103 protein-coding genes, 1 tRNA gene, 3 rRNA genes and 1 riboswitch (2 of these 108 only partly in view) are annotated in these 115,343 nt (G+C 42.7%); of the genes, 67 read left to right on the plus strand and 40 right to left on the minus strand.

What is annotated here, in order from left to right:
• The 4 genes from mnmG to K8B83_RS02150 all read right to left on the minus strand — a co-directional run.
• Positions 1 to 933 carry the beginning of a tRNA uridine-5-carboxymethylaminomethyl(34) synthesis enzyme MnmG gene (gene mnmG / locus K8B83_RS02135; RefSeq protein WP_223419134.1) on the minus strand. The gene continues 957 nt to the left of window position 1, outside the view, so the window shows 933 of its 1,890 coding nt (coding positions 1–933); its start codon is at positions 931 to 933; its stop codon lies off the left edge, out of view.
• A 470-nt stretch (positions 934 to 1,403) separates the two neighbouring features.
• Entirely contained in the window at positions 1,404 to 1,844 is a 441-nt protein-coding gene (gene mioC, locus K8B83_RS02140; protein WP_188739959.1) for an FMN-binding protein MioC, read from the minus strand.
• 221 nt (positions 1,845 to 2,065) lie between these two features.
• Positions 2,066 to 2,911 carry an S-formylglutathione hydrolase gene (gene fghA / locus K8B83_RS02145; RefSeq protein ID WP_188739960.1) on the minus strand — a complete coding sequence of 282 codons (846 nt, stop codon included), beginning with the start codon at positions 2,909 to 2,911 and terminating at the stop codon, positions 2,066 to 2,068.
• Between the two features lie 71 nt (positions 2,912 to 2,982).
• Complete coding sequence (locus K8B83_RS02150; protein ID WP_188739961.1) at positions 2,983 to 4,113, minus strand: S-(hydroxymethyl)glutathione dehydrogenase/class III alcohol dehydrogenase; 1,131 nt, start codon at positions 4,111 to 4,113, stop codon at positions 2,983 to 2,985.
• Between the two features lie 138 nt (positions 4,114 to 4,251).
• On the opposite strand from K8B83_RS02150, the gene K8B83_RS02155 reads away from it, so the two are divergent.
• Complete coding sequence (locus tag K8B83_RS02155) at positions 4,252 to 5,118, plus strand: LysR substrate-binding domain-containing protein (protein ID WP_223419136.1); 867 nt, start codon at positions 4,252 to 4,254, stop codon at positions 5,116 to 5,118.
• Here K8B83_RS02155 and K8B83_RS02160 read toward each other — a convergent pair whose 3' ends face one another.
• The 6 genes from K8B83_RS02160 to rpmH all read right to left on the minus strand — a co-directional run bounded on the left by K8B83_RS02160 (position 5,119) and on the right by rpmH (position 9,579).
• Entirely contained in the window at positions 5,119 to 5,736 is a 618-nt protein-coding gene (locus tag K8B83_RS02160) for a 3'-5' exonuclease (protein WP_223419137.1), read from the minus strand. It lies immediately after the preceding gene.
• A gap of 25 nt (positions 5,737 to 5,761) precedes the next feature.
• On the minus strand, positions 5,762 to 7,123 hold the full coding sequence (mnmE, locus tag K8B83_RS02165) for a tRNA uridine-5-carboxymethylaminomethyl(34) synthesis GTPase MnmE (protein ID WP_188739964.1): 1,362 nt from the start codon (positions 7,121 to 7,123) through the stop codon (positions 5,762 to 5,764).
• A 96-nt stretch (positions 7,124 to 7,219) separates the two neighbouring features.
• The gene (gene yidC, locus K8B83_RS02170; RefSeq protein ID WP_188739965.1) at positions 7,220 to 8,848 is read right to left on the minus strand and encodes a membrane protein insertase YidC; all 1,629 of its coding nucleotides are present in this window, start codon (positions 8,846 to 8,848) and stop codon (positions 7,220 to 7,222) included.
• 3 nt (positions 8,849 to 8,851) lie between these two features.
• A complete protein-coding gene (gene yidD / locus K8B83_RS02175) occupies positions 8,852 to 9,106 on the minus strand; it encodes a membrane protein insertion efficiency factor YidD (protein WP_188739966.1) in 255 nt (84 codons plus the stop codon).
• Positions 9,073 to 9,429: a ribonuclease P protein component gene (gene rnpA / locus K8B83_RS02180; protein ID WP_160055730.1), complete on the minus strand. Its 357-nt coding sequence runs from the start codon at positions 9,427 to 9,429 to the stop codon at positions 9,073 to 9,075. The genes yidD and rnpA overlap by 34 nt, the downstream gene beginning before the upstream one ends.
• A 12-nt stretch (positions 9,430 to 9,441) precedes the next feature.
• A complete protein-coding gene (rpmH, locus tag K8B83_RS02185) occupies positions 9,442 to 9,579 on the minus strand; it encodes a 50S ribosomal protein L34 (RefSeq protein ID WP_011070423.1) in 138 nt (45 codons plus the stop codon).
• Positions 9,580 to 10,024: 445 nt separating this feature from the next.
• Here rpmH and dnaA point away from each other — a divergent pair, with 445 nt between their 5' ends.
• From dnaA to K8B83_RS02210, 5 genes are all read left to right on the plus strand, one after another.
• Entirely contained in the window at positions 10,025 to 11,410 is a 1,386-nt protein-coding gene (dnaA, locus tag K8B83_RS02190; RefSeq protein ID WP_188739967.1) for a chromosomal replication initiator protein DnaA, read from the plus strand.
• Between the two features lie 18 nt (positions 11,411 to 11,428).
• Complete coding sequence (gene dnaN / locus K8B83_RS02195) at positions 11,429 to 12,529, plus strand: DNA polymerase III subunit beta (protein ID WP_188739968.1); 1,101 nt, start codon at positions 11,429 to 11,431, stop codon at positions 12,527 to 12,529.
• An 82-nt stretch (positions 12,530 to 12,611) separates the two neighbouring features.
• Positions 12,612 to 13,694 carry a DNA replication/repair protein RecF gene (gene recF / locus K8B83_RS02200; protein ID WP_188739969.1) on the plus strand — a complete coding sequence of 361 codons (1,083 nt, stop codon included), beginning with the start codon at positions 12,612 to 12,614 and terminating at the stop codon, positions 13,692 to 13,694.
• Positions 13,695 to 13,709: 15 nt separating this feature from the next.
• The gene (gene gyrB / locus K8B83_RS02205) at positions 13,710 to 16,127 is read left to right on the plus strand and encodes a DNA topoisomerase (ATP-hydrolyzing) subunit B (protein WP_188739970.1); all 2,418 of its coding nucleotides are present in this window, start codon (positions 13,710 to 13,712) and stop codon (positions 16,125 to 16,127) included.
• A gap of 102 nt (positions 16,128 to 16,229) precedes the next feature.
• The gene (locus K8B83_RS02210) at positions 16,230 to 17,282 is read left to right on the plus strand and encodes an HDOD domain-containing protein (protein WP_188739971.1); all 1,053 of its coding nucleotides are present in this window, start codon (positions 16,230 to 16,232) and stop codon (positions 17,280 to 17,282) included.
• A 154-nt stretch (positions 17,283 to 17,436) separates the two neighbouring features.
• Here K8B83_RS02210 and glyS read toward each other — a convergent pair whose 3' ends face one another.
• Together glyS and glyQ are read right to left on the minus strand one after the other, a co-directional pair.
• A complete protein-coding gene (gene glyS, locus K8B83_RS02215) occupies positions 17,437 to 19,521 on the minus strand; it encodes a glycine--tRNA ligase subunit beta (protein WP_188739972.1) in 2,085 nt (694 codons plus the stop codon).
• Between the two features lie 9 nt (positions 19,522 to 19,530).
• The gene (gene glyQ / locus K8B83_RS02220) at positions 19,531 to 20,436 is read right to left on the minus strand and encodes a glycine--tRNA ligase subunit alpha (RefSeq protein ID WP_188739973.1); all 906 of its coding nucleotides are present in this window, start codon (positions 20,434 to 20,436) and stop codon (positions 19,531 to 19,533) included.
• Positions 20,437 to 20,548: 112 nt separating this feature from the next.
• On the opposite strand from glyQ, the gene K8B83_RS02225 reads away from it, so the two are divergent.
• A complete protein-coding gene (locus K8B83_RS02225; protein ID WP_188739974.1) occupies positions 20,549 to 21,112 on the plus strand; it encodes a DNA-3-methyladenine glycosylase I in 564 nt (187 codons plus the stop codon).
• An 84-nt stretch (positions 21,113 to 21,196) separates the two neighbouring features.
• On the opposite strand, the gene K8B83_RS02230 is transcribed toward K8B83_RS02225, so the two are convergent.
• The 5 genes from K8B83_RS02230 to fadB all read right to left on the minus strand — a co-directional run bounded on the left by K8B83_RS02230 (position 21,197) and on the right by fadB (position 28,931).
• Complete coding sequence (locus tag K8B83_RS02230) at positions 21,197 to 24,382, minus strand: amidohydrolase family protein (RefSeq protein WP_188739975.1); 3,186 nt, start codon at positions 24,380 to 24,382, stop codon at positions 21,197 to 21,199.
• A 257-nt stretch (positions 24,383 to 24,639) separates the two neighbouring features.
• Complete coding sequence (locus tag K8B83_RS02235) at positions 24,640 to 25,098, minus strand: MOSC domain-containing protein (protein WP_188739976.1); 459 nt, start codon at positions 25,096 to 25,098, stop codon at positions 24,640 to 24,642.
• Positions 25,099 to 25,101: 3 nt separating this feature from the next.
• Complete coding sequence (gene tusA, locus K8B83_RS02240; RefSeq protein ID WP_188739977.1) at positions 25,102 to 25,347, minus strand: sulfurtransferase TusA; 246 nt, start codon at positions 25,345 to 25,347, stop codon at positions 25,102 to 25,104.
• Positions 25,348 to 25,594: 247 nt separating this feature from the next.
• The gene (gene fadA, locus K8B83_RS02245; protein ID WP_188739978.1) at positions 25,595 to 26,758 is read right to left on the minus strand and encodes an acetyl-CoA C-acyltransferase FadA; all 1,164 of its coding nucleotides are present in this window, start codon (positions 26,756 to 26,758) and stop codon (positions 25,595 to 25,597) included.
• Positions 26,759 to 26,780: 22 nt separating this feature from the next.
• Positions 26,781 to 28,931, minus strand: coding sequence for a fatty acid oxidation complex subunit alpha FadB (gene fadB, locus K8B83_RS02250; RefSeq protein WP_188739979.1), 2,151 nt, complete (start codon positions 28,929 to 28,931; stop codon positions 26,781 to 26,783).
• Between the two features lie 234 nt (positions 28,932 to 29,165).
• On the opposite strand from fadB, the gene pepQ reads away from it, so the two are divergent.
• The 4 genes from pepQ (at position 29,166) to hemG (K8B83_RS02270) (ending at position 33,156) form a co-directional block, all read left to right on the plus strand.
• A complete protein-coding gene (gene pepQ / locus K8B83_RS02255; RefSeq protein ID WP_188739980.1) occupies positions 29,166 to 30,485 on the plus strand; it encodes a Xaa-Pro dipeptidase in 1,320 nt (439 codons plus the stop codon).
• Entirely contained in the window at positions 30,478 to 31,092 is a 615-nt protein-coding gene (locus tag K8B83_RS02260) for a YigZ family protein (RefSeq protein ID WP_188739981.1), read from the plus strand. The genes pepQ and K8B83_RS02260 overlap by 8 nt, the downstream gene beginning before the upstream one ends.
• A 73-nt stretch (positions 31,093 to 31,165) precedes the next feature.
• Positions 31,166 to 32,623 (plus strand): TrkH family potassium uptake protein, encoded by a 1,458-nt coding sequence (locus tag K8B83_RS02265; RefSeq protein ID WP_188739982.1) that lies wholly within the window; start codon positions 31,166 to 31,168, stop codon positions 32,621 to 32,623.
• Positions 32,624 to 32,625: 2 nt separating this feature from the next.
• On the plus strand, positions 32,626 to 33,156 hold the full coding sequence (gene hemG / locus K8B83_RS02270; RefSeq protein ID WP_188740001.1) for a menaquinone-dependent protoporphyrinogen IX dehydrogenase: 531 nt from the start codon (positions 32,626 to 32,628) through the stop codon (positions 33,154 to 33,156).
• Positions 33,157 to 33,180: 24 nt separating this feature from the next.
• Here the strand turns inward: hemG (K8B83_RS02270) and K8B83_RS02275 are convergent, their stop codons facing one another.
• Positions 33,181 to 33,486 carry an ArsR/SmtB family transcription factor gene (locus K8B83_RS02275; RefSeq protein ID WP_188739983.1) on the minus strand — a complete coding sequence of 102 codons (306 nt, stop codon included), beginning with the start codon at positions 33,484 to 33,486 and terminating at the stop codon, positions 33,181 to 33,183.
• Positions 33,487 to 33,680: 194 nt separating this feature from the next.
• Here K8B83_RS02275 and hemG (K8B83_RS02280) point away from each other — a divergent pair, with 194 nt between their 5' ends.
• A complete protein-coding gene (gene hemG, locus K8B83_RS02280; RefSeq protein ID WP_188739984.1) occupies positions 33,681 to 34,232 on the plus strand; it encodes a menaquinone-dependent protoporphyrinogen IX dehydrogenase in 552 nt (183 codons plus the stop codon).
• Between the two features lie 351 nt (positions 34,233 to 34,583).
• Here hemG (K8B83_RS02280) and trkA read toward each other — a convergent pair whose 3' ends face one another.
• Genes trkA through def form a run of 4 tightly spaced genes read right to left on the minus strand, consistent with a single transcriptional unit; the run spans position 34,584 to position 38,766 of the window.
• Positions 34,584 to 35,993: a Trk system potassium transporter TrkA gene (gene trkA / locus K8B83_RS02285; protein WP_188739985.1), complete on the minus strand. Its 1,410-nt coding sequence runs from the start codon at positions 35,991 to 35,993 to the stop codon at positions 34,584 to 34,586.
• Between the two features lie 16 nt (positions 35,994 to 36,009).
• The gene (rsmB, locus tag K8B83_RS02290; RefSeq protein ID WP_188739986.1) at positions 36,010 to 37,293 is read right to left on the minus strand and encodes a 16S rRNA (cytosine(967)-C(5))-methyltransferase RsmB; all 1,284 of its coding nucleotides are present in this window, start codon (positions 37,291 to 37,293) and stop codon (positions 36,010 to 36,012) included.
• Position 37,294: 1 nt separating this feature from the next.
• The gene (gene fmt / locus K8B83_RS02295; RefSeq protein ID WP_188739987.1) at positions 37,295 to 38,251 is read right to left on the minus strand and encodes a methionyl-tRNA formyltransferase; all 957 of its coding nucleotides are present in this window, start codon (positions 38,249 to 38,251) and stop codon (positions 37,295 to 37,297) included.
• Positions 38,252 to 38,259: 8 nt separating this feature from the next.
• A complete protein-coding gene (def, locus tag K8B83_RS02300; RefSeq protein WP_223419139.1) occupies positions 38,260 to 38,766 on the minus strand; it encodes a peptide deformylase in 507 nt (168 codons plus the stop codon).
• 126 nt (positions 38,767 to 38,892) lie between these two features.
• Between def and K8B83_RS02305 the strand changes: the two genes are divergently transcribed.
• The 6 genes from K8B83_RS02305 (at position 38,893) to hemF (ending at position 43,737) form a co-directional block, all read left to right on the plus strand.
• Positions 38,893 to 39,999 (plus strand): LysM peptidoglycan-binding domain-containing protein, encoded by a 1,107-nt coding sequence (locus K8B83_RS02305; protein ID WP_188739988.1) that lies wholly within the window; start codon positions 38,893 to 38,895, stop codon positions 39,997 to 39,999.
• Between the two features lie 83 nt (positions 40,000 to 40,082).
• Entirely contained in the window at positions 40,083 to 41,099 is a 1,017-nt protein-coding gene (dprA, locus tag K8B83_RS02310; RefSeq protein ID WP_188739989.1) for a DNA-processing protein DprA, read from the plus strand.
• A gap of 2 nt (positions 41,100 to 41,101) precedes the next feature.
• Positions 41,102 to 41,575 carry a DUF494 family protein gene (locus tag K8B83_RS02315; RefSeq protein ID WP_101033474.1) on the plus strand — a complete coding sequence of 158 codons (474 nt, stop codon included), beginning with the start codon at positions 41,102 to 41,104 and terminating at the stop codon, positions 41,573 to 41,575.
• A 55-nt stretch (positions 41,576 to 41,630) separates the two neighbouring features.
• Positions 41,631 to 42,194: a DNA topoisomerase family protein gene (locus K8B83_RS02320; protein ID WP_188739990.1), complete on the plus strand. Its 564-nt coding sequence runs from the start codon at positions 41,631 to 41,633 to the stop codon at positions 42,192 to 42,194.
• Positions 42,195 to 42,233: 39 nt separating this feature from the next.
• Positions 42,234 to 42,800 carry an L-threonylcarbamoyladenylate synthase gene (locus tag K8B83_RS02325; protein WP_188739991.1) on the plus strand — a complete coding sequence of 189 codons (567 nt, stop codon included), beginning with the start codon at positions 42,234 to 42,236 and terminating at the stop codon, positions 42,798 to 42,800.
• A gap of 4 nt (positions 42,801 to 42,804) precedes the next feature.
• Entirely contained in the window at positions 42,805 to 43,737 is a 933-nt protein-coding gene (gene hemF / locus K8B83_RS02330; protein WP_188740003.1) for an oxygen-dependent coproporphyrinogen oxidase, read from the plus strand.
• A 24-nt stretch (positions 43,738 to 43,761) separates the two neighbouring features.
• Here the strand turns inward: hemF and K8B83_RS02335 are convergent, their stop codons facing one another.
• On the minus strand, positions 43,762 to 44,196 hold the full coding sequence (locus K8B83_RS02335) for a group II truncated hemoglobin (protein ID WP_188739992.1): 435 nt from the start codon (positions 44,194 to 44,196) through the stop codon (positions 43,762 to 43,764).
• 160 nt (positions 44,197 to 44,356) lie between these two features.
• Between K8B83_RS02335 and K8B83_RS02340 the strand changes: the two genes are divergently transcribed.
• From K8B83_RS02340 to K8B83_RS02355, 4 genes are read left to right on the plus strand one after another with little or no spacing between them, the layout of a single operon-like run.
• Positions 44,357 to 45,739: an amidohydrolase gene (locus K8B83_RS02340; RefSeq protein WP_188739993.1), complete on the plus strand. Its 1,383-nt coding sequence runs from the start codon at positions 44,357 to 44,359 to the stop codon at positions 45,737 to 45,739.
• Between the two features lie 14 nt (positions 45,740 to 45,753).
• Positions 45,754 to 46,995, plus strand: coding sequence for an amidohydrolase family protein (locus K8B83_RS02345; protein WP_188739994.1), 1,242 nt, complete (start codon positions 45,754 to 45,756; stop codon positions 46,993 to 46,995).
• A 30-nt stretch (positions 46,996 to 47,025) separates the two neighbouring features.
• Positions 47,026 to 47,859 carry a shikimate dehydrogenase gene (gene aroE / locus K8B83_RS02350; RefSeq protein WP_188739995.1) on the plus strand — a complete coding sequence of 278 codons (834 nt, stop codon included), beginning with the start codon at positions 47,026 to 47,028 and terminating at the stop codon, positions 47,857 to 47,859.
• On the plus strand, positions 47,859 to 48,113 hold the full coding sequence (locus K8B83_RS02355; RefSeq protein ID WP_188739996.1) for a DUF1488 family protein: 255 nt from the start codon (positions 47,859 to 47,861) through the stop codon (positions 48,111 to 48,113). The genes aroE and K8B83_RS02355 overlap by 1 nt, the downstream gene beginning before the upstream one ends.
• A gap of 8 nt (positions 48,114 to 48,121) precedes the next feature.
• On the opposite strand, the gene K8B83_RS02360 is transcribed toward K8B83_RS02355, so the two are convergent.
• Both K8B83_RS02360 and K8B83_RS02365 read right to left on the minus strand, forming a co-directional pair.
• Positions 48,122 to 49,342, minus strand: a complete 1,221-nt coding sequence (locus K8B83_RS02360; RefSeq protein ID WP_223419141.1) for a sensor domain-containing diguanylate cyclase — start codon at positions 49,340 to 49,342, stop codon at positions 48,122 to 48,124.
• A 269-nt stretch (positions 49,343 to 49,611) separates the two neighbouring features.
• Positions 49,612 to 50,163, minus strand: coding sequence for a gamma carbonic anhydrase family protein (locus K8B83_RS02365; RefSeq protein ID WP_188739997.1), 552 nt, complete (start codon positions 50,161 to 50,163; stop codon positions 49,612 to 49,614).
• Between the two features lie 575 nt (positions 50,164 to 50,738).
• Here K8B83_RS02365 and K8B83_RS02370 point away from each other — a divergent pair.
• The 5 genes from K8B83_RS02370 (at position 50,739) to K8B83_RS02400 (ending at position 59,213) form a co-directional block, all read left to right on the plus strand.
• Positions 50,739 to 52,281 (plus strand): 16S ribosomal RNA (locus tag K8B83_RS02370).
• A gap of 395 nt (positions 52,282 to 52,676) precedes the next feature.
• Positions 52,677 to 55,580, plus strand: a 23S ribosomal RNA gene (locus tag K8B83_RS02375).
• 205 nt (positions 55,581 to 55,785) lie between these two features.
• Positions 55,786 to 55,901 (plus strand): 5S ribosomal RNA (gene rrf, locus K8B83_RS02380).
• The 16S, 23S and 5S rRNA genes sit together here with 1 tRNA gene alongside, the layout of an rRNA operon.
• Before the next feature lie 103 nt (positions 55,902 to 56,004).
• Positions 56,005 to 56,081: transfer RNA gene (locus K8B83_RS02385), tRNA-Asp, on the plus strand.
• Between the two features lie 561 nt (positions 56,082 to 56,642).
• A complete protein-coding gene (locus tag K8B83_RS02400) occupies positions 56,643 to 59,213 on the plus strand; it encodes a putative bifunctional diguanylate cyclase/phosphodiesterase (protein ID WP_223419142.1) in 2,571 nt (856 codons plus the stop codon).
• Here K8B83_RS02400 and K8B83_RS02405 read toward each other — a convergent pair.
• A complete protein-coding gene (locus tag K8B83_RS02405; protein ID WP_188740779.1) occupies positions 59,179 to 60,153 on the minus strand; it encodes an alpha/beta fold hydrolase in 975 nt (324 codons plus the stop codon). The genes K8B83_RS02400 and K8B83_RS02405 overlap by 35 nt on opposite strands.
• A gap of 65 nt (positions 60,154 to 60,218) precedes the next feature.
• Positions 60,219 to 62,003, minus strand: a complete 1,785-nt coding sequence (locus K8B83_RS02410; protein WP_188740778.1) for a DUF885 domain-containing protein — start codon at positions 62,001 to 62,003, stop codon at positions 60,219 to 60,221.
• Positions 62,004 to 62,222: 219 nt separating this feature from the next.
• On the opposite strand from K8B83_RS02410, the gene add reads away from it, so the two are divergent.
• Entirely contained in the window at positions 62,223 to 63,221 is a 999-nt protein-coding gene (gene add, locus K8B83_RS02415; RefSeq protein WP_188740777.1) for an adenosine deaminase, read from the plus strand.
• A gap of 104 nt (positions 63,222 to 63,325) precedes the next feature.
• Here add and hemN read toward each other — a convergent pair whose 3' ends face one another.
• The 3 genes from hemN to K8B83_RS02430 form a co-directional block, all read right to left on the minus strand.
• On the minus strand, positions 63,326 to 64,702 hold the full coding sequence (gene hemN / locus K8B83_RS02420) for an oxygen-independent coproporphyrinogen III oxidase (protein WP_188740776.1): 1,377 nt from the start codon (positions 64,700 to 64,702) through the stop codon (positions 63,326 to 63,328).
• Positions 64,703 to 64,886: 184 nt separating this feature from the next.
• Positions 64,887 to 65,636: an NRDE family protein gene (locus K8B83_RS02425; protein WP_188740775.1), complete on the minus strand. Its 750-nt coding sequence runs from the start codon at positions 65,634 to 65,636 to the stop codon at positions 64,887 to 64,889.
• Positions 65,637 to 65,695: 59 nt separating this feature from the next.
• Positions 65,696 to 67,297: a metal transporter gene (locus tag K8B83_RS02430; RefSeq protein WP_188740774.1), complete on the minus strand. Its 1,602-nt coding sequence runs from the start codon at positions 67,295 to 67,297 to the stop codon at positions 65,696 to 65,698.
• A 253-nt stretch (positions 67,298 to 67,550) separates the two neighbouring features.
• Between K8B83_RS02430 and K8B83_RS02435 the strand changes: the two genes are divergently transcribed.
• The 3 genes from K8B83_RS02435 (at position 67,551) to K8B83_RS02445 (ending at position 71,454) form a co-directional block, all read left to right on the plus strand.
• A complete protein-coding gene (locus tag K8B83_RS02435; RefSeq protein WP_188740773.1) occupies positions 67,551 to 68,147 on the plus strand; it encodes a YhgN family NAAT transporter in 597 nt (198 codons plus the stop codon).
• A 140-nt stretch (positions 68,148 to 68,287) separates the two neighbouring features.
• Positions 68,288 to 68,587, plus strand: coding sequence for a hypothetical protein (locus tag K8B83_RS02440; protein WP_188740772.1), 300 nt, complete (start codon positions 68,288 to 68,290; stop codon positions 68,585 to 68,587).
• Complete coding sequence (locus tag K8B83_RS02445) at positions 68,587 to 71,454, plus strand: immune inhibitor A domain-containing protein (protein ID WP_188740771.1); 2,868 nt, start codon at positions 68,587 to 68,589, stop codon at positions 71,452 to 71,454. Before K8B83_RS02440 ends, K8B83_RS02445 begins: the two co-directional genes overlap by 1 nt.
• Positions 71,455 to 71,631: 177 nt before the next feature.
• Here K8B83_RS02445 and K8B83_RS02450 read toward each other — a convergent pair whose 3' ends face one another.
• Positions 71,632 to 72,198: a chorismate--pyruvate lyase family protein gene (locus K8B83_RS02450; RefSeq protein ID WP_188740770.1), complete on the minus strand. Its 567-nt coding sequence runs from the start codon at positions 72,196 to 72,198 to the stop codon at positions 71,632 to 71,634.
• 126 nt (positions 72,199 to 72,324) lie between these two features.
• On the opposite strand from K8B83_RS02450, the gene K8B83_RS02455 reads away from it, so the two are divergent.
• Both K8B83_RS02455 and rlmF read left to right on the plus strand, forming a co-directional pair.
• Positions 72,325 to 72,723: a flagellar basal body-associated protein FliL gene (locus tag K8B83_RS02455; RefSeq protein WP_188740769.1), complete on the plus strand. Its 399-nt coding sequence runs from the start codon at positions 72,325 to 72,327 to the stop codon at positions 72,721 to 72,723.
• Complete coding sequence (gene rlmF / locus K8B83_RS02460; RefSeq protein WP_188740768.1) at positions 72,723 to 73,778, plus strand: 23S rRNA (adenine(1618)-N(6))-methyltransferase RlmF; 1,056 nt, start codon at positions 72,723 to 72,725, stop codon at positions 73,776 to 73,778. Before K8B83_RS02455 ends, rlmF begins: the two co-directional genes overlap by 1 nt.
• Positions 73,779 to 73,784: 6 nt before the next feature.
• Here rlmF and K8B83_RS02465 read toward each other — a convergent pair whose 3' ends face one another.
• On the minus strand, positions 73,785 to 74,654 hold the full coding sequence (locus K8B83_RS02465; protein ID WP_188740767.1) for a formate dehydrogenase accessory sulfurtransferase FdhD: 870 nt from the start codon (positions 74,652 to 74,654) through the stop codon (positions 73,785 to 73,787).
• A 337-nt stretch (positions 74,655 to 74,991) separates the two neighbouring features.
• Between K8B83_RS02465 and K8B83_RS02470 the strand changes: the two genes are divergently transcribed.
• The 13 genes from K8B83_RS02470 to K8B83_RS02530 all read left to right on the plus strand — a co-directional run bounded on the left by K8B83_RS02470 (position 74,992) and on the right by K8B83_RS02530 (position 87,759).
• Positions 74,992 to 75,459 carry a DUF3305 domain-containing protein gene (locus tag K8B83_RS02470; protein WP_188740766.1) on the plus strand — a complete coding sequence of 156 codons (468 nt, stop codon included), beginning with the start codon at positions 74,992 to 74,994 and terminating at the stop codon, positions 75,457 to 75,459.
• Positions 75,456 to 76,082 carry a DUF3306 domain-containing protein gene (locus tag K8B83_RS02475; RefSeq protein ID WP_188740765.1) on the plus strand — a complete coding sequence of 209 codons (627 nt, stop codon included), beginning with the start codon at positions 75,456 to 75,458 and terminating at the stop codon, positions 76,080 to 76,082. Before K8B83_RS02470 ends, K8B83_RS02475 begins: the two co-directional genes overlap by 4 nt.
• A 144-nt stretch (positions 76,083 to 76,226) precedes the next feature.
• Positions 76,227 to 77,912: a 4Fe-4S binding protein gene (locus K8B83_RS02480; protein ID WP_188740764.1), complete on the plus strand. Its 1,686-nt coding sequence runs from the start codon at positions 76,227 to 76,229 to the stop codon at positions 77,910 to 77,912.
• A 10-nt stretch (positions 77,913 to 77,922) separates the two neighbouring features.
• Positions 77,923 to 78,588, plus strand: coding sequence for a TorD/DmsD family molecular chaperone (locus K8B83_RS02485; RefSeq protein ID WP_188740763.1), 666 nt, complete (start codon positions 77,923 to 77,925; stop codon positions 78,586 to 78,588).
• 49 nt (positions 78,589 to 78,637) lie between these two features.
• A complete protein-coding gene (locus K8B83_RS02490) occupies positions 78,638 to 78,835 on the plus strand; it encodes a formate dehydrogenase (protein ID WP_188740762.1) in 198 nt (65 codons plus the stop codon).
• A gap of 16 nt (positions 78,836 to 78,851) precedes the next feature.
• Positions 78,852 to 81,701, plus strand: a complete 2,850-nt coding sequence (locus K8B83_RS02495) for a formate dehydrogenase subunit alpha (RefSeq protein WP_188740781.1) — start codon at positions 78,852 to 78,854, stop codon at positions 81,699 to 81,701.
• 27 nt (positions 81,702 to 81,728) lie between these two features.
• Positions 81,729 to 82,325, plus strand: coding sequence for a formate dehydrogenase FDH3 subunit beta (fdh3B, locus tag K8B83_RS02500; protein ID WP_188740761.1), 597 nt, complete (start codon positions 81,729 to 81,731; stop codon positions 82,323 to 82,325).
• A 46-nt stretch (positions 82,326 to 82,371) separates the two neighbouring features.
• Positions 82,372 to 83,388, plus strand: a complete 1,017-nt coding sequence (locus K8B83_RS02505; RefSeq protein ID WP_188740760.1) for a formate dehydrogenase subunit gamma — start codon at positions 82,372 to 82,374, stop codon at positions 83,386 to 83,388.
• 265 nt (positions 83,389 to 83,653) lie between these two features.
• Positions 83,654 to 83,893 (plus strand): hypothetical protein, encoded by a 240-nt coding sequence (locus K8B83_RS02510; RefSeq protein ID WP_188740759.1) that lies wholly within the window; start codon positions 83,654 to 83,656, stop codon positions 83,891 to 83,893.
• 79 nt (positions 83,894 to 83,972) lie between these two features.
• Complete coding sequence (locus K8B83_RS02515) at positions 83,973 to 84,767, plus strand: EcsC family protein (RefSeq protein ID WP_188740758.1); 795 nt, start codon at positions 83,973 to 83,975, stop codon at positions 84,765 to 84,767.
• 263 nt (positions 84,768 to 85,030) lie between these two features.
• Positions 85,031 to 85,987 (plus strand): alpha/beta fold hydrolase, encoded by a 957-nt coding sequence (locus K8B83_RS02520; RefSeq protein WP_188740757.1) that lies wholly within the window; start codon positions 85,031 to 85,033, stop codon positions 85,985 to 85,987.
• A gap of 339 nt (positions 85,988 to 86,326) precedes the next feature.
• Positions 86,327 to 86,761: a GNAT family N-acetyltransferase gene (locus K8B83_RS02525; RefSeq protein WP_188740756.1), complete on the plus strand. Its 435-nt coding sequence runs from the start codon at positions 86,327 to 86,329 to the stop codon at positions 86,759 to 86,761.
• Between the two features lie 128 nt (positions 86,762 to 86,889).
• Positions 86,890 to 87,759, plus strand: coding sequence for an EamA family transporter (locus tag K8B83_RS02530; protein WP_188740755.1), 870 nt, complete (start codon positions 86,890 to 86,892; stop codon positions 87,757 to 87,759).
• A gap of 153 nt (positions 87,760 to 87,912) precedes the next feature.
• Here K8B83_RS02530 and K8B83_RS02535 read toward each other — a convergent pair whose 3' ends face one another.
• Entirely contained in the window at positions 87,913 to 89,076 is a 1,164-nt protein-coding gene (locus K8B83_RS02535) for an iron-containing alcohol dehydrogenase (RefSeq protein ID WP_188740754.1), read from the minus strand.
• Between the two features lie 282 nt (positions 89,077 to 89,358).
• Here K8B83_RS02535 and K8B83_RS02540 point away from each other — a divergent pair, with 282 nt between their 5' ends.
• From K8B83_RS02540 to K8B83_RS02565, 6 genes are all read left to right on the plus strand, one after another.
• The gene (locus tag K8B83_RS02540; protein ID WP_188740753.1) at positions 89,359 to 90,228 is read left to right on the plus strand and encodes an AraC family transcriptional regulator; all 870 of its coding nucleotides are present in this window, start codon (positions 89,359 to 89,361) and stop codon (positions 90,226 to 90,228) included.
• A 37-nt stretch (positions 90,229 to 90,265) separates the two neighbouring features.
• Positions 90,266 to 90,655: a N(4)-acetylcytidine aminohydrolase gene (gene yqfB / locus K8B83_RS02545; RefSeq protein WP_188740752.1), complete on the plus strand. Its 390-nt coding sequence runs from the start codon at positions 90,266 to 90,268 to the stop codon at positions 90,653 to 90,655.
• Positions 90,656 to 91,159: 504 nt separating this feature from the next.
• A complete protein-coding gene (locus tag K8B83_RS02550) occupies positions 91,160 to 92,497 on the plus strand; it encodes a coproporphyrinogen III oxidase family protein (RefSeq protein ID WP_188740751.1) in 1,338 nt (445 codons plus the stop codon).
• A gap of 137 nt (positions 92,498 to 92,634) precedes the next feature.
• A complete protein-coding gene (locus tag K8B83_RS02555; RefSeq protein ID WP_188740750.1) occupies positions 92,635 to 93,480 on the plus strand; it encodes a PfkB family carbohydrate kinase in 846 nt (281 codons plus the stop codon).
• A gap of 359 nt (positions 93,481 to 93,839) precedes the next feature.
• On the plus strand, positions 93,840 to 94,532 hold the full coding sequence (locus K8B83_RS02560; RefSeq protein WP_398410115.1) for an MOSC domain-containing protein: 693 nt from the start codon (positions 93,840 to 93,842) through the stop codon (positions 94,530 to 94,532).
• Between the two features lie 54 nt (positions 94,533 to 94,586).
• A complete protein-coding gene (locus K8B83_RS02565) occupies positions 94,587 to 94,946 on the plus strand; it encodes a DUF4870 domain-containing protein (protein WP_188740589.1) in 360 nt (119 codons plus the stop codon).
• 91 nt (positions 94,947 to 95,037) lie between these two features.
• Here the strand turns inward: K8B83_RS02565 and K8B83_RS02570 are convergent, their stop codons facing one another.
• Both K8B83_RS02570 and K8B83_RS02575 read right to left on the minus strand, forming a co-directional pair.
• Positions 95,038 to 96,957 (minus strand): methyl-accepting chemotaxis protein, encoded by a 1,920-nt coding sequence (locus K8B83_RS02570; RefSeq protein ID WP_188740590.1) that lies wholly within the window; start codon positions 96,955 to 96,957, stop codon positions 95,038 to 95,040.
• 212 nt (positions 96,958 to 97,169) lie between these two features.
• A complete protein-coding gene (locus K8B83_RS02575; protein ID WP_188740591.1) occupies positions 97,170 to 98,819 on the minus strand; it encodes an electron transfer flavoprotein-ubiquinone oxidoreductase in 1,650 nt (549 codons plus the stop codon).
• A 233-nt stretch (positions 98,820 to 99,052) separates the two neighbouring features.
• Positions 99,053 to 99,185, plus strand: a riboswitch (molybdenum cofactor riboswitch).
• On the opposite strand from K8B83_RS02575, the gene moaA reads away from it, so the two are divergent.
• The 11 genes from moaA (at position 99,173) to K8B83_RS02630 (ending at position 107,476) form a co-directional block, all read left to right on the plus strand.
• Positions 99,173 to 100,153, plus strand: a complete 981-nt coding sequence (moaA, locus tag K8B83_RS02580) for a GTP 3',8-cyclase MoaA (protein WP_188740592.1) — start codon at positions 99,173 to 99,175, stop codon at positions 100,151 to 100,153. Its footprint overlaps the riboswitch before it by 13 nt.
• Positions 100,154 to 100,265: 112 nt before the next feature.
• A complete protein-coding gene (moaC, locus tag K8B83_RS02585; protein ID WP_373284941.1) occupies positions 100,266 to 100,703 on the plus strand; it encodes a cyclic pyranopterin monophosphate synthase MoaC in 438 nt (145 codons plus the stop codon).
• Positions 100,704 to 100,751: 48 nt separating this feature from the next.
• Positions 100,752 to 101,000: a molybdopterin synthase sulfur carrier subunit gene (moaD, locus tag K8B83_RS02590; RefSeq protein WP_188740594.1), complete on the plus strand. Its 249-nt coding sequence runs from the start codon at positions 100,752 to 100,754 to the stop codon at positions 100,998 to 101,000.
• Between the two features lie 2 nt (positions 101,001 to 101,002).
• Positions 101,003 to 101,464 (plus strand): molybdopterin synthase catalytic subunit MoaE, encoded by a 462-nt coding sequence (gene moaE, locus K8B83_RS02595; RefSeq protein ID WP_188740595.1) that lies wholly within the window; start codon positions 101,003 to 101,005, stop codon positions 101,462 to 101,464.
• A 106-nt stretch (positions 101,465 to 101,570) separates the two neighbouring features.
• Positions 101,571 to 102,329, plus strand: a complete 759-nt coding sequence (gene modA / locus K8B83_RS02600; protein ID WP_223419993.1) for a molybdate ABC transporter substrate-binding protein — start codon at positions 101,571 to 101,573, stop codon at positions 102,327 to 102,329.
• Positions 102,329 to 103,009 (plus strand): molybdate ABC transporter permease subunit, encoded by a 681-nt coding sequence (gene modB, locus K8B83_RS02605; RefSeq protein ID WP_188740597.1) that lies wholly within the window; start codon positions 102,329 to 102,331, stop codon positions 103,007 to 103,009. Before modA ends, modB begins: the two co-directional genes overlap by 1 nt.
• Positions 102,990 to 104,102, plus strand: a complete 1,113-nt coding sequence (locus K8B83_RS02610) for an ABC transporter ATP-binding protein (RefSeq protein ID WP_188740598.1) — start codon at positions 102,990 to 102,992, stop codon at positions 104,100 to 104,102. Before modB ends, K8B83_RS02610 begins: the two co-directional genes overlap by 20 nt.
• Positions 104,103 to 104,235: 133 nt before the next feature.
• On the plus strand, positions 104,236 to 104,757 hold the full coding sequence (locus K8B83_RS02615; protein WP_188740599.1) for a hypothetical protein: 522 nt from the start codon (positions 104,236 to 104,238) through the stop codon (positions 104,755 to 104,757).
• A gap of 7 nt (positions 104,758 to 104,764) precedes the next feature.
• Positions 104,765 to 105,448, plus strand: a complete 684-nt coding sequence (locus tag K8B83_RS02620; RefSeq protein WP_188740600.1) for a response regulator transcription factor — start codon at positions 104,765 to 104,767, stop codon at positions 105,446 to 105,448.
• A gap of 67 nt (positions 105,449 to 105,515) precedes the next feature.
• Positions 105,516 to 106,757, plus strand: coding sequence for a sensor histidine kinase (locus K8B83_RS02625; RefSeq protein ID WP_188740636.1), 1,242 nt, complete (start codon positions 105,516 to 105,518; stop codon positions 106,755 to 106,757).
• 41 nt (positions 106,758 to 106,798) lie between these two features.
• Positions 106,799 to 107,476, plus strand: coding sequence for a TIGR01621 family pseudouridine synthase (locus K8B83_RS02630; RefSeq protein ID WP_188740601.1), 678 nt, complete (start codon positions 106,799 to 106,801; stop codon positions 107,474 to 107,476).
• A 21-nt stretch (positions 107,477 to 107,497) separates the two neighbouring features.
• Here the strand turns inward: K8B83_RS02630 and K8B83_RS02635 are convergent, their stop codons facing one another.
• On the minus strand, positions 107,498 to 108,697 hold the full coding sequence (locus tag K8B83_RS02635; RefSeq protein ID WP_188740602.1) for a GGDEF domain-containing protein: 1,200 nt from the start codon (positions 108,695 to 108,697) through the stop codon (positions 107,498 to 107,500).
• Positions 108,698 to 109,079: 382 nt separating this feature from the next.
• Here K8B83_RS02635 and K8B83_RS02640 point away from each other — a divergent pair, with 382 nt between their 5' ends.
• Both K8B83_RS02640 and K8B83_RS02645 read left to right on the plus strand, forming a co-directional pair.
• Complete coding sequence (locus K8B83_RS02640) at positions 109,080 to 109,253, plus strand: YqaE/Pmp3 family membrane protein (protein WP_188740603.1); 174 nt, start codon at positions 109,080 to 109,082, stop codon at positions 109,251 to 109,253.
• Positions 109,254 to 109,323: 70 nt separating this feature from the next.
• On the plus strand, positions 109,324 to 109,491 hold the full coding sequence (locus K8B83_RS02645) for a DUF2986 domain-containing protein (protein WP_188740604.1): 168 nt from the start codon (positions 109,324 to 109,326) through the stop codon (positions 109,489 to 109,491).
• A 25-nt stretch (positions 109,492 to 109,516) separates the two neighbouring features.
• Here the strand turns inward: K8B83_RS02645 and moeB are convergent, their stop codons facing one another.
• Together moeB and moeA are read right to left on the minus strand one after the other, a co-directional pair.
• Positions 109,517 to 110,287, minus strand: a complete 771-nt coding sequence (moeB, locus tag K8B83_RS02650) for a molybdopterin-synthase adenylyltransferase MoeB (RefSeq protein WP_188740605.1) — start codon at positions 110,285 to 110,287, stop codon at positions 109,517 to 109,519.
• Positions 110,288 to 110,294: 7 nt separating this feature from the next.
• On the minus strand, positions 110,295 to 111,548 hold the full coding sequence (moeA, locus tag K8B83_RS02655) for a molybdopterin molybdotransferase MoeA (RefSeq protein ID WP_188740606.1): 1,254 nt from the start codon (positions 111,546 to 111,548) through the stop codon (positions 110,295 to 110,297).
• A 106-nt stretch (positions 111,549 to 111,654) separates the two neighbouring features.
• Here moeA and K8B83_RS02660 point away from each other — a divergent pair, with 106 nt between their 5' ends.
• Together K8B83_RS02660 and K8B83_RS02665 are read left to right on the plus strand one after the other, a co-directional pair.
• A complete protein-coding gene (locus tag K8B83_RS02660; protein ID WP_188740607.1) occupies positions 111,655 to 111,957 on the plus strand; it encodes a GIY-YIG nuclease family protein in 303 nt (100 codons plus the stop codon).
• Positions 111,958 to 112,035: 78 nt separating this feature from the next.
• Complete coding sequence (locus K8B83_RS02665; protein WP_188740608.1) at positions 112,036 to 112,878, plus strand: ABC transporter substrate-binding protein; 843 nt, start codon at positions 112,036 to 112,038, stop codon at positions 112,876 to 112,878.
• Between the two features lie 33 nt (positions 112,879 to 112,911).
• Here K8B83_RS02665 and K8B83_RS02670 read toward each other — a convergent pair whose 3' ends face one another.
• Both K8B83_RS02670 and K8B83_RS02675 read right to left on the minus strand, forming a co-directional pair.
• On the minus strand, positions 112,912 to 114,765 hold the full coding sequence (locus K8B83_RS02670; RefSeq protein WP_188740609.1) for a M14 family metallopeptidase: 1,854 nt from the start codon (positions 114,763 to 114,765) through the stop codon (positions 112,912 to 112,914).
• A 144-nt stretch (positions 114,766 to 114,909) separates the two neighbouring features.
• A protein-coding gene (locus tag K8B83_RS02675) for a phosphoenolpyruvate carboxykinase (protein ID WP_188740610.1) crosses the window boundary here: on the minus strand, positions 114,910 to 115,343 show its 3' portion. The gene runs 1,123 nt beyond the window's last position; 434 of the gene's 1,557 nt are visible here — the last part of the coding sequence; its start codon lies off the right edge, out of view; its stop codon occupies positions 114,910 to 114,912.

Genomic DNA, 115,343 nt, shown 5'->3' on the forward strand with positions numbered 1-115,343 from the left:
ACCATTAGGGTAGATTTCGTTAGTACTTAAACCTTCTGGCTCGATAAAGATTTGATGCGATGATTTATCTGCAAAACGGTGGATCTTATCTTCAATCGATGGGCAATAACGAGGACCAATACCTTCAATAACTCCTGAATACATTGGGCTTCTATCTAGGCCTCCACGAATAATGTCGTGAGTTTTTTCATTGGTGTGGGTAATAAAACATGAAATTTGTTTTGGATGCTGACTCACATCACCAAGAAATGACATTACTGGCAATGGAGTATCACCTTTTTGCTCTGTCATTTGTGAAAAATCAATGGTATTGGCATCAATACGTGGTGGTGTACCGGTTTTTAAACGGCCAACACGAATGGGTAATTCACGTAAACGATTGGCTAATGCAATTGCTGGTGGATCGCCTGCACGGCCACCGCTGTAATTTTGTAAACCAATATGAATTTTGCCGCTTAAAAATGTGCCAGTAGTTAATACAACAGCAGGTGCTTCAAATGCCAAACCCATTTGAGTGACAACACCAACAACTTTATTATTTTCAACAACTAAGTCGTCAACAGCTTGTTGAAAAATACGCAAGTTAGGTTGGTTTTGTAAAATATGTTGAATCTTTTGACGATACAGTGCTCGGTCAGCTTGTGCACGAGTGGCACGAACCGCTGGGCCTTTACTTGAATTTAACGTTCTAAATTGAATACCGGCAAAGTCAGTGGCTGTAGCCATTGCGCCGCCTAATGCATCGATCTCTTTAACCAAATGACCTTTACCAATACCACCAATGGCGGGATTACAAGACATTTGACCTAGTGTGTCGATGTTATGGGTCAACAATAATGTTTTTGATCCCATTCTTGCTGCTGCTAGGGCTGCCTCAGTTCCGGCATGACCACCACCAACGACAATTACATCAAACCGTTCATGAAAATGCATTATGCGACCTTTAATTGCTAAGAAAGTTAAATTCAATTTGTAACGCTATTTGAGTTGTGCATTTTAGCACTTGCTTGTCTGAACGTGAATGATCATTTTTCATAGAATGATCAAGATGGGTTTGCTTAATAGATCTTAAGATCTTTATATAGATCTTTTTATTATGTTTACTATTAGGATCGTACTTTTCTGTTAGTAACTTTTATTTTTATTTAAAATCATATATTTACAAGGTTTTAAACCTGTGATCTGATCGCGATCAAACTCAATATAAGGTGGGGATAGATCGGGTAGTTATCCACAGGGGGGATCTTTAAGCAGATCGGAGTGTGAATAGTACAGAGTTATGATCGCTAAAAATAATAGCTTATCCACAAGCTTATTATAAAATAAATTAAATTGTGGATAAGGTAGATCTAAATTGTGAGTTGATCTGGGTTTATACAAAATAATATCGTAATTTATACTCGTTATATTTTATGCTGCCACTGCGATAACCAAGCAAGGGCGGGCTCTTCAGGCACGGGATCTTGTTGTACATCAATTTGGATCTTATCCACAATAGCTGTTGATCCGCATTGTAATAATAGATCGATTATTTTTTCAGGCCCCTGGCAAAATGTGTCGTAGCTCGAATCACCAATGGCGCATAATGCATGTTGTACCGATGTAAGATCCGGCATATTGAGCATTAATTGTTTATAAAAAGGCACTATGTTGTCGGGTAGATCGCCCGCTCCATGGGTAGAACTTACAATGATCCACACTGAAAAGTCGTTTAATTGATCCCATTGTGGGTCAATAAACACCTCTGTTTGGTGATTTAATTGGGCTAATTGTTCTGCCATTTCATCGGCGACATATTCTGAGCTGCCCAATGTGGTACCCACTAATAATGCTATTTTTGCCATTTTTACTCCAAATTGTTGCTTAATTTGATTAGATATTCGTCAGGTTTACGTGATTTAGGGTTATTTTACTCACTCATTTACCCTTAATGTTGGCTTATTTACACTTTTTACCTCGAAATAAGCGGTTTATTTGGCTGTTTTATTGATGTAGTGCTTTTTCAGCGATAAAAAAACGAGCCATAAAAGGCTCGTTTTGGGTGATTGTTAACATTAGCTCAGTGTTATTTGATCTTTAAATAGTTAGCATGAAAGCGCAGGTGCTGTTCAATAAATGTCGAGATAAAGTAGTAGCTATGGTCATATCCTGGCTGCATTCTTAACTCGAGAGGGTATTCTTTTAGCTGTGCGATTTTTTCTAATGTATGAGGTTTTAATTGCTCATCTAAAAAGGTGTCATTGGTACCAATATCCACCAGCGCGGGGACAAATTGTTGGCTATTTTGCATCAACTCACAGCTATCATATTGTTGCCATTGTTGTTGATCATCGCCTAAATAACCTCGAAATGCTTTTATTCCCCAAGGGCAATCCATCGGATTACAAATAGGGCTAAATGCTGATACGCTTTTGTATTGGTTAGGATTTTTTAATGCTATCGTTAATGCGCCATGGCCGCCCATTGAGTGGCCACTTATGCTACGTTGGTTAGTTACCGGGAAATGCGCTTCAATGATTGCTGGTAGTTCAGACACCACGTAATCATACATTTTATAATGCTGAGCGAACGGTGGTTTAGTGGCATTGAGGTAAAATCCTGCGCCTAAACCAAAGTCATATGCGCCGTCTTTATCGTCGGCAACCCCTTCGCCACGTGGGCTCGTGTCTGGTGCAACAATGGCAATACCAAGTTCTGCGGCTATGCGCTGTGCGCCGGCTTTTTGCATAAAGTTTTCGTCAGTACAGGTTAGCCCTGATAACCAATACAGTACGGGCACATTTTGCTGTTCAGCTTGTGGCGGTAAGTAAATAGCAAAACGCATCGTGCAATTGAGTGCTGTTGAAGAATGAGTATATTGTTTATGCCAGCCACCAAATGCTTTGGTGCTGCTGATATTTTCAATGGTCATGTTGGGTCCTCATAAAATAAATGCAGTTAATTGTTGAATTAACTGCATTGTTATTTGAGTTAAAGAGCTGATTATTTATTAAAGTGAATAACGCTGCGGATACTTTCGCCTTTATGCATTAAATCAAATGCATCGTTAATCCCTTCAAGACCCATGGTGTGAGTAATAAAGTGGTCTAACTTAAACTCGCCAGCTAGGTATTGTTCAACTATACCCGGTAATTCACTGCGTCCTTTAACGCCACCAAATGCACTGCCACGCCATACTCGGCCGGTGACTAATTGGAATGGACGAGTTGAAATTTCTTGGCCAGCACCTGCAACACCAATAATGACAGACTCACCCCATCCTTTGTGACAACATTCTAATGCACTGCGCATCACGTTAACGTTACCAATACATTCAAATGAGAAATCAACGCCACCATCGGTCATTTCAACAATGACATCCTGAATAGGCTTATCGAAGTTTTTAGGATTAATGCAGTCAGTTGCCCCAAGTTTTTTAGCTAATTCAAACTTAGATTCATTTAAGTCGATACCAATAATTCGGCTGGCGCCAGCCATGGTAGCGCCAATAATGGCAGATAGGCCGATGCCGCCTAGACCAAAGATTGCCACAGTATCGCCTTTTTGTACTTTTGCTGTTTTTAGTACAGCGCCCATACCGGTCGTGACACCACAGCCTAATAAACAGACTTCTTCTAGCGGTGCTGTTGGATTCACTTTAGCTAATGAAATTTCGGGTAATACTGTGTATTCAGAAAAAGTAGAGCAACCCATGTAGTGGAAAATAGGCTCGCCATCTTTAAAGAAACGCGTGGTGCCATCTGGCATTAAGCCTTTACCTTGTGTAGCACGTACAGCGCTGCATAGGTTGGTTTTACCAGAAGTACAGAACTTACATTTACCACATTCTGCTGTGTATAACGGAATAACATGGTCGCCGACTTTTACACTGGTAACGCCTTCGCCAACCATATGAACAATCCCGCCACCTTCATGGCCAAGAATTGCTGGAAATACGCCTTCAGGATCATCACCAGATAAGGTAAATGCATCGGTATGACATACGCCAGATGCCACAATACGCACCATGACTTCACCGGCTTTTGGGTACATTACATCGACTTCTTCAACCGATAATGGTTGACCTGGCCCCCAAGCAATTGCGGCTTTGGATTTAATAAATTGTGCAGACATAGATAGCTTCCTTAAACGTAATACCATGAATGATGGATAATTAGCATCACTACAGTGTAGTGTATTTATCCATTGTATTTCTTTATCATTGATTGATAATCAGCATGTTTTGCAAATGACTTTTACGAGAATGTAATAATGATGCAGTGGGAAGGGATTTTTGAGTTTGTTGCAGTGGCAGAAACCGACAGTTTTACTGCGGCTGGTAAACGTTTAAGTATTTCTACGGCGCAAGTGAGCCGCCAGGTGAGCCAACTTGAAAACCGCCTAAACACTAAATTGTTTTATCGCACAACTCGCAAGGTATCGTTAACCGAGGAGGGCTCGGTTTATTATCGGCATTGTCGCCAGGTATTAGACAGTCTTGATGAAGCTGAACGGGCCATTTCGAGTTTAAAAGATAAACCCCAGGGCTTAATTAGGATGACAGCGCCTGTTACCTATGGTGAAAATTTTGTTATGCCGATTGTTATCGATTTTATGCAGCAATATCGCGATATTGAAGTGGTGTGCGAGTTAACTAATCGTCAGCTTGATCTTGTAGAAGGTGGTTTTGATTTAGCTATTAGGCTAGGGCGGTTATCTAATTCGTCAATGATGGCGAAACGTTTAACCAGTCGCAGTCAATTTGTGTGTGCTGCTCCTAGCTACATTGCTCAATTTGGTACGCCTTATACCTTGTCGGAATTGAGCCAGCATAATTGCTTAATTGGCAGTCAATCACATTGGCATTTCATTGATCAGGGCAAGCCTAGAGCCGTTAAAGTGAGTGGTTCGCTGAGTTGCAGTAGTGGTTTAAGTTTATTATCTGCAGCAATAAAAGGGCTGGGGATTGTGCAGCTACCCGGTTATTACGTTAATGATGTTATTGAAACTGGGGAGTTGGTGGTGTTATTAGCACCTTACCAGCAACCTAAAGAAGGCATTTGGGCCTTGTATCCACACAACCGTCACTTATCGCCTAAAGTGCGGCTGCTTGTGGATAAATTAGCGCAAGATTTGTAATCAGCGAGCCATTGTTTGGTAGTAGCGGTTTATTTGTGCTTTGGGCAAACTCGATATTTTATTGATAATATCCAAGGTTATAAGATGGTTTGGCAGTTGCTGCTGTAGTAAATCGAGTTGATGTAACCAAAGGTGGCTAGTCATGGTGGCGTCAGCTAGGGCGCGGTGAAACACTCCATCGTTTGGTAACTGATGATAACTGACTAACGTGCCAAGTTGATGATTAGGCGCATCTTGGCTGATGCGACGCGATAACAACAATGAGCAAGCAAATTGGCCTGTGTAGTGCAGCTTATTATGCTTAAATTCAGCATCTAAGAATTTTTTATCAAAGCTGGCGTTGTGCGCCACTAAATTGAATCCGTCGATAAACTTGGCAAATTGTGCCATCACTTCTTTAGATGATGGCGCGTGTTTAAGCATATTGTTGCTAATACCTGTGTATTGTTCAATAAAGCTGTTAACCCGCTTGCCTGGGTTTATTAGCTCTTGAAAGGTGTCCACTATTTGGCCATCAACTAACTTTACCGCACCAATTTCAATAGCTCTGTCACCATTGTCTGGTGATAAACCTGTGGTTTCAAAGTCGAGTACCACAACTTGATTGGCCAATGTCATGTGTTTATTCCTATTGAGCTATACGCTACTTGCCTATACAGAAGGAACTGAAGATTTTGCCTAGCAGATCATCTGACGTAAATTTACCGGTAATTTCTGATAGCGCCATTTGGCACATGCGTAACTCTTCCGCCAGTAGTTCGCCGGCAAGATACACTTCAAGTTGTTCTTTGCCTAATTGTAGGTGACTTGCGGCTAAATCTAAGGCTTCTAAGTGACGACGACGGGCAATAAAGCCACCTTCTAGGTTACTTTGATAACCCATTAAGGTTTTAAGGTGTTGTTTTAACTCTTCAACCCCAAGGCCTGTTTTGGCAGAAATACGGTAAACATCGTATCCTTGCTCTTGTGACATATCGAGCGTTTCACCGGTTAAATCTGCTTTGTTACGCACAACTGTAACACCTAATCTTGAAGGTAAACGGTCAATAAAGTCGGGCCAAATATCATGCGGATTTACAGCGTTTGTAGTGGTACCATCAACCATAAACAACACTCTATCTGCGCTGGCAATTTCTGCCCACGCGCGTTCAATACCAATTTGCTCAACGGTATCTGTGGTGTCACGTAATCCTGCTGTGTCGATAATGTGCAGTGGCATGCCATCAAGGTGAATATGCTCACGCAGTACATCACGGGTGGTGCCGGCTATTTCGGTAACAATGGCTGACTCTTTACCTGCTAAGGCATTAAGTAAGCTAGATTTACCTGCATTAGGACGACCTGCAATGACGACTTTCATGCCTTCGCGAATAATCGAACCTTGTTTAGCACTGGCTTGAACGGTAGTGAGTTTGTCGATAATGCGATATAAGGCGTTGGCAATTTTACCATCAGATAAAAAGTCGACTTCTTCATCTGGGAAATCAATTGCGGCTTCAACATACAAGCGAAGATTAGTGACTTGTTCTACTAGTTCATGCACTTCTTTTGAAAACTCACCCTGGAGTGATTGCAAAGCGCTTTTTGCGGCTTGTTCACTGGTGGCATCAATTAAGTCGGCAATCGCTTCTGCCTGAGTTAAATCAAGCTTGTCGTTTAAAAAGGCTTGCTCGCTAAACTCCCCTGGTTTTGCTATGCGAATACCGTCAATTTCTAACACTCGTTTTATTAGCATATCGAGCACAATTTGGCCGCCGTGGCCTTGCAGCTCTAGTACGTCTTCGCCTGTAAATGAATTTGGGCCTTTAAAAAACAGCGCAATACCTTGGTCAATGACGTGGCCATCACTACTGTTAAAATCACAATATTCGGCATAACGGGTTTTAGGTACATGACCAATAATGGCGTTCGCCACATTACTGGCTAAGTCACCTGATACACGAATAATCCCCACACCGCCGCGTCCTGGTGCGGTGGCCTGCGCTACAATAGTGTCTGTTGTCACGGTAGATACCTGCTAAATCATTAAAGGAAAAGGCGGCCTATTAAGCCGCCTTTTTATTCATTTAACTACTAAATGAGTTAACTGTTGAGCTTGGGCTTATTTTAAGCCTTTTTTCTCTAAACCTGCATAAATAATCTTCTGCTGGGTAATAGCAACTAAGTTACCCACTAACCAGTAAAGTACTAGACCTGCTGGGAACCATAAGAAGAATACCGTAAAGATAACAGGCATCCACTGCATCATTTTGACTTGCATAGGATCCATTGTCGGTGCCATAGGTTGCATTTTCTGCATCAACCACATTGAAACACCCATTAGCAATGGTAATACGTAGTATGGATCTTGGACTGATAAGTCATTAATCCAAAGCATGAACGGCGCGTGGCGTAGCTCATAGCTTTCAAGTAATACCCAGTACAATGCGATGAAGATTGGCATTTGTAACAAAATAGGTAAGCAACCGCCCATAGGGTTTACTTTCTCTTTTTTGTACAGTTCCATCATGGCTTGACCCATCTTTTGACGGTCATCGCCAAAGCGTTCTTTCATCTCAGTTAATTTTGGCTGTAAATTACGCATTTTAGCCATTGACGTGTACTGAGCTTTAGTTAGTGGATATAACAAACCACGAACGGTTAGGGTAATTAAAATAATTGCCATACCCCAGTTACCCACAAATGATTGATAGAACATCAATAACCAGTGGATTGGTACTGCTAACCACCACAAGAAACCATAATCAACCACTAGGTTTAACGTTTCAGAGATTTCTGAAAGGGCTTTTTGGTTTTTAGGGCCTACATAAAATTGTGAGCTAATTTTTTGAGTTACACCTGGTGCGATATCATATACCGCGCCACGGAAACCTATGTTAGCTAAGCCACCAGCGCTCACACTTGAAAATATGGTGTTTGAATCTGTCGCAGGTGGGATCCATGCTGACACAAAGTAGTGCTGTAACATTGCCGCCCAACCACCTAGTGTAACTTTACCTAGGTTTTTGTCTGCCATGTCTTCAAAGTCATACTTTTCGTAGCGAGTATCTTGTGTTGAGAACGCCGCACCACGATAAGTAGGCATCATCATGCTGCTTTCAGATTCTTTGATGGTCTGTTTTATTTGACCATACATTTGCACTTGTAACGGCGCATCTGACGTGTTGTTTATGCTGTAATCAACGCCAACATCATACTGACCACGGGTAAAGGTAAAGGTTTTTACGTAAGTCACACCGTTATCAGCGGTAAAAGTCAATGGAACCGATAGGGTGTCTTGACCGTCAGCTAATGTATAAGAGGTTTGTTGTGCAGCAAAGGCGGCACGACCTTTAGCGCTGCTATCAATACCGTTACGACCAATTAAACCACTTTGGGCGATGTAAGTATTTGTGTTGGTTTGTTCAAGGATGATAAAAGGATCATCTTTGTCAATTTCAACTTTATGTGTAACCAATGCGGCATAAACGATGTCACCACCAACTGGGCTGATTTTAATATCAAGCTGGTCTGTGCTAACCGTAATTAAGTTTTTAGTTGCAGGTAAATCAACTGGCATACCAGTTGAGTCTGCTTCAGGGACGTCTGCACCGTTAATTGTTGCAGCGTTTGTTTGGGTAACAGTTTGTTGCGCTACCGGTTGTGGTGCTTTGTCTGTTTGCCATTGTTGCCACATTAAAAAGCTGACAAACAGCAAGCCGATTAGCAATATATTGCGTTGAGATTCCATAGCCTATTTATTACACCTGTCATTTTTAGGGGGGACGGGATCACTACCGCCGGGATGTAAAGGGTGACATTTTAATATGCGTTTGATTGCAAACCAACTACCTTTCACTGTTCCGTGTGTTTTTATTGCTTCAATCGCATAATAAGAACAAGTTGGATCGAACCGGCACTTCGGTCCCAGTAAAGGGCTTATAAAAATTTGATAACCACGGATAACCGTGGTTGCTAGCCATTGTAACGGCGACTGAGTTTTCGCCATAGCTTTTCTATCAATTTGTGTAGTTCTGCATTTTCCATTTCCATCACGCCATTTCTGACTAATACGACGATATCAATATTAGGAATATCGTGTTGATGTAAACGAAAACTATCTCTTATCACACGTTTAATACGGTTACGTTGGTTAGCACGTTTTACAAAACGTTTAGCCACAGTTAACCCTAAGCGAGGATGTTGCTCTGAATTTGGAATAGCGAGCAGAGTTATTTCAGCAGAGGATGCTTTGATTGGATTGGAGAATACAGATTTAAATTGCGCGGGAGTTAACAAACGTAACTCCCGCGTAAAGGTATAGCTAGTCACCTAGTTATCTACTTACGCAGATAAACGAGCGCGACCTTTCGCACGACGACGTGCAAGCACCTTACGGCCGCCTGCAGTGGCCATACGAGCGCGGAAGCCGTGAGAACGCTTGCGCTTCAGGTTGCTAGGTTGAAAAGTACGTTTACTCATGATGGCAATCCGTCTTTGTTAGTGAATTTACCTTAGCTCCAACATTAGAGGTAAGGGCAAAAAAGAGGCCGAATTGTAATCACTTTAATTACTATCGTCAATAACGAAAGTGGTTATATGATGAATTTCTGCCAATCTTTCTTTGATGCTATATACAAAAAAGCACCATAAGATGTGGATAAGTCTGTGTACAGACACTATATCTTGTGGATCTTTGTGTGTTTAAGCAGATCAAAGCTGGCGTATTATAGATCAATGTGGATCGGTTAATAAAGCTGGATTTGCATCATATTTACAATAAATGGATCGATTTTGATCTTTCATGATCCCAGATATCCACATAGAATGATCTTGCTGGGGATAATTCTGTTTTTAAGGATAGCGATCATTGTGATCTCACTATAGAATACACTTCCTTTGACTAAAGATATTTGGGGATAAATAAGTGGCGGTTTCACTTTGGCAACAATGTATCGGCAGACTGCAAGATGAATTATCAGCTCAGCAGTTCAGTATGTGGATCCGTCCGTTACAGGCTGAAATGGATGGTGATACGTTGGTTTTGTATGCGCCAAATCGTTTTGTACTCGATTGGGTACGCGATAAATACATTAATATCATTAATCAATTTTTTACTGAACAAATGGGCAGCGATGCGCCTAAGTTACGTTTTGATATTGGTAGCCGTCCGTCAGCACGTCCTGTTGCTCCTGCGCCTGTAGCCGCTAAACCTGTGAGCAGCCAAACCAGAGCACAGGTTGGAACCACGTCATTTAATACCCAAGCAGAACCTATAGCGAATGCCAATCACCGCAGTAATATTAATCCAACTTATCAGTTTGATAACTTCGTTGAAGGTAAGTCAAACCAACTTGGTAAAGCTGCTGCATTACAGGTGTCTGAAAACCCAGGTGGCGCCTATAACCCGTTATTTTTATATGGTGGCACTGGTTTAGGTAAAACTCACTTATTGCATGCAGTTGGTAATGGGATCATTAAAAATAATCCTAATGCTAAAGTGGTGTATATGCATTCTGAGCGTTTTGTACAGGACATGGTCAAAGCCTTACAAAATAATGCAATAGAAGAATTTAAGCGTTATTACCGCAGTGTCGATGCTCTGTTTATTGACGATATTCAATTTTTTGCCAACAAAGATCGTTCTCAAGAAGAATTTTTCCATACCTTCAATGCTTTGCTAGAAGGTAATCATCAAATTATTTTAACTTCAGACCGTTATCCTAAAGAGATCGACGGTGTTGAAGATCGCTTAAAATCGCGCTTTGGTTGGGGATTAACGGTTGCCATTGAGCCACCAGAGTTAGAAACCCGCGTGGCGATTTTAATGCGTAAAGCACAAGAGAGTGGCATTAACCTGCCTGATGAAGTGGCTTTCTTTATTGCTAAGCGTTTACGCTCAAACGTTCGCGAGCTTGAAGGGGCGCTAAACCGCGTTATTGCTAATGCCAACTTTACTGGCCGTCCAATTACCATTGATTTTGTGCGCGAAGCGTTACGTGATCTCTTGGCACTGCAAGAAAAATTAGTCACTATAGACAATATTCAGAAGACAGTTGCTGAATACTACAAAATAAAAATGGCAGATATGCTGTCTAAACGTCGTTCACGCAGTGTGGCAAGACCACGACAAGTGGCGATGGCACTATCTAAAGAACTCACTAACCAAAGCTTGCCAGAAATTGGTGATGCCTTTGGTGGTCGTGACCATACGACGGTATTGCATGCTTGTCGTAAAATTGCGCAACTGCGTGAAGAGAGTCATGACATTAAAGAAGATTACGCTAACTTGATTAGAACTTTGTCTTCTTAATTCAGGGAATGTAGAACGATGAAATTTTCAATTGATAGGGATGCCCTATTAAAGCCGTTACAACTTGTGTGTGGCGCGGTAGAGCGCAGACACAATTTACCTATTCTTGCTAATTTACTAGTAGAAGTTAGTGAAGACTCACTTAGGCTAACGGGCACAGACTTAGAGGTTGAGCTTGTTGGTCAAGCGGCTATACATGGAGATATTATTATTGGCCGTACAACGGTACCTGCTAAAAAATTACTCGATATTGTTAAGTCTCTTCCTGAACAAAGCGAATTAAAAGTAGAACAACAAGATGGTAAATGGTTGTTACGCTCAGGTCGTAGTCGTTTTTCATTGGCAACATTACCCGCTGAAGATTACCCCAATGTTGAGGCTTTCCAGGCTGATATTGAATTTAGCCTAAAGCAGGGGGTATTAAAGTCGATTATTGACTCTACTCAGTTTTCAATGGCTAACCAGGATGTGCGTTATTATCTCAACGGTTTACTATTTGAAACTGAAGGTAATACCTTGCGTGCTATTGCTACCGATGGACATCGTTTAGCTTTAAGCCACCGCTTTGTTGATGTGACTTTGCCTGAAAAACAAGTGATTGTGCCTCGTAAAGGGGTGGTAGAAATGGCGCGTTTACTTGAAAATGACGACCAGGATATTACTATCGCCATTGGTGATAACGCCATTCGCGCTATTACCAGTTCAGCTGTTTTTACCAGTAAATTAGTTGATGGCCGTTTTCCTGATTACCGCCGGGTACTACCAAAAGGTGGCAATAAGGTGGTGATAGCTAGCCGTAATCAATTAAAACAAGCATTAACTCGTGCGTCTATTTTGTCTAACGAAAAATTCCGCGGTGTTCGTATTCAACTTGAACCTGGTTTATTGAAAATTACTGCCAATAACCCTGAGCAAGAAGAAGCCGAAGAAATCATTGACGTTGATTATGATTCAGATAAGTTAGAAATAGGCTTTAACGTAAGTTACCTTCTCGATGTACTGAACAACCTCGCCAGTGATGACGTGCGTATAACCCTTATTGATGGTAACTCAAGTGCATTGATAGAAAACCACAAAGAAGAAGATTCTATGTACGTGGTGATGCCAATGCGTTTGTAATATGTTTTTTATTGACAAAGAGGGTGCTGCAAAGCACCTTCTTTGTCTGAACTGCTTTATTTGGTTATCACAATAGGTGTTCATGAGTTTATCGCGCATTACCATAGAGTCATTTCGTAATATCAATTCGGCATCACTTAATCTAAGTGATGGATTAAATTTGATTTATGGCCAAAATGGCAGCGGTAAAACCAGTATTTTAGAAGCGATTTACTTTTTAGGTATGGGGCGTTCTTTTCGCAGTCATTTATCACAACGAGTGATCAATAATGATGATGATAAACTCACTCTGTTTGCCAATTTAATACAAGATGAGAACGACTGTAAAATCGGACTTCGACGTCATCGAAGTGGTGAGATTGAAGTTAAAATTAATGGCGAAAAAGTCAAACGTCTTTCAACGTTAGCCGAAACGCTCCCTATTCAAGTTATTACCCCCGAAAGTTTTTCGTTATTGTTTGAAGGCCCAAAGGCGCGCAGGCAATTTATTGATTGGGGGGCATTTCATTCTGACCCCCATTTTTACCAAGCTTGGGTAAATGTTCGTAAGGTATTAAAGCAACGCAATCAGTTGCTTAGAAATCAATCATCTTATAGCCAAATACAATTTTGGGATAAAGAGCTGGTACGGTATGCTGAACAGGTAACCGACATACGAAATCAATATGTAGACTCGTTAAATGAGCTACTAAAGGGTATAATCGGAAGGTTTTTACCTCAGGTTGATATTAAGGTTTCTTTTACCCGAGGATGGGACAGCAAAACGGATTTTTCGCAATTACTTGAAAATCAATATCCGCGAGATCTGGCAGCAGGTAATACCGGTAGTGGCCCTCACAAAGCAGATTTACGTTTGCGTGTAGGAAACCTGCCGGTGCAAGATGCGCTGTCTCGTGGACAATTAAAATTATTAGTCTGTGCACTGCGTATTGCACAGGGAAAGTTGCTCAAACAACAGCTAGATAAAAACAGTATTTATTTAGTCGACGATTTACCGTCAGAGTTGGATGCACAGCATAGGCAGCTATTGCTACAGCAGTTATCAGAAACCGGTGCGCAAATTTTTGTCACCGCAATTGATCCGCTTGCGATAGTCGATTCGTTATCTCGCCCTCCAAACAGGATGTTTCATGTGGAGCGTGGTCAGATAACGGTTATTGAATAACAACGAGAGAGAAATATGTCTGAGAATAGTTATGATTCTTCGAGTATCAAGGTTTTAAAAGGCCTTGATGCAGTCCGTAAGAGACCGGGTATGTACATTGGTGATACTGATGACGGCACGGGTCTTCATCACATGGTATTCGAAGTGGTTGATAACTCTATCGATGAAGCGTTAGCTGGCCATTGTAGCGATATCACCATTACTATCCACTCAGATGGTTCTGTCTCTGTAAAAGATGACGGCCGTGGTATTCCAGTTTCTATCCACGAAGAAGAAGGCGTGTCTGCTGCCGAAGTGATTATGACGGTATTGCATGCCGGTGGTAAGTTTGATGATAACTCATACAAGGTGTCGGGTGGTCTTCACGGTGTCGGTGTGTCGGTGGTTAACGCTTTATCTGAAAAACTACAGTTAACAATTCGTCGTGCTGGTAAAATTTATGAGCAATTTTACACTCATGGTGTGCCAAATGAGCCAATTAAAGAAATTGGCGATGCGGTTAAAACCGGTACTGAAATTCGTTTTTGGCCAAGTGCGCAAACTTTTTCTGATGTTGAATTTCACTTTGATATTTTAGCTAAACGCGTTCGTGAGTTGTCTTTCTTAAACTCTGGCGTGGGTATTCGTTTGGTTGACGAACGTGATAACAAAGATGAGTTCTTTAAGTACGAAGGCGGTATTAGTGCATTTGTCCATTACCTAAACCGCAACAAAACGCCAGTAAACAAAGATGTATTCCACTTTTCGCAAGAGCGTGAAGACGGTATTACCGTTGAAGTGGCAATGCAGTGGAACGACGGTTATCAAGAAAACATTTTCTGTTTTACTAATAACATTCCTCAGCGCGATGGCGGTACTCACCTTGCTGGTTTCCGGGGTGCATTAACACGTAACTTAAACACTTACATGGAACGTGAAGGGTTTAACAAAAAAGGCAAAACCAGTGCAACCGGTGATGATGCTCGTGAAGGGTTAACCGCGGTTATCTCTGTTAAAGTGCCTGATCCTAAGTTCAGCTCACAAACTAAAGACAAATTAGTCTCTAGCGAAGTGAAAAGTGCTGTAGAACAAACTATGGGTGAGCAGTTAAACGATTACCTATTAGAAAACCCAGCAGATGCTAAGTTGATTGTGGGTAAAATTGTTGATGCCGCCCGTGCTCGTGAAGCTGCGCGTAAAGCGCGTGAAATGACACGTCGTAAAGGCGCATTAGATTTAGGTGGTTTGCCAGGCAAACTGGCTGACTGCCAAGAGAAAGACCCTGGTCTTTCTGAAATATACATAGTGGAAGGGGACTCTGCTGGCGGATCTGCCAAGCAGGGGCGTAACCGTAAAAACCAAGCGATTCTTCCACTTAAAGGTAAAATCTTAAACGTTGAAAAAGCGCGTTTTGACAAGATGTTATCGTCACAAGAAGTGGCCACCTTAATTACCGCATTAGGTTGTGGTATTGGTCGCGACGAATATAATCCGGATAAAACCCGTTACCACAACATCGTTATCATGACCGATGCTGACGTCGACGGCTCGCACATTCGTACTCTGCTGTTGACCTTCTTCTTCCGTCAAATGCCTGAATTGATTGAGCGTGGTTATGTGTATATTGCGCAACCACCTTTGTATAAAGTTAAAAAAGGTAAGCAAGAACAATACCTTAAAGATGAACTGGCGTTAACTGAATACCTAACCACACAAGCGTTAGATGGCACGCATGTTTATCCAAGCCAAGGTGCATTAGGTATGAGCGGAGAGCCGCTTGAACGTTTGGTAAATCAATACCGTGAAGTTGAGAAAATCATTACTCGTTTAGAAAAACGTTTCCCGATGAACTTAACCGATCGCATGTTGTACCATCCAGAAGTAACGCTTGAGATGCTAAGCGACGAAGCTAAAATGACTGCCTGGTGTAAAGCCTTTATTGATGATTTAGTTGAGCGCGAAAGCAGCGGTATTATTTTCTCTGCTAACGTGATTTTAGATCCTGAACGTAAAGTGTACACTCCAAGTGTGACAATTCGTAAGCATGGTATTGATACCAACTTCTTATTTGGTTACGACTTCTTTACTTCAGCCGATTATCAACGTATCGCTAAATTAGGCGCTGCACTTGATGGCATGATTGAAGAAGGTGGTTATGTTCAACGTGGCGAGCGCGTTAAAGAAGTTGAAAGCTTCTTAGAAGCATTAGACTGGACCATGAGCGAAGCAAAACGTGGTTTATACATTCAGCGTTATAAAGGATTGGGTGAAATGAACCCTGAGCAATTGTGGGAAACCACGATGGATCCAGAGTCTCGCCGTATGCTTCGTGTCACTATTGAAGATGCCGTCGCAGCAGATCAACTGTTTACCTGTTTAATGGGTGATCAAGTTGAGCCTCGTCGTGAGTTTATTGAAACTAACGCATTAAATGTGGCTAACTTAGATGTATAGCACGTCTTATTAAAATAAATGGGCGCCTTATGGCGCCCATTTTATTTTTGTTGCTATGATTAAATGATGGGTTTTAATCTAATTTTTATAAGGTTAATTATTGTGGTTACAAGTTTTTTTAAGAAGCTGTTTAATATTCGTGATCGCAATGAGCAAGCTAAATTTACTGGGCATACCGCTGCCGAAAAACGTCAACACACAATACAAAAACAACCTGAGCCGACTATTGAGGTTACGCCAAGGCAGGCTGTCGAATCTCAGCTAGATTTATCGGCATTGTTTTACAGCTTTTTGTTTGCTAATTATCAAACAACTACAGCTGGCATTGCCAATAATCTTGAGCGCAGTGTGATGCATAACATTGAGTTAGCATTAAGCTCACCCCAGGATATTGCTGAAAATGTATTAAAATTACCCAGTAAAATATTTGAGTTAGACAAGAAACTGGCCGATGACAATATTGACACTCAAGAGTTGATACAGCTAATTGAGCAAGATCCATTACTGTGTGTTGAAGTGCTGAAGTTGTGTAATTCGCCAGCGTTTAAACGCTCTGAAAATGAGGTGACAAGTATTCAGCAAGCATTAGTGCAAGTTGGTCGGGTGCAGCTAAGGCAATTTATTACGACCTGTTTAGCTCGTGAGTTAATTGATATAAAACCAATTTATTTTAGGCGGTTTGGGGCTGAAATTTGGCGACATTCAATGCAAGTGGCTTTTTTGGCAAGCGAATTAGCGCCAAGTGAGCAACGCGATAGTGCCTTTTTATTAGGCTTACTGCACGATGTTGGTAAAATTGCGATATTTAAATTGCTGGTGGATGCGTTTTATCAGGCAGAACCAGGCGAACAGCCTAAATCGGCGCTATTTAAGCAAGTTATGACAACTAAATCGTTAACATTAAGTGCTTTGTTAGCTCGATGTTGGAAGTTACCATCACATTTTGAAACGCCATTATCTATTTTAGCCAATAGCAATATTAAGCCTGACGATGACATTGCGTCAGTTATTTGGAAAGCCAACATCATTAGCGAGTGCTCGATGCTGCACCAGTTAGATAAATTACCACAGCCCGCATTGGCTGTTTTGTTAGCACAAATAGAATTAACTGAAGAAGAGTTTTCTGAGTTACACCAAAAATTACTAAAATTTTAGTATTTTATTCATTTTCGATAAGCAATAAAAAAGCGCCAGTCGGCGCTTTTTTGTTGCAGCAATTTCACATTATTGTAGTAGTGAAATTATTGTAGTAGTGAAATTATTGTAGTAGTGAAATTATTGTAGTAGTGAAATTATTGTAGTAGTGAAATTATTGTAGTAGTGAAATATCCGCTACATGCAAAAACTGCTCACGCAGATTAGTTAATAACGCAAGGCGGTTATTTTTCAATGCTTCATCGTCAGCCATGACCATTACATCTTCAAAGAACAGGTCCACGCTTTCACGTAAATCGGCTAATAATGTTAATGCTTGCTGATAATCAGCATTGGCAAACAATGGTGCTAACTGCGGTTGTAGTTGTGCTAACTTTTCTGCCAAGGCTTTTTCAGCGGTTTCTGCTAACAGCGCTTGGTTGATAGTTTCAGGCAGTTCACCTTCAACTTTAGCCAAGATGTTCGACACTCGTTTATTAGCAGCAGCAAGCGCAGCAGAGGCCTCTAAACCACGGAAGTGCGATACCGCTTTAACGCGACTGTCAAAATCTGCAGGACGCGTTGGACGACGAGCCAATACAGCCAAAATCACATCAACTTGAATGCCTTTATCTTGATACCAGCTACGGAAACGCGCCATTAAAAACTCAAGTACGTCTTCGGCTGTATTAGCATTGCTAACATTCTCACCGTGTAACGCTTGTGCTTTAGCGATTAAATCGACTAAATCAAGTGGCAGGTTGTTTTCAACAATAATACGTAAAATACCGATAGCCGCACGGCGAAGTGCAAATGGATCAGCAGCGCCTTTAGGGGCCTGGCCAATACCAAAAATACCCACTAAGGTGTCTAGCTTTTCTGCTAATGCAACAGCGCACGACACGCTTGCTGTTGGTACTGTATCACCAGAAAACTTAGGTTTGTATTGCTCTTCAAGCGCAACGGCTACAGCTTCTGTTTCACCGTCTAGGCGAGCATAATGCGTCCCCATTGTGCCTTGGGTGTCTGTAAACTCCATCACCATGTTGGTCATTAAGTCTGTTTTAGACAATAGGCCAGCGCGGCTTGCATCTGCACTGCTTGTGCTAACAGCTTGACTATCAAGTTGGGTAGCGATAAAGCCTGCAAGTGCTGAAATACGCTCAACACGGGCTCTTAATGTGCCAAGCTGTTTTTGAAACACAACAGTTTCAAGGCTGGTTAGGCGCGACTCAAGTGTTTGCTTTTTGTCAGTATTAAAAAAGAACTCCGCATCAGCTAGACGAGGGCGAACCACTTTTTCGTTACCTGAAATAATTTGCTGTGGATCTTTAGATTCTATGTTGGTCACGAAAATAAAGTTAGGCAATAATTTTCCGGCATTATCAAATACTGGGAAGTATTTCTGGTCGCCTTTCATTGTGTAGACTAAGGCTTCAGATGGCACGGCTAGAAACTTTTCTTCAAAACTGGCGGTTAATACTATTGGCCATTCAACCAACGATGCCACTTCTTCAAGCAAGTCTTCTTGAATATCGGCTACGCCACCAATTTTGGCAGCTGCGGCTTCAGAGTCTGCTTTGATTAGTGACTTACGCAATTGATAGTCTGCCAGTACTTTACCTTGCTCTTTTAACGCAGTTAAGTAGTTGTCGGCATGGTCTAGCTCGAATGTTGCCTGACCCATAAAGCGATGACCGCGAATAACTCGAGCAGATTTAATGCCGAGTAATTCACCTTCAACTAATTCTCCGCCTAATAACATGGTTACTGTGTGCACAGGGCGAATAAATTGCGTTTTATTACTGCCCCAGCGCATTGGTTTGGGTATTGGTAATTTGTCTAGCGCGCGTTGTGCCATTTCGGCTATCAGGGTTTTCGTTTCTACGCCAACCACTTTAGCTTGATGAACCAGCCATTCGCCTTTGTCTGTGACTAAACGCTCAGCTTGATCAACAGTAATACCGTTACCACGAGCCCAACCTTGAGCAGCTTTTGTTGGATTACCGTCTGCATCAAATGCAGAGCTAACAGCAGGGCCGCGTTTTTCAACGACTTTATCTGCTTGTGCTAGTGCTAGACCAACCACGTTAATTGCCAAGCGACGAGGGGCTGCATACCAAAGTGCCGACTCAAATGGTAAGTCTGCTTTGGTGAGTTCATCGGTAAAGTTAGCTAAAAAAGACTCGGCTAATGTACGTAATGATTTTGGTGGTAATTCTTCTGTTCCCACTTCAATGAGTAAGTTTTCAAATTTCATTGGATACCTCTACTTACACATAGGGAAGCCAAGCGCTTCACGTGCTTGATAATAAGATTCAGCAACACCTTTGGCCATGGTGCGAACGCGTAAAATATAACGCTGACGTTCAGTAACCGAAATGGCATGGCGAGCATCAAGTAAGTTGAAAGCGTGTGAGGCCTTCATAACTTGTTCGTAAGCAGGTAGTGGTAGTGGTTTTTCTAGCGACAATAAGTGCTGGCACATTTTTTCGCATTCATCGAACAGGGTGAACATAAAGTCGACATCGGCATGTTCAAAGTTATAAGTTGATTGCTCTACTTCATTTTGATGAAAGATGTCACCATAGGTAACACGGCCCATTGGACCGTCTGTCCAGACAAGATCGTATACACTGTCTACTTCTTGTATGTACATGGCTAAACGCTCAAGGCCATAAGTGATTTCGCCGGTGACTGGGTTACATTCAAGACCACCTACTTGTTGGAAGTAAGTAAACTGTGTTACTTCCATACCGTTAAGCCATACTTCCCAGCCTAATCCCCAAGCACCTAATGTTGGCGATTCCCAGTTATCTTCAACAAAGCGAATATCGTGTATTTTGGTATCAATACCAAGGGCTTCTAGCGAGCCAAGGTAAAGCTCTTGAATGTTGTCTGGTGATGGTTTTAGTACCACCTGGAATTGGTAATAATGTTGTAAGCGGTTAGGGTTCTCACCATAACGTCCATCTGTTGGACGGCGCGACGGTTGCACGTATGCGCTGCTCATTGGCTCTGGGCCTAATGAACGTAAGAACGTCTGCGGGTGAAAAGTACCTGCACCAACTTCCATATCTAGAGGTTGGACAATTGCGCAACCTTGCTGCGCCCAATATTCCTGAAGGGTTAGGATGAAACCCTGAAATGTCTTTACGTCGTGTTTCGTCGTCATGTCTACTGCTATCAGGCTATTAATAGAAAATGGTAATGATTATACCTTGTCGCGCAAGGCAGATGTAGGTTATTTTTTAACGTATGAATAAAAACGTTAATGGAACCGTATAATGCAAGTTAACCGATGTGGCTGGGTAAGTGAAGATCCTTTGTATCAAGATTATCATGATAATGTTTGGGGCAGACCTGAGTACGATGCAAAGCAGTTATTTGCCAAGTTATGTTTAGATGGTCAGCAAGCTGGTTTGTCATGGATTACCATTTTAAAAAAACAAAAAAACTATGAGCAATTATTTGCCGGATTTGAACCTAGTTTGATTGCTGAGTTTGACCAAGACAAAGTAGAAGCATTAATGCTTGAAACTGGGATTGTGCGTAATAGATTAAAAATAAACTCCATTATCAAAAATGCTAAAGCCTATATGGCCTTTGTTGAGCAGGGCAATGACTTTTCTGAATTTTTATGGGGCTTTGTTGGTGGCTCGCCTAAGGTTAACCAGTTCGATTCATTAAGCCAGGTGCCAGCTCAGACTCCAGAATCTGAAGCAATGTCTAAAGCGCTTAAAAAGTTAGGTTTTAATTTTGTTGGGCCTACTATTTGTTATGCCTTTATGCAGGCCGTTGGGATGGTGAATGACCATACAACAGATTGCCATTGCTACGGTCAGTATTGATCATCGATAATATTTATTATGGTTAATAAAAAAGGGTGTTCCACGTGGAACACCCTTTTTCTTTATTCACATTATTTGAGTTCGTTAGTTCTTTTCGAAGAAAAACGCCTTACGTTTTTGTTTATCGCCATTTAATTCGTTCATGGTTTCTGAGTTAAACAATTTACCGTTTACCATCGTATAGGTGACTTTATCTGTGCTGCGGATATCTGTTAATGGATCTCCATCAATAACGATTAAGTCTGCTAATTTACCCGGCTTAATTGAACCTAACTGATGATCCATGCCGAAAGTGGTTGCTGGGTTAATGGTTGCTGTTTTGAGCACATCCATATTACTCATACCACCTTGGGCGAACATCCACATCTCCCAGTGGGCCGCTAAACCTTCGCGTTGACCATGAGCACCAATATTGGCTTTAATACCTAACTCATTAAGCTCATTTGCAACACGAGCAACATTAAAGTGGTTATAGTGTTCATCTGGTGCAGTGGTTCTGCGCATTGAACGTGCATCTAGAATATCGTGAGGCACATACATGCTCAAACGCGGGTGAGCCCAAACATCTGTTTTGTCGTACCAGTAATGCTCACCCGATATACCACCATATGAAACAACAAGTGTTGGTGTGTAGTTAACTTTGGTCTGGCTCCAGAACTGTTTAATGTCACTGTAAATAGATGCGACCGGTAATGAGTGCTCTAATGTTGTGTGCCCATCTGCAGCCATGGTTAAGTTGTGTTGCAATAAACTGCCGCCCTCAGGTACTACCATCATTTCGAGTTCACGCGCAGCGGCAATAATTTGCTGACGTTGATCTCTGCGTGGTTGGTTATAACTTTTCACACTGAATGCGCCTACTTTTTTAAGACGCTCTAAATGAAATTTTGCATCATCTAATGAGTCTACGTGCGAGGTATAACCTGGTAAGTTTGCTCCATATAAAATGGTGCCTGTTGAGAAAATACGAGGTCCTACAATATTGCCTGCCTTTTGTTGCTCAGATGCGGCAAAAATCTCGGTAGTATCATTTGATGGATCATGAATTGAAGTAACCCCTAGCGACAGGCCAGAATACAACGCCCAGTTTTGCTGAGGAATAATTTCATCATCTGCCTGCCCACCATGTGCATGAGCATCAAATAATCCTGGCATAATTGTTTTGCCAGAGATATCGATAACCTGTGCGTTTTCTGGAATAGCTAATGTCGCATCACCAACCTGGCTAATTTTATTGTTTTTTACAATGACAACGCCATTGTCGATGATTTGGTCATTTTCCATGGTAATGACTTTACCGCCGACAAATACCACTGTTCCACGTGGAACATCTGCTTTATCTTTAAAGCCAATGGCTGTTACTTTCGGTTCTGCTTTTTTGTCTGATTTGCTGTATTGAGTGTCAACATCGGCTTGATATAACTCCGGGCCTAATGTCCAATACAGTTGGTTACTTTTACCGCTCCAGCTAATGCTTTCACCTGCACGGGCACTTAGTTGGCTAATTGGCAAGTTAGTCGCTTTAGGTCCAATGGCAATGGTTTCACCGTGTTTGGCAAATGGGGTTACGTAGACTCTAAATCGTTCTGCAAAGGCTAGGTGTTCACCATCTGGCGATAAACGAAACTCTGTAGCGTGGTCGCTGGTGTAGTGAGTACGCTTTTCAAAGCCATTCATACCGATTGATGCAAATTCTGGTGTTTTACCAAAATCCATAAAATACACACGGTCCGAGTCTGCGCCAAATTGTGGTTGATGACCACTGGCTGTAAGCTTAGTATTTTTGTTGCCTTTGACATCCACTTTATATAAGCCAGGCTCTTGTGACCAGGTGCGTGGCGTCATATACCCGCCACGTGCTTTGCGATAAACAATGTAGTCGCCATCTGGTGAGAAGGTTGGCTCGACATATTTACCTGGTTCGCTGGTTAATACTTTAGCTTTGCCACCACGAGCACTCACAATACTCACTGTACCTTGTTGCTGATCATTCCAGGTAGTAAATACAATATCTTTACCGTCGCGAGACCACTGCGGGAATAGCTCGTTAATATCATCTTCTAAACGAGTAAGACGCTTTTGTTTGCCGTCTTTAATATCACGGATCCAAATTTTACCTAAGGCTTCAAATACTACTTTTTCACCGTTAGGTGATACTTGAGCCATACGCAACATTTTTACGTCGAATTCATCTTGATCTAGGTTTTGTGTAAATCGTACTGCGGGTTGAATGTCGCGTTGGCCTTTAATGGTAAAAGGAATATCAATCACATTTTTTGTATCAACGTCGAGTTTATTGATTTTACCCTGCGCCCAAAACACTATGTGCTTATTGTCTTTAGTCCACGACATTGTTGGGTAAACACCATGAATCGCCCAGGTTTCTTGCATATCGCGATCAAGCTTATCGTACAGTTTTGTTTCTTCACCAGACTTTAAATCCAGTGAGTAAAGCGTTGACTGAAATCCATCGCGTTTAATATACGCTAATGTTTTGCCATCAGGGCTTGGGGTTGGACGAATTGCACCACCAGTACCTTCGATTAACACTTCAATATCGCCGGTTTGGGTGTCGTAACGCTTAATTTTATAAATACCTTTTACTGAGTCTTTTGAGTAGTGAAAGGTTTTGCCCGGTGTTGCGTCCTGGCTAAAGTAAATATAGCGGCCATCTGGCGAGTAGGCCGGCTCACCTAAATCTTTTTGCTCGTTTGGGCGCTCGGTTAATTTAACACCTTCACCGCCAGCCACGTGATACATCCAAACTTCGCCCGCACCTAAGCTGCGTGTGCCAGTAAAATGTTTACGAGCAACAAGATATTGTGAATCTGGGCTCCAAGCAGGGCTGTTAAGCAATCTAAAGGTTTCTTTGGTGACAGGGTGAGGATTACTGCCATCGGCATTCATAACCCAAATATTATCACCGCCATCCTCATCACTGGTGAAGGCAATGTATTTACCATCTGGGCTATAAACCGGCTGCATTTGCCAGGCGATACCTTGTGCAAGTGGCTTGGCCTCGCCACCTGAAATTGGCATTTGATAAATATCGCCTAATAGATCAAACACGATATGTTTGCCGTCAGGTGATACATTGACATTCATCCAGGTGCCTTCGGTAACATTGATGTCTATTTGTTGCAGAGGTGCGTTTTCTGGCGAGTTAACTTGCCATTTCGTTGCGTCATCGTCACTGGCAAAGCTTGTTGTGCTTATGCCCAGTGCTAATGCCATGGCGGTATAGAGTGGTGTTAATTTTTGTTTAGGCATAGTGGTGATTATCCGTTGTCGTTTTTATTTTCGGTGGATTTAATCAAGCTAAACACCTGTATTTGACTCCAATGTTAACTGTATTGAAATGAGAATATGGGTATTTGCTTTACTGTGTGTTGTGCTTAATGGACCCTTTATCGCATAAATTTGCCATAAGGTGTACAACAAATCTGTTTCAATTGATGACAAATCACCACACTTTAGCTGTTACTTTGGGGTGTTCTGATTGAATGGATTTTGGGATGCAGGAAAAGTTAGTCGACTGTTCTACTGGTAATGGTAACGGTATCTTGTGCTTGAATTAACCCTTCTTGAATGACTCGGCAGGTGACTCCTCCACGCCAATCAGGCAATAGTGCTTGCTCTAGGCCCGGACGAGCTATCTCCATTTTTTTGCAAGGATCAGTTTCACCGGTTATTTGTAACTGAAGGTCTGCTCCAATACAAAGTATTTTACCTACATCTGCAGCACTAAACTGATAACCGCTGATTAATAAATTAGCCCTGCGGGTTAACCAATCAAGTTGGCTATTAAGTTGCTCACAGGCAATTTGCCATTGCTGGAGTGATAATACTGTTACTTGTCGTTTTCCGGGTTTACCAAAAATGTCGTTTTCGACGCCACGGTTTAACGTCACATTGGCGCAAAAAACAGACTTCATGATGCCACGTTTTGCTGTTTTATAGGCAATACCTTCCAATGTGATGGCCATTAATTACAATCCTTTTTTGAGTAAATAGTGGTATGGGGTTTTACTTGTGTCACTGGCAACTAGGGTATGATCCATGAATTCACAAAAACTTGGAATATCTCGTGTGGTGGCTGGATCATCTGCAATGATTAGTAAGGTTTCACCATCCGCCATTTTTCGCACTGTTTTTCGGATCATCATTACGGGCTCAGGGCAGCGCAAACCAAGTGCATCGAGTTGGTGTTGTGCTTGTGTGTAAATATCGGTCATTGAATACAATCTTTATAAGCGGATCTCATTAGCGCTAATGTTACTCTTGTCATGTAATCTTGCCAAGTTTGCTGCACCAGTAATGTGATTTTGTTATTTTTAATCGTTTTTTAATTTTTATAAACCATGTTTCACGTGGAACATTAGTCAAAGCAGAAAAATTTTAAAAATAAAAAAACGAGCCAAATTGGCTCGTTTTTATGGTTACTTGTAACTGAATCTGGCTCAGTAACAAATAAAATGGTTTTTACACACGCTCAAATACTGTCGCGATACCTTGACCTAAACCAATACACATAGTGGCAAGACCAAGCGTTGCATCTTTTTCTTCCATTAAGTTGATTAGCGTCGTTGAGATACGTGCGCCAGAACAACCAAGTGGATGACCTAGTGCAATTGCGCCACCGTTAAGGTTAATCTTTTCATCGACAACATCTTGCAAGCCAAGATCTTTAACGCAAGGTAACGATTGTGCAGCAAATGCTTCGTTTAATTCGATAAGATCTAAATCGGCAATAGATAAACCTGCACGGGCTAATGCTTTTTTGGTTGCTGGTACTGGGCCATAACCCATAATAGCAGCATCACATCCGGCAACAGCCATAGAGCGAATACGTGCACGGATGGTTAATCCTAACGCGCGAGCTTTCGATTCTTCCATGACTAACATTGCTGAGGCACCGTCTGATAATGCAGAAGATGTACCTGCAGTAACTGTACCGTTTGCAGGGTCAAATGCAGGGCGTAAGCCAGCAAGAGACTCCATTGATGTTTCAGGGCGGATCACTTCGTCGGTCATCACTTTAATGAGTGCGCCATTTGCATCGTGGCCTTCAATACCCCAAATTTCTTTGGCAAAGCGACCTTCAATCGTGGCAGCATGTGCACGTTGGTGAGAACGCACTGCAAATGCATCTTGTTGCTCACGAGTAATACCGTGCATTTTACCTAACATTTCTGCGGTTAAGCCCATCATGCCAGAGGCTTTCGCTACGCGGTTGGCTAAACCTGGGTGAAAATCGACACCGTGGTTCATTGGTACATGGCCCATGTGCTCAACACCACCAATGATGAAGGTGTCACCTTGGCCAGTCATAATGGCACGTGCAGCTTGATGTAATGCATCCATCGACGAACCACATAAACGGTTTACCGTAACAGCGCCAGCCGTTTTAGGGATACCCGCTAGCAATGATGCATTACGAGCAATGTTAAAGCCTTGCTCTAGTGTTTGCTGCACACAACCCCAAATCACATCTTCGATGTCGTTTGGATCTAATTGTGGGTTGCGCACGAGTAGTGCTTTCATTAATTCTGCAGAAAGAGTTTCTGCACGTACATTTCTAAATACCCCAGCCTTTGAGCGGCCCATTGGGGTACGAATGCAGTCTACGATAACAGCTTGTTTCATGATTTAATTCCTTTCCCACTGATTAGGCTTGGTAGTAACTACCGTTTTTGGCTGCAAGTTCACGCATTGCATCGGTGACTTGGTATAAGCCGCCTAGGTGTGCATATTTGTCTGCAAGGGCAACAAAGTTTGCAACGCCCATGGTATCTAAATAACGGAATACACCGCCACGGAATGGAGGGAAACCAATGCCGTATACCAGACCCATGTCGCCTTCAGCAGGAGATGCAATAATACCTTCTTCTAAACAACGAACCGTTTCGATGATCATTGGGATCATGCAACGCGCGATGATGTCGTCTGATTCGAATGCTTTTAACTCACCAAATTCAGTGCTGAGTAATTCATAGCTTGTTGGATCGATATCTTTTTTCGGTTTACCGCGACTGTCAACCGAGTAAGCATAGAAACCTTTGGTGTTCTTTTGGCCTAGACGTTTGTTTTCAAACATAATATCAATAGCGTCTTTGCCATTTTTACCCATGCGGTCAGGGAAACCTTCGGCCATTACCGCTTGAGCGTGGTGACCTGTATCTAAACCGACTACGTCAAGTAAATATGCAGGGCCCATTGGCCAACCAAATTGTTTTTCCATGACTTTATCAACAGCGGCAAAATCTGCACCTTCAGCGAGTAGACCACTAAAGCCAGCAAAGTAAGGGAATAACACGCGGTTAACGAAGAAGCCAGGGCAGTCGTTTACCACGATTGGGGTTTTGCCCATTTTACTTGCATAGGCCACAACTGAAGCAATGGTTTCTTCTGAGCTGTGCTCACCACGGATAACTTCAACTAATGGCATTTTGTGCACAGGGTTAAAGAAATGCATACCGCAGAAACGTTCAGGCTTTTTAAGGCTTTTTGCTAGCAAGTTAATTGAAATTGTTGATGTATTTGAAGCAATGATGGCATCTTCAGATACAAAGTTTTCAACTTCAGCTAATACGGTTGCTTTCACTTTAGGATGTTCAACAACGGCTTCTACTACTATGTCGCTACCTTTAATGGCGGCATAATCAAGCGAAGGAGTGATGTTGTTAAGCACTTTTGCCATTTTTTCTGGGGTAGAGCGGCCGCGGGCAACTTGTGTTGAAAGAATTTTAGCGGCTTCATTTAAGCCAAGTTCTAACGCAGGTTGAGCGATGTCTTTCATGACAATTGGCGTGCCTTTACTGGCGCTTTGGTAAGCAATACCGCCACCCATAATACCTGCACCCAATACTGCTGCTTGATTTACATCTTTGGCCAGCTTGCTGGCTTTTTTGGCTTTACCTTTAACAAATTGATCGTTTAAGAAGATACCAATTAATGCTTGGGCAACATCGGTTTTCGCAAGTTTAATAAACGCTTGAGCTTCTACTTTTAGAGCGCCATCACGGTCTAATCCAGCAGCTTGTTCAACAACATTCACAGCCGTCATTGGGGCTGGATAATGTTTACCTGCAACAGAAAACACCATGCCTTTAGCTGTTGCAAAAGACATCATGGCTTCAAGTTTTGGCAGTTGTAATGCTGATTGTTTTTGAGTGCGACGACTTTGCCAATCAATGTTGCCATTTAATGCGTCGTGTAGCATTTGAATTGCTGCTGCTTCTAAATGTTCTGGCGCGACGACAGCATCAATTGCACCTACTTTTAATGCTTCTTCTGGACGTTGCTCTTTTGCGGTGGTTATCCACTCAAGGGCATTGTCTGCTCCGATAACTCGTGGCAAACGAACTGTGCCACCAAAGCCAGGAATAATCCCTAGTTTGGTTTCTGGTAAACCAACGCGTGCATTGGTGTCTGCAACACGTAAATCTGTGGCTAAAATCGTTTCACAACCGCCACCCAATGCAAAACCATTTACTGCAGAGGCTGTAGGAAATGGCAAGTCTTCAAGCTTATTAAATACCGCGTTAGCTTGTTCAACCCAAGCGAGTAACGTTGCATCATCTTGCTGAAATAGACTTAAAAACTCAGTAATGTCAGCGCCAACAATAAAGGTGCTTTTGGCTGATGTCAGCAATAGCGCTTTAATGTTAGTGTTTTGTTTTATGCTGTCTAATGCAGCATCTAATGAGGCTAGAGTTTCTCTGTCGAACTTGTTTACCGAACCAGGTGCGTTAAAGCACAGTTTGGCAATATTATCTTCAAGTAACTCAACCTGAATGGTAGGGCTTTGGTAGATCATTGCTTGCTTCCTTATTGCTTAAAAGCGACTTCCACATCTTATTTACTGTGCAGTTATCAAGCTCAATTCACAGCAGTGTAGGCCATCTATTGACCAATTGATTATCAGTGTGCGACTAAATGAGAAAAATTACAACACCCAATTTAAACGGCCGTTTAATTTTTTATCATCTCGCGATGAGTTTTTGAGTTTGTGATAGACTTATTGAGTTAAAACTCATCAAAGGGATTGTCTATGGATCAGTTAGCCCATCTATATCATGCGCATATTACCGAGCTTAATCGTCGTGTTGCTGAAATTTGTCAACGTGAGAGCCTTGCTGGGGTTGTAGTTCACTCGGGACAACCGCATAGACAATTTTTAGATGATTTAAATTACCCTTTTAAAGTTAACCCACAATTTAAAGCTTGGCTGCCTATTTTAGACACACCAAATTGTTGGGTGATTGCAAATGGCCAAGACAAGCCGACTTTAGTTTTTTATCGGCCCGTTGATTTTTGGCATAAAGTAAATGATGTGCCACAAGCATTTTGGACCGAGCATTTTACGATCAAGTTATTAACTAAGCCGGATCGTATCGCTGATTTTTTACCACAAGATGTCGCATCTTGGGCATATGTTGGTGAGCATTTAGATGTCGCGGACGTATTAGGCTTTACTGCTCGTAACCCTGACGCTGTGATGAATTACTTACATTATCATCGCGCTGATAAAACACAATATGAGCTCGAATGTTTACGCCGGGCGAATCAAATGGCTGTGAAAGGGCATTTAGCGGCTAAAAATGCATTTTATAATGGCGCCAGTGAGTTTGAAATTCAGCAAGGCTATTTGTTAGCAATAGGCCAAGGTGAAAACGATGTGCCTTATGGCAATATTATCGCGTTGAATCAAAATGCTGCGATTTTACATTACACCGCTTTAGAGCATAGTAAACCGGCTCAGCGTTTGTCGTTTTTAATTGATGCTGGTGCTCATTATCACGGTTATGCAGCTGATATTACGCGTACATACTCATTTGAAAAAAATCGGTTTTATGAGCTCATCATCGCGTTAGATAAAGTACAACAAACAATTATTGAGCAAATGAAACCGGGCGTAAAATATGTCGATTTACATATTGCAACGCATCATTATATTGGCCAACTATTACTCGACTTTGGTCTGGCCCGTGGGACGGTTGAACAACTTGTCGCTGAAGGCGTCACCAGTGCGTTTTTTCCACATGGTTTAGGGCATATGCTAGGGTTGCAGGTTCATGATATGGGTGGATACGCCCATGATGAGCGAGGCACCCATATCGCAGCTCCAGAGGCGCATCCATTTTTGCGTTGTACTCGTGTACTGGCGCCAAATCAGGTGCTGACCGTTGAGCCGGGTATTTATATTATTGACACCTTACTTGAACAACTTGCGCCGTCAGCAAAGCAAATGATTAATTGGCAAATGGTTGATGAGTTACGTCCGTTTGGTGGAATAAGAATAGAAGATAACGTTATCGTCCATCATAATCGGGTCGAAAACATGACAAGAGAGTTTGGTTTAGTTGATTGAATCTTATTTAGTACCCAAGGGTAACGTATTGATAGAGGAAGAGATAAAGCATAGCCGCTTTATCTCTTTGTTGTTTCATTGCCCAAACCAACAACAAATGAAGTTAGCACTTACTGACATTAAACTGCAATACCCCGGAGCAAGCCATTATTGCTATGCTTTTGTGGCTGGCAGCCCTGAAAATACGGTTGATATGGGAGCTAGTGATGATGGTGAACCGTCGGGCAGTGCCGGAAAACCCATGTTAGCGTGCCTGCAGGGAGCCAACATTGGCGAGCTTGGTGCAATTGTTGTGCGTTATTTTGGTGGAACCAAGTTAGGTGTTGGCGGTTTAGTTCGCGCTTATACTTCAGGGATTAAGCAAGGACTGCCTCAAGTACAAACGCAAATAAAACATATTCGTTATCCAGCCAGTTTGGTGTGTCATTATGCGCAATTGACTGATATAGAATATTTAGTCAATCAAAATGATGGTGTAATCGTTGATAAAGTGTTTACAGATAAGGTTGATATTCATTTTGAATTGGCCAAATCATACCATCAAGACTTTAATCAAGCTTTAGCGACCCTGACTCAGGGGCAGTTACAAGTAAAGTTTACAGTTTGAGCTATGACGAACTTATGCCAGAATGTCATTCAATTGTTAACATGGTCGCAGTACAACTTAAACAGAATCCTTAATGCAATATAAAACAATTATTAGAATCACCGGTTTGTTGATGGGATTATTTTCGATCACCATGTTGCCATCTGCATTAGTCGCAATCTTATATAAAGATGGTGGTGGTACTGCGTTTATTCAGGCCTTTGTTGTCAGTATCTTTTTAGGTTTTTTATTATGGTATCCCAATCGTCATGAAAAGGGCGATCTACGCACTCGTGAGGGGTTCTTGATCGTTGTGTTATTCTGGACAGTACTTGGGTCGATAGGTGCCTTGCCATTCATTTTTGCCAATGAACCCAACCTCAGCTGGACAGACAGTTTTTTTGAATCATTTTCAGCGCTAACGACTACGGGCGCGACCGTGATAGTTGGTCTTGATGATCTCCCTAAGTCTATTTTGTTTTATCGCCATTTACTCCAGTGGATGGGCGGTATGGGTATCATTGTACTTGCGGTGGCTATTTTACCGCTGTTAGGGATTGGTGGTATGCAGCTCTACAAAGCTGAAGTGCCGGGACCCGTTAAAGACACTAAGGTGACCCCACGAATCGCCGAAACAGCTAAGGCTTTGTGGTATATCTATTTTATGCTGACCACCTTGTGTGCTTTGGCGTTTTATTTTGCTGGAATGGATGCATTTGATGCTATTTGCCATTCATTTTCTACCATTGCTATTGGCGGGTTTTCTACTCACGATGCAAGTTTGGGGTATTTTGACAGCCCATTAATTAACGTGATTTGTGCTGTTTTCTTACTGGTTGCGGCTGTCAATTTTAGCCTTCATTTTGCGGCATTTAGTTGGCGCGGTATTAACTTTAAAATCTATTTCAAAGATGCCGAATTTAAAGTGTTAATCGCGGTCCAGCTGGTATTAACGGCCATTTGTTTTATTACCTTATATCAGTCGGGTATTTATGACTCGGCAGAACAAACTCTCGATTACGCCTTCTTCCAAGTGGTTTCAATTTCAACCACTGCGGGTTTTGGCACCGAAAGCTTTCATTCCTGGCCATTATTTCTTCCTATTTTACTGATATTTTCTAGCTTTATTGGTGGCTGTGCGGGCTCGACGGGTGGCGGTATGAAAGTCATTCGTTTAATTTTGCTGGTGTTACAGGGTTCTCGCGAGTTAAAGCGTTTAATACACCCCAAAGCCATGTACTCAATTCGAATTGGATCGAACGCACTACCAGACCGGATTATTGATGCTGTATGGGGCTTCTTTTCTGCTTACGCTTTAGTGTTTGTTGTTTGTATGGTTATTTTAATGGCTATGGATATGGACGCGATCACAGCATTTAGTGCCACCGCAGCAAGTTTAAATAACCTAGGCCCTGGCTTAGGGGATGTTGCGTCAAACTATGCCAATGTGTCTGATGGTGCTAAGTGGGTATTGGTTGTTGCTATGTTGTTTGGGCGTTTAGAAGTGTTTACTTTATTAGTGCTGTTTACGCCGACATTTTGGAAAAATTAATGATAAAAACAGTTATTTTATATTCAACAGTTGATGGGCAAACACTGGCTATTTGCCAACGGATTGGCCAATTTTTAGCTGAGAATGGGGAGCAGGTGAATATCATTAATCTCGATGATGCCAAGGCAGAGCAATTAGTGGCTGCTGATAAAGTGGTCATAGGGGCCAGCATTAGATACGGTAAGCATCGACCAGAATTATATACGTTTGCAAAGCAACACCAGGCATTACTCGACACAAAATTGAACAGCTTTTTTACTGTGAATGTTGTCGCCAGAAAACCATTAAAAAATACCCCTGCAACGAATCCTTATATGCAAAAATTTTTAACGCTATCGACTTGGACACCAAATTTACTTGGGGTTTTTGCCGGTAAAATTGATTATCCACGTTATCGTTTTTTCGACAAGGTGATGATCCGTTTTATTATGTGGATGACGAGGGGGCCAACAGACACCAATGGCACTTTTGAATTTACAGATTGGAATAAAGTTGACGATTTTGCTAAGCAAATCTCGGTGCAGAAGCGATAATCAGTAAAGCGCCTAATACCAATACTAGGCGCAATAACGGCGATGTAAAATGGATATTACTTCGGTGACCTGTTCATTTTTTAGGGTGTAATACACCACTTGCGAGCTTTTGCGTGTATTGACTAGGTCTTGAGTGCGCAATACGGCAAGGTGTTGTGATAGCGCAGACTGACTTAATGGTACGGTTTCATTTAGCTCTGTGACACTGTGTTCTTTTTCCAGCAACAAGCACAAAATCATCAGTCGATAAGGATTTGCAATTGCTTTTAGCCATTGCGCGGCTGTCTCTGCATTATTAAGCATGGTTGCTACATCAATATTTTGCTGCATGAGGGTTCCTATCGGTTGAGCGTGAGTCAGTTTAAGAATAACTGTCTATCTAACGCCATCATACTTCTGTGCCTTACAGATCTCAATTTTAACTATTAAATATATGAGCTATTTCTAATTTGTGATCATTACAAGGGATTAAAAAGCGCATTATTGGCACACTGAGGCAAATTTCGCAGTGTTGAGAACTCACCATGGCCAATATATTAGTCCTTTATTATTCTCGAGGTGGGCATACCGCTCTAATTAGCGATGCAATTGCTAAGCAAATACTCGCCAATGGTGATCAGTGTGATGTGATGAGCATTCATGAAAGCAAACAGCATCCCATCGACTGGTCAAAATACCATGCTGTTGCGCTGGGGGCGTGTGTACTTTATGGTTCATATCATAAATCTGTGTTTGAGTTTGTTCAGCAGTATCAACAGGCGTTAGCGAATATTCCAAATAGTTTTTTTTGCGTTAATGTGGTGGCACGGAATCCTGAAAAACGCATCCCAGAAAACAATAAATATCTGCAAAAGTTTTTAACACTGTCAGCCTGGCAGCCACAAGATGTTAAGATTATTGCTGGTAAAGTGGATTACCCCTCTTGGCCCTGGTACGACAGCTTAATGATTAGATTGATCATGAAGATGACTGACGGTCCAACCGATCCTACCGCTATTATTGACTACACCGATTGGGAAGATGTAAAAGCCTATGGCGACCATATTACTCAGCTAGCACAGGTTGAGTTTAGTTAATGTTTTAGCGAAATAGACTATTAATCTTGAAATGACGTCACGATAGTGTTGGAGTTATACCATTTCCATTAATTATGTGACCAATCAGAGTCGCTCAGACTGTTCAGTTTGAGGCGCATTGTTGAAATAATGGTTATTCCCTTCTAAGGCAATGCAACAAAGAAATGGACTGTCTGAGCGTCTCCTGCAAGGCGGGTTTCTGTGCCTTCTATGCTGCTTAATAGTATTTTGACGTAGAGCAACTATGCCTACAATCCTATTACTTGCCTAGAAGGCACAGAATTACCGCTGAATGACCAGATAATTAGTGGAATTGGTATTAATCGCACTCCAACACTTAAAAACCACATGCTAAAAGAAAAATGCACTCGGTTGGAACAGCTTTTCAACATCGCCAATAAACTTTTTGTTCACTAAGAATAAAATTACGTGGTCGCCTTGTTCGATTACCGTTTTATCATGGCCCATAAGCACTTCATCATTGCGCACAATTGCCCCAATGGTGGTGCCTGGCGGAAGTTTAATCTCGCCAATTTGTTTACCAACCACTTTTGAGGTGCTTGAGTCTCCGTGAGCAATCGCCTCAATGGCTTCTGCAGCCCCGCGACGTAATGAATAAACGTTACATATATCGCCTTGACGGATATGAGTAAGTAGGGCTGAAATAGTGGCTTGCTGGGGGGAAATGGCAATATCGATATTGGCTTCTTGCACGATATCGACATAGGCTTCACGTTGAATGAGCACCATGACTTTTTTAGCGCCCATACGTTTAGCAAGTAATGCCGACATGATATTGGCTTCGTCATCATTGGTAACGGCAATAAACACATCGGTTTGATCTATGTGCTCTTCAAGTAGGAGTTCCTGGTCTGACGCATCACCACAAAAAACAGTTGTTTTTTCAAGCTTTTCAGAAAGCTGCTCCGCACGTTCTTGGCGGTGTTCAATTAATTTCACTGAGTGTGTACGTTGCAATTTTTGCGCTAAACCAAAACCGATATTACCGCCGCCAGCAATCATAATATTGCGATACGAATTATCGAGTTTTTGCATTTCGCTCATAACGGCACGAATGTGACGGCTATCTGCAACGAAAAACACTTCATCGTCTGCTTCGATAATGGTGGTGCCGCGCGGCATAATGGGCCGACCTTGCCTAAAAATCGCTGCTACTCGGGTGTCAATGTTGGGCATATGTTCACGCAGCGTGGCTAAAGCATTACCCACTAATGGGCCGCCATAGTATGCTTTAACCGCCACAAGGCTTAATTTACCTTTTGCAAATTCAAGCACTTGTAGCGCACCGGGGTATTCAACCAATCTTTGTATGTAAGTGGTTACTAACTGCTCTGGAGCAATGAGCTCATCAATAATAAACCCGCCACGCGGCTTGGCTTCACTGGTTTTGATTTCACTATTAATAAACAGTTTATCTTGTAAATCTAGGTAAGCTTCTGAGCGTATACGAGCAATTTTTGTCGGTGTACCAAATAAACTGTAGGCTATTTGACAGGCAGACATATTGCATTCATCACTGTTGGTGACAGCAATAAGCATGTCGGCATCTTCAGCGCCCGCTTCTTTTAATACACTAGGATGTGCGCCATGACCAACCACAACGCGTAAGTCGAATTTATCTTGCAGCAGCCTTAATCGCGCGCGGTCGCTGTCGACTAAGGTAATGTCATTATTTTCGCCGACCAAGTTTTCGGCTAGTGTGCCGCCAACTTGCCCTGCGCCCAAAATAATAATTTTCATGGCTTTAGGTACATCCTTAAATTGCTTTGACTAGGCGCGCGTAATAAAAGCCATCCATATTGTCTTGGCCGGGCAATAGTTGCCAGCCAATATCATTGGGGTTTGTTTGCTGCGCTATGGGTACTAATTTAGCATCTGGTGTGCGCGCCAAAAACTGTTCTACTTGCTGACTATTTTCTTGAGGTAAAATAGAGCAGGTTGCATACAATAATGTGCCGCCTGGTTTTAGCCATTGCCAGCAATGATCTAAAATTTGTCGCTGCAAAGTGGCTAACTCTTCGATGTCACTGTTTTTTCGCAGCCATTTGATGTCTGGATGGCGGCGTATAACACCTGTTGCAGAACAGGGGGCATCCAGTAAAATGCGGTCAAATTGCTGGCCTTGCCACCATGAATCTATGTTGGCAGCATCGCCGTGAATAACTTGCGCTTTTAAATGCAGTCTGTCCAGATTTTGTTGTACACGAGCAAGGCGTTTTTCATCAAAATCGACCGCAACAAGGTTAATGCTTGGCGCGAGTTCTAGTAAATGGCAGCTTTTACCTCCAGGCGCGGCGCAAGCATCTAATACTAGTTCGTTTTCGACTGGCGCCAACAAGGTCGCAGCCCATTGTGCTGCACCATCTTGTACTGATGCTGCGCCTTGCATAAAGTTTGGTAAGCTAACGACATCTTTTGGGCTTTCAAGCAAAATTGAATCTGGGCTTGGACCGGCTTTGGCATGAATGTCTTGTGCTGCTAATGCGTTTAAATAAGCTTCTCGAGATTGTGATAAACGATTGTTACGCAGCCACATTGGTGGACGCTGGTGGCTTTGCTCAATAATAGTTTGCCAGTTGTCTGGATAGGCTTGTTGTAAACGCTTAATAAACCAAGCTGGGGTATTAAAGCGTAAGGTGTCTGAATCGGTATTGAGCGTAGCTTCTTGGCGTTGAATATTGCGCAATACACCGTTAACTACTTTGACTAGCCCATCAAAACGTAGTTGCCGGCAGGCTTCAGCTGTTTCAGAAATCGCGGCATGTGCAGGAATGCGGGTGAAGTAAAGTTGATAGCAACCTACAATCAACAACTGATGTAATATGCGCTGCTTACCTTTAAAGGGTTTTGATAAACAGTCGCTTACGCATTTGTCTAATTGTGGTAATTGGCGCATTACTCCGTAGCAGAGCTCGGCTAGCAGGGCTTTGTCTTTACCATTTTCAAGAAATTGCTGTTGTTCTGGCAAGGCCACTGACAGTGATATGCCTTTTTCAAGTACTTCATAAATCGCTTTAGCAGCAAGTGCGCGCACATTCATGCTAGTTGGCCTCTTGGTTTAAACGTACACCAGCAGCAAACCAATCACCACGAGCATTAAGAATGTCTGCCACATCTAGTGGCTTTTTGTTAGGTAATTGCATGGTTTCGATGATTAACGATCCTTCAGCCGTTGCAACTTCTATACCTTGCTTAGTGGCAGAAATAACTGTACCTGGTGGGTGAGAGCATGCTTGGGCGTTGTATTTTGCCTGCCATACTTTGATGACACTTTGTTGGTGTTCAAAGTAGCTCACAGGCCAAGGGTTAAACGCTCTAATTTCTTGCCACAGTTGCTTGGCACTTTTATGCCAATCAAGACGGGCCTCTTCTTTGGAGAGTTTTTCGGCGTAGTTTGCTTGGGCTTCATCTTGCTTTTCAGCTTGTAGATTGCCTTCACTTAACCCTGTTAGTGCTTCTATCAATGCTTCTGGGCCTTGCTTAGCGAGTTTTTCGTAAAGGCTCGCTGAGGTGTCGCTTTCCTCGATAGGTAAGTGTGTTTTAAGCAGCATATCACCGGTATCAAGACCCACATCCATTTGCATTATGGTGACGCCAGTTTCGTTGTCGCCAGCCCATAATGCACGTTGAATGGGTGCTGCTCCACGCCAACGAGGTAATATTGAACCGTGTACATTGATGCAGCCTAATCTAGGTGTATCGAGTACTATCTTTGGTAGGATTAAGCCGTATGCCACCACGACCATGATGTCAGCTTGCAAGTTTGCTAATTCTTGTTGTGCTGCTTCGTTACGCAATGATATGGGTTGAAAAACGGCAATGTTTTGCTCTTCAGCCAGTAGTTTAACGGGGCTTGCTGTCAGCTTTTTCCCCCGACCAGCGGGTCTATCTGGTTGGGAGTAAACGGCTACCACCTCATGTGGTGAGTCAATAAGCGCCTGCAAGTGTCTGGCGGCAAAATCCGGTGTACCGGCAAAGATAATTTTTAACGGTTTCAAATCGTTTCCTATTTAGCGGCTAAACGCGCTTCTTTTTCAAGCTTGGTTTTTATACGTTGGCGTTTAAGTGGCGACAAGTAATCAACAAATAGCTTACCCTTGAGGTGATCCATTTCGTGTTGAATGCAAATAGCAAACAGTTCGTCGGCTTCAACGGTAAATTCTTTGCCGTGACGGTCGAGCGCCTTTAACGTGATAAATTCAGCGCGATCCACTTTGGCATAGATACCTGGAACGGATAAACAACCTTCTTCATTTGCAAAATCACCACTGCTCTTAACAATCTGTGGGTTGATGAAAACGGTTGGGCGCTCAACGTCATCTTGGAGATCCATTACGATGAGTTGTTTGTGGAAATCGACTTGCGTGGCCGCAAGGCCAATGCCTTTTTCCTCGTACATTGTTTCTAACATGTTATCTATTTGGGTTTGTAATTCTGGACCAAAATCTGTCACTGGCTCAGCAATTGTGCGTAAACGCTCATCTGGAAATCGTAAAACATTTAATATTGGCATATATAAACTCTTAACAAGTCTGTCAAATTTCAGCCAGTTAGCTATACTGGCTGTTGCGATTAGGGTAATTTTAATCCTTAGCGCTTATCAATAACAGTAAAAAGCTCTAATAAAGAGCTAAACAACATGGACTGCACCATGAAACGCTTACTTTTACTTGCTTTTTTATCTTTAAATATATTTGGTGTTAACGCTGATACGTTAACGCTAAAAGCTGGGCATCCTGAAACGTACGTCGTTAAAAAAGGTGATACGTTGTGGGATATCTCCGGATATTTTTTAAATGATCCATGGCGTTGGCCTAAGTTGTGGGGTGTTAATCCGCAAATCGCTAATCCACATTTAATTTATCCCGGCGATAGACTGACATTAGTCTTTATCGATGGTCAACCTCGATTAATGGTAAAACAGCACGTTAAAAAAAGTCCTGAAGGGCGCATAGCCTCGAAAGATGGCCCAATTCCAGCTGTCGACTTGGCACTGATACAGCCTTATTTAACACAAAATCGGGTGGTTGATCCTGCTGCATTTGCAGCGTTGCCTATGGTGATGAGTGGTGAGAGCCCATCAATCCATCATGTTGTTAGCGATATTATTTACGTTAACGCGAAGCTTGAGCCTGGACTTAAGGTGGCAATGTACCAAACTGGGCGAGAGTTTTTTTCGCTTGAGCGAGATACCTTATTAGGTCAAGAAATGATTTTAGCCTCTAGCGGCCGGGTCATTGAGTCTGGACCAATATCAAAAGTTGAGCTGTTAAGTAGCCTACGTGAAACTAAAGGCGGCTTTAAAGTTGCGCCAGTAGAAGACGAAGCCTTGATGTCGGCCTATTTTGTTCCTAAAGCGGCGGAAATTGGTTTGCCTGCTGCCATAATTGCGATTAATGGTAATATTCGTGAAGCGGGTAAATTAGACGTGGTTTATCTTGACCGTGGTAGTGACGACGGTGTTGAAACGGGTCATGTGTTTTCGATGTTTCGTGATGGTGAAGATATCACGATTGATAATGATGGTATGCCGGTTCGTACGCTAGACCGTTCTACTTATGACAAAGTGCTTTCTCATTTTGCTGAAGACACGATTCATAAAATGCCTGATATATTTCATGGTAATTTATTAGTGTTTAAAGTCTTTGATAAAACAAGTTTAGGTTTAATTATGTTTAATGAGCGCCCAGTTCGGGTTGGCGATAAATTAGTGAAACCTGAACCGCTAACTCTCACAGGTGAATAATCGCTGATAAACTGGTTGATTGGTTAGTTGTTTGTGCAGTATCTGGGTTAGGACCCACTCGGATTCAACAATTATTAACGCAGATGGACGTTGAAGAGCTTCGTCAACGTCTTGAGTTTGAACCACAAAGTTTGCCCTTATCGGCAAATCTATTAGCGAAATGCCAAATCAATTTTGATAAAGTTGATTTGGCATTAACCTGGCAAGAATCGCAACCTCATCATTATATTTTAACGCCTTCAGATCCGCTTTACCCTCCATTATTACAGCAAATACCAGATGCTCCATTTGTGTTGTTCTTAAAAGGAAATGTTGAATCCTTAGTGTTGCCAAGTATCGCCATCGTGGGGAGCCGAAATGCGTCTCGTGGAGGGTTGGATATGGCTGCAGATCTCGCTTATAACCTAGCAAAACAAGGTTTTGCAATTACCAGCGGTATGGCCAGTGGTATTGACGGGGCGGCGCATAAGGCGACGTTGGCTGCCAGTGGCACGACTTTAGCTGTTTTAGGCACTGGGGTTGAACGTGTATACCCTAAACGACATCAACATTTGTACCATGATATTGTTAACTCAGGCTGTGTGATTAGTGAGTATTGGCCAGATATAGGGCCGTATGCGGGTAATTTTCCTAAGCGTAATCGTATTGTGAGCGGCCTAAGTTTAGGTACTGTTGTCGTTGAGGCAAGTCGAAAAAGCGGTTCGTTAATCAGTGCCCGGTTAGCAATGGAGCAAAACCGCGAGGTGTTTGCTGTGCCAGGTTCTGTTTTAGGGGGATATAGCCAGGGGTGTCATGATTTAATTAAAAATGGTGCAAAACTTGTTGAGACTGCTGCCGATATAATAGAAGAGTTAGGTTGTTTATCGGAATATCACCTTGAACAATTGCATCAAAGGCACCATATACAGGATAATGACATTTGTGATTTGCCATTTTCCTCACTGTTAGCTAGTGTAGGATATGAAACCACTTCAATTGATGCTGTGGTTGAGGATAGTGGGAAGCCAATAGATCTGGTGTTAATACAAATGCTTGAACTTGAATTACAAGGGTGGGTTGCAGCAGTGCCCGGTGGTTACGTCAGACTAAAGAGGAGTTAGCCATGTTTGATATCCTCATGTATTTATTTGAAAATTATGTTCATAGTGAAATTGAACTGCTAGTTGATGAAGATGAGCTTACTAAAGAGTTAACTCGGGCTGGCTTTCATCAGGTAGATATTATTAAAGCCCTTTCTTGGTTAGAGCACTTAGCTGATCTACAAGAAAGCGATAAACCATACTTGTGCAATCATGCGCAGCATTCATTCCGTATTTATACCAAGGCGGAAATGGCTAAGTTAGATGTAGAGTGCCGTGGATTTTTATTGTTCTTAGAGCAAATTCAAGTACTCAGCGTTGAAACCCGTGAAATGGTCATTGATCGTGTTATGGAGTTAGACGAGCCTACATTGGTATTAGAAGATCTCAAATGGGTGGTATTAATGGTACTATTCAATGTACCAGGTAATGAGTCAGCCTATGAGCAAATGGAAGATTTAATCTTCGAGCAGCCAGAAGGGCGCTTACACTCATAATAAAAGGAGGCCTAGCCTCCTTTTTTAGATCTATTGATTATTCATTGAGAGTACCATGTCTAAAATTGATCAACAGTTGTTTACTGTCCACGAGCATGCACTGGAGAAAGAGTTTGAACTTTGTCCTGTTTGTGGTTCTGAACTGTCGGTTAAACACAGTAAACATGGCAGTTTTGTTGGATGCAATAATTATCCCGTTTGCGACTACACTAGACCGTTAGTGCAGCATGAATCGATTGAAACACAGATAATAAGCGGCTCCGAGTGTCCGCAATGTGGCCATGAGTTGGCAGTAAAATCTGGTCGGTTTGGTATTTTTATTGGGTGTACTCATTATCCTGAATGCACTCATATAGAAAAACATGATCACAGCGGTGATGCTGAGCAAATTATTTGTCCGCAATGCAGTAAAGGCCACCTTGAATCTCGAACCAGTCGCTATGGCAAGACATTTTATGCTTGCAGTGCCTACCCTAAATGCAAGTTTATCGTAAACTACCCACCTTATAATGAAGCTTGTCCTAGTTGCGGGTTTGGTATTTTAGTTGAGCGTAAAAATGCCGCAGGTAGCCGCCTTGAATGCCCGCAAAAATCCTGTAAATATAAGCGAGCAAAGTAATTTGTTATTACCACTCTTAAATTGATGAAAGGAAATCTAATGTTGCAATTGCAGCCATCGGCTGTTTCAACCACCATAGAGCAAGGTGGTGTTATAGCTTACCCAACAGAAGCGGTTTTTGGTTTGGGGTGTGATCCTGATAACGATAAGGCTATTGAAAAGTTATTGGCGGTTAAACAGCGTCCTTGGCAAAAGGGTCTTATTTTAGTGGCCAGTTCGTTTGAGCAATTATTACCTTATCTTGATGTGCATCAATTGACTGAGTCTCAACTGCAATTTACTCACTCTAAATGGCCTGGCCCCTTTACCTTTGTGATGCCAATAAAGCCACATGTTTCTAAGTTGCTGTCTGGTGAGTTCGACTCAATTGCAGTTAGAGTATCTGCTCACCCTGTGGTGCGTGAGTTATGTGACACACTGAATAAACCATTAGTATCAACCAGTGCCAATTTAGCCGGAGAACCCCCGGTTGTTGATGCACAACATATCATCACTGATTTTAGCGATAAAATAGATGCGTTAATTCTAGGTCAACTTGGTGAGCAACGTCAGCCATCGACCATTATTGATGCTCGCAGTGGCCAAATTCTTCGAAGTGGAAGTTAACTATATGTCCAATACCCAATCAAAGGTGCCAGATGCACAACAGGTTAAGTCGTTTCTGTTGGCTTTACAGCAAGATATTTGTAATAGATTAGAGCAGCTTGATGGTAAAGCAAGCTTTAAGGCGGACTCCTGGACGCGCGAAGAAGGTGGCGGTGGTACAAGCCGTGTGATGACTCAAGGGCTGGTTTTCGAACAAGCTGGGGTTAACTTTTCGCATGTGATGGGTTCAGCAATGCCTGCATCTGCTACTGCACATCGCCCTGAGCTGGCCGGACGCAGTTTTGAGGCGATGGGGGTGTCTTTAGTTATCCATCCAAACAATCCATACATACCCACAACGCATGCTAACGTACGCTTTTTTATTGCCCGTAAAGACGGTGCCGATCCTGTTTGGTGGTTCGGTGGTGGGTTTGACTTAACACCTTATTATCCGTTTAAAGAAGATGTGATTAGTTGGCATCAAACCGCTAAAGATATTTGCGACCCATTTGGTGAAGATGTATATCCAAAGTATAAAAAATGGTGTGATGAATACTTCTTTTTGCCGCACCGTAATGAAACTCGTGGTGTTGGTGGGTTATTTTTTGATGATTTAAATCAGCCAGGTTTTGAGCGTAGTTTTGCGTTTATGCAAGCGGTAGGTAATGGGTTTATTGAAGCTTATGCGCCAATTGTTGAGCGAAATAAAGCATTAGAATATGGTGACGATGAGCGCCAATTTCAGCTTTACCGTCGTGGTCGTTATGTTGAGTTTAACTTGGTTTATGACCGTGGCACCTTATTTGGGTTACAAACAGGTGGCCGCACAGAGTCAATCTTAATGTCTATGCCGCCACTAGTTCGCTGGGAATATGCTTTTATGCCAGAAGAGGGCACGCCAGAGGCTGAATTGTACGATGTCTATCTCAAGCCTCAAGACTGGTTGGCACAGGCTTAAATCGTAGTTGTATTGCGTTAGATATTATCGATTACGCATGTTGTCAGCCAATGTTGAAATAGCCTGAATAATCACCTGTTGATGTTCAGGCTTTTTTATGGAGTTGGTTATTGCTGCGCGCATGCAGATTAACCATTGATCACGCATAGATTCATCAATAGCAAAAGGCATGTGTCTTGCTCGTAGTGCTGGGTGGCCGTGCTTTTGTTGATACAACTGTGGTCCGCCAAGCCAACCACTCAAAAACTCATATAACTTTTGCTCAGAGTCTGCAATTGGCGCTCGGTGTATTGCTAATAAAGCCTGAGTTTCGGGGCGAGTTTGCATTTGTTGATAAAAATCATGAGCAATTGCTCTGATGACTTTATCTCCACCAATGATATCGTAGGCGTTTGATTGAGTCGTGTCTCTGTCATCTATATCTTGTTGTTTAGCGAATAATTTACGTAACCAGTGCATAGTGTTTGTCATTGGGGTTATGGATATTTTATCAAACCGATTATTGCATAAGAGTGTTTTATTATTAACGTTTTGATACCAATTAATTAACGATTACGCTGTATTTCAGCCGCTAACTTGGGGTAGATTGGGCGCAAAATAAGAAAGGAGAACTCAATCAATGGTAAAACTTACACCTTCTTTGGTTGCTGTTGCACTATGTGTTGCGCTGTCAGGTTGCAACCCTGCTGAACAACAAGATCCGCAAGTTGTCATCAACACCAACCCATACCCAAGTACCTACCATGCGTTACCTAATGTCACAACGTTACTTAAAAATGCCATCGTATTAACGGGCACAGGTGAGCGTATTGATGATGCTGATTTGTTGATAAAGGACGGTAAAATTAGTGCTGTTGGTCAACAACTTTCTGAAGAGAGTGCGGTGGTTATCGACGCGAAAGGCAAGTGGATTACGCCTGGGATTATCGATGTGCATTCACATTTAGGTGTTTATCCAAGCCCCAATGCTGAATCTCATAATGACGGCAATGAAATGACAAACCCTGTTACAGCAGAGGTTTGGGCTGAACACAGTGTATGGCCGCAAGACCCAGGCTTTAACCGCGCTCGAGAGGGTGGTATTACCACATTACAAATTTTGCCAGGCTCAGCCAATCTTATTGGTGGTCGTGGGGTTACGTTAAAAAACATTCCGGCTACAACCATGCAAGCGATGAAATTTCCACAGGCGCCTTATGGGTTAAAAATGGCTTGTGGCGAGAATCCTAAAAACTTGTATGGAGGGCGTAACGAATTACCCATGACACGAATGGGTAACATGGCCGGTTATCGAACAGCATTTATTCAGGCCAGTGAATACAAGCGTGCTTGGGATAAATACAATGCCGATTACGCCGCAGGTAAAAACCCAGTAGCCCCAGAGCGTGACTTAATGAAAGATACTCTAAAAGGTGTGTTAGAGGGTGACATTCTGATCCATAACCACTGCTACAAAGCAGAAGAGATGGCAATGATGATCGATCTTGGTAAAGAGTTTGGTTATCACGCGGGGACATTCCACCATGCCGTTGAAGCATATAAAGTGGCAGATTTATTAGCTGAAAATGGCAATTGTGCCGCTATGTGGCCTGATTGGTGGGGCTTTAAATTAGAGGCCTATGATATGGTGCTTGAAAATGTCGCAATGGTCGATGCGGTTAAAAATTCATGCGCCATTGTGCACTCTGATTCCGGCGTGACTATTCAACGTCTCAATCAAGAAACCGCCAAAATTATGCATGCGGCAAACGACAATGGCTTTGAGATAACAGAACAACATGCGATTGGTTGGATTACCTCAAATGCGGCCAAATCATTAGGCATAAGTGATAAAACTGGATCGCTTGAAGTGGGTAAAAATGCAGATGTAGTCATTTGGAACTCAAACCCGTTTAGCGTTTACGCCCAAGCTGAAAAAGTGTTTATTGATGGCGCCAAAGTTTTTGACCGCAACGATGCCGCCTATCAAGCACAAAGTGACTTTATGTTAGGTCAACAATAAGAAGGAGCAAGACAATGACGCTATTTAACAAATCTTTACTTGCTTTAAGTTTATCGGCCGGAATGTTATTGAGTTGTGCTGTAAAAGCCGAAAGCGTTGCCATCATTAATGCCACTGTTCACACTGCAACAGAGCAAGGCGTATTAAACCAAGCAACCGTGGTATTCGAAAACGGTATTATTTCAGCAATCAATCCACAAAATATGCCATTTGACCGTGTCGTTGATGCTAACGGCGCAACCTTGACGCCAGGCTTTATTGCCGCGATGAATGATATGGGTTTAGTTGAGGTTGGTGCCGTGGCAACATCTCGAGATGCCAGCGATAAAGAAGCCGATATTATCTTTGACCCAAGCCTTGCCTTTAACCCTAAAGCTACTACCATCCCGTTTGCGCGTAAGGGGGGAATAACCCGTAACATCGTTACATCAGGTGGTGGAGAGAGTGTATTTGCTGGAGAAACATTTGTTGTCGATTTAACTGGTGATTTTGATAGCGTACTGGCTACCAATACAGGGTTATTTGTCCAGTTAGGCGCAGCTGATGAAGGCTCTCGAGCTATTGGTATGCAACAACTAATCCATAAATTAGACGATGTAAAAAAAGGATTATTTCAAGACAAAAAAGCTAAAGATAAAGACGATGAGGTGAGCCGTGAGGATACCGTCATTGCGTCGGTTTTAGCAGGCAAAAAACCATTGATTGTCGCAGTTGACCGTGCAAGCGATATCTTGCATGTGGTTAACCTTAAGCAAAAATTTGACATAGATGTTGTCATCGTAAATGGTGCAGATGCTGTTTTGGTCGCAGAGCAATTGGCAAAGGCAAATATTCCGGTTGTGATTGATGCTATGCGTAATCTTCCAGAAAGCTTTGATGCACTTCATAACTCACTTGATAATGCCGCTAAACTGGTAAAGTCGGGGGTAAAAGTGGCTATTGCCTTACCAGGCGACAGCCATGGCGTTTATGCATTGCGATACAGTGCCGGTAATGCAGTAGCTAATGGTATGGATTATAACGATGCCCTTGCTGCGATAACGTCTAACATTGCAGATATTTTTCATCTAGAGGGTGGACGTATTGCCGTAGGTCAACCTGCTGACTTAGTATTATGGAGCGGTGATCCTTTTGAATACAGTTCTAAAGTTCAGATGATGTGGATTGCAGGCGATGAACAGGGCTTACAAAGTCGTCAAGATGCGTTGCGAGATCGTTATTTGAAAAAAACAGCAATGCCTGCCGCGTATCGCTAGACGTAATTAATATAAATGAAGAGAGTTTTGATGACCGATAAATATGCTGTATTTGGTAACCCTATCGCGCAAAGTAAGTCGCCATTTATTCATAGTGAGTTTGCTTTGCAGACAAAACAAGATATGAGCTATGAAGCCATTTTAGCGCCAGCTGATCAATTCTCTTCTTCATTAACTGAGTTTTTTGCAAGCGGCGGAAAAGGAGCAAACGTCACCGCGCCTTTTAAAGAGCAAGCGTTTGCGATGTGTGATGAGCTAAGTGAAATGGCCAAACTAGCTGGCGCAGTCAACACGCTATTTAATTTACCCAACGGCAAAATTGGCGGTGATAACACTGATGGTATCGGTTTGGTCACTGATTTAGAAATGCTGTTTGGTTCATTAAAAGGTAAACGTGTTTTGCTGGTGGGCGCAGGTGGTGCCGCTAGAGGCTGTATCTTACCAATATTGCAGCAGAATGTGGCGCAATTAGTTATCTGTAATCGCACTCACGAGAAAGCCGAGCAACTACAAAAGCTGTTTAATGAGTACGGTAACTTTTTTGCAAAACCTATTAGTCAACTTAGTTCACCATTCGATTTGGTTATAAACTCAACATCAGCAGGTTTATCAGGGCAGCTTATTTCTTTGCCCGACACAATTGTCGATGAAACTACCGATTGCTATGACATGACATATAGTCAGCAAACTACAATGTTTAATCAATGGGCTCAGGACCACAATGCGCGCAAAACAGCAGATGGCCTAGGCATGTTAGTTGGTCAAGCTGCTGAAAGTTTTAGCTTGTGGCGTGGAGTAATGCCAGACAAAGGCCCTGTAATGACTAAGCTTAGGGCGTTATTGAATCAAACGGCAGCAGTGTAATGAATCAAAGTATTATTTTTACCGATCAATTATTTATCGAAAAGAGCAGAGTAAAGTTTATTGCCCAGCAACAGGGAGTCAATATCAATTGTTTTGTTAGCTTTGGTGTTATTGGTCAGTTATGTGGGCAGCAAGCTGTTAATCAGCTCAATGCTGCTGATGCATTTGAGCAATGTCGGTTCGATTTAGAAGAAAAAGCAGAAGAGTTAATAGAACAAGAACTGTTTAATGATGATGGTGATATTGTACTTTAATTCTTCTTTTATTCATTGCAATCGCCTTTTTTAAAGCGTTTTTGTTGATACATATTATTGTCTGCCATTTTAAACGCGCTTTGCCAATTTTGCTGATATTGTGCAATACCATAGCTAAACTGAATGGCTGGCGTTAACTGACTTAACTCTTGCTGTAATCGCTTTATTTGCTCTTCTAAAGTCTCCACTGGCCCGCGACATAAAGCAACAAACTCATCTCCACCATAGCGAGCAACCAAAAAATCAGGATGCCACATCGATTTTAAAGACATTGCTAGGGTTTTTAATGCGGCATCACCAGTTTGATGACCATGCAAATCATTCAATGGTTTTAAATTATCCATATCAAGAATGACAATATAGCTGGGTAAGTTTGGGGTGTGTTGCCACTGTAAAATTGCAGCATCAAACATTTTACGGTTATACAGATCTGTTAAACCATCATAGTTAGCCATGATTTCGATTTTTTTAGACTTTTGATACAAGGAGATCGCATTTGCAGCTTCAGATGTGAGTATATTAACCAGATTAATATCATATTCACCAAATGCTTCCATCTTACTGCTGTCTAAATTCATCATGCCATAAAGTTCACCATCAATTCTTATGGGGCTCGATAAAGTAGAGCAAATGGGTTTTGTCGAAGCATTGAGCAAAACAAACTGTTCATCATCAGTTAAGGTGCTTTGGGCATTAATGTTGCGCATGTTATTTATAACAACAGCTCTATCAAAACGGCCTTTAGTTAATCGATATAAAAACGTTTCTTCTAGAGTGAAGTTAATAGTACGTAGTGTTTCAATATTTAAACCAACTACAGACTCAAACTGTAATCTGTTAGCAAAATTATCAACGAGTATAATGCTGCCCATTTCTGCATCGTCAACAGCATTAACGGCTTTTAGTAATAATGCATCCAAAAAGGTTTTTTCAGAATCATACTGGCTTGATAAATTGACTAATTCATACGTTGTATCATTAATTCTAACCACCTGTTCAAGATGCTGCCATAAGCGTGACATATTTTGTTTGTGTACATAATAGGTAACCGCATAACTTGTAACATAGCCGATGCTAATTAATAGCAAATACAAGTAGGCATTTTCTGCTTCAACAAAAACAAAAGTCACAATACTTATAAGTAGTAACGGGATAATTAGCAATAATAGGTGCTGCTTTATATCAATATGCACATTGGGTGTATGTCGCTTTTTGTTGTTCCAGCGCACTTAAATCATCCTTGTTAAAAATCATCTGTACAAATTACAAACATCGCGGCAATTGAACATGATTGGGCTTGTTCAGCTTAAATGTAGACTAAATAAAAGGTGTTGGCTAAATAAGCAACTACTAAAATAAATTATCAATCCGAGATTTCAATAATATAAAGTCATTTAGCTTAATCAAGTAAAAATATCATAGTTTGAGAGGAGGTAACCTAATTTGACGCAGTAAAAGTGAAATGGGCGTAAACACATTGCCCATTTCGATAAGGCAATTAACTCGATTGCTGTAAATCAACCAAGTATTCATTTTTTAAGCGCACATAATTATCAGCGGATTGCGGTAAAAAAGCTCGTTCAGCATCCGTAAGAGGTCTTGCTTGTTTACAAGGGCTACCTACGTATAAAAAACCACTTTGTAAAACCTTGTTGGGTGGTACCAAAGATCCCGCTCCAACAATGACATCATCTTCTACTATTGCACCATCAAGTAAGATAGCGCCCATGCCAATCAAGACTCGGTTCCCAATTTGGCAGCCATGTAGCATTGCCTTATGACCAATAGTAACATCATCACCTATAATAAGTGGGTGCCCATCAGGATTAGAAGGTGATTTACGTGTGACATGCAATATACTGCCGTCTTGAACATTACTCCGTTTACCAATACGGATCTTATTAACATCTCCACGTGCGGCAACCAAAGGCCACACACTCGCGTCATGATCCAATTTTATGTCACCGACAAGTACAGCTGACTCATCAACATAGACGTTATCAGCTAAACTCGGGTGTATCCCTTGGTAAGTTCTTACATTAGTAGACATAACAATCCTTATATATTCATGGTTTGTGACAGTATAATGCTTAAAAACTAGCTGGTCAGGCTAAATTATCCGCAAACAAGCCCAAAATGACAAATAACTATTAAAAAGCGCTTGCACAAAAGTTTTGGCTCCCTATAATGCGCAACCACTGACACGGCAAGCGGCTCACGCCAATGAAGAGTCAGCCTGAAGGTTCAAAATGAAATCTTCAGCGCGAAAAGAAAGTTTGAAAAAACACTTGACGCGAAGATGGGAAAGCGTAGAATACGCAGCCCAAGCCAACGACCTAGCGTCAACGGCCACTAAGCGAAAGATTGATTCTTTTGGTATTAGTAACGCTCTTTAACAATTTAAACAAGAAATCTGTGTGGACATTCACAGGTATTGAGTTATTCGAAATTGTCTTCTTGTTCTTCGGAATGTAGGCAATCAAAAAATTTAACTCAATGATGAGAATGTTCATAGAAATATGACACTGCAGAAATGCAGTGAGTAATTCGTCAGCTCTTATGAGCGAAGCGAATTATGACAGTAGAATTCATTGAGCCGTTCGACGTAGTCGAACAAAAAAACTTTAATTGAAGAGTTTGATCATGGCTCAGATTGAACGCTGGCGGCAGGCCTAACACATGCAAGTCGAGCGGCAGCATAAGGGAGCTTGCTCCTGAGGTGGCGAGCGGCGGACGGGTGAGTAATGCCTAGGGATCTGCCCAGTCGAGGGGGATAACAGTTGGAAACGACTGCTAATACCGCATACGCCCTACGGGGGAAAGGAGGGGACCTTCGGGCCTTTCGCGATTGGATGAACCTAGGTGGGATTAGCTAGTTGGTGAGGTAATGGCTCACCAAGGCGACGATCCCTAGCTGTTCTGAGAGGATGATCAGCCACACTGGGACTGAGACACGGCCCAGACTCCTACGGGAGGCAGCAGTGGGGAATATTGCACAATGGGGGAAACCCTGATGCAGCCATGCCGCGTGTGTGAAGAAGGCCTTCGGGTTGTAAAGCACTTTCAGTAAGGAGGAAAGGTTAACGATTAATACTCGTTAGCTGTGACGTTACTTACAGAAGAAGGACCGGCTAACTCCGTGCCAGCAGCCGCGGTAATACGGAGGGTCCGAGCGTTAATCGGAATTACTGGGCGTAAAGCGTGCGCAGGCGGTTTGTTAAGCCAGATGTGAAATCCCCGGGCTCAACCTGGGAATTGCATTTGGAACTGGCGAACTAGAGTCTTGTAGAGGGGGGTAGAATTCCAGGTGTAGCGGTGAAATGCGTAGAGATCTGGAGGAATACCGGTGGCGAAGGCGGCCCCCTGGACAAAGACTGACGCTCATGCACGAAAGCGTGGGGAGCAAACAGGATTAGATACCCTGGTAGTCCACGCCGTAAACGATGTCTACTCGGAGTTTGGTGTCTTGAACACTGGGCTCTCAAGCTAACGCATTAAGTAGACCGCCTGGGGAGTACGGCCGCAAGGTTAAAACTCAAATGAATTGACGGGGGCCCGCACAAGCGGTGGAGCATGTGGTTTAATTCGATGCAACGCGAAGAACCTTACCTACTCTTGACATCTAGAGAAGATTGCAGAGATGCGATTGTGCCTTCGGGAACTCTAAGACAGGTGCTGCATGGCTGTCGTCAGCTCGTGTTGTGAAATGTTGGGTTAAGTCCCGCAACGAGCGCAACCCCTATCCTTATTTGCCAGCACGTAATGGTGGGAACTCTAGGGAGACTGCCGGTGATAAACCGGAGGAAGGTGGGGACGACGTCAAGTCATCATGGCCCTTACGAGTAGGGCTACACACGTGCTACAATGGCGAGTACAGAGGGTTGCAAAGCCGCGAGGTGGAGCTAATCTCACAAAGCTCGTCGTAGTCCGGATTGGAGTCTGCAACTCGACTCCATGAAGTCGGAATCGCTAGTAATCGTAGATCAGAATGCTACGGTGAATACGTTCCCGGGCCTTGTACACACCGCCCGTCACACCATGGGAGTGGGCTGCAAAAGAAGTGGGTAGTTTAACCTTCGGGAGAACGCTCACCACTTTGTGGTTCATGACTGGGGTGAAGTCGTAACAAGGTAGCCCTAGGGGAACCTGGGGCTGGATCACCTCCTTACCTATACGACTAACTCAATACTTGGTAGGCAATAAACTGCATCCGTGCGTTTATTGCACACAGCACATCCGTGTGCTTGAGTGTTCACACAGATTACTTGTTAACTTCTTCGGAAGTAGAGTGAAACACACCGCGAGCCGGTTAAGTGTTGTTCTTTAACAATTTGGAAAGCTGATAGTAGTTAATTGCATGAGTCTGTCATGTGATTAATTGCAAATCGTTTGATGCATGACTTTGTATAAGGTGGTGTATTAAACATTGAGTTCTCAAAACACTGTTTAAGTGTCTTGAATATTCTAAAACTAAGGCGATTTCGTGTGCGAAAGTGCATGAATTATCAAAGTAAAAACCAGCTAGTTGCAATATGGCTCAAGTGAAACTCATTTGGGTTGTATGGTTAAGTGACTAAGCGTATACGGTGGATGCCTTGGCAGTCAGAGGCGATGAAGGACGTAGTAACTTGCGAAAAGCGTTGGCGAGCTAGTAACAAGCATTTGAGCTAACGATGTCCGAATGGGGGAACCCACTCACATAAGTGAGTATCTTAACGTGAATACATAGCGTTAAGAGGCAAACCTGGGGAACTGAAACATCTAAGTACCCAGAGGAAAAGAAATCAACCGAGATTCCCCTAGTAGCGGCGAGCGAACGGGGATTAGCCCTTAAGTCTATGGGGTGTTAGTGGAATGTGTTGGAAAGCACAGCGGCACAGGGTGATAGCCCCGTACATGAAAACTAACCATAGATGAAAACGAGTAAGGCGGGACACGTGACATCCTGTTTGAATATGGGGGGACCATCCTCCAAGGCTAAATACTCCTGACTGACCGATAGTGAACCAGTACCGTGAGGGAAAGGCGAAAAGAACCCCTGTGAGGGGAGTGAAATAGAACCTGAAACCGTATACGTACAAGCAGTGGGAGCGGTACTTGAGACCGTGACTGCGTACCTTTTGTATAATGGGTCAGCGACTTACGTTTTGTAGCGAGGTTAAGCGAATAGCGGAGCCGTAGGGAAACCGAGTGTTAACTGCGCGTTTAGTTGCAAGGCGTAGACCCGAAACCCGGTGATCTAGCCATGGGCAGGTTGAAGGTTGAGTAACATCAACTGGAGGACCGAACCGACTTATGTTGAAAAATGAGCGGATGACTTGTGGCTGGGGGTGAAAGGCCAATCAAACCGGGAGATATCTGGTTCTCCTCGAAAGCTATTTAGGTAGCGCCTCGAGCGAATACCATTGGGGGTAGAGCACTGTTAAGGCTAGGGGGTCATCCCGACTTACCAACCCTTTGCAAACTCCGAATACCAATGAGTACTACTCGGGAGACAGACGGCGGGTGCTAACGTCCGTCGTCAAAAGGGAAACAACCCAGACCGTCAGCTAAGGTCCCAAAGTGTATGTTAAGTGGGAAACGATGTGGGAAGGCTTAGACAGCTAGGATGTTGGCTTAGAAGCAGCCATCATTTAAAGAAAGCGTAATAGCTCACTAGTCGAGTCGGCCTGCGCGGAAGATTTAACGGGGCTAAACATACCACCGAAGCTACGGGTGCATTTCATTAGAAGTGCGCGGTAGAGGAGCGTTCTGTAAGCGGTTGAAGGTGAAGGGGTAACCCACACTGGACGTATCAGAAGTGCGAATGCTGACATGAGTAACGATAAAGGGAGTGAAAAACTCCCTCGCCGAAAGACCAAGGGTTCCTGTCCAACGTTAATCGGGGCAGGGTGAGTCGACCCCTAAGGTGAGGCCGAAAGGCGTAATCGATGGGAAACAGATTAATATTTCTGTACTTCTGCTAACTGCGATGGAGAGACGGAGAAGGCTAGGCTAGCGCGGCGTTGGTAGTCCGCGTTTAAGGTGGTAAGCAGTGTTCTTAGGCAAATCCGGGAACACCTCTTTAATGAGAATGCTGAGAGCTGATGACGAGTCACTAAGGTGATGAAGTAGTTGATGCCATGCTTCCAGGAAAATCTTCTAAGCTTCAGGTTAGTAGGAATCGTACCCCAAACCGACACAGGTGGTCGGGTAGAGAATACCAAGGCGCTTGAGAGAACTCGGCTGAAGGAACTAGGCAAAATGGTACCGTAACTTCGGGAGAAGGTACGCTCCTGGCGGTGATGAGACTTGCTCTCTAAGCTGCTGGGAGTCGCAGATACCAGGTGGCTGCAACTGTTTATCAAAAACACAGCACTGTGCAAAATCGCAAGATGACGTATACGGTGTGACGCCTGCCCGGTGCCGGAAGGTTAATTGATTGGGTTATCGCAAGAGAAGCTCATGATCGAAGCCCCGGTAAACGGCGGCCGTAACTATAACGGTCCTAAGGTAGCGAAATTCCTTGTCGGGTAAGTTCCGACCTGCACGAATGGCGTAATGATGGCCACGCTGTCTCCAGCCGAGACTCAGTGAAGTTGAAATTGCGGTGAAGATGCCGTATACCCGCGGCTAGACGGAAAGACCCCGTGAACCTTTACTATAGCTTGGCACTGAACATTGAACCTACATGTGTAGGATAGGTGGGAGACTTTGAAGCTTGGACGCTAGTCTGAGTGGAGTCGTCCTTGAAATACCACCCTTGTAGTTTTGATGTTCTAACTTGGCCCCCTAATCGGGGGTAAGGACAGTGCCTGGTGGGTAGTTTGACTGGGGCGGTCTCCTCCCAAAGAGTAACGGAGGAGCACGAAGGTTGGCTAAGTACGGTCGGACATCGTACGGTTAGTGCAATGGCATAAGCCAGCTTAACTGCGAGACATACACGTCGAGCAGGTACGAAAGTAGGTCATAGTGATCCGGTGGTTCTGAATGGAAGGGCCATCGCTCAACGGATAAAAGGTACTCCGGGGATAACAGGCTGATACCGCCCAAGAGTTCATATCGACGGCGGTGTTTGGCACCTCGATGTCGGCTCATCACATCCTGGGGCTGAAGTCGGTCCCAAGGGTATGGCTGTTCGCCATTTAAAGTGGTACGCGAGCTGGGTTCAGAACGTCGTGAGACAGTTCGGTCCCTATCTGCCGTGGGCGTTGGATGATTGAAGGGAGCTGCTCCTAGTACGAGAGGACCGGAGTGGACGAACCGCTGGTGTTCGGGTTGTCATGCCAATGGCATTGCCCGGTAGCTACGTTCGGAATCGATAACCGCTGAAAGCATCTAAGCGGGAAGCGAGCCCTAAGATGAGTCATCCCTAGGTCTTTAAGACCTCTAAAGGGCCGTAGGAGACTACTACGTTGATAGGCAAGGTGTGTAAGCGTTGTGAGGCGTTGAGCTAACTTGTACTAATGACCCGTGAGGCTTAACCATACAACCCAGATGGGTTTTACTAATACTTAGTATTAGAATGAAGCACTTAAATGGTGTGAGAATACTCAAAAAAATCAGCTTTTCGAATTATTATTTAATGCTCAACTGAGTGTTAAATAGGGACATTTTATCAAATACATCCGTGTATTTGACCCTAACGGGCCGCACTAAAGTGCGTTAAAAATTTGTTCCATACAATTTTTTGTCTGGAAACCATAGAGCTGTGGTCCCACCTGATCCCATTCCGAACTCAGAAGTGAAACACAGTATCGCCGATGGTAGTGTGGGGTCTCCCCATGTGAGAGTAGGTCATTTCCAGACGCCTAATTATCTCAACAGAGATGCTCGAAAGAGCAAGTCTCCTGGTGGTGACACACTAGCGACTTAAAAAGCATTTAGCATTCTGCGTAAGCAACTTGCTAAAGGAGCGGTAGTTCAGTTGGTTAGAATACCGGCCTGTCACGCCGGGGGTCGCGGGTTCGAGTCCCGTCCGCTCCGCCAACTTAAGATGAAGGCCTTTGCAGCAATGCAAAGGCCTTTTTCGTATTTAACACAGGCGAAAAGACGTAACCGTCTAGCGAACCACACCTACCTTTTAAAATTCCAGGGTAACAGGCTGTCTATATCCGGTGCTGGTTGGCACAGTTCATTAAGACAAGCCATGATGTAATACCAATTACGATTAAAGACTTCCCAGTTTAGCCCAATCTCTGTGACACAATCTTTTTACCCTGTCCTTGCACTCAATGAATGTATTCCATGCACGACAGCATTCCTCAACAATATCATTAATACCAATTACGATTAAAGACTTCCCAGTTTAGCCCTATCTATGAGACTCAATCTATTTTCCCCTGCCTTTGTACACAATAAACGTATTCCATGCACGACAGCATTGCTCAACAATATCATTGAAAACTTTAAACTACGATTAGTGAGACAATGCTGCCGTAGTCGTTAATGAACCTGTTTAATTGGTATTGCGTTTGGTTTGTTGTCTTTTTATGTATCGTCAATCTTGTTTACAAAACTATTAATTAATAAACAGTTTTTGTTTTGTTTATGTCGTTGCGTTTCATAACTATTTCTTTACTTACTGCTAAGATTACCGCTAGCATATATTTATCTATTTTATTGGGTGGGTTTATTTTGCCTCGTTTACCAAAGCTTTCATTATCAGTACTCGTACCTCTGTGTTTTTTTATCCTATACCTTTGTTTGGTGTGTGGAGAGTATTTTTATGAGCATGCTGAATTAAATGAGCAATTGGCATCAAAGCAAGCTGAGCAAATCCAAAAAGATTTATTTCGTATGCGTCATGTAATTGATTCTGCTGTTGCTTCTCAAGATTTTGATCGAATAGAACAAGAGGTTGCGCTTGTTTCAACAGAGCAGAATATGATGGCTTATGTGATCTTAGATTCATCCAGTGAGATTCATTTTGCAAATCACATTATTTGGCGTGATAGTAATGCTCAAAATGTGCTTGAGGGATATTCTGCGACACAGCATCGTGCTGCGGTCGCCAACAATAAGCCTTATTTAAATGTAAATTTCGAACGCCTTTCGATTCAAGCTTACTACCCGATTAACTCAAATTCTCGTTTTAGTTACTCTAATACAGTTGAGCTTGTTTATCTTGAATATGATATTGCCAACCTTTTGTCTGAAGCGTCTGAAAGCCTTTTAAAGCGGTTCATTGAGATATGGGGCTTGGGTGCGATAGTGTTAACACTATTTTGTATCATACTTCATTTCATATTAATTCGACCGCTAATCCAGCTCAGTAATGCTGCAAAAAATCTAGATAATCTTGATTTCACTAATAATATTGTTTGTGTTTCAGCCGAAATCAATAATCTTCGTGATTATTTGAATCGTGTCAAGGCTCGTTTATCTCGAAGTAGAAAGCGTCTTAATGATGCAGAGCAACGTTGGTTATTTGCGGTTGAAGGAGCGCGAAATGGTATTTGGGATTGGGGAATTGCCACTGGTGATGTGTTTGTTTCTGATCGTTGGAAAGAAATATTAGGTTATCAGCATTATGAGTTAGACAATGATTACTCTGTTTGGGAATCTCGCTTACACAAAGATGACAAAGAACAAGTATTAAACACATTACAAAATTATATTAATAATCAACATGATGAATATGAAAGTGTACATAGGTTGCGGCACAAAGATGGACGTTATATTTGGGTGCTCGATAGAGGCAAGATTGTTGAATGGGATGAAACGGGCAGGCCTTTAAGGATTATTGGTACCATTACAGATGTGTCTGGTGATGTAAAAAGTCAGCGAGTACCGGCTGATAAAATGAACCATAATCGCTTAACTGATTTTATTAATAGAGAAGCATTAGCTGACCAGTTGTATGATTTACAGGTGTTTAGTCGAAAAACAGGACAGTTTTCAGCATTGTTAATGATAAATTTGGATAATTTTAAGCTTATTAATGATGCGTTGGGCCGACAATTAGGTGATCGGCTTTTAATGCAGATTGCTGCTAGGTTATCAGGAACATTTTCAAGTGCGGGCCTTGTGGCTCGCCTTGGTGCTGATGAGTTTGTAATTTTGGCAAAAAACCTTGGCAGCGAAATAGATCAAGCAAACAAACGAGCATTAGCTTTAGCCAGTGAGGTTAGGCAGTTAATTGGTCGTGGTTTTGCTATTTCGGACCAAAATTTATCTATAAATGCCAGAATAGGTCTAGTTGTCTTTGACGGAATAGAGTCCCTCGAGCCACAAATTCTATTAGCTCGAGCCGACAGTGCACTGGAGCATGCAAAGGAAAGCACTTCAAACGGTTGTGCTATTTATCAACCGCAGTTAGATAAAAATCAAATTCAGCCTTTAAAATTACAAAATGAACTTAAACAAGCCATTTCTAATCAGCAAATGTCATTGGTTTATCAGCCTGTGGTGGACCGCACGGGGCAACTCCATAGTGTCGAAGTGCTTATGCGTTGGCATCATTCCCATTTTGGTTTTATTAGTCCAACAAAATTTATTGTTGCTGCAGAATTAACCGATTGTATTTTTGAACTTGAATTGTGGGCGCTAGATCAAGTGATAGAATTAATAGTCTCTTTACAACAGACTCACTCAGTTATTCCTATAATGTCGTTGAACATTTCTTCTCGGCATTTTCACCAAGATCATTTCGTTAGCGTGGTGATGAATCGGATTAATGCGGCACAGATTTCACCGTCTTTGTTACAATTTGAGTTAGCTGAAGATATTTTTGTGGTGAATGCTAATGTCGCTAAAGCTAAAATAGACGAACTTAAGCGCTATGGTTTGAATATTGCCATGGACAATTTTGGCGGTGGGTCTTGTGCGGTTCATTTACTTCAAGGTATTGGGTTTTCTCAAGTAAAACTTGCTGCAATTTACATCGATGAGATTGAATATAATCCTGAGAAGTTCAATATCGTCAATGCTGTGGTCGATTTCGCAATAAAGTTAAATTTACCCGTTGTTGCAAAACAAGTTGAAAACAAACAGCAGCTCAATTTGCTCACACATGCTAAATGCACTTGGTTTCAAGGTTATATTATCAGTCGTCCTTTAAGCAAAGACGATATTATCCAATTGATTAAGACCCAGTTATCTTTGAGTGTTGTGCCATAAAATCCATGGTATGAGACAAAGCAATATTGCGCATGTTATCACTTTCGATAAAGACTTCATGGAAGGCACCTTCAATAACCACTTTGTGGCAGTGATTGCTTAGTGCGAGATTTTGCGCTTTGTTGCACACTATGCTGTCTTTCTCAGCCTGCAATATTAAAATAGGTGTTTGGCTATTTTTGACGTATTCAATACTTTGCTGTGCCGCTGTCATTGCTTCTAATAACCAACGATTTGTTGGTGAACCTAATTGAGCCTTAGGTGTAGCATCAAATAACCTTCGATATTGTTGATAACGTGGCTTACTGTGGGTTAATTGATTGCGTTTAAACCTGACAGCTTGATAGTCTGTGCCACCTAACACATAGCGGCTATTTATTTTACCATTGATAGTCTGGCTATTATCCAGCTTCATCGCTAACCAGCGGACAATATTTTCAGCGAAAGGCAGCTTTATTCCTAGCATGGGTGCCGAAAAAACCGCTGCACTAAATATATCTGGATTATGATGAAGATAATCTGTTGCTATGGTGCATCCCATTGAATGAGCTAACATAAACAGTTCTTTATGTTTATTTGGCAAAACGATTTCATTGATAAATTGATTAAGGTCACTGGTGTAATCAGTGAATTTATCAACATACCCTTGATGTGGGTTATGGGTTAACCTATCGGATAAACCTTGCCCGCGATGATCGATGGCGTAAACACTAAATCCTTGCTGGTACAGATCATACATGAGTTCTTTATATTTAATATATGATTCAACTCTGCCATTACTTATCACTATCGCTTTGTTACTATCAGGATGTTGGGCTGTCGCATAAGCGATAGTGATTCCATCTGTTGTACTAAAGCGGCTTTGAACTACGCCAAGCCAAAAATTGCGTTGGGCGCTAGTCTCTAATTTGAGTTCAGACGAAAATTTCATGTAATGCATTTATATAAGCCAGCTAGTTATTGGTTGTATGTTGTATAGCGATACATAAACTGGGTGATAAAATTTTATAAGCTTTTCTGCTCAGAGATAAAGTTATCAATCATTTGTTCCAATACTGACATTGGGATGGAACCATTTTCAAGTACAGCATCATGAAAAGCTCTGATATTAAAGTCAGATCCAAGTTCAGCTTCGGCTTTGTTACGCAAACGCTTAATGGTGAGCTCACCTATTTTGTAAGACAGTGCTTGTCCTGGCCATGAAATATAACGGTCAATCTCGGTGGTGACATTATGCATTGATAACGCAGTATTGCTGGCCATAAAATCTATTGCTTGTTGGCGAGTCCAACCTTTTGCATGCATGCCTGTATCGACAACTAGGCGAGCGGCACGCCACATTTCGTAAGTTAACCGGCCAAAGTTACTGTATGGATCTTGATAAAATCCGCCTTCAAGCCCGAGGTATTCTGAATACAGCCCCCAACCTTCACCAAACGCTGAAATATAGCTATAGCGCCTAAAGTTGGGTAAATCTGCTAGCTCTTTGTTTAATGAAATTTGTAAATGATGTCCTGGTACGGCTTCATGTAATGTAAGTGCTTCTAGCTCATATAAAGGCCGTTTATCTAATGCGTAAGTATTTACCCAATAATAGCCAGGCTCATCATCGCGGTTTGAGCCAGAGTAACGCCCTGTTGTGTATTTGGGGGCTATTTCAGCAGGTACGGGGGCAATACCATAAGGCGTTCGAGGTAATTTACCAAAATACTTAGGCAGCATAGCGTCGGCTTTTTTGGCGATAAAGGCGGCTTCCTTTAGTAGCTCATCTGCCGACTTTGGGTAAAACTGTGGATCGGTGCGTAAAAAATGTAAAAAGTCCGCAAAACTGCCGTCAAATTTTACTTGTTTGATAATTGCTTCCATTTCGGCGCGTATTCTTGCTACTTCCTCAAGCCCTAACTTATGGACTTGATCGGCACTCATGTTAACAGTGGTGTAGTAATTCACTCTATTTTGATAAAACGCAGGGCCATTAGGTAGTGCTGAAGCTGCTATTTCAGTGCGTGCATTTGGAATATACTCTTGGGTCATGAAGTCATAAAACTGCTGGTAAATTGGCAATACAGTATTTGTGACTAACTCAAGACCTTGTTGGGTAAGTGCGGTTTTCTGTGCAGCGCTGAAATGGTCTGGGTAGTGAGTGAATGGCGTAAAATAGCCACTTTTTTGTGGTTCGACAATAAAAGCACTGATACTGTCTTCAAAGCCTTTTAAGGTGACTTTTGCAGGCGTTATTGAGCTAGCAAGGCCTTGCTTAAGCCAAAATGTTTGTTGCTCAAAATAACGTGGCATGCCTTCTAACTTGGCAATATATTGCTGGTAATCGTCAATATTGTTAAAAGATGATTTTGCGATGGAGGCGATATAGGCATGAAAGCCACTTTCTGCAGTGATTGGTAAGTAATGATCATGATAATGATAAAGGTCGACATCATTTTGCAGTTGAGCTTGGAGCATATCAGCGTTGATAACACTAGCACTAGATAACTTACTGCGGTCTAGCGCAGCGAGTTGTGTGAGTAGTGTTTTTGTTTGCTGATCTTTTTGTGCTAATGATTCTGGGGATAGGTCGGTGAGTTTACTAGCGGCATCTTTGTTACCTAAACTTGCAGCAAGCTCTGGAGAATACGCTAAAGTGAGCGCCCAGCTTTTATCGATTAAGGTTTGTAATTCTTGTTCGGCTTCGCTTTGTGTCGCAGTAGCTTCAGCAAAAGCTTGAGGTGCCGCGTTAAATTGACAACCCGATAAACTGAGTACAAAAAGTGCAGGTAAAAGCAGCAAGCGCATCGAAAGTCCTTTAATGTAGCAAAGTGTTGGCTTCGTTTATTGAGAGTATGCCCGATTTCTATCTAAAAACACATCGTAAACAGAGTTGTGACTTTGTTGTGATCGAAAACAGAAAAAAACAATCGTCATCAGAATTTATGTAAATACATGTTAAACTGAATACTATTCTCTGACCGACAAAATCAAACCAATGGCAGGGTACGTTTATAGGGGTTAATTATGATAGATAAAACCATTCCGCTGGTTGATTTGCATCGTCACTTAGACGGTAATGTTAGCGTAAAAACCATTTGGGAATTAGGGCACCAACATGGCATAGCACTGCCAGCTAATTCACTTAAAGAGCTTGCGCCTTTTGTGCAAATTCAAGGTAAAGAAAACAATCTGGTTGATTTTTTAAAGAAGCTAGATTGGATGGTTGCCGTATTAGCGGATTTAGATGCTGTTAAGCGTGTTGCCTACGAAAACGTAGCCGATGCGGCAGCTCAAGGGTTAGATTACGCAGAGCTGCGCTTTAGTCCTTATTATATGGCAATGAATCATAACTTACCCATTGAAGGCGTGGTTGAAGCGGTTATTGATGGTGTTCGTGCAGGTGTTAAAGAGCACGACGTTCAAATTAACCTCATTGGAATTATGTCGCGTTCATTTGGTCAAGAAAAATGCCGTTTAGAGCTAGAAGGCATTTTGGCGCACCGTGACAGCATTGTTGCAATGGATCTTGCGGGTGACGAGCTAGGTTTCCCAGGCGACTTATTTACCGAACACTTTAAACGTGTACGTGATGCCGGATTACAAATCACTGCACATGCGGGCGAAGCTGCGGGCGCAGAAAGCATGTGGCAAGCTATTAATGTGTTAGGTGCTACCCGTATTGGCCATGGTGTTAATGCCATTCACGATCCTAAATTAATGGAATACCTCGCTAAACATCGTATTGGTATTGAATCGTGCCCAACCAGCAACTTACATACCTCAACCGTCGCAAATTACGACGTGCATCCTCTACGTAAATTTTTAGACGCTGGGGTGCTAATTGGTTTGAATACTGATGACCCAGGGGTTAGCGCAATTGATATTGCTCATGAGTATCGCGTGGTTAAATCAGAAATGGGTTTTAGCGATAGTCAATTGGCCACACTACAACGTAATGGCGTTGAGATGGCCTTTTTGTCAGACAGTGATCGTAAAGCGTTGTACGCAAGAAAAGCTAAATAGTCTATGGTAAATGCTGTAATATTTTGAGCTAAACCTTATAAAGTAGATAACAAAATAGCCAGCAAATGCTGGCTATTTTTATGTCATATATGATTCACTCTGAGTTAAATCACCCGTGAGAACTGCTGTTGGCGGGCTTTTTGACGATAATACACATCAAAGCACATGCAGATGTTACGGATAAGTAGTCGACCGGTCGCGCTAACAGTAAGTTTGCGGTCTGTTATGTCGACAAGCTTGTCGTTAATAAAGGTCTGCAATAACTTCAAGTCTTCGGCAAAATAGCTTTCAAATTGAATATCAAATTTGGCTTCAATGTTGGCCATGTCTAAGTCAAAATGACAAATTATTTGCTTAATTACCGCGCGGCGAATTTCATCATCTCGGTTTAAGCTGCAGCCTTTCCAAAGCGCATGCCCGTTAGCGTCAATGGACTCGTAATAAGGGCGAATGTCTTTTTGGTTTTGTGCATAACAATCACCAATTTGGCTGATTGATGACACTCCTAAACCTAACAAGTCACATTCTTCCTGAGTGGTATAACCTTGGAAGTTACGGTGCAGCTTGCCGGCATTTTGTAACTTGGCTAATTCATCATTAGGTTTGGCAAAGTGGTCCATACCAATAAACTGATAACCGGCACCCGTTAAAGACTCAATGGTTTGATGCAACATATCGAGTTTTTGTTGTGGTGATGGCATATCGACATCTTTAATTTTACGTTGCGCCGCAAAGCGTGATGGCAAATGTGCATAGTTAAAGACCGATAAACGATCTGGCGATAATTCAATAATGCGTGCAATTGTTTGAGCAAAGGTTTCTGGTGTTTGTAGCGGTAGACCGTAAATAAGGTCAACGTTAGTCGATACAAACCCTAATGCTTTCGCTTTGGCAATTAAGTCGAAAATAAATTGTTCGTCTTGTTCGCGATTTACCGCGACTTGAACGTCTTTATTAAAGTCTTGCACACCAATAGATACCCGGTTAAAACCGGCTTCTTTTAGTGTATCTAACATACTCAGTTCAATCTCTCGTGGATCGACTTCAATTGAGTATTCGCCCACTTCAGCAAAATTAAAGTGTTCTTTAATCAACGCGGTTAACTTAAGAATCTGCTCTGGGCTTAAAAAGGTGGGTGTGCCGCCGCCCCAATGCATTTGGGTTACGGTGTAATTTTTAAATAGCGGTGCGCGCTTAATAATTTCAGCGGCTAAATATTCTATGTATTGATCGGCTTTATGAGCGTGGCGAGTAATAATTTTATTGCAGCCACAGTAATAACAAAGCTTGGCACAAAAAGGAATATGCACATACAACGACAGTTTGTCGGTTTTGCTATTTTTAATCGATGTCAGTAAATCTTGCTCAGTAAAGGCGTCATCGAATTCTAAGGCGGTCGGATAAGAAGTATAACGGGGACCGCTGTAATTGTATTTTTCGATCATCGACTGATCCCAACTAATCTGAGTGGGCTGCTTCAAGGCGTGTCCTCCGGGAGTAAATTAGCAACAGGCGAAGTATGCAATGTTCGTAAACAAATTAACTTGATCTAGGTTGTAAAAATGAATGTTGCTTGTGCAAATACACGCGGTTTAGCGGTTGCTTATGTAAGGTTTTTAGCATTATGAGGTGTATATCACAGTTTGCATTGGTGAAATGTTGAAGTTAGCCAAGCAAAAATTGCTGTGAACCTAAATTTCGTGCTTTACCGTCATAACGAGTTTCTGAGAATGTGATTTGACCATTACGATGCTTCAATATAATACTCGTTGACCGAGTGCCATATTCTTCATGCTGAATAAAAATAGATGAGAGTCTTCTTTCCCATTCAAGGCTAATACCTGTTTTAGGGAGTTGTTGATCTTGCGGTTGCGAGGTGTCGAGCATGATACTGCGTAAAGCTTCAATATCTGGTGTTGCTGTTTGGGTAATGTAACCTTGTAGTGCTTGTTGGCCTTTGGCCATTTTGGGCCAAACATCGTCTAGTGCACCATTACTCACCGCATGAAATCCTGGCGACAACAATGTCGTTTGTAAGGTTTTACTGTTAAAGCAATACAGTTTTTGCTGTTGTTGAAACACTAAATTGAAAGGGTTGTAGTTAATAGCATGTTCGCTTAACCATTGTGGAGTGATATCAGTCGTACATAAGGCATTAACCACTAATTCCCCACGACTTCGCACGCCGTCTTGTTGTTCTATTTCCCTTATATTGGTTAACCCTGCAAAGTGGCCAAGTTCATTCACTCCAAGCCAAGTTCCGCCGGCAAGTTTATCTTGACCTGCATAAATAGCGGGTGACGTTGGCCAACGGTGTGCCGGCTCGGTCGCCCTATGATGAAATTCATCACGGTTTGCACAAACAATCAACGGGTAGTCTGGATGGGCATCAATGGCAACAAATAAAATGCACATGGGGTTTCTCGTTAACGGACGGTAACCCCATCATAACCATAAACTAAGATTTTTACTGGTTATTTGTGCGGATGATGATGCTCTGCATGATTTGCTTTTGCATGTGAATGGCTATGAGCTGTGGTGTGTGAGTGACCGCTCACATGATCATGATGGTGTGGTGCCGATTTCATATTGATCATTAGACGGCTTAAAAACTGCCGCGGTCCCAGTCTTAATAAGCTCGCGCCAAATAATAATATAATGATCGCTAAACCAATACTATTTACAGTGTCGGGTAAGTGTAATGTCATTGCTGAACTTAATGACAGCTGGTCTGCCACCATTAAACCAGCGAGCAAGATACCGCCTAACATTAAACCTTGCTTCCAGTTCATCAGTTTTAATTGACCAATACTCACAACCGGCGCCGCTAGTAAGGTAAATGCTACTGCGATTTCACTCCAACCACTGTACGCTAGCGCCAAGGCTAAAATCACCGTGCCTAGATTACAAAACCGCATGGGTAAAAATACTAACAGTAAAATAAATACCTGAAGCGCAGGGTTTTCTAATGGCACAGAGGGATGACCAATGACATTGGCCAATACTAAACTGAGTATTATCCAGGGCGCACTTCGGTCGACTAATTGGCCAAACCCAAAGCGCCATGCTGACTCGGGTAAGGTTGGGTGTGGGTCTGTAATCTTAACTTGTGTTACGGTTAACAATGTCCCAATAGCAAGTAATCCTAGCGTTTGAAATAACGCAAACCACGGGCCCAATAATAATAGTGAGATTAATAATGCTTCTGGCCCGGCAAGACGTTGTAGCCAGCGTAATGCTAATGAGTGATGTGTCGGTCGTAAACCCAATGCAAATCGAGTAGTTGCAATGACATAACTTGCGAATAAAATAGGTGAAATAGTTAATAACCAGCTAACAAATTGCTCTGAACCATGGTCTTGATGTGCATGCTCGTGGCCACCGGTATCCATTAACAACAATAATGCCAATAAGCCTAAGCCTAATAAACTGCCGATACCCGCTTGATATTGGTATTTACCTTGTTTGTCTTCTTGCTGGTGGCCGTGGGGTTGGTGTAATACCACATGTAAAATAGAACCAGTTACAAATGCTTGTAAGTAAACCGTATTTTCTAGACTTAACTGAGTAAGCAGTTGCTCGCCTGCAAAGTAGCCTACAGACGTTAATATCATCATTGCTGCAAGTACAGCACTTGCCCAGCGAGTACCCACTTGTGGCTTTAACAACCACCAAATAGCCACACCAACAGGGAGGCGGTGCATAATGACACCTAACGCGAGTAGTGTTGAGTTACCTTCTTGTTGTGCCAATACCATAGCGCCACCGTCTGTAATGGTATGGAGCAATAAACCACCAATACCCAGAGAAAGGGTAATATTATGGGTAACAGTAGAGTAACGATGAAACAGCTTTTCGCTGGCCGTTGGCCCCCAAACTCCTAGCAGGACAAAAAACAGCGTAATAAACCCGCCGTGTTCTAGAAGCTCAGGTAAAATATGGATAAGCACTAGCCCGCCTAACGAGACGAATATAAACCCGTCTAAGCCTTTTTGTAGCCCACTACCCGATGAAAAATAACGGTAAAAAAGTGGCCCAAATAATAATGCGATACAGCTAGCGATGAGATAGAGCATGTTATCCAAAGTTCAATCAAAAAAAACGATGTAGTATAACATTTTTCGATTGTGTTGTAGCGTGTGAATCGCTCAAGCTGAAAAATTTACTTAAAACTTATTTTGTCAGTGTGACTTAGGTTTGAACCTGTCAGGTTGATTGGGTAAACATTTGAGTACACTACGTAACGAATTACTGTGTGATTTCATCGATTGTTGTTGTGCTTTGGGTATACAATATCGTCATTGTTTACCAACCAAAAGATTGTTGCTCATGGATATTTTTTCTGCTGCTGTGATGTTATTTCTAATTATGGATCCGCTGGGTAATTTACCTATTTTTGCTTCCATATTACGCCACATCGATCCTAAAAAGCGCCGCAGAGTATTAATTCGTGAATTGCTGTTTGCGTTAATTATTATGTTGTCTTTTTTGTACGCTGGCGAAGCGATATTGAACTTTCTTAACTTACGTTCTGAATCCGTCAGTATCGCGGGCGGTATCATTTTGTTTTTAATTGCAATTAAGATGATTTTCCCATCACCTGGTGGTGTAGCGGGTCTCGCTGCTGGCGAAGAACCCTTTATTGTGCCGATGGCTATTCCGCTAATGGCGGGCCCGTCTATTTTGGCCGCATTGATTTTATTAGCCCATACTGATAGTAGCCGCATGATAGATTGGACAATAGCATTAGTGTCAGCTTGGGCGCTAAGTGCATTTATCCTTATGTTTTATAAATTGTTTACTCGTATTCTTGGCGAAAAAGGCCTCACTGCTGTGGAGCGTTTAATGGGAATGGTGTTGGTGATGATATCAGTTCAAATGTTACTTGATGGTATCGCAAATTATATCAATGCCACGACGGTGTAATGTTAAAACACAACAATACTCTGACTTTTTATTATTTTTTAATCGAACCGTCACATTTACATTAAAGAATGGCTAACTTTGATTGTAACACCATCGTTGCAGCTGTTAATGTCATGTCATTATTGTTTCGGGGGTGGTTTATGAAGCGTATTCTTATTGTGTTGGGTTTTGCTGGTATTAGTGCCCTAGGGTGCCAGCATCAATCTACAGCCGAAACGGCCCCCGTAGTGGCTAAGCCGCTAATTAAAGATTGTGGCCCAAATGCAATGCCACCGATTCGTGATCCGAGTAAATTAATTGAAAACCTACGTGCTAAAGGTTTAATTACTGACGACATGAACCAAGCACAAATAGATAAAACCGTCGCAGATTATATTACTAAGCGCCAAAAAGCATTTGAGAAATGCCACAAACCTCAACCTAATACAGGTAAGTCGTAATGAGTAAATTTATTAAATACCAAGGGTTAGCCGTTTCCGCTTTATTGTTGGCATGTTCAACTGGTGTAGCCCTTGCTGCGCCTCAAACCGGAACGCCAGCCGATGGCGCGCTTATCAATGAGCAGCAAGTGCTGTATTGGTTGATTAAGCGAGGTGAGCTTGCAGCTGATGCAAGTGAAGCCGAGCAACAAGCCGCAATTGATGCCTTTGTGAGTCGTGGCCGTGATGCTAAATTTAAACCGGCTGCGATTGAGGTTAAAGCTGAGCAAGTACGCCTTAAGCAAGCTGCGCAAAAAAGCGCTAAAAGTGCTCAAAATGTTGCAGCTAACAGCACAGTACAAGCCGATCAAGATATTACAAAAACAGTAAAAGTACTGGCTGTGCTGGTCGACTTCCCTGACTTACCCCATGATGCTAATCAACTTGCAGCGGGTGATACTGATATGTACTACAGCAGTTATCCTGCATCGCATTATCAGCAGCTGTTGTTTTCTGAAACAGGGTTTGCTGGCCCAAATAATCAAACATTACAATCGGCTTATCAGTATTTTCAGGCGGTGTCGGGAAATAGTTTTTACTTTACTGGCCAGGTGCAAGATTGGGTCACTGCCGATAATAATGCGGCGTTCTATGGCAGCAATAACAGCGACGAAGATGATACCGCGGTGCCTGATTTGGTTAAAGAAGCTGTCGTGAAAGCGGTTGAAGGGATGAGCGATACTGAGCTCAAGAGTTATGATATTGAAGATCCATACGACCTAGATATTGATGGTAACTATGATGAAGCCGATGGGATTATTGACCATGTGATGCTGTTTCACTCCAGTATTGGTGAAGAAGCTGGTGGCGGTGTTTTAGGCGATGATGCGATTTGGTCACATAGATATTATGTCGACTCAACAACCAATGGCTATACCATCCCTGGACGTGGCTTAAAAGTGTTTGGGTATACCGTTCAACCCATTGATGCCGCAGCAGGTGTCTGTACCCATGAGTTTGGCCATGATTTAGGTTTACCCGATGAATATGACCTAACTAATAGTGGCGATGGTTCGCCTGTTGGCGAATGGTCATTAATGTCTGGTGGCAGTTGGACTGGGAGTATTGCAGGCTCTCAACCCAGTGGTTTTAGTCCTTATGCTAAGTCTTATTTACAACAAAAATATAAAGGAAAGTGGGTTAAGGAGCAGCACATCTCATTAGCCGACTTAACCAGTAGTGGCAGTACTTTTCAGTTAAATCAAGCCATTAATACTGACGAAGTTAACCAGTTATCTATTGCGCTCCCAGCAGAAAATATTGCCTTTAAGTCGCCTTTCACTGGTGAATATCAATATTATTCTGGACAAGGCAATATGCTCAATAATGCCATGTCTTTTGACGTGACATTACCGTTAAGTACATCACTTGCTTTAACCTTCAAAGCACATTGGGACATCGAAGAAGATTATGACTATGTGCAGGTATTAGTTGATAGCGTTGCCATCGCTGGAAATTATACCAGCAATAGTAATTCAGTTAACTCATCCATTAAAAACTTCATTACTGGTAAGTCTAGCGATATTGCCGGTTCTACAGGCGAAAACAGCTGGGTTGATTTGAACTTTGATTTGAGTGCCTATGCAGGTCGCACGGTGCAAATTAGTGTGGTGTACAAAACTGATGAAGCCGTAGATGAATACGGTATGGCAATTGATGACATACAGTTAACAAACCAAGGCAACGCTTTTTATATTGACGGCGCCGAAGCTGACGATGTGGCGGCTTTAGCTGGATTTAGTCGGATAGACGACACCTTACCGGGTAAAGCAAAACGCTATATTGTGCAATTACGCAGTCACCAAGGTGTTGATGCTGGCTTGGTTTATAGTCGGTATGTACCCGGTGTATTGTTATGGTTAGAAAACCTAAATTATAGCGACAACAATGTGTCAGAGCATCCTGGTGAAGGGTTGATTGGTGTGATCGATGCGGATCAAAACCTCATAGGCACTAGAGATACAGAGGTTCAGATACGGGATGCAACATTTAGTTTGTATAGTCAAAGTACCTATACAGGCGACACTCATTTAGATGCTGAATCACTTTTTGATGACAGCAGAGATTATAGCGCGCCACTTAAACCACAAGCTGGCATGATTTTACCTGAGCTTGGGTTAACTATGCAGGTTACTGAGCAAGCAAGCGATAGCAGTACAGCAAGGCTTGAATTTGCCTTAGCAGACAGCAGCGTATTGCCAGACGTGACACTTACTGCTGATATCATTGCCCAGGTTAATGGCGCTAATGTGAGCTTTAGTGCACAGGTGACAGGTGGAAGCGACTATACCTATGCCTGGTCTTTTGGTGATAATGCCACGAGCACAGATGTTGCACCAACATACACATATGCACAGTCGGGTGATTATGACGTGAGTGTCATCGTTAAAGACAGTGCAGGTAATACGGTTACGGCAACTAAAACGGTAAGAGTTGTGATTGCGCCTTTAGCGGCGTTTACCTTAACCCAAACCGACGCTTCAGTGAGCATGACAAACGCTTCTACTCAAGGATTTGGTGGACTCACTTACCTTTGGGATTTTGGTGATGGCAGTGCAACCAGTACAGTGCTAAACCCGAGTCACACTTATACTCAAAGTGGTTCTTATACTGTTACTTTAGTGGCGACAGACTCATTAGGTAATGAATCAACAGTGAGTCAAAATGTTACTGTGACCATTGCCGTAACAACACCGACAACACCGACAACACCGACCACAACGTCAACAGACACAGGCAGTAGCAGTGGTGGTGGCAGTTTAGGTTGGTTAAGTATGATGTTGCTGGCTTTTGTCGGCGTATATCGCCAACGAGTAAGAGCGCTTTAACTGGCAACAAGATAAGTAATTAACAAAACGCCCATTATTACGGTAATGGGCGTTTGTTTTTATAACCCGTAGCGTCTTTAACTCAGGTTGTTATTTATCAACAATTGTTAAGGTCACTCGCCTGAAGTGTTCATTTGGCCTATCAGTGCATAACCTAAAATAAGATAGGATCCTGTCTTAGAGATGATTAATGCGCTCAACTGCAGCGGGCAAAAATATTTCACTGACGATAAGTTGTGAGCAGTGCAAGTTAAAATAGCGTCTACGCCCCCACAAACTAGAGTTAACTTGTTGATTTAAGCTGGTGGCGAGAGCTGCAAGACGTCCGCATGTCTCAAATTTTGCAACCTCAATAGAACCAGGTGTTATATTGGGGCTAGAAAACAGTAACTCACCCAGTGGACGTGTGCCTAATCGGGTAAAATGATTACTTTGAGTGTGCAATATGTTTTGCGGGATCAATGTGCGTGCAAACACCCAAGGTGTACCGTCCAGGCACAATAATACTTCACGGATCCATACTGGCTCATTATGGCTTGGAAATTCGTCTTCAAGCGGCGTGAGTAAATGCTCCCCTAAGACCTTGACTTCAAAATGAGTGCAGTGAGTTTTGAGGCGTTGAGTTAAACTGCCTGTCGCGAGTAACCAGTCTTTTAGTTGGTTATCTGGCAATGATTGTATTTTTTCTGGCGAAAACCAATGAATTGATTCACCATATGGAAAGCTAACACTGGTCACGTTCATCTAAAACTCGTTACAATATACCTCAACAGCAATAGTCTACCATGTCATGAATGACCAAACACACCTCAAGGTGTGAACAACATGGCCGATTTAATTAACGTTACATCTTTAGGAGTGTCTCTCATTATGAAAAAATGGCTTTTAACGTTAGTTATGCTGTGTTGCGCTTCGTTTAACTTGCACGCCGCTGAAGAAGGTTTGGAAGATTATGCTTATTATGGTTTCGAGCCTGATATTGTCACCAATTACATTTCTAATCGTAAAAAACTAGGCTTTGTGAAAATCAGTGTAGAGTTGATGGTTAAAGATCCTAACGATCTTGTGAGCTTAGAGCACCATGATCCTCTACTGCGCTCCGCTATTGTTGAAATATTAGGAAACCAGGCTGAAGATAAAGTGAAATCGTTATCTGGTCGTGAAGAGATTCGCCGTGAGTGCTATGAAACCGTAAACCGCTTGATGCAACAAGAAGTCGGTAAGGCGATAGTGGTTAATTTACTATTTACTAAATACCTATACGATTAATGAGTCGTTCACATTCTGTCGGGCGAGCCAAGCAGCATGCTAAGCGCTCGCCAACACAGCAAAAGAAAACGTTTAATCACGTTATCACCCCTAAAAAACTGCATCCCCGTAATGCCCATCAACATGGCTATGACTTTGCTCGATTAACTGCAGTTATGCCTTCGTTAAGTGCTTTTGTGCGTGCAAATCCCTATGGAAACCCCTCAATTGATTTTGCCGATCCTAAAGCGGTAAAGTGCCTCAATGCAGCCTTATTGCTCAGTGACTATAAGATAAAAAACTGGGATATTCCCACTGGATACTTGTGCCCGCCGGTGCCTGGGCGAGTTGATTATCTGCATTATATCGCTGACTTATTAGCGCATAAAGGGGCTGTGGTTAAAGGGAGCAGCATTCGCGTCTGCGATATTGGTACTGGAGCGAATGGTATCTATCCGATTTTAGGGATTCAGACATACGGCTGGCAGTTTGTCGCATCAGACATTGACCCTGTATCGATTAGTAATGTGGCGGCCATTGCCAACAGCAATCCTAATATTAAAGCGAATTTGCAATTAAGAATACAACCGGATCCACAACATATTTTTCATGGGATTATTGCTGAAAATGAACGTTTTGATGTCACTATGTGTAATCCGCCGTTTCATGGCTCGTTAGCTGAAGCCGCTGCTGGTACATTGCGAAAAGTCACTAACTTAGCAAAAAGCCAACAGCAAAAACACGGTAAAACATCGCACAGCTTAACGGTTACACAAACTAATCCGAGGTTGAACTTTGGCGGGCAGAAAGCGGAGTTATGGTGTGATGGTGGTGAATCGCTATTTTTGACCAACATGATCAATGAAAGTAAACAATATGCCAGCCAGGTTTTATGGTTTACCTCATTGGTGTCTAAATCAGACAACCTTAAACCGTGTTATCAACGGCTCAAACAATTAAATGCGGCAGAGGTAAAAACCATTGAAATGACGCAAGGCAACAAAATCACTCGCATATTAGCGTGGAGTTTTATTCCTGCCGATTTACGTCAACAATGGGCCAACATGCGGGTGTAATAAACCTTACTGGGGTGTGGCGTTTGCCTTAAGAGCATCAAAGTCGATAGTTTCACTGCCGTGATACACTAAAAAGTGTCGCCCTTTGGCCCGGGCAATCAGGGTAATCCCTAGTTGCTTGGCTAAATCTAACCCCATTTGAGTGACGCCGCTGCGCGACAGTAATACTGGTATGCCCATTTTGGCAACTTTAATCACCATTTCAGAGGTTAAGCGGCCGGTGGTGTAAAAGATTTTATCACTGCCAGTTTGCTCATCTAACCACATGTCACCGGCTAATGTATCAACAGCATTATGACGACCAACATCTTCAACAAAGGCTAATATTTTATCGTCCTGGCAAATGCCGCAACCATGAACAGCACCTGCATTTTTATAGGTTTCGTTATACGCATTGATGTTGTTGAGTAATGCATAAATTGTAGATTGTTTTAATGCTGGCGTAGGTAATGAAATGTTATCTAAACCTTGTAAAAAACCACCATAAACCGTGCCTTGCCCACATCCAGATGTGACCGTTTTTTCAGCCAGCTTTTGTTCAATATCGTCTGAAACCTCCTGCGTGATAACTGCGGCTGAGCTCACTTCCCAGTCAACAATTACCGACTCCAACAAACTTAAGTCACTAATAAAGCCCTGATTTTTAAGATAGCCAATGGTCAACGACTCGGGCTTAGCGCCTAAGGTCATGAGCGTGACGATGGGGCGCCAATTTAAATACACAGTTAGCGGACGTTCACATGCGACAAACTTATCAACCACAACCCCTTGGTCGTCAACGGCTTTAACCGCAAGCGTTAATGGTACCTGGGTGGCTGTTTTTACAAATTTAACAGGCTTGCGAGCTGAAGATGTTGCCGAAGCGGATTGAGTCATAGGTAAGCCTCTAGGGGAATTTTTATTGAAGATGTTGGCACAATTGAATCGCTTCATCGTTTGTTTAGCATAGCAATTATTGTTCCCTAAACTTAAAAGATCTTACTTAAGCGTGATCTGGCGCAAATCTTTAGCATTTCAATACTTTTTACGCGTATTAATGTCCCAGTCTGCATTGCAGTGTGGACATATTGTCCTATTGTTAACGGGTAAATTGAGATCGAGTTCAAAGTAAATTTTACTTTTTAGTTGGCATCGATTTTGCTCTTACTAGCTAAAGCAATTTAACAATACGTGACTTATTGGGCACGTAATAACGTCAGAGGTCAGCATCAATATGCAACATAACGACAAGATATGGCCTATGTATGTGTCACTTAAAAAAGTGTCAGTGCAAACTGGGCGGTGGACATCAGTGCGTTGGGAGCTCGAACACATGGTGCCCGCTACCCAAACTAAGCCAGAAAATGCAGTGCTCGTTCCGCTTGAGCTTTATAAAGATCAGCGTGGTAGCTACCGTATTAATCTCGATATGGATAATCCAACGCTATACATAGTGTGTGATCAGCTGAGTGACGGCTCCTGGGTACCAGCTTTTATTTCTGCGGATCAAAATGTCAGTGCCGGCTGCCTCGAGTCTGATACTCCCGTGTTGAACATTCCTATGCCGAGTGCGATTGCCTGTTGGATAGAAGCCTTTATTACTCGTCATGGCGAAGTAGAAATTAGCGCACACCGTCGTAAGCATGTTAATCGCCGTAAAAATGAAGGACCAAGTGCAAACCGTCCAGGAAGTATGCAATGAGTGGTCAAGATGGCTTACTGAGTCGTTGGGAGCTACGTCGTCAACGCGTTGCCGCTGAAGCTGAGCAGCAAGCGCTTGATACTAAGGATAGTGAATCGCTTGAGCTGGTATCCGAAGCAACAGAGCCTGCAGAACTTGACGATACTTTACCGGATGTAAGTCCTGAAGAAGAGCCATTACCTGATCCAACCACAATTGAAGTGGGTGGCAGTTTTGCTCGTTTCATGGCTAAAAATGTTGACCCGACCACCAAAGCTGCAGCATTACGAGCACTTTGGAAGCAACCACAGTATGGTCACATTGATGGCTTATTAGAATATGCACTGGATTACAGCAATCAACCGATTTTATCGGCCGATGTATCAGCAGAACTTGCCGGAAAAGTGTTTCGTTATGTGGTTGAGAAAACCAAGATTACAGAAGATGAATTGCTTGCTGATTCTGAGGCCGAAATGGCTAGTGATGAAGCAGTGGCAACCCAAATAAACAGTGAAACAGAATCGACAGAAGTTGATGAGTCGTTAGTCATTACTCAGCAATCGGAAACGTTATCGGCTAACGCTCAAGTGCAGGATGATGACCTGCTTGAGCAAGCTTTTGCCAGTGATGAGGCTAAAGGCTAACAGACCCTTGTATCTCAATATGTTATTGATAACGGATCGGGAATGCAGTCAGTCGATTTAATGAGTTGATGTGAATAACAAAGTGTTAGTTGCAGGAGTGAGCCACTGCATTAACCAGGTATAAAAACCGATATTAGGAACGCAATGACCATAATAAAAAACCAACCAATGCTGAAACAAGCTCGGCAGCAGGTGATGGCGAATACTCAGATTTTACAAAATCTGATCCCGCCAACCGTCAGCTATACCACTCAGGGCAATGTGCTAGTTATTGGCCCAGAAGATCTTGCTCGATTGGCCGCGGACAAATTGTCCACTATGAACAGCTGCGTCATTTTGGCTAATGAAGCCATTACCAGTCAGGATGAAGCCCATCTTGAAGCAGTAATGAGTGCCGCCACTCAAGTAGAAAGTTATTACAATAAGTTAGTCAGTATTAAAGGCTTTTTAGGCCAGTTTCAGGTCAAGGTAGAAAGCGACCACAGCGTGAGTGAATTAAGTGTGGTAGCAATACGTCAAGCTCACTTTGATATTGTTCTCGACTTAAGCTGTAGCCCAAGCATTAACCTAGAAATGTTACCTCCAGGGTATTTTTATGTTGGCCAAGATCAGGCTTTGCTTGCCGATGCGTTAGCACAAATTCCGGATTTAGTCGGTCAATTTGATAAGCCTCGATACGTAAAAGTGAGCCATGATATTTGCGCACACAACAAGCATGGTTTAAATGGGTGTAATCGCTGCCTCAATTTTTGTCCTGCAGATGCCATTAGCAGTGTGGCGCAAAAAATCGAAATCGACCCATATCTTTGCCATGGCGCTGGCAGTTGTACTAATGCTTGTCCAACAGGGGCATTAAGTTACGATTTACCCACCCCAAAATCATTACATGCATATCTTGAAAAACTAGTGAGTCGCTTTCGTCTGCAAGCGCAAACGGCTCCTGTAGTGTTATTTCATGACAATGAGGCTGGTGCACAGTTTATTACAGACGAATTAAGTGGTGATGTACTGCCTGTGGCAATGGAAGAAATAACCGTAGCCAGTATAGATCATTGGATGACCGCACTCGCCTATGGCGCACGTGAGATTCTTATTTTAAATACGCCGCTCACCGCGCCAACGTTAACCCAGATGCTAAAAGGTGAACTTGCACTTGCGAATCGTATTTTAGATGAAATGGGCCAGCCACAGCGGATCCGCTTAATTAGCCCAGCCGATCTCACCGATTTATATCCATCATTAGCAATTAGCCTTGCATGGCCTGTTATTATGCCAATGGTGCAGGAGCCGGCAAAACTCGAGCCGACAAATAACCCTAAACGCAGTCAGTTGTTCCAAGCTATTGACCATCTCAACAGCCAGGCTGCCGCAGTTGATAATACATTAGTGCTGGCCAATATCCCTTACGGTGTGGTGAGCATTAATAGCGACAAATGCACATTATGTATGTCGTGTGTGGCCACGTGTCCCACTCAAGCATTAAAAGATGGCGGAAATACCCCCGCGCTTAAATTTACAGAGCAAGACTGTGTGCAATGTGGATTATGTGAAGCAGCATGTCCTGAAAAAGTTATCAGTTTAGCGGCTCAAATAAACTTTAATACCCAACAGCGCCAGCAAGTTCAAATACTAAAACAAGAACCTCCTTTTGAATGCATACGATGCGGTAGCGAATTTGCCACCCAATCCATGGTGCACAAAATGATAGAAATGGTCGGCGCGCACAGTGCGTTTAGCGCCAATATTGAGCGTTTGAAAATGTGTGGCGACTGCCGAGTAAAAGACATGTTTGAAGACATCCTTGACGATCCAGAAAAGCAATTGCGATAAGAGATCTGTTATGACTGAAACAATAAGACAAATTAACGAAAACGACCAATTAAGAGCAGATATTTATCAGCTATTGGCCGCATTATTGCGCCGCCAACCGAGTACCGAGTTATTACAGTTTTTAGCTGATTTAGACATAGAAGTCGAAGACGGCAACGCCATGAGCGACGCCTGGGTTGCATTGAAGCAAGCAGCACAAAAAAGTAATACAGATACTTTAGAAGATGAATATTTTGCCATTTTTTTAGGTGTAGGCAGCGGTGAAATTATGCCTTACGGCAGTTGGTTTATGACGGGTTCATTAATGGACAAACCCCTAGCCGCATTACGCAGTGACTTAATGCAGTTAGGGTTTGAACGCGAAGAAAACGTCAAAGAACCCGAAGATCATGTCGCCGCATTATGCGAAGTGATGGGGTGCCTCATTTTAGAAGCTCCAGGTTATCGCCAATTAGCGTTTTATCAACGCCATATTGGTAGCTGGATTATTCGCTTTTGCGACAATTTGGCTAAAACACCTAGTGCTAAGTTTTACGTTGCGGTTGCGCAACTGGCTAACGCCTTTTTTACGGCCGAAGCTAACGAATTTGAACAGTTAAGTTTAAATATTCCGGTGAATTGTCCAGGTAGTGCTGACTTAGATCCAGTAGAAGAACAAGCTGTGCAAATTAACTAAACCGGATGATGGTCAACTGGCCACATCTTTTTATTAACAAGGAGACATTATGAGTAAGCAAGCTTCCGACATGGGTCGTCGCCAAATGCTAAAAGCATTAGCGCTCGGCAGTGCGGCAGGTGCTGTTGCTAGCGTAAGTGCACCCGCACTTGCTCAGGTAACTAAACCGTCTACACAGGAGCCTACGGGCAGTAACTACCGCGAAACAGAGCATATTCGTAACTACTATGCTTCGTTAAGCAAATAACAAAGGAGAGTGTGTGATGCGATTAACCCGCAAATCAGACACAGTCGAGACTAAAACAACGTCTGGCTTAGGTCTTAACCGACGTCAATTCCTCAAGTCTGCCAGTTTGGCGACAGGTGGTATTGCCGCAGCGTCAATGCTTGGTGCAGGTATGATGCGTAAAGCTGAGGCAAAAGATGTGCCTCATAACGCACCAACTGAAGTGAAAAGAACCATCTGTTCTCACTGTTCAGTGGGTTGTGGTATTTATGCTGAAGTACAAAATGGGGTGTGGACAGGGCAAGAGCCTGCATTCGATCATCCATTTAACCAAGGTGGACATTGTGCCAAAGGTGCTGCACTGCGTGAGCATGGTCACGGTGAAAAACGCTTAAAATACCCAATGAAATTAGAAGGCGGCAAGTGGAAGCGTCTTTCATGGGAGCAAGCCATTAATGAAGTTGGCGATAAAATGGAAACGATTCGTCAAGAGTCTGGTCCAGATTCAGTTTACTTCATGGGCAGCGCCAAATTTTCAAACGAACAAGCTTATTTATATCGCAAATTAGCAGCAATGTGGGGCACTAACAATGTCGATCACTCTGCACGTATTTGTCACTCTACCACGGTAGCTGGTGTAGCAAACACCTGGGGCTACGGTGCGCAAACTAACTCGTTTAACGACATCCGCAACTCAAAATGCATGATGTTCATCGGTTCTAACCCATGTGAAGCGCATCCAGTAGCGATGCAGCACATTTTAATTGGTAAAGAGCGCGGTGCAAAAATCATTGTTGTTGATCCACGCTTTACTCGTACAGCCGCTAAGTCTGATGAGTATGTGCATATTCGTCCAGGTACCGACATTCCATTTATTTATGGTCTGTTATGGCACATCTTCGAAAACGGTTGGCAAGATGATTCGTTCATCTCTCAACGTGTATACGGCATGGAACGTATCCAAGAAGAAGTGAAAAAATATACGCCAGAAGAAGTTGAAAATGTAGTTGGTGTACCTAAAGCGCAAATGTATCGTGTTGCTAAAATGATGGCAGAAACCAAACCCGGCACCGTAGTATGGTGTATGGGTGGTACTCAGCATCACGTTGGTAACGCTAACACTCGTGCATACTGTATTTTACAGCTAGCCCTTGGCAACATGGGTGTCGAAGGCGGCGGAACCAATATTTTCCGTGGTCACGATAACGTACAGGGTGCCACAGACTTTGGCTTATTGTTTGACAATTTACCGGGTTACTATGGTTTAACAACTGGTGCATGGGACCATTGGGCTAATGTGTGGGATCTCGAGCCAAGCTGGATTAAAGGCCGTTTTGATCAGGCACAATATCTTGGGCAAGATCCGCAAACCTCGGCAGGTATTCCTTGTTCTCGTTGGCATGATGGCGTGTTAGAAGACAAAACCAAGATTGCGCAAAAAGACAATATTCGTCTCGCATTCTTCTGGGGTCAATCTGTTAACACTGAAACCCGTGGCCGTGAAGTGCGTGAAGCTCTGAACAAAATGGACACCGTAGTCGTTGTCGATCCATTCCCAACTATGGCGGGTGTTATGCACGAACGTCAAGATGGCGTGTATCTATTACCTGCGGCAACTCAGTTTGAAACCTATGGCTCTGTGTCTGCGTCAAACCGTTCGCTTCAGTGGCGCACGCAAGTCATTGATCCATTGTTTGAGTCGTTACCTGATCACATCATTATGTACAAGTTGGCTAAAAAATGGGGCGTTGCAGAGCAATTCTGTAAGCACATTAAAGTCAATGGCGAAGAGCCATTAGTAGAAGATGTGACCCGCGAGTTTAACAAGGGCATGTGGACCATTGGTTATACAGGTCAAAGCCCTGAGCGATTGAAAATGCACCAAGAAAACTGGGGCACGTTTGATGTTGACTCGTTAGAGGCACCAGGCGGTCCAGCTAAAGGTGAAACCTATGGTCTACCTTGGCCATGTTGGGGTACACCAGAAATGAAGCATCCAGGTACGCAAATTTTGTATCGTACCGGCCGTGAAGTAAAAGACGGTGGTGGTAACTTCCGCGCGCGTTATGGTGTTGAGCATAATGGCAACAACATTCTTGCCGAAGGGTCTTACTCAAAAGGATCTGAAATTCAAGACGGTTATCCAGAGTTTACCGCTGACATGCTTAAACAGCTTGGCTGGTGGGATGACTTAACCGCTGAAGAAAAAGTACACGCGGAAGGGCAAAACTGGAAAACCGATATTTCTGGTGGTATCCAACGTGTGGCGATTAAGCATGGTTGTATCCCGTACGGTAACGCGAAAGCGCGCTGTATCGTGTGGAACTTCCCTGATGACATTCCATTACACCGTGAACCGCTATACACACCTCGTCGTGATTTAGTGGCTAAATACCCTACTTATGAAGACCGCATGGTTGCACGTCTACCAACACTTTATAAGTCTATTCAAGATAAAGACTTTGCAACCGACTTCCCATTAGCGGTTACTACAGGTCGTTTGGTTGAATACGAAGGTGGTGGTGAAGAAACCCGTTCAAACCCATGGCTTGCAGAACTTCAGCAAGAAATGTTTATCGAGATCAACCCAGCAGATGCTGCAGATCGCGGTTTACGTGATGGTGACGACGTGTTTGTTCACAGTCCAGAAGGGGCAAAGATCACCGTTAAAGCAATGGTGACACCACGTGTTATTGCAGGTGAATGTTTTATGCCATACCACTTTGCGGGTGTATTTGAAGGCAAGAGCCTAGAGAAAAACTACCCAGAAGGCACGGTACCTTACGTTATTGGCGAATCAGCTAACACTGTAATGACCTATGGCTATGACGTTGTGACTCAGATGCAAGAGACTAAGTCTAGCTTGTGTCAGATCAGCAAAGCCTAACAACACTTGATGAGGAGATAAGCCATTATGGCAGTCATGAAATTTCTGTGTGACACCAAACGCTGCATCGAGTGTAACGGTTGCGTCACAGCTTGTAAAAACGAGAACGACTCTGCTTTAGAGTGGGGTATTCAACGTCGCCGCGTGGTGACACTTCACGATGGTGAACCAGGAGAAGCATCAATATCAGTTGCTTGTATGCACTGTACCGACGCGCCTTGTATGGCCGTATGTCCTGCAGACTGTTTCTACCGTACCGAAGACGGCATAGTATTGCACAACAAAGATACCTGTATCGGTTGTGGATACTGCTTCTATGCTTGCCCATTTGGTGCACCGCAGTTCCCTAAAAAGACTGCATTTGGTAGCCGCGGTAAAATGGATAAATGTACATTCTGTGCGGGTGGCCCTGAAGAAGATCATTCTGATGCAGAGCGCCAAAAATACGGTTCAAACCGTATTGCAGAAGGTAAATTACCTATGTGCGCCGAGTTATGTGCAACCAAAGCGTTACTTGCGGGCGATGCAGGCATAGTGTCTGACATTTACCGTCAACGTATGGCAACACGCGGTAATCCAAATGTGATTTGGGGCTACAATCCTAAAACAGGCGAAATGATCTAACCGAGCATGGGCTGCGATTAAGTTCGCAGCCACTTAAGGAGTGACAATGTTAACTTTAACGTTAAACAAATCACTGCGCAGGATGTTTGCTCTGTTGGTTCTGTGTATGGGATTAGGATTGGCCACATCGCCGGTGTATGCCGCTGATGAACAATCTAGCCAGCAACAAGCAACGTCTAAATCCAGCGATGCAGATCTCTGGCGTGCAGTAAAAGCCGGCGAACCGGGATACAGTACAGATAAAGCGTTAGAAGCCGATGTACTTATCAATGTCGCCGGCAATGAAGGAAAGGCATTGCGAAATACCTACCTAAAACCTGCAATCGGCTTAGCCGTAATAGGGGTTTTTGGTGCCTTTTTAGTGTTTTACTTAGTCAATGGTCCATCTAAACTGAGTAAAGGCTTTTCAGGTAAAATGGTGCTTCGATGGAACAAAAGCGATCTGTGGTTACATTGGATAATGGCAGTATCTTGCCTCACACTAATGGTAACGGGCATTGTTATTATGCTCGGACGGCATTTTCTTGCGCCTTATGTGGGCGAAGGAATATGGGCCGGACTCATTGCATTTTGTAAGTTTACTCACGATTGGTCTGGACCCATTTTTATGGTGTCTTGGTTGTTGTGTGTGATTAAATGGATGCCATTACAAACCTTTAAAATGTATGATTTAAAATGGTTTTTAGTGGTAGGTGGCTACATTAATTTTGGTCCGTTTAAAGGCAAACATCCAGACAGTGGATTTGCCAACGCGGGTGAAAAAATGTGGTTTTGGACCTTAGCTATTTTTGGTCTAAGCATCAGTGCTACAGGCGTTATGCTGGTGTTCCCAACACTGGAATTACCTCGTGAGCTGTCAATGATTGCCTTGCTGATACACGGTGTTAGTGCGACGATTTTAATCGCATTTACCATTGTGCATATTTGGATGGCAACCGTACTCAGTGAAGGTGGTATGGAGTGTATGGTATCTGGCTATTGTGACGAAAACTGGGCTTCGCAGCACCATAATGTGTGGTACGACGAAATCAAAGCCGATGGCACGTTAAAATACAAAGAGTAAGCCTATAAAATAAGTGCGAATCCACTTGTTCATGATAGAGATAAAACACCTTGTTAGGTTACTGACAAGGTGTTTTTTATTGGCATTTTTTGTTTTGGCTGATTGCGGCATGGTGAGTTTAGCGGTGTGATTAATATGACTATGATCAAAGGCTATCCTCATGAGTAGAGAAAGAGGTATGTTATTAAATATGGTGAAAATGACCTGTTTAGCTCGCTTAAACGATATTTTTTACTAAAACGACTTAAATATAAAAGAGGCTGTAATGGCAACGCCCAAAAATGATACAACGTCTGTTGATGACAATATGGATGAGATTGTTGATGATAGTGTTGCTTATGATATGTCACAACGAGGTCGTCAGAGTGAAGATCCTTTAGAGGCAATTAAAGCGATGCGTTTAGGTCAGTTGGCTGTTTGTCGCCTCAAAACTGAGCAAGAAATGCAGACTATAGTGAGTAAAAATACCAAAACAGTCAGCCAAAACGTGAAAACTGATGATTAAAGTGGTTCACTTTATTGTATGACTATTTGAATATTCATTTTTTTGTGACGTCATAGCACTGTTGTTAGGGGGAGAATCGTTGAATATTTCTCAATTGCATCACAAAGAACTTGCGATTGCCAAATCACTATTAGAAAACCCAGGCTTGGCGGTAAAAATAACCAATTTTATAGGTTCGCCAATTGAAAAAGGGTTGGCATTACTGCCTGCTAACTGGAATAAAAATATCGCTAAGGTCACCGAAAAATCACTAATGAAAGCCTCAGAAGCGGCTATTTTTACCATGAAAGACAGCCCCGGTGAGATATCATCGAATCGTTGGCATAAACTAGGTGTTGCGGTGAGTGGTGGCGTGGGCGGTTTTTTTGGCTTAACAGCCATTGCCGTTGAACTCCCTGTATCTACTACCATTATGTTGCGATCGATAGCTGATATTGCCCGTAGCGAAGGTGAGTTGATTACCTCGTTAGAGACAAAAATGGCCTGTTTAGAAGTGTTTGCTTTAGGCGGCGCCAGTGATTTAGACGACAGCAGCGAGTCTGGATATTTTACCGTGAGAGCAGCGTTGGCTAAATCGGTAACCGAGGCCGCTGAGTTTATGGTTAAAAAAGGCATAACCGATGAAACCGCACCGCTCTTGGTTAAGCTTATCAGTCATATTGCTGAAAAATTTGGCGTACAAGTTACTCAAAAGGCCGCGGCTCAAGCTATACCGGCCATTGGCGCCGCTGGTGGTGCCATCATTAACACCTTGTTTATTGACCACTTTCAAGACATGGCAAGAGGCCACTTTATTGTACGTAAGCTTGAGCGATTATATGGGTATGATACCGTTAGAACCGCGTACAATTTGTTGCCGAAACACGTGAGTTAACAAGTGGTAAGGTGTGTAAAGGTATGTGAGGCCCAGATTGTTATTGCCGGTAAGAGGCGTAACTTGCTTGGCCTAACTAAGCATCAATGCAACATGAGTGGGATTTTCTTGCATGTGTTGATATTGCGCCGCCATGTAATAGATGAAAAGAACGATGTTGTATTAGCAATAACTGGCTGGTAGTTTGCATTTTCGTTAGTTTATCGTTTTTATGAGTGAGGCAAGTATGATTCGATTTTTTTTTAATATTATTGAGCCTATTGATGGTGTTGCCGTCGGTTTTTGCAGCAGAGCCTGTCAGCTACAATAAAGAGTTAGATGGCTTTGATTATCCCTTTGAAGTCCAAACGTTTAATTTTAATTCGCAAAAAAACGATTTAGCCATGCGTTATATGGACATTGGCGACAAAAATACCAAAAAAGTGATTGTACTTTTGCATGGTAAAAACTTTTCTGGTTACTACTGGGAGCAGGTTGCAAACGATTTATTAGCGAAAGGCTACCGAGTGATTATTCCTGATCAAATCGGTTTTGGTAAATCCACTAAACCCGACTTTTATCAATACAGTTTTGGCCAGTTGGCGTTAAACACTAAGTTATTACTCGACAGTTTACACATTAATAAAATTGATCTTGTCGGTCATTCAATGGGCGGCATGTTAGCAACAACATTTGCGGTTAACTATCCAAACGCGGTAAATAAGCTTATTTTGATTAATCCTATTGGCTTAGAAGATTACAGCCGGTATGTGCAATTTAAAGACGTTAACTTTTTTTATAAAAATGAACTCGCCACCAGTGTTGATAAAGCCAGAAATTACCAGAAAGCCAATTACTATGATGGTAAATGGTCAAATGAATATGAAAAATTGTTAGCGCCGTTACAAGGCATGCTTGCAGGCGATGATTGGCCAGTGATAGCGTGGAATAATGCCTTAACCTATGGCCCAATATTCTCAGAAAACATTGTCGATAGGTTTTCGCAAATCACCAGTGAAACGATACTAATCATTGGTACCCGAGATCAAACTGGGCCTGGCCGTGGCTGGTTAAAAGAAGGGGTCACTAGAACATTAGGTGACTACAAAACACTGGGTGTGAATGCCCACAAGTTAATTAAAGGCTCAACATTAATTGAACTTGAAGGCTTAGGTCATATGCCACAAATTGAAAACTACCCAGTATTTATAAAGGCATTTGACCAAGCGCTAGCTGATTGAGCCGTACGATTTAAGCGACATCACCCTTATATTGTTTGATGAAATGACCTAACGTGCAGCCTAATTTGTAATGAGCAACAAAAGCATGTTATGAACAAAACACCTTATTGGCTAACGAATAAGGTGTTTTTTATACCTTTTTATCAAACAAGTATTATTGCTGCAAAAATAACCTTGAAAGACCAACAGACCCTAATATTTGGCTTATGGTTGCGAGTGATGATGTTTGCCCGCAGTTAATAGGTTTGTTGGTGATGGGCACAGAGGCTCTTATGGATATGGCAACGTTGTGATCGTAAGTGTTATTAAACTGAAAGTACAAAATAGGAGTGCGGCATAATGGAATACCAATTTGTTAAGGGGCAGGTAGGTGATATCGTGGCGGTACTTTCGTTAATACCTGAGTTTAGCCATCTCACCTCTGAAGCCGACATCGTTGCGAGATTGGCAGGTAAACAGAGTTTGATTTTAGTGGCGACCCACAATGCCAGACCGATAGGTTTTAAGATAGGCTACTCGCTTAACGATACTGAATTTTATAGCTGGTTAGGTGGCGTTATACCAGCGCATCGAAAGATGAAAGTGGCTTCGCAATTGCGCCAACAGCAAGAGGCTTGGGCTATTGCGCATGGGTTTAACGTGCTTAAAGTTAAATCCATGAACCAATTTCCCAATATGTTACACATGCTTATTTCAAGTGGTTATCAAATTTGTGGTTATGAAAATAATGGAACAATTGAGAACAGTAAAATAGAGTTTGTTAAAACGCTCTAATTTTATGCACGTTAATGCGATGGCATATCAAAGGTATGACTTCTTTACATGTAATGATTTAATGCTGCCGGGTTTTCGTTTGCTCAGGTAGAATGCCCCCACTGAGCGTTTATTTTTAGGTTTAATCTATGCAAATCAATCGTGTACTACTAACCGCTATTGGTAGTGTTTTACTCGCAATGGTCACTATCCAGTCGGGTGCTTCACTAGCGAAACAACTTTTCCCGATTATTGGGCCTGAAGGCACCACAGCACTGCGTTTAGGTTTTGCCGCAGCTGTTTTGTGGTTAGTGTTTCGCCCTTGGCGTGCTTTGCCTAAGGGACGGGATTGGCAGAGTATTATTATTTATGGTCTGTGCTTAGGTGGGATGAATATTTTATTCTATCTCTCGATTGAGCGCATTCCTTTAGGGATTGCCGTTGCGCTTGAGTTTACCGGCCCTCTGGCCGTTGCCTTATTTAGCTCCAAACGAAAAAGTGATTTGTTTTGGGTTGCCTGTGCTATTACGGGTATTTTGCTGTTGATGCCAAGTTTATCAAGTGCGCAAGGGCTTGATATTTTAGGTGCCTTGATGGCATTGGGTGCAGGAGCATGTTGGGCCGGCTATATATTATTTGGCACTCGTACAGGCAAGCAAGCATCTGGTGGTATTACCGTGGCGCTTGGGATGACGGTGGCCGCAGTGGTCTTGGTGCCTGTTGGCGCGGTGAGTCAGGGGTTAGCATTAATTAGCTGGGAAGTATTACCTCTAGGATTATTAGTGGCGGTGTTATCGAGTGCGTTGCCCTATTCATTAGAAATGGTAGCGCTACGTAATATGCCGACTCAAGCCTTTAGTGTATTGATGAGTTTAGAGCCTGCAATTGCTGCATTGGCTGGATTTGTGATTTTAAGTGAGCAACTAACAGTACTGCAGTGGGCCGCAATTGGTTTAGTGATTATTGCGTCAATAGGCAGTAGCTTTACCCCTAAAAAAGCCGTTGAGATGGGGGTATGAATAGATAGGCTAAAGAGCCTTGCATTATGTCAATTAGCGTGCAGATATGAATGGTTAGGTTTTAGGGTGCTATGGATAACGTTCAAATATTAATTGAACGCTAAAACAACGGGTTAGGTGGTGATTTGCCACCTAACCCGATGTGTTTTTTATTTACCACGCCATATCTAAAATTTTACGGCTGGTGGCTAAATCAACTTTGCCGCTTTCAGATAATGCTGTCATGCCGTGGGCTTCTAATGCGTCAACAACTTGAGATAGTTGCGCTTGAGTTACACCATGGTCACGTAAGCGCACTGGTAAACCTACTTGCTTAAAGAAGGCTTCGGTCTTATCAATAGCCTGGTCTACGCGGCTTGCTTCATCACCTTCGGTAATATCCCACACGCGCTCAGCATACTGTACTAATTTTGCGTGTTTTTGCTCTTTTAGCACGCGCCATAGTGACGGCAATATCACCGCGAGTGTTTGTGCATGGTCAATATCAAATAGGGCCGTTAGCTCGTGGCCAATCATGTGAGTTGACCAATCGAGCGGTACACCTGTGCCAATCATGCCATTTAAGGCAGATGTTGCACTCCACATTAAGTTTGCTCGAGCATCATAGTTGGTTGGCTCTGCGACTGTGACAGGGCCAACTTCAATTAATGTGCGTAAAATACCTTCAGCCATACGGTCTTGTACACGAGCATCAACAGGGTAAGTTGCATATTGTTCAAGCACATGCACAAATGCATCAACCACACCATTCGCCACCTGAATTTGGGGTAAGCTGAAGGTTAGTTCTGGGTCTAGCATGGCAAATGTTGGGTAGGCGCAAGGGTGGTTTACTGGAAATTTTCCGCCTTGATAGCTCACAACTGCAAAGGCATTCATTTCTGAGCCGGTCGCTGGCAATGTGGCAATCACACCAAGCGGAATCACTTTGTCGTTAGCCACAGGAACAGGGTTAAAGCCGTGGTGTAGCAAGCTTGTTGTGTCACCGTCGAACTGAGTGGCGAGCGCGATAAATTTAGTGCCGTCCATGACTGAACCACCGCCGACAGCAAGTAAAAAATCGATATTTTCTTTACGTGCAACCTCAACAGCTTTAATCAATGTGTCGTATTTAGGGTTGGCTTCAATGCCGCCAAATTCAAATACTGTGCGGTTACCTAATGCCGCTTTGACTTTATCAAGCGTACCGAAACGCTGCACGCTACCACCGCCGTAAGTAATTAATACTCTGGCATTTGCGGGTACAAGTTGATCTAGCTCTGCGATGCGGTCTTTACCAAAAACAACATGAGTAGGGTTACGATAGTTAAAATTAAGCATATTTGGCGCCTTTTGGTTTTGCGATAAAACAAGAACATATTGCGGTTAAGCCAATCTCTTTAACATTAGGTGTTAAACGTGACGTAAACAGCACGGAAAAATCATGTGTCTATATTAGCCTCTTGAGTCAAAATAAACATACACATAACTGTCTCATTCATGCGCATTCCTGCCTTTTTTGTTTAAAAATGCGGTTTATTTTATAAATATAATGCCTTTTACTGCTTTTTTGGTAACATTGCTTTTAGCGGGCGGTGTAGTGAATATGATCAAGGTGGTACGATGAACGAGATTGCTAAGTTAATGGCGCAGTTAGCACCAAAAGAAGGGGTTAACGATACCTACCTATCAGGTGTGCGTGTTTTTCGCGGTTCACAATACGCCTCACGGGGTCCACTGTGTTATTCCCAGGGCGTGCTGATTGTTGGTCAGGGTAAAAAGCGTGTGTACATAGAGGATCAAACCTTTGATTACGACCGCCAGCATTCTTTAGTGATGACAGTGCCGCTTCCAGTAGAATGCGAAACCTTTGCCAGTATTGAAGAGCCTGTGTTGGTTTTGATGGTTGATATTAACCTGGTGCAGTTAAATTACATCGTTAGGTTAATGGACGAGCATCATCAAATTCCAAAAGACTTAAATGAATCTCGCCAAAGTGGTTTTTTTATTGCCGACAGCACCGAAGACATGGATTGTAGTGTTATTCGATTATTGCAGGCTTTGCAGTCACCCCTAGAGGCTCAAGTGATGGGCGAGGCACTTGTGCTAGAGTTGCTTTATCGATTACTCGACTCACCCAATGCCGCCCCCCTGTATGCCTTGTCGTTAAGTCACACTCGTCTATCTCGGGTTGAAAAAGCACTGAGTTATATTCATAAGCACTATGGTGAGTCTGTTGAGGTTGATACATTAGCGGGCCTTGTGAATATGAGTCCCTCAGCGTTTCATCGCTGTTTCAAAGAGGTGACCTCGTCAACGCCAATACAATATGTTAAAAAAATCCGCTTAAATAAAGCCAGAGAATTACTGCAATTACAGAAAATGAAAGTGAAAGAGGTATCTATTCAGGTAGGCTATGAAAGTACGGCACAATTTAGCCGTGAATTTAAACGCTATTTTGAGCAAAGTCCTGGCGAATTTGCTCGGTTATAATGTGACTTTATATTGCGATATTAATTAAGGCTTTACTATGGCTGCAGATGCACCTACAAAAATCACTTTTTTTGAGTTTTTAACACCCTTAGTGGCATCAGGGAAAAAGACGATTACTATCCGTGATGTTAGCGAAAGTCATTACCAGCCGGGTACTCAAGTTGAGGTTTATACCCTTGAAAGCCATATCAAGGTTTGCGACATCCTCATTTTGTCTGTCGAGCCATTGGCCTTTGACGATATCAATGAGTTTCATGCCGCTCAAGAAAGCTTACCTTTAGATGAGTTAAAGCACCTTATTCAACAGGTATATCCTGATCAGCAATGTCTATTTTTGATTTCCTTTTCGCTAATTGATGCGGGCATCAGTTCTAATACCAATTCCACTAATTATCTGGTCATTCAGCGGGAATTCTGTGCCTTCTAGGCAAGTAATAGGATTGTAGGCATAGTTGCTCTCGGCAACTGCTCCTGCGTTGCTCTACCTCCTGCATCCATGCAGTCGTACGTCAAAATACTATTAAGCAGCATAGAAGGCACAGAAACCCGCCTTGCAGGAGACGCTCAGACAGTCCATTTCTTTGTTGCATTGCCTTAGAAGGGAATAACCATTATTTCAACAATGCGCCTCAAACTGAACAGTCTGAGCGACTCTGATTGGTCACATAATTAATGGAAATGGTATAAATAATTACCTTTCAATTCGTTATCTTTGACGCATCCATGTTTTAGACTTGGTTCACAACAGCAGTGTCTAAAACATGTTCTGCTTAACAAATGTCCTTTTTGAGCTGTGTTAGTTTTTATAACTACTAGTTACCTCACATTTTAGCTACCGCTAAAGTGATATTTTTACCGCCTATTGCTTTTGTATTTAATACCTTGTTATCAATGGTTTTGCTCTCAGGGCTTCATTTCGTTAGGATTTTTTATGTCTACTATTATTCAATCAGTCAGCCAGGAGTTGATTAAACCTTACCAGGCCAATATTACCGTGCCCAATTGGATGATCAGTTCAATGGAACGGGTGATGCAATATTATGTAGATAAAAATTTGCGACTTGACACTATTTCGACCGACCGCATGCCTAAGCCTGTTGAAGGCAAAAAGTACATGTTGTACGCCCATATTCCGTTTTGCCATACCTTGTGCTCGTTTTGTACTTTTCATCGGTTTTTGTTTCGTGAAGATAAAGCGCGCGAGTATTTTGTTGCACTGCGTAAAGAAATGCAGATGGCAAAAGAGTTAGGTTATCAATTTGAGTCTATGTACATCGGCGGTGGCACGACAACCGTGCTTGAAGACGAATTAGCTAGAACAATTGAGCATGCTAAAACCCTGTTTCCAGGCATTAAAGAAGTGTCTTGCGAGTCTGATCCTCAACACTTGGCAAACCCTGAGTTTAAGCAATTAAAAGGATTGGTCGACAGAATGTCGATCGGTGTTCAAAGTTTCGATGACGGCATTTTAAAAATGACTGACCGCTTCGATAAGTTTGGATCGGGACAACAAACATTCGATCGTATTATGGCGGCAAAAGAGTTATTCCCGATTATCAACGTTGATTTAATTTTTGGTTTTAAAGGTCAAAGTGCTGACATTATTCAAGCCGACCTTGACATGGCATCTAAGCTCGACCCGCGCCAAATTACCACTTATCCACTGATGATTACTCACCAAACGCGTAAAAGCGTGAAAGGGACGTTGGCCGCGCCTCATGGTGAAATGGTTAATCAGTACCGTCAAATTTTAAATAGTTTAACAGGCCAGTATAACCAACTGTCTGCATGGGCGTTCGGTAAAACCGATAATGAAGGGTTTGATGAATACGTGATTGATTATGATGAATACCTTGGTGTGGGGTCGGGTTCATTTAGTTTCTTAAATGACACTTTATACGTGAATACTTTTTCGCTTAAAAAATATCAACAGCGTATTGCGCAGGGGCGTATGGCCGTTGAGCAGCAGAAAAAATACCAATTAAAAGAAGTCATGCAATATCGTTTTTTACTGGGTATGTTCTCTGGACGTTTATCTCGCCAGTATTTCCGCGATACCTTTAACGTTAATTTAGACACTGCCTTATTTAAAGAAATGGCGTCAATGAAAGCCATGGGGGCGCTGAAAAATGACCCACTCAATCCAGATGAACTGATTGTGACCGACAACGGGAAAATGTTAGGCCTGTTAATGATGAAAGAGTTTTACTCTGGCATGGACAATGTTCGCGCTCAATTACGTCAACCATTAACCGATTTAGACATGTAGCCTTTGGTTTTGCGCGTATTGCTGCAAGATACGCCAACCTGTATTTCAAGGTTGACGTTTTTGTGACAATCGCTAGATGCAGATATAGGTAAATTCACGTAAGCTTATCCAATCGAATGGATGCTTGGAAAGACCCAATGGCTAATATTCTATTGCTTGCCAATATCAACTGTGACCGTATTTTACGTTTAGATAAACCTTTACAAACCGGTGGTAGGTTTCATTATCAAGATGGTGGCTTACGTCTAGGTGGCGGTGGGGCAAACACCGGCTTAGGTTTGGTGTGGGCTAAACATAATGTGTCGTTAGTGAGCGAAGTCGGCAGTGATGATATTGGCGATTGGATTTTGGCAAAAGCGAGCACTTTAGGTTTAGATTGTCGCCTAGTTCATCGTTTTAGTGGTAATACTTGCGAAATGCTACTGGTGATGACCCCAGATGGCGAGCGAACCATTATTAGACCTCAACGGCCGATCTTTGAATTACCCGCAGCACCAGATTGGCTGCAATGGGATGCGTTTTATATCAACTCATCTGCTAATGGTGCTGAGTTATGGGCGCAAGACGCCATGAACCATAATCCTAATTGCCTGGTTGTTGCGCAGCTTGCTAAAGATCAACGCCCGCGGCCATGCCATGTATTAATAGCCTCAATTACAGATATGCAAGGCCGTTGTAACCAAACGCCGTGGCAGTTTGCTCAAACCATTGCGGGTAATGCATTGCAGCACTTTATTGTGACCGACGGTGATAAAGGTGCGATTGTATATAGTGCTCAAGAGCAGCAACATGTACCAGCTGTGTATGCCGAAGTTGTTGACACCACAGGTGCAGGCGATGCGTATGCCGCAGGTGTTATACATGGTTTATGCCATAAAATGCCAATTACAGATGCGATGCATGAAGGCGCATTATGGGCATCATTTGCAGTGGCAACGCAAAGCTCTATTCCTGGTGACGCCTTGAAAAACTATTTGTTGTAACCTAGGCCCTAGGGCTGTTGCTCTTTGCTGATTGAATTTTGTTCGAATTGAAAACGATTTAATTGAGGCGAATTGACTAGTCATCTAAGCAACTCTTTATTTGCAAAGAATCATTCAACAAAGAGTAAAACGTTTTTAGCCGAACCCCTATAACTGTCATGCGTATGTCATCATTGATGTTTATGATGCTTGCGTCTAACACAATTTGTATCGTAATTGATTGAACTCACAAGTGTGACTTTGCATCGGTACAATCTCCCATTTTATTTATCGCCTTACTCCTCCCCAGTAAGGCTTTTTTTTGCCTAAAAATTGGGTATATTGCTACAAGTGTTTATATGTCAACAGGGATGAGCGGGATGAAGTTAAAGTGGGTAAATCGTATATCTGGGTTGTATTTAGGTGACCAAGTACAGATGCACCATGGCGTAGCTAGTGGTATTAACCAAAAGCATGCCGCCACTCAATTAACCGTATTATTTGACCGAGTCGTTGGTAACAGCGAAGCCGACTCAAAACATCACGGTGGTTTAGACCGCGTATTACATCATTTTCCTCGGGAGCATTATGGTCAGTATCGCCGCTGGGATTTAATGTCTAGCTTTCGTGATGCACCGTCGATGGGGGAAAATATCAGTACGGTTGGCTTAAACGAAGCCCAGGTTAATATTGGTGATATTGTTCAAATTGGTGATGTTACTTTGCAAGTGACCCAACCTCGCTCGCCTTGTTTTAAGCTTAATGTACAATTTGAGCATCCTAAATTTGCGCTGGCTATGCAGGAAAGCCGCATGTGTGGTTGGTTTTACCGCGTGTTATCTGAAGGCGATATTAAGCCAAGTGACAGTATCTATTTAATTGAGCGAAAAACAGATATTAGTGTGGCTCAAGCAATGCAGATTTATTTTTTACCCGAGTTTAATGCCGAGCAGTATCAAGTTTTATTGGCTTGTGAAGGCTTAGCGCAAAGTTGGGTAGAGTCACTGCAACGCCGCCTGGCACAGCAAAGTATCGAAGACTGGGCAATGCGTTTGTATGGTAAAGCCAGTTAAAAATACGGTTAGACAATAACGAATATAAAATAACAGCATGATAAGGAACATCGAATGTCTGAATTGACAGGTGAAATCAATAAACAAGCAAAAGACATGGGCTTATTGATCCATGCCGCCAGTTTTGCGGGTTATGTGTTTCCGTTTGGAAGCGTATTAGGTCCGCTAATTGTGTGGTTGATGAAACGTGACGAGTTTGAGTTTGCTAATCAGTGCGGTAAAAATTGCCTTAACTTCAAATTGAGTTTAATGATTTATGCGATAGTTTCGGCGGTTTTGATTTTGGTGGGCGTTGGCGTATTACTGTTAGTTGCACTGGCATTATTAGATATTATTTGTACTATTATCGCGATAGTCAAAGCCAGCGACGGCATTGCCTATCAATATCCACTGTCGATTAAGTTTTTGAAATAATACCTTAAGGTGATAAAAATAATGCCACTCAATGAGTGGCATTATTATATTTACGAGCTGTAGAGTGTTTGCAGGTTGCAAGCACTCAGGATCACACCTTAAAGCGAGCCACCAACACATCGAGTCGACTCGCAAGTTGGTTTAGTGCTTTACTTGCTTGAGCAGCCGCTTGAGCAGTGTCAGATGTACGTTGAGTAATGTCGTTAATTTCGGTTACGTTGCGGTTGATGTCTTCTACTACCGTTGATTGTTCTTCGGTTGCAGCCGCCACTTGAATATTCATGTCACTGATAAGGGCAATACGTTCGCTAATGCCGCTTAATGATTGGCTTGCTTCGTCTACCGCGGCAACCCCTTCTTTTGAGCGACTACTCGATTGTGTCATGGCGCTCACCGCGCGGCTGGCTTCTGATTGCAGTTTATCGATCATGGTTTGTACTTCGTTGGTCGATGCTGCTGTGCGTGATGCTAGGTTTCGCACTTCATCTGCTACAACCGCAAAGCCTCGGCCGGCTTCTCCTGCGCGAGCCGCTTCAATTGCTGCATTTAAAGCCAGTAAATTGGTTTGTTCTGAAATCGCCCTGATAACATCTAAAATGCTACCAATGGATTTAGTGTGAGTGGCTAGAGATTCAATCACTTCGCCTACTTGAGCCACATCCTTAGACAGTTGGTTGATGGTTGTACGTGCACGGGTCACCACTTTTTGGCCATCGACAGATTCAGTGTCAGCGTCACGAGCCGTTACTGCGGCTTGTGCGGCATTGGCGGCAATTTCATTTACCGTTGCACCCATTTCATTAATGGCGGCCACAACCATCATGGTACGGTCTTTTTGCAGATGGCTGTCGTCTAGAGTTTGATGTGCTTGATTTGATACATCAATTGCCGACAAACCAAGTTGCTGGCTGGTTTCTGCAACTTCAACAACGGTTTCTTGAATTTTGCTGATAAAGCTATTGAACCCTCGAGCTAACTGCGCGATTTCATCTTCGCCATTTACGGGTAAACGTTGGCGTAAATCACCTTCACCTTCGCCGATGTTACGAAACATTTCAGCAACTTGCGCAATCGGTCGACTCACAGAGCCTGCAACAGAAATAGATATGACGATAAATACTACGGCAATGAGCATGGTCCATATCAAGATTTGATAGGCCGATTCTTCAAGCAAGGCAAACACTTCTGCCTCGGGTACTTGTGCCACTAAATACCAGTCCATTGATTTTATGTAGCTCGACGCAATTAACATGTCTTGGCCGTTAATGTTGGCTTTTACGAGATTAAAATCGTTTTTATTTAGCAAGCCATTGGTGTTGGCATTAGGGTACAAGTTAGCTAATGCAGCTTTGCCTACTTTGCTGGTGTCAGGATGCAGCTTAACGTTACCACTGGCATCGATAAGATAGACAAATCCTGAGTCTTCAATTTTAAATGAAGACAATAAATTCACCATGTCATCTAACGATTTAGCCAGGCTAACCATGCCGCGACCATTAGGCTGCTGATAGCTGACAAACAGTTTAACTTCGCCAGTAGCCTCAGTGTAAACACTTAACATACGCTCTTGTTTGCTGGCGCGATAATCAAAAAACCATGCGTCTTGTTGCTGATTTAAAATACGTAAAAATCCATCCTGGGTGTAGTAAGCACCTGTGTCTCGGTCGGCATAAGACGCTTGCACTAAATCGAATTGATTTTGCATGTCTTTTAGTTGAGCCACGACGAGATTTTCTTGGCTGGCAGGGCGGCCTTCTTCAAGCCATGCGCCTAACATTCGGCTATGTCCAAGTTGTTCAGATGCATTGATCAGGCTGCTAATTTGTAGGTCTATTTCATTGCGAATTTGCATGACTAAACTTGGCATTTCGGAGTCAAGCATACGTTGCTCAACAACTTGTTTGGCACTGTGCTGACTTAGTAACCCGACTAACATGGTTGATAACAGCACAGCAAAAGCTACCGTGAGCAAGATTTTTTGCTTAATGGTAAGGGTGTTAAATGTATTCATCTACAACGGCCTCTAAAAGTATCTCTTTGTTATATCGGACACAATGGCAATAAATTGAAGGTTATTTTGTATGATCATTAATATACAAAACGGTTGATGGTGTAGGTCTTTGTGATGTTATGGGGCTAATGATAGTCGATAATATAAAAAAAACGCACCTATTTTTAAGTGCGTTTTTTTGACTATAGTCAAGATATTAACTATTGGTTCAATTACATATTTGGATAGTTAGGACCACCGCCGCCTTCAGGCGTTACCCAGGTAATGTTCTGGCTTGGGTCTTTAATATCGCAGGTTTTACAGTGAATACAGTTTTGGCCATTAATGACAAACTTTTTCTCACCGGCATCTTCTACAACTTCGTAAACGCCGGCAGGGCAATAACGTTGTGCAGGTTCGTCAAATTTGACTAAGTTAACCGAAATAGGAATGCTTTGGTCTTTTAAGTGTAAATGACAGCGTTGACCTTCTTCGTGATAAGTGTTCGACAAATACACTGACGATAATTTGTCAAAACTGAGTTTTCCATCTGGTTTTGGATAGTCAATTTTATTGTATTCGCTTGCAAGTCCCATTGATGCATAGTCTGGGGTTGTGTCGCGGAATGTGACAGGGAACTTACCGCCAAACCAGTTTTGATCGATAAAGTTAAATGCACCGCCAACAATGGTGCCAAATTTATGTAAGGCTGGGCCAAAGTTGCGCGATTGATATAACTCGTCGTACAGCCAGCTCTCTTCAAAGCGTTGTTGGAAACAATCTAGATCTTTACCGCCTTCTAAGCCCGCTATTAACCCTTCGCCTAGTGTTGTGGCTGCAATAATGCCGCTTTTAATTGCGGTATGAGTTCCCTTAATTTTGGCAAAGTTGAGGGTGCCAGCATTACATCCAATAATAAGCCCTCCTGGGAAGCTCATTTTAGGCAAGGAGTTTAATCCGCCTTTAGCAATGGCTCTTGCCCCGTAAGTTAAGCGCTCTCCGCCAGTTAAGGCTTTGGCAATCACTGGATGCGTTTTGTAACGCTGGAATTCATCAAATGGGCTTAAGTGGGGATTTTTGTAATTTAAATCAATAATCAGCCCAACTGCGACTTGGTTGTCTTCCATGTGATACAAGAAACCGCCGCCAGATGCACCGTCAACTAATGGCCAGCCGCCTGTATGTACTACTTTACCCTGCTGGTGTTGCTCTGCGGGGATTTTCCAAATTTCTTTAAAACCTAGGCCATAATGCTGAGGGGTTTTGCCATTGTCTAAATGGTATTTTTGGATTAATTGCTTGCCAAGGTGACCACGGCAACCTTCTGAAAAAACAGTATATTTGGCGTGTAGCTCCATACCTGGCATGTAACTGTCTTTGGGTTGGCCATCTTCACCCACACCCATATCACCAATAAGGATACCTTTAACACTGTTGTCTTCATTAAACAGTAATTCACTGGCGGCAAACCCTGGGAAAATCTCAACGCCCATGGCTTCGGCACGGTTTGCTAACCAACGGGCAAGGTTGCCTACACTAATAATGTAGTTTCCATCATTATGCATGGTTTTTGGCACTAAACTGTTTGGCATTAAACGAGATTGAGTGGCAGAGTTAAGCAGGTATATTTCGTCGTGGCTAACTTTGGTGTTCAGCGGTATGTCTGAGTCTCGCCAATCGTTGAACAATTCGTCTAGCACATCAGGCTGGAAAACCGCGCCAGATAAAATATGGGCGCCCACTTCTGAGCCTTTTTCAACCACACAGACGGTAATTTCTTTGTCAGCATCTTTTGATATTTGCATTAAACGACAAGCGGTAGCTAAACCTGCTGGGCCAGCACCGACAATTACGACGTCGAACTCCATTGACTCGCGTTCCATGTTCTCACCTTTCAAGTATCCCGTTCATCGCGGGTTTTAGTTTTTCTAATAACGATAATTAAACGATCGTTTATCCTTTTACTCACCTTACCGCAATTTTTGCTTTTGTCACAGTAGCAAACACAATCTTATCTGCGTGAGTCGAGTCACAAATAATAAACGAGTTAGCCCTTTTGGGTGTGATATTCGCCTAAAGGGGTATTTGTTCACCAATAAATAGGCCTATAATCATAGGACTGACGGTTCTCCGAGCTTTTTGTCCTACGTCAAAGATATGGACACTTAGCCGTGGTAATTTTGCCACCGGGGTGAGTAAAGAAATGCACTTACCTCCCGCACTTGGAAAGGTTAACATGTCCCAGTTACAAGACAATTATGGTCGACGTTTTCATTATTTACGGATGTCAGTTACTGACGTTTGTAACTTCAAATGCAGCTATTGCCTGCCCGATGGCTATCGCCCAGATGGCAAGCCTACTTTTTTAACGCTCAGCGAGATTGAAAATCTTGTTGCAGGTTTTGCAGCGGTAGGTACGCAAAAAATTCGTATCACGGGCGGCGAACCCACACTTCGCAAAGATTTTACCGATATTGTGCGCATTGTTGCTAATACCAGTAACGTAAATACCGTGGCAATGACGACCAATGGTTACCGTTTACAGCAACATGCTAAAGAATGGTACGACGCGGGATTGCGTCGGATTAATGTGTCGGTAGACAGTTTAGATCCTAGAATGTTCTATCAAATTACAGGTGAAAATAAGTTCGACCAAGTGATGCGAGGTATCGACGCTGCGCTCGAGGCTGGGTTTGAGCGGATTAAAGTTAACGCCGTCTTGCTCAAGGGGTTAAACGATAAAGACTTACCGCGTTTTTTACATTGGATAAAACACACTCCTATTGACCTGCGTTTTATTGAATTGATGGAAACGGGTTTAGGTCGCGAGTATTTTAACGCTCATCATTTGGCGGGTGTCGACATTAAGCAGCAACTAGAGCAAGAGGGGTGGTTATACGACTTGCCTAGTGCAGATGACGGCCCAGCTCAAAACTTCAGTCATAGTGATTATCAAGGCCGCATTGGCTTGATAATGCCGTACGCCAAAAACTTTTGTGCCAGTTGTAATCGTTTAAGAGTGTCTGCTAAAGGTAAGCTGCATTTGTGCTTATTTACTGAAAGTGGTGTTGATTTACGCGACTTGCTGCAAGATGCCTCACAGCGAGATGAATTGATTACTCGCTTACATGGGCAATTAGCACAAAAGAAAGAAACTCATTTTCTACATCAGGGTATCACAGGCGTTACTAAGCACTTAGCCTCTATTGGTGGTTAGTCGTTACCTTTCTTCGAGCAATTAGCACTGCTAACCTACAAATTTTATTTGATAAGGTATTCATATCATGAGTCATCGTTTTACCCACATTAATGCCGACGGTAACGCCCACATGGTCGATGTTACTGAAAAAGCAGTCACTGAACGCGAAGCCAGAGCTGAAGCCTTTATTGAAATGGCCCCAGATACATTGGCTATGATCATCAGTGGTAGCCATCATAAAGGTGATGTGTTTGCTACGGCCCGCATCGCTGGTATTCAAGCGGCCAAAAAAACCTCAGATCTTATTCCGTTATGCCATCCATTAATGCTCACCAAAGTGGAAGTTGAACTTGAAGCACAACCTGAACATAACCGCGTTCGCATTACGAGCCTGTGCAAATTGTCAGGTAAAACCGGTGTCGAGATGGAAGCGCTAACTGCTGCATCAGTGGCGGCGTTAACCATTTACGATATGTGTAAAGCCGTGCAAAAAGACATGATTATTTCGCAGGTGAGATTACTTGAAAAACGCGGCGGAAAATCAGGCCATTTTAGCGCCCAGCTGTAAACCGTATACGGATTTATTGTTATTAATTAAACGCATTGAGAGACCACTATGATCCAAGTATTATTTTTTGCGCAGGTCCGTGAGTTGCTCGGCACCGCGAAAGTGGAGCACAGTAGCGCCAATATTCATACCGCAGAAGAGTTACGTGCTGCACTGGCGGCAACCGATGACAAATGGGCCAAAGTGCTGACATCAGATAAGTTATTAGTTGCTGTTAATCAGACCATTAGTCAGTGGGATACTCCCGTTAAAGCGGGTGATGAAGTGGCTTTCTTCCCTCCAGTCACAGGAGGTTAAGCATGAACACAGCAACAAAGGTTCGTGTACAAACTCATGATTTTAACGTTGCTGACGAATACGCTTTATTGGCCAATGATAACCAAGACGGTGCGGTGGTTAATTTTATTGGTAAAGTGCGTGATTTTAACGATGGCAGTGCAGTAACTGACTTAACACTTGAGCATTACCCTGGCATGACCGAGTCTGTGTTGGTGCAAATTTGCCAACAAGCACGTGAGCGCTGGCCACTAAACAAGGTGACGATTATTCATCGTGTTGGCACTATGGCCTTGGGTGAACAAATCGTGTTTATTGGCGTGACCAGTGCACACCGTAAAGCCGCTTTTGCTGCGTGTGAGTTTTTAATTGATTATTTAAAAACCAAAGCACCATTTTGGAAATTAGAAGCCAATGAGGCTGGTAGTAAATGGGTTGAGGCTCGTGATAGCGATGAGCAAGCCGCTAAAATGTGGCAAAAATAATCTGGTGATGATTGTATGAACAGGTATAACGCTCATTAAATAGGGTCTGCTATAAATGTCTTTTTTGAAGTTACTGATACGGCAACGCGGTATTACCGCATTAATTATGGTTTGTGTTTGCCTGTTTTCGGTTGCTCACGCAGCGCAAGCGCCAGCCATAGCCGCCGCGGCCAATATTAAGTTTGCATTAGATAAGATTGCCGATAATTTTGAAGAACAAACTGGATTAAGTGTTCGTATTAGTTATGGATCGTCTGGCAATTTTGTGTCGCAGATTAAGCACGGCGCGCCATTTGAAATGCTGCTAAGTGCAGATGAATTTTATATTGAACAACTCCATAAGGCGGGTTATACCCAAGACGCTGGTGTGGTTTACGCTATCGGTCGTTTGGCGCTTGCAGCACCTAAGCAATCAGAGTTAGTACTTGATGAAAACCTTGCTGGTTTAAAGCAATTGATTACCGACGGTAAACTAATGCGATTTGCTATTGCTAACCCAGAGCATGCACCATATGGTGAACGTGCCCGTGAAGTACTAACAGCTAAAGGTTTATGGGATGCGATTCAGCCCAAGCTCATATTTGGGGAAAATGCCTCTCAGGCGGCTCAATTTACCATTAGTGGCTCAACTCAGGGGGGGATTGTACCTTTGTCGTTAGTATTAGCACCGCAATTTAGCAAAATGGCACATTATGTGGTGATCCCTGATGAGTTATATCAACCCCTTAATCAGCGTATGGCGTTAATGCCTGATGCCTCTGAAACCACATCTCGTTTTTATCAATATCTGCAAAGCCAACAAGCGCAAGCCATTTTAAGTGAATTTGGTTTTAACTTGCCTAACACTTTAGAGGCTCATGACTAATGGATTGGCAAGCATTATGGTTGTCGGTCAAGTTGAGCTGTTTTACTGTTGTCTTTTTGATCCCCTTAGCCATATTGGTTGGCCGTGGTTTGGCCTATTTTCAGTTTCGTGGTAAGTCCTGGGTCGAAGCCTTAATACTTGTGCCCTTGGTGCTACCTCCGACAGTTATAGGTTACTATTTGCTGGTGGGTTTAGGTAATCAAAGCATAATAGGCCAGTATGTAGAGCAGATGTTTGGCCAACAATTGGTCTTTCATTTTTCGGGTCTTGTTATTGCGTCAATTCTAGTTAATATCCCATTTGCTGTGCAGCCGATACAGCGCGCTTATGAAACCATTCCAATTGATATTCGAGATGCAGCAGCCTGTTGCGGTATGAGCCGTTTGCGGATTTTTATGAAAATAGAATTGCCCATGGTTTGGCCGGGGGTGCTAACTGCTTTAGTGTTGTGTTTTTCTCATGTATTAGGTGAATTTGGTGTTGTGTTGATGCTCGGTGGCAACATAGCCGGTGAAACAAAAACCATTTCAATAGCGATATATGATAGCGTGCAAGCGTTCGATTTCGATTCAGCAGGGATGATGTCGTTGGTTTTATTACTTTTTGCTGTGAGTGCTTTGGCATTGACTACCAGTATGTCTCGGCGCTTAGGAGGCCATAATGGCGCCACGCAGCGCTGATTTAACTTGCCATATCAATCAAGCATCGCCGATACCATTAGTCGCTAACTTTACCTGCAAAGCAGGTGAGGTGTTAGCGGTTGTTGGGCCATCGGGTGGCGGTAAGACCACCTTGCTAAGAATGATTGCCGGATTAGCCACGCCTAAGCATGGACACATAAAATGTGGTGATGCAATGTGGTTTGATGCGAACTCATCACTTTCGTTAACGCCTCAACAGCGTCACATTGGCTACATGCCGCAACATTTTGGTTTATTTCCACATTTGTCGGCATTAGAAAACGTGATAGCTGGACTTGATCATGTGCCCAAAGCAATACGAAAGCAGCGAGCATTAGACTGGTTAGAGCGGGTTAATCTGCACGGGCTGCCAGATAGGTTACCAACACAGCTTTCCGGTGGACAGCGCCAGCGAGTTGCTTTAGCAAGGGCATTAGCACGCGAGCCCTCAATTTTGTTACTTGATGAGCCTTTTTCCGCTGTTGATCGAGAAACCCGTGAGCGCTTATATATTGAGTTAGCAAGGCTTAAGCTGCAATTGTCTATCCCTGTGATTATGGTCACTCATGACATTCATGAAGCGTTATTGCTAGCCGATAAAATGATGCTGATAAGCCAAGGCAAAATGTTACAGCAGGGCAAACCTTTTGAAGTATTATCCCATCCCAATGATGAAGCCGTAGCCAGACAAATGGGCTTACGTAATATTTTTGATGGGCAGGTGGTTGAGCAAGACGCTACGCGGAATATGACCTGGTTTACCCTAGGGGATAAGTTAATTGTAAGCGACAGCTCACCGCATGTTTCACAGGGACAAGCAATTCGTTGGGTTATTCCTAATCAAGGTATCCGCTTTAATGCCATTAGTAGCGGCCGTTTGTGTAAAAGTTTAAATAAACTCGATGTGTTGATTGAGTCTGTATTGGTAATGGGTGAATCATCACGCGTGATAGCCTCAATTATTGGTATTGGTTCGGTGATTAATGCGGATGTGCCAACCCATTTAGTCGATAAGCTGGGGCTGCAAGTTGGAATGCAAACAACAATTGCATTAAAGTCCGAACAAATTCATATTTTAAATGCGTCATCCTAGCGCTGATAATTGCCGATAACGCCCTGTTTTATGGCATTTATGATCAATTATTAATCTTAGATTTCTTGGGACTTTGGCTGCGGTTAGGTAGAGTAGTGGTGTAATAAAGTTTTCAATCAAATAGAGGCTCGTGATGGTTCGGTTGCTATTGGCAATATGCTTTCTTCCTTGTGCCGTGATGGCAACGCCATCAATGCATACCTTATTGATCAATGGCGATTTTTTAAAGCCAATTGTGGTCATGAAGCAGTTAGAGCAACAAGATAAAGGCACGATATGTGACTTTGATGTTGAGGTGGAGGAAGGTTTACTGGTTTACAAAATTTCTATGGTGGATGTAGAAACGCGTAAAATGAGTAAATATCAATACCGGGCACTAGATGGTGTGCTGCTAAACGAAAAGACATCTGTGTATAGTTCTGATGACATTGGCCCTGTGAATGCAGCCAAAATGTTGCAAGCTAAGCAAATGACATTTTCAGCACTGGTGGCACTAGCGATTGAAGATCAACAAGGATACTTAACGCAAGCGGAATTGGACCACGATTTATCCATTAGTTATCTTGAACTAAAACTCCTCAATCAAGACAGCAAAAACACCATTGCTTTCGATATTGAAACTCTGCGTCCACTTCCTCTGCTCAAATGGGATTAAAGACTCTATGACTAAGCGTATTTTATTGGTTGAAGATGATGCCACCACGTTAAAGTATGTGGCCAACGGTTTTACTGCACAAAAGTACCAGGTAGACAGCGCAACAGATGGTCAAGAAGGCTTAACGTTAGCCAAACACAATCAATATGACTTACTCATTTTAGATCGTATGTTACCTAAGCTAGACGGCCTGACTCTTTTGTCAGCATTACGCACCAGCGGTAACAAAACCCCAGTGTTAATTCTTTCTGCTTTGAGTCACGTTGATGAACGTGTTAAAGGCTTGCGTGCTGGTGGTGATGACTACATGACCAAACCTTTTGCATTTGCTGAACTATTAGTACGTGCCGAAAAGTTAATTCAACGCAATGTTGTTGAGCCCGCTGCAACCGATATTGAAGTCGGCGGCCTAAAAATGGAGTTGCTCACACGAAAAGTGACGCTTGATGACAGTGAATTAATGTTACAGCCAAAAGAGTTCCAGCTGCTTAAGTATTTAATGGAGCATCCAAATCAAGTGATTAGCCGCACGTTATTATTTGAAGCCGTGTGGGATTATCACTTCGACCCGCGTACCAATGTCATTGATGTGCATATTGCAAAACTGCGTCGTAAGTTTGAAGAGTTAGGGCATGGCGAGTTAATTGAAACAGTAAGGGGTGCGGGTTATCGCCTCTGCAAAGGCCATTAAGCCATATCAAAGTAGTGCATGGCGCATTACGCTTATCTTCTCAACGTTAGTCACCATCTTGATTGTGATGTTGGTTTTAAGCCTTTATCGACAATTAGTGATAGAACAGCAAAACCAGGTTGATAAGCATCTTGCTGCAGAAATGCAGCGATATCAGCAATTAGCATTAACCGTAAATCGTAGAAGTTTTGCGGCGCAAATCCGCGCCGCCGATCCTAAAACGGCGTTAATTGCTTGGCGAAATAGTGTCGACATGGTCGGGGCATTGACCTTTTTGCCAGAAAATATGCCCCAGCTTCCCGAAACCAAAGATTTCCCCATTTTTACTGGTGGCCCAGATAAACTGCATATTTTAACGGGCGGATTAGTGATGACTCGCTATGGCCCTGTGTTAATTGCCACGAGAACCGATCACCTAGCAACCTTAATTGAAAAATTTATTAATGCAGCGTTTTGGGCGGTTGCCTTTACATTAGGGCTCACGCTTGCGTTAGGGTATATTTTCTCGAAAGCTATCCTTAGACGACTGGTCGAATACAACCGTTTGAGTGAACAAATTGAAGCTGGTCATTACGAAACTCGTTTGCCTGTAAGTGACAGCCAGGATGAGTTTGATATGTTGGCTAGGCAGTTTAATTTAGTGCTTGATACTCTTGAGCAAAACCTTCGTGCTGTACGCGGGGTTACTGATAATATTGCCCATGATTTACGGACACCGCTATCGCATTTACGTATAGGGATTGAGCAACTTGCCGACAAACCTACCAAAGAGTTAGCCGATGCCAGTGCAGAATTACTTGAAGAGCTGGATCATTGCCTAGGAACATTTGATGCGATGTTATCTTTAACACGCATTGAAGAAGGCCAGCAAACCTTAGACTTACAACCTGTGAGTTTACAGCAAATTTGCCAGGATCTATTTGAGATGGCAGAGGTTATAGCTGAATCACGCGAACAAGAGTTACACATTTCTCTTGAGAATGACGTACAGATTAATGGCGACAAATATTTGCTATTTCAGGCGTTGTTTAATTTGGTTGATAACGCAATTAAGTATTCACCAATCGGTGCAGCCATAAGCATTAAGCAAAGGGGTAAGCACATTCAAATTAGCGATAACGGCCCAGGTATTGTTGATGAAGACAAGGAACGTGTTTTTGATCGCCTAGTTCGTCTCGACCCCAGTCGCCATTACAAGGGTACAGGTTTAGGTTTGTCGATGGTTAAAGCCATTTTATCGCGCCATAAGGCGACGATTTCATTACATGACAATCATCCAGGATTGTTAGTGAATATTCATTTTAAGTAACCCGTTTTTTAGCTGCGGGTATTATCGAATTGGATCCATCAATGTATCAATTGCTAAGTGAGCAACCAGACTTTATTGTGATCAATAAAGCGCCCCATGTGCATTTTCATAGCCAAGATGGCACTGCAGGGGTTATCGCTCAAGCCGAAGCTGATTTAGGCTATAAGTTGTACCCGGTGCATAGGCTAGATACGCCCACTTCAGGCTTGCTTATTGTGGCAAGAACCCCACATGCCGCCAATGTATTTACTCAAATGTTCACGGCTCATTTGGTACAAAAATATTATTTGGCCATTGCATTAGGTAAGCCTAAAAAGAAACAAGGCTGGATTATTGGTGATATGGCAAAATCTCGTCGAAGTATGTACAAGTTACTTCGCACAACAGAAAACCCTGCTATCACCCAGTTTTTTTGTTTAAGCCTTAGTGAAGGTAAACGAGCCTATTTATTAAAACCATTAAGCGGAAAAACCCATCAATTAAGAGTTGCACTGGCGAGCATTGGCGTCCCTATTTTAGGGGATACACTCTATGGTCATGTTGAAAGCGATCGCTGTTATTTGCATGCTTATTGTCTGCATTTTAACTATTTAGGTCAGCAGTATGCGTTTCAACAATTACCGATAGACGGTGAAGAGTTTAATGATGAGCAGTTCAGACTATCAGTTAATCAGCAATGGTCACAGCCAGATAGTCTTGACTGGCCTACTAAAAAATAGCCAGATGGTGTTTTTGATGTGTTAATGCTTTGAAGAATTAAATTCGAGATTTTCAGGCTCTTTAGTGCAAATCGTATTTCGGCCAGCATTTTTGGCCAGGTACATTGCCTCATCTGCTAACTGTAATAATTGTTCAACGCTGATATGATTTTTACAGGTGGCAGTGCCGATACTTAAGGTGATTGCGATCTCATGATGTTTCCATTTTACCGAGGTGTTATTGATTTGAGATTGGATTTTTTTGGCAACAAACATGGCCTCCTCGTGATTTGTTGACGGCAAAATGATCAAAAACTCCTCCCCACCATACCGGCAAATAAAATCAATTTTTCTCAGCGAGTGTTGCATTAGCATTGCGGTATGTTTAAGTACTGCATCACCGGCCATATGACCATAAGTATCGTTAACCTGTTTAAAGTGATCGACATCGAGGACCAGTAAGCTGTATGCCGAGCCATTGCGTTGCCATAAGGCATCCACTTCGTCTAGTTTGTCCAGTAATGCGTGACGGTTCCACAAACCTGTAAGGTGATCTTTATTAACCAAACGCGAGACCTTAAACACTAAACGAGTTAGCGCGTTGCCATATAATACTAAATTGGTCAGAAGCAATAAAATGATATAACTCCACATAACCATTGGAGAATTTAGCTTATCAGCCGCCGATAAGTTGGCGAGATCTTCAGGGGAGTAAAAAAGGGCCATTGCGCGGATAACAAAAAGCGCCCCCATGATTAAAAAAGGCACATTAATCAATATCGCATTTGACATAGACATGTGTTTTTTAGACGCTTTTGCGTTATCAAGGCCTGTGAGTGATATGAGAATGGCTGCGGTAATACTCATCACGATGACAAGATAAACGGCATAATCAAGCGACGGCGGAACCAGTAGCATAAGCAAGGCGCAGCTGGCTAACAGTACTAAGTCGAACAAATAAGACGTTGTTTGTTTAAATAAATGTTGGCAGCCCCAACGTACAAGCGCAAATCCCAGTAATACAGCCATGTCAGCGATAAACCAATAAAGGTAACTGATCGAATCGGTGCGTTGTGTGTAGAGTAAGACCCCGCTGACGGTACAGATATTGGCTAGTGCGAAACGCCAACTTGCGTTGGGTGCAATTTTGAACACGCCAGCATATATTGCCCATGCAATGGTACAGCTTGTACCAATTAAACAAAAAAATTGAACAAAAATAATGCTTTGGCTATGTTCCATATGACCTGTTCAGTATTGTTGTATGAGTAACAAATAGCGTGTTAAGGTTTTACAATAGCACACTGGCAGTGATACATACTCAATCGACCTGTCAACATCTTGAAACAAGCGTCTGCGGGACGATAGAGGCAGCATGTTTGATCACTTATATTGTTGCTAAATGACATCACAACCGGTACCTCACGTGTGGTGTTGTGAGTCACATCTTGGGTTAAGGCTATAGCATGGCAAACATGTGTATCAATAAGCAAATTCAATAAACCATGATGTTCGGTTTAACATTGTTAATTTAATTGTTACAAAATAACTTATTAACAAATTGTATCCTTTGCTATTTTTATAATTGTATTCTCTAAATTAAGCAACAAAATAAGGATGAAAAATGGACACAAACAAATTATTATTGGTTATCATTGCGATATTACTGCCTCCTTTAGCGGTGTTTTTGAAAAACGGTATGGGCAAAGATTTGTTGATCAATATTTTGCTGTGTTTTTTCTTTTTTATTCCGGGTCTTATTCATGCGGTATGGGTGGTGTTGCAAGAGGACTTATAAGCTCGCGGCGAGAATGGATAGTGATTGATGTTGTTTAAGGCTATAATGATGGTTTTGGTGTGAGCCCACGATGAATCGTAAAAAGAAAATTAACCAAACACTTAAAGCTAAAGCCAAAAAGGCCAACGCAAAGTTACACGCGGCAAATAAAACGCCATACGTTGCCAAAGCTGAGCGCGAGCGATTAGCTCAACAAGCTTTATTGGCCTGTGAGCCTCATTTAAGCCAAGAGCCCTAAAGACATAACCATCTTGCCTTTAGGGTTATTTACCCTTGCCGCACACTTTACAATGCGGTTGTTTGGGTAATGTCATTTGCCTGAACTCCATTGTCATTGCATCGACCATTAACAATTTACCAGCCAGAACATTGCCCACTTTACTCATCACTTTTATCGCTTCAGTTGCCTGAATACAGCCGATCATGCCCACTACAGGGGCCAAAATACCTGACTCGACACAGGTTAGTTGCTGCTCACCAAACAACGCACTGAAACACTTGTAACAGGGCGTATTTGTTTGGTAGTCAAATACAGTTACTGTGCCTTCCATCCTTATTGCAGCCGCTGACACCAGTGGCGTTTTGTGCTCAAAACAGCTTTGATTGAGCTGCTCACGTACTAAAACGTTATCAGTACAGTCGAGTACTAAACTATGTTGGCTAACGAGTTGATTGATTTCATCGTCTTCTAACAGTTTATTAATAGCGTTGATGCTAATTAACGGATTAAGTTGAGCTAAAGTTTGTTTGGCTGAGTCAACTTTGGCTTGGCCGATGTTTTCATCAAAGTGCAAAACTTGGCGTTGTAAATTTGATAATTCAACCGTATCAAAGTCTACCAGAGTTATTTCACCTACACCGGCAACGGCAAGATATTGACTCGCTGCGCATCCTAATCCGCCTGCGCCGATGATCAATACTTTGGCTTGTTTGAGCTTTTCTTGGCCTTCTATATCCATTGCTTTGATGGAGATTTGGCGACTATAGCGGAGCATTTCATTGTCGCTTAATATTTCTTGGTCTTCAGACTGCATAATTTTCCTAGCACAGCACGCTGTTAAAAGGCTCTACGGTGACAGTATTGCCTTTAGATAAGTCGCCTTGGAATTGATCTAAAATCACAAAGCAATTAGCTAAGCTCATCGATGTTAACATGCCTGAGCCTTGGCTCCCGGTGATGGATACTTCGAGTTCGCCAGAGGCATTACGGGTTAATATACCGCGTTGGTATTCCACTCTTCCTGGGTGTTTACGAATGTCGGTTTGTAATGTGGCTTGGCAAAATAAAGGTGTTGTAGGCTTAAGTCCCTGCATTTTTTGCAAAATAGGTAACACCAGTTTATAAAAGGTCACCATTGACGAAACTGGGTTTCCGGGTAAGCCACAAAATACGGCTTTGCCTATTTTGCCAAAGGCAAATGGTTTACCGGGTTTTATGGCCAGTTTCCAAAAAGTTATTTGACCTTCTTCAGATAATATTTGTTTAGTAAAGTCGGCTTCACCGACCGATACGCCTCCCGATGTCAGTACCATATCTGCTAAGCTTGCTGCTTCTTTAAACGCACCTCGGATGGCTTCTTTATTATCAGGAATGACGCCTAGATCTATCCACTGCACATTGCTTTTGCTTAATAAACCTTGGATAGAATAGCGGTTAGAGTCATAGATTTGCCCTGGTGCAAGTTCGCTACCGACAGGGCGTAATTCATCACCGGTAGAGAAAAACGCGACTTTTAATGTACGCGATACTCGTACCTGGCTAATGCCTATCGTTGCTAAAACCCCCATTTCGGCGGCGCGAATTATGACACCTCGATGTAATACTTTTGTGCCCGCTAGTAATTCTTCTCCGCGTTTACGTACATTGGCGCCTTGCTTGTGTGGATGTTCTATCGTGATCTGGTTGCCGTTCGCTTGTGTGTTCTCTTGCATTTGTACCGTATCATAACCCGCGGGTACCGGAGCGCCTGTCATAATACGAATACAGGTATTGGGCTGGGGTTTTCCCTGAAATGGATGACCTGCAAATGAGCTACCCACAAGCGTGAGAGAAGTGTGTGTTTTTGTGCTATCTAAATCGGCATAATTAAATGCATAACCATCCATTGCTGAATTGTCAAAGGGAGGTAAATCGATGCTCGATGCTAGATCTTCGGCGAGTACTCTATCAATTGCGTGGTTGAGGGTGACCAGTTCAGTGTCTTGCGTTGCGGCAACTTGTGCTAATAATTGTTCAATAGCTTGGTCTGGATGCAATAATGTCGGTTGCGCGCAAGGATCTTGATTGTGTGGCATCTGAACGTCCTTAATGTATACCTAAGATATTTTTATGGTTATTGAGTGCTAGTATGCCATTTTTGGAATAAGAGTTTTATGATCATACTTAAGGTTTTTATCATTTATGTCTCAAGTTAACCCCGTTTCTGGGTGGTATGTATATATTATTCGTTGTGCTAATTCTCATTTATACACTGGCGTGACCACGAATGTTGAACGGCGTTTTGCGGAGCATCAACTCGGTGGCGTTAAAGCGGCCAAATTTTTAAAAGGTAAAGGCCCTTTAACGCTTGTTTATCAAGAATCTCATATTGACCGTAGTGCGGCATTAAAGCGTGAAATCGCGATAAAAAAAATGTCTCGCCAACAAAAAATACAACTGGTTACACAAAATTCATCATATCAAATAAGTCCATTAGTGACTTAGCGAATTTACGGCTAGACTCTATTAACCCTATTCACAGTGGATGCGACTTGATTGGTAGCTAAATTATGGTTTTGGTTGATGCTATTATGCTTATTGTCAGCGCCAGTTTGTGCTGAGAATGTTGTACGTATCCAGCCTTCACAATCAATAGATAATTCCACCTACCTTTATTATGTCGATTTATTGCATTTAGTGCTTGATGTCACGGCTGCTGATTACGGTCCTGCTAAGGTGATTATTTTAGAATCATCATTATCGCAATCACGTGGTTTTAGTATGCTTAAAAATAAGCAATTAGATGTGTATTGGGCCGGAACCAGCATCGAACGTGAACGTGATTATCTTGCGATAACAATACCGCTAGATGGTGGGTTACTTGGCGATCGTGTGCCTGTGATTTCTCGTGATCGAGTAAGTGAATTTGCTGCGATTACATCTGCTGAGCAATTACAAAAAATGGTTGCCTGCCAGGGTAGTCAATGGCCTGATTCAGATATTTTGGAGTTTAACGGTTATCGTGTTGAACGAGTGATTTCATTTAAATTAATGTATGCCATGCTATTGCAACAACGTTGTGATTATTTTCCTCGAGGGATTAATGAGGCTTATGCTGAAGTGAGCGTTGTGGGGAATGAGTCGTTAGTCGTATATGATCCAATCATGCTGCGTTATCCTTTGCCTATGTACTTTTTTGTTAATAAACAAAATCATCTCCTTGCGCAGCGACTCACCGACGGGTTGTTAGCGTTACTTGCTAATGGCAAGTTAGTCGAATTTATTAGGCACCACGCAACAACTGCGCCAGCATTTCCGTTAAGTCGATATCAGCATAGCCAAATTTTCACTCTTGAAAATCCAACGTTGCCTTATGGTTATGCTAATAGAGCTTATATTCACTGGATAGATGCTGTAAAACAATAAAAGCGCCGTAGCGCTTTTATGTCATTAGCTTAATTATTTCATTGCCCTAAGAACTGGGTAAATTAAATAGTGTGTGTCGTAGTATGGGCTGCGCTGATAAAACCAACGTAATCTGGCTTTACTGTCTTTGGCAAACTCAGGATCCTTGAGTGCTTGAGCAAACTCGGCTTGTAGCTTGGGGCTTTCAGCTAACATTTTTTCTGCAAGAGGCTCGACTGCGTAGTCTTCAATGTATTCTGTTTGCGTGAAAATCGTATTGAAGAATCCCCAATAAAATAATGAATCTTCAGCTTGTGGTTCTAATAGCAACATGGCTAAGTCGCCCAGAGGCTGATCGGTTGCCACGCGCATGGTTCCCGCAGGCAGTGACGCGGTGACCTTTTTGCTCATGGTGTTTGCGGTAACGGTTTGACGCCCTTCATAATCAGCTTTAGAAAACACAGGTTGGCTGAAGTGATATTGCTGTGCGGTGATTTGAGTCGATTTTTCAATGCGAGTCATGCGGATACCGTGCAGTGATAAACGTTCTATGACAGTGTTCCACTGTGGCGGAATATAGTAGGCGATAGGTCGAGACACTATGACGTCAGCTTTTGTATTGGCAACAACAGGGATATTGGCATATAGCTTAGGTTCGCCAGTCCACCGTACAACATCAGCGCCGCTAATTGGGCTGGTTTCAATATGGTAGTTAATGCCTTTAAAATCGATGCCTTCAGGAAGTTGTTCACTTTGCCATGACAGTGTTAATTGACTTGGGTTGCGGTACTTATCGTCATTAATTGCCGACTTTAACTTAGTGCTATTTTGGCCGACGGTTTTTAACGTTTGCTCGAGCATCACATAAGTGCCGAGTACACGTTGTTTGTATGGTTTCAGGCTATGGTTTTCGATTAATATTGTGGGTAAGTGGCGAGCATCACCATAACCATTTGAATATCTTGGGCTAGGATTCCACAGCGAAATTCCTTTTGCCATATCGGTATTATCTAATGCGAAAACTAGCGGTCCAGGAATGTGACCTTGCTGTGTAAGTGCGGCTTCTATTTCTGGGCGATAGATATTCTCTAGCCAGTTAAAGCTGCTGGGGCTGTAGCCTTGCTTAACGTTATAACCAAAAGTCACATCGTATTGGTAGTCAATTCCGTCGGTAACATGCACATCAATGTAGAGATGGGGTTGCCAAATATTGATTGCATGAATGAGATGTTGCATTTCAATTGCATCAGCTTTGGCATAATCTCGATTTAAATTAAGGTTATTGGCGGTAGTACGCCAGCCCATGTTTATCGGTCCGCGTTGATTAACCCTATTGTATTCACTGCTACGCTCGTGTGCGTCTACACTTAAAATCGGTACAAATAGCAAGTTAACATTTTCGAGTAGCGTGCGTTTGTTGCCATGGCTTATATCACGCAATAACATCATCCCGGCATCTTTACCGTCGATTTCGCCTGAGTGGATACCGGCTTGAACCAATATGGTTGCTTTGCCATTTTGCCCCAGTTGTTTGGCGGTTTGCGCACCTTCCGCTGAGGCGACTATCATCCATATGTCTCGACCTTGTGGGCTTTTACCTAGGCTGACTTTATGCAATAAATCACTGCTGTCGACCAGGTTATCTAACCATGCCATGGTGTCTTGGTAGTTTGGCGTGCTCTGGTAATTTTGCTGCTCAAACGGGGTTGCCCAAGGATGTTCGGGACTTAACAGCAGGGCTTCACTTGCACCAGACCACGCTTGAATTGGCGGTAATATGCTGTCGTTGATAAAGGTATTTGCTTGCTCGATCGTTGGTTGTTGAACGACCTTTTCATTTGCAATCGTTAAGGTTGAGAACAATAAAAAAGGACTAATCCATAAACGAGAAAACAAATTGCGCTGCATGTATACCTCTAGGTCATGATGTTGAGATGCTAAACTTAAATGACATCATAGCATTACCCTTTGATTAATATGATGCCACATAATAAAAAATCCCAACCAGAGTTGGGATTTTAGGCTTATTTATCTAAGGTGACAGTGTGAGGATTAAACCTTAGGCCCCGCCTGTTTAATGGCATCAGACACTTGATATTTGGCAAAGTTATCGTTGAACTCTTGCGCTAATTGTTGTGCATACTTGTCGTATTCTGCAGCATTTTTCCAAGTATTGATTGGGTTTAACAGCTTAGTGTCTACTCCAGCAACAGCAACAGGAACATTGAGGTTGAGCTTATCAATGTGTACTGTTTCAACATCTTTTAATTCACCACTGACAATGGCGTCAACAATCGCGCGTGTGGTTGGAATATCAAAGCGCTTACCGACACCGTGTGGGCCACCAGTCCAGCCGGTGTTAACCAAATACACCTGGCTGCCAAATGATTCGATGCGTTTCATTAGTAGTTCAGCGTATACCCCCGCAGGGCGCGGGAAAAATGGCGCGCCAAAACAGGTTGAAAAAGTTGACTGAATAGCAGACG

Origin of the sequence: Shewanella inventionis (assembly GCF_019931735.1) — a bacterium.
Taxonomy (GTDB): domain Bacteria; phylum Pseudomonadota; class Gammaproteobacteria; order Enterobacterales; family Shewanellaceae; genus Shewanella; species Shewanella inventionis.

What these genes read in the sequence shown, in the direction of transcription:
- K8B83_RS02335 (WP_188739992.1), bottom strand. Translation starts at nt 44,196, where the DNA reads ATGCACTGGTTACGTAAATTATTCGCTAAACAACAAGATATAGATGAC.
- fadA (WP_188739978.1), bottom strand. Translation starts at nt 26,758, where the DNA reads ATGAAACAAGCTGTTATCGTAGACTGCATTCGTACCCCAATGGGCCGC.
- K8B83_RS02540 (WP_188740753.1), top strand. Translation starts at nt 89,359, where the DNA reads ATGAACGAGATTGCTAAGTTAATGGCGCAGTTAGCACCAAAAGAAGGG.
- K8B83_RS02550 (WP_188740751.1), top strand. Translation starts at nt 91,160, where the DNA reads ATGTCTACTATTATTCAATCAGTCAGCCAGGAGTTGATTAAACCTTAC.
- add (WP_188740777.1), top strand. Translation starts at nt 62,223, where the DNA reads ATGATAGATAAAACCATTCCGCTGGTTGATTTGCATCGTCACTTAGAC.
- glyS (WP_188739972.1), bottom strand. Translation starts at nt 19,521, where the DNA reads ATGAAATTTGAAAACTTACTCATTGAAGTGGGAACAGAAGAATTACCA.
- K8B83_RS02535 (WP_188740754.1), bottom strand. Translation starts at nt 89,076, where the DNA reads ATGCTTAATTTTAACTATCGTAACCCTACTCATGTTGTTTTTGGTAAA.
- K8B83_RS02475 (WP_188740765.1), top strand. Translation starts at nt 75,456, where the DNA reads ATGAGTGGTCAAGATGGCTTACTGAGTCGTTGGGAGCTACGTCGTCAA.
- fdh3B (WP_188740761.1), top strand. Translation starts at nt 81,729, where the DNA reads ATGGCAGTCATGAAATTTCTGTGTGACACCAAACGCTGCATCGAGTGT.
- K8B83_RS02405 (WP_188740779.1), bottom strand. Translation starts at nt 60,153, where the DNA reads ATGCATTACATGAAATTTTCGTCTGAACTCAAATTAGAGACTAGCGCC.
- K8B83_RS02155 (WP_223419136.1), top strand. Translation starts at nt 4,252, where the DNA reads ATGATGCAGTGGGAAGGGATTTTTGAGTTTGTTGCAGTGGCAGAAACC.
- K8B83_RS02640 (WP_188740603.1), top strand. Translation starts at nt 109,080, where the DNA reads ATGGACACAAACAAATTATTATTGGTTATCATTGCGATATTACTGCCT.
- K8B83_RS02435 (WP_188740773.1), top strand. Translation starts at nt 67,551, where the DNA reads ATGGATATTTTTTCTGCTGCTGTGATGTTATTTCTAATTATGGATCCG.
- moaA (WP_188740592.1), top strand. Translation starts at nt 99,173, where the DNA reads ATGTCCCAGTTACAAGACAATTATGGTCGACGTTTTCATTATTTACGG.
- K8B83_RS02625 (WP_188740636.1), top strand. Translation starts at nt 105,516, where the DNA reads ATGTTGGTTTTAAGCCTTTATCGACAATTAGTGATAGAACAGCAAAAC.
- K8B83_RS02425 (WP_188740775.1), bottom strand. Translation starts at nt 65,636, where the DNA reads ATGTGCATTTTATTTGTTGCCATTGATGCCCATCCAGACTACCCGTTG.
- hemG (WP_188739984.1), top strand. Translation starts at nt 33,681, where the DNA reads ATGGCCAATATATTAGTCCTTTATTATTCTCGAGGTGGGCATACCGCT.
- K8B83_RS02275 (WP_188739983.1), bottom strand. Translation starts at nt 33,486, where the DNA reads ATGCAGCAAAATATTGATGTAGCAACCATGCTTAATAATGCAGAGACA.
- pepQ (WP_188739980.1), top strand. Translation starts at nt 29,166, where the DNA reads ATGGATCAGTTAGCCCATCTATATCATGCGCATATTACCGAGCTTAAT.
- K8B83_RS02610 (WP_188740598.1), top strand. Translation starts at nt 102,990, where the DNA reads ATGGCGCCACGCAGCGCTGATTTAACTTGCCATATCAATCAAGCATCG.
- yqfB (WP_188740752.1), top strand. Translation starts at nt 90,266, where the DNA reads ATGGCTGCAGATGCACCTACAAAAATCACTTTTTTTGAGTTTTTAACA.
- K8B83_RS02445 (WP_188740771.1), top strand. Translation starts at nt 68,587, where the DNA reads ATGAGTAAATTTATTAAATACCAAGGGTTAGCCGTTTCCGCTTTATTG.
- trkA (WP_188739985.1), bottom strand. Translation starts at nt 35,993, where the DNA reads ATGAAAATTATTATTTTGGGCGCAGGGCAAGTTGGCGGCACACTAGCC.
- K8B83_RS02480 (WP_188740764.1), top strand. Translation starts at nt 76,227, where the DNA reads ATGACCATAATAAAAAACCAACCAATGCTGAAACAAGCTCGGCAGCAG.
- K8B83_RS02620 (WP_188740600.1), top strand. Translation starts at nt 104,765, where the DNA reads ATGACTAAGCGTATTTTATTGGTTGAAGATGATGCCACCACGTTAAAG.
- K8B83_RS02635 (WP_188740602.1), bottom strand. Translation starts at nt 108,697, where the DNA reads ATGGAACATAGCCAAAGCATTATTTTTGTTCAATTTTTTTGTTTAATT.
- K8B83_RS02645 (WP_188740604.1), top strand. Translation starts at nt 109,324, where the DNA reads ATGAATCGTAAAAAGAAAATTAACCAAACACTTAAAGCTAAAGCCAAA.
- recF (WP_188739969.1), top strand. Translation starts at nt 12,612, where the DNA reads ATGAGTTTATCGCGCATTACCATAGAGTCATTTCGTAATATCAATTCG.
- K8B83_RS02525 (WP_188740756.1), top strand. Translation starts at nt 86,327, where the DNA reads ATGGAATACCAATTTGTTAAGGGGCAGGTAGGTGATATCGTGGCGGTA.
- moaE (WP_188740595.1), top strand. Translation starts at nt 101,003, where the DNA reads ATGAACACAGCAACAAAGGTTCGTGTACAAACTCATGATTTTAACGTT.
- K8B83_RS02230 (WP_188739975.1), bottom strand. Translation starts at nt 24,382, where the DNA reads ATGCCTAAACAAAAATTAACACCACTCTATACCGCCATGGCATTAGCA.
- dnaN (WP_188739968.1), top strand. Translation starts at nt 11,429, where the DNA reads ATGAAATTTTCAATTGATAGGGATGCCCTATTAAAGCCGTTACAACTT.
- aroE (WP_188739995.1), top strand. Translation starts at nt 47,026, where the DNA reads ATGACCGATAAATATGCTGTATTTGGTAACCCTATCGCGCAAAGTAAG.
- K8B83_RS02440 (WP_188740772.1), top strand. Translation starts at nt 68,288, where the DNA reads ATGAAGCGTATTCTTATTGTGTTGGGTTTTGCTGGTATTAGTGCCCTA.
- K8B83_RS02325 (WP_188739991.1), top strand. Translation starts at nt 42,234, where the DNA reads ATGTTGCAATTGCAGCCATCGGCTGTTTCAACCACCATAGAGCAAGGT.
- K8B83_RS02225 (WP_188739974.1), top strand. Translation starts at nt 20,549, where the DNA reads ATGCAAGTTAACCGATGTGGCTGGGTAAGTGAAGATCCTTTGTATCAA.
- fghA (WP_188739960.1), bottom strand. Translation starts at nt 2,911, where the DNA reads ATGACCATTGAAAATATCAGCAGCACCAAAGCATTTGGTGGCTGGCAT.
- K8B83_RS02490 (WP_188740762.1), top strand. Translation starts at nt 78,638, where the DNA reads ATGAGTAAGCAAGCTTCCGACATGGGTCGTCGCCAAATGCTAAAAGCA.
- K8B83_RS02400 (WP_223419142.1), top strand. Translation starts at nt 56,643, where the DNA reads ATGTCGTTGCGTTTCATAACTATTTCTTTACTTACTGCTAAGATTACC.
- mioC (WP_188739959.1), bottom strand. Translation starts at nt 1,844, where the DNA reads ATGGCAAAAATAGCATTATTAGTGGGTACCACATTGGGCAGCTCAGAA.
- K8B83_RS02630 (WP_188740601.1), top strand. Translation starts at nt 106,799, where the DNA reads ATGTATCAATTGCTAAGTGAGCAACCAGACTTTATTGTGATCAATAAA.
- rsmB (WP_188739986.1), bottom strand. Translation starts at nt 37,293, where the DNA reads ATGAATGTGCGCGCACTTGCTGCTAAAGCGATTTATGAAGTACTTGAA.
- K8B83_RS02235 (WP_188739976.1), bottom strand. Translation starts at nt 25,098, where the DNA reads ATGGCCATCACATTGGAAGGTATTGCCTATAAAACAGCAAAACGTGGC.
- K8B83_RS02530 (WP_188740755.1), top strand. Translation starts at nt 86,890, where the DNA reads ATGCAAATCAATCGTGTACTACTAACCGCTATTGGTAGTGTTTTACTC.
- K8B83_RS02315 (WP_101033474.1), top strand. Translation starts at nt 41,102, where the DNA reads ATGTTTGATATCCTCATGTATTTATTTGAAAATTATGTTCATAGTGAA.
- yidD (WP_188739966.1), bottom strand. Translation starts at nt 9,106, where the DNA reads ATGGCGAAAACTCAGTCGCCGTTACAATGGCTAGCAACCACGGTTATC.
- glyQ (WP_188739973.1), bottom strand. Translation starts at nt 20,436, where the DNA reads ATGACGACGAAACACGACGTAAAGACATTTCAGGGTTTCATCCTAACC.
- K8B83_RS02560 (WP_398410115.1), top strand. Translation starts at nt 93,840, where the DNA reads ATGAAGTTAAAGTGGGTAAATCGTATATCTGGGTTGTATTTAGGTGAC.
- K8B83_RS02555 (WP_188740750.1), top strand. Translation starts at nt 92,635, where the DNA reads ATGGCTAATATTCTATTGCTTGCCAATATCAACTGTGACCGTATTTTA.
- K8B83_RS02665 (WP_188740608.1), top strand. Translation starts at nt 112,036, where the DNA reads ATGCTATTATGCTTATTGTCAGCGCCAGTTTGTGCTGAGAATGTTGTA.
- K8B83_RS02150 (WP_188739961.1), bottom strand. Translation starts at nt 4,113, where the DNA reads ATGTCTGCACAATTTATTAAATCCAAAGCCGCAATTGCTTGGGGGCCA.
- rlmF (WP_188740768.1), top strand. Translation starts at nt 72,723, where the DNA reads ATGAGTCGTTCACATTCTGTCGGGCGAGCCAAGCAGCATGCTAAGCGC.
- def (WP_223419139.1), bottom strand. Translation starts at nt 38,766, where the DNA reads ATGCCAATATTAAATGTTTTACGATTTCCAGATGAGCGTTTACGCACA.
- dprA (WP_188739989.1), top strand. Translation starts at nt 40,083, where the DNA reads ATGGACGTTGAAGAGCTTCGTCAACGTCTTGAGTTTGAACCACAAAGT.
- K8B83_RS02355 (WP_188739996.1), top strand. Translation starts at nt 47,859, where the DNA reads ATGAATCAAAGTATTATTTTTACCGATCAATTATTTATCGAAAAGAGC.
- moeB (WP_188740605.1), bottom strand. Translation starts at nt 110,287, where the DNA reads ATGCAGTCTGAAGACCAAGAAATATTAAGCGACAATGAAATGCTCCGC.
- modA (WP_223419993.1), top strand. Translation starts at nt 101,571, where the DNA reads ATGGTTTGTGTTTGCCTGTTTTCGGTTGCTCACGCAGCGCAAGCGCCA.
- K8B83_RS02265 (WP_188739982.1), top strand. Translation starts at nt 31,166, where the DNA reads ATGCAATATAAAACAATTATTAGAATCACCGGTTTGTTGATGGGATTA.
- yidC (WP_188739965.1), bottom strand. Translation starts at nt 8,848, where the DNA reads ATGGAATCTCAACGCAATATATTGCTAATCGGCTTGCTGTTTGTCAGC.
- K8B83_RS02430 (WP_188740774.1), bottom strand. Translation starts at nt 67,297, where the DNA reads ATGCTCTATCTCATCGCTAGCTGTATCGCATTATTATTTGGGCCACTT.
- hemF (WP_188740003.1), top strand. Translation starts at nt 42,805, where the DNA reads ATGTCCAATACCCAATCAAAGGTGCCAGATGCACAACAGGTTAAGTCG.
- K8B83_RS02485 (WP_188740763.1), top strand. Translation starts at nt 77,923, where the DNA reads ATGACTGAAACAATAAGACAAATTAACGAAAACGACCAATTAAGAGCA.
- K8B83_RS02565 (WP_188740589.1), top strand. Translation starts at nt 94,587, where the DNA reads ATGTCTGAATTGACAGGTGAAATCAATAAACAAGCAAAAGACATGGGC.
- K8B83_RS02495 (WP_188740781.1), top strand. Translation starts at nt 78,852, where the DNA reads ATGCGATTAACCCGCAAATCAGACACAGTCGAGACTAAAACAACGTCT.
- K8B83_RS02615 (WP_188740599.1), top strand. Translation starts at nt 104,236, where the DNA reads ATGGTTCGGTTGCTATTGGCAATATGCTTTCTTCCTTGTGCCGTGATG.
- tusA (WP_188739977.1), bottom strand. Translation starts at nt 25,347, where the DNA reads ATGACCGATATTTACACACAAGCACAACACCAACTCGATGCACTTGGT.
- moaC (WP_373284941.1), top strand. Translation starts at nt 100,266, where the DNA reads ATGGTCGATGTTACTGAAAAAGCAGTCACTGAACGCGAAGCCAGAGCT.
- K8B83_RS02465 (WP_188740767.1), bottom strand. Translation starts at nt 74,654, where the DNA reads ATGACTCAATCCGCTTCGGCAACATCTTCAGCTCGCAAGCCTGTTAAA.
- gyrB (WP_188739970.1), top strand. Translation starts at nt 13,710, where the DNA reads ATGTCTGAGAATAGTTATGATTCTTCGAGTATCAAGGTTTTAAAAGGC.
- K8B83_RS02340 (WP_188739993.1), top strand. Translation starts at nt 44,357, where the DNA reads ATGGTAAAACTTACACCTTCTTTGGTTGCTGTTGCACTATGTGTTGCG.
- K8B83_RS02470 (WP_188740766.1), top strand. Translation starts at nt 74,992, where the DNA reads ATGCAACATAACGACAAGATATGGCCTATGTATGTGTCACTTAAAAAA.
- K8B83_RS02365 (WP_188739997.1), bottom strand. Translation starts at nt 50,163, where the DNA reads ATGTCTACTAATGTAAGAACTTACCAAGGGATACACCCGAGTTTAGCT.
- K8B83_RS02520 (WP_188740757.1), top strand. Translation starts at nt 85,031, where the DNA reads ATGGTGTTGCCGTCGGTTTTTGCAGCAGAGCCTGTCAGCTACAATAAA.
- rpmH (WP_011070423.1), bottom strand. Translation starts at nt 9,579, where the DNA reads ATGAGTAAACGTACTTTTCAACCTAGCAACCTGAAGCGCAAGCGTTCT.
- fadB (WP_188739979.1), bottom strand. Translation starts at nt 28,931, where the DNA reads ATGATCTACCAAAGCCCTACCATTCAGGTTGAGTTACTTGAAGATAAT.
- K8B83_RS02410 (WP_188740778.1), bottom strand. Translation starts at nt 62,003, where the DNA reads ATGCGCTTGCTGCTTTTACCTGCACTTTTTGTACTCAGTTTATCGGGT.
- K8B83_RS02575 (WP_188740591.1), bottom strand. Translation starts at nt 98,819, where the DNA reads ATGGAACGCGAGTCAATGGAGTTCGACGTCGTAATTGTCGGTGCTGGC.
- K8B83_RS02660 (WP_188740607.1), top strand. Translation starts at nt 111,655, where the DNA reads ATGTCTCAAGTTAACCCCGTTTCTGGGTGGTATGTATATATTATTCGT.
- moeA (WP_188740606.1), bottom strand. Translation starts at nt 111,548, where the DNA reads ATGCCACACAATCAAGATCCTTGCGCGCAACCGACATTATTGCATCCA.
- K8B83_RS02570 (WP_188740590.1), bottom strand. Translation starts at nt 96,957, where the DNA reads ATGAATACATTTAACACCCTTACCATTAAGCAAAAAATCTTGCTCACG.
- K8B83_RS02670 (WP_188740609.1), bottom strand. Translation starts at nt 114,765, where the DNA reads ATGCAGCGCAATTTGTTTTCTCGTTTATGGATTAGTCCTTTTTTATTG.
- K8B83_RS02455 (WP_188740769.1), top strand. Translation starts at nt 72,325, where the DNA reads ATGAAAAAATGGCTTTTAACGTTAGTTATGCTGTGTTGCGCTTCGTTT.
- moaD (WP_188740594.1), top strand. Translation starts at nt 100,752, where the DNA reads ATGATCCAAGTATTATTTTTTGCGCAGGTCCGTGAGTTGCTCGGCACC.
- K8B83_RS02320 (WP_188739990.1), top strand. Translation starts at nt 41,631, where the DNA reads ATGTCTAAAATTGATCAACAGTTGTTTACTGTCCACGAGCATGCACTG.
- K8B83_RS02450 (WP_188740770.1), bottom strand. Translation starts at nt 72,198, where the DNA reads ATGAACGTGACCAGTGTTAGCTTTCCATATGGTGAATCAATTCATTGG.
- K8B83_RS02510 (WP_188740759.1), top strand. Translation starts at nt 83,654, where the DNA reads ATGGCAACGCCCAAAAATGATACAACGTCTGTTGATGACAATATGGAT.
- K8B83_RS02505 (WP_188740760.1), top strand. Translation starts at nt 82,372, where the DNA reads ATGTTAACTTTAACGTTAAACAAATCACTGCGCAGGATGTTTGCTCTG.
- K8B83_RS02345 (WP_188739994.1), top strand. Translation starts at nt 45,754, where the DNA reads ATGACGCTATTTAACAAATCTTTACTTGCTTTAAGTTTATCGGCCGGA.
- K8B83_RS02160 (WP_223419137.1), bottom strand. Translation starts at nt 5,736, where the DNA reads ATGACATTGGCCAATCAAGTTGTGGTACTCGACTTTGAAACCACAGGT.
- modB (WP_188740597.1), top strand. Translation starts at nt 102,329, where the DNA reads ATGGATTGGCAAGCATTATGGTTGTCGGTCAAGTTGAGCTGTTTTACT.
- K8B83_RS02305 (WP_188739988.1), top strand. Translation starts at nt 38,893, where the DNA reads ATGGACTGCACCATGAAACGCTTACTTTTACTTGCTTTTTTATCTTTA.